The 111,081-nt window shown below is 69.3% G+C and carries 107 protein-coding genes and 3 tRNA genes (1 of these 110 only partly in view); 48 read left to right on the forward strand and 62 right to left on the reverse strand.

From position 1 onward, the window contains the following. Positions 1–291: 291 nt before the first annotated feature. The 3 genes from AC5RVZ_RS05215 to AC5RVZ_RS05225 all read right to left on the reverse strand — a co-directional run bounded on the left by AC5RVZ_RS05215 (position 292) and on the right by AC5RVZ_RS05225 (position 2,625). Positions 292–450 (reverse strand): DUF8129 domain-containing protein, encoded by a 159-nt coding sequence (locus tag AC5RVZ_RS05215; RefSeq protein WP_494064747.1) that lies wholly within the window; start codon positions 448–450, stop codon positions 292–294. 82 nt (positions 451–532) lie between these two features. After that, a complete protein-coding gene (locus tag AC5RVZ_RS05220) occupies positions 533–1,183 on the reverse strand; it encodes a LuxR C-terminal-related transcriptional regulator (protein ID WP_494064748.1) in 651 nt (216 codons plus the stop codon). After that, complete coding sequence (locus AC5RVZ_RS05225; protein ID WP_494064749.1) at positions 1,180–2,625, reverse strand: ATP-binding protein; 1,446 nt, start codon at positions 2,623–2,625, stop codon at positions 1,180–1,182. The genes AC5RVZ_RS05220 and AC5RVZ_RS05225 overlap by 4 nt, the downstream gene beginning before the upstream one ends. 135 nt (positions 2,626–2,760) lie before the next feature. Between AC5RVZ_RS05225 and AC5RVZ_RS05230 the strand changes: the two genes are divergently transcribed. The 9 genes from AC5RVZ_RS05230 to AC5RVZ_RS05270 all read left to right on the forward strand — a co-directional run bounded on the left by AC5RVZ_RS05230 (position 2,761) and on the right by AC5RVZ_RS05270 (position 10,994). Then, entirely contained in the window at positions 2,761–4,500 is a 1,740-nt protein-coding gene (locus AC5RVZ_RS05230; protein ID WP_494064750.1) for a PspC domain-containing protein, read from the forward strand. Further along, on the forward strand, positions 4,497–4,715 hold the full coding sequence (locus AC5RVZ_RS05235) for a hypothetical protein (RefSeq protein WP_494064751.1): 219 nt from the start codon (positions 4,497–4,499) through the stop codon (positions 4,713–4,715). Before AC5RVZ_RS05230 ends, AC5RVZ_RS05235 begins: the two co-directional genes overlap by 4 nt. Before the next feature lie 154 nt (positions 4,716–4,869). Further along, a complete protein-coding gene (locus tag AC5RVZ_RS05240; protein ID WP_494022473.1) occupies positions 4,870–5,115 on the forward strand; it encodes a PspC domain-containing protein in 246 nt (81 codons plus the stop codon). Positions 5,116–5,197: 82 nt separating this feature from the next. After that, positions 5,198–6,169 (forward strand): ABC transporter ATP-binding protein, encoded by a 972-nt coding sequence (locus AC5RVZ_RS05245; protein ID WP_494064752.1) that lies wholly within the window; start codon positions 5,198–5,200, stop codon positions 6,167–6,169. A 176-nt stretch (positions 6,170–6,345) separates the two neighbouring features. Next, complete coding sequence (locus AC5RVZ_RS05250) at positions 6,346–7,107, forward strand: ABC transporter permease (RefSeq protein WP_494064753.1); 762 nt, start codon at positions 6,346–6,348, stop codon at positions 7,105–7,107. A 70-nt stretch (positions 7,108–7,177) separates the two neighbouring features. Then, positions 7,178–8,422 (forward strand): sensor histidine kinase, encoded by a 1,245-nt coding sequence (locus AC5RVZ_RS05255; protein ID WP_494064754.1) that lies wholly within the window; start codon positions 7,178–7,180, stop codon positions 8,420–8,422. Further along, on the forward strand, positions 8,412–9,098 hold the full coding sequence (locus AC5RVZ_RS05260; protein ID WP_494064755.1) for a response regulator: 687 nt from the start codon (positions 8,412–8,414) through the stop codon (positions 9,096–9,098). The genes AC5RVZ_RS05255 and AC5RVZ_RS05260 overlap by 11 nt, the downstream gene beginning before the upstream one ends. A 141-nt stretch (positions 9,099–9,239) precedes the next feature. Then, positions 9,240–10,268: a 6-phosphofructokinase gene (locus tag AC5RVZ_RS05265; protein ID WP_494064756.1), complete on the forward strand. Its 1,029-nt coding sequence runs from the start codon at positions 9,240–9,242 to the stop codon at positions 10,266–10,268. A 21-nt stretch (positions 10,269–10,289) separates the two neighbouring features. Further along, entirely contained in the window at positions 10,290–10,994 is a 705-nt protein-coding gene (locus tag AC5RVZ_RS05270) for a GNAT family N-acetyltransferase (RefSeq protein ID WP_494064757.1), read from the forward strand. Between the two features lie 10 nt (positions 10,995–11,004). Here AC5RVZ_RS05270 and ygfZ read toward each other — a convergent pair whose 3' ends face one another. The 3 genes from ygfZ to AC5RVZ_RS05285 all read right to left on the reverse strand — a co-directional run bounded on the left by ygfZ (position 11,005) and on the right by AC5RVZ_RS05285 (position 13,721). Continuing rightward, the gene (ygfZ, locus tag AC5RVZ_RS05275) at positions 11,005–12,087 is read right to left on the reverse strand and encodes a CAF17-like 4Fe-4S cluster assembly/insertion protein YgfZ (RefSeq protein ID WP_494064758.1); all 1,083 of its coding nucleotides are present in this window, start codon (positions 12,085–12,087) and stop codon (positions 11,005–11,007) included. 42 nt (positions 12,088–12,129) lie between these two features. Then, positions 12,130–12,732: a nitrobindin family protein gene (locus AC5RVZ_RS05280; RefSeq protein WP_494022470.1), complete on the reverse strand. Its 603-nt coding sequence runs from the start codon at positions 12,730–12,732 to the stop codon at positions 12,130–12,132. Positions 12,733–12,968: 236 nt separating this feature from the next. After that, positions 12,969–13,721 (reverse strand): hypothetical protein, encoded by a 753-nt coding sequence (locus AC5RVZ_RS05285; protein ID WP_494064759.1) that lies wholly within the window; start codon positions 13,719–13,721, stop codon positions 12,969–12,971. Positions 13,722–13,874: 153 nt separating this feature from the next. Here AC5RVZ_RS05285 and AC5RVZ_RS05290 point away from each other — a divergent pair, with 153 nt between their 5' ends. The 13 genes from AC5RVZ_RS05290 (at position 13,875) to AC5RVZ_RS05350 (ending at position 28,195) form a co-directional block, all read left to right on the forward strand. Next, complete coding sequence (locus AC5RVZ_RS05290) at positions 13,875–14,576, forward strand: winged helix-turn-helix transcriptional regulator (protein WP_494064760.1); 702 nt, start codon at positions 13,875–13,877, stop codon at positions 14,574–14,576. A 68-nt stretch (positions 14,577–14,644) separates the two neighbouring features. After that, the gene (gene mshD / locus AC5RVZ_RS05295) at positions 14,645–15,640 is read left to right on the forward strand and encodes a mycothiol synthase (protein ID WP_494064761.1); all 996 of its coding nucleotides are present in this window, start codon (positions 14,645–14,647) and stop codon (positions 15,638–15,640) included. A gap of 59 nt (positions 15,641–15,699) precedes the next feature. Beyond that, positions 15,700–17,922, forward strand: a complete 2,223-nt coding sequence (locus tag AC5RVZ_RS05300; protein WP_494064762.1) for an RNA degradosome polyphosphate kinase — start codon at positions 15,700–15,702, stop codon at positions 17,920–17,922. Beyond that, the gene (locus tag AC5RVZ_RS05305) at positions 17,922–18,881 is read left to right on the forward strand and encodes an NUDIX hydrolase (RefSeq protein ID WP_494064763.1); all 960 of its coding nucleotides are present in this window, start codon (positions 17,922–17,924) and stop codon (positions 18,879–18,881) included. The genes AC5RVZ_RS05300 and AC5RVZ_RS05305 overlap by 1 nt, the downstream gene beginning before the upstream one ends. Before the next feature lie 101 nt (positions 18,882–18,982). Then, complete coding sequence (locus AC5RVZ_RS05310) at positions 18,983–20,785, forward strand: hypothetical protein (RefSeq protein WP_494064764.1); 1,803 nt, start codon at positions 18,983–18,985, stop codon at positions 20,783–20,785. Next, positions 20,782–21,189: a GntR family transcriptional regulator gene (locus tag AC5RVZ_RS05315; RefSeq protein ID WP_494064765.1), complete on the forward strand. Its 408-nt coding sequence runs from the start codon at positions 20,782–20,784 to the stop codon at positions 21,187–21,189. Before AC5RVZ_RS05310 ends, AC5RVZ_RS05315 begins: the two co-directional genes overlap by 4 nt. 97 nt (positions 21,190–21,286) lie before the next feature. Continuing rightward, positions 21,287–22,048 (forward strand): thymidylate synthase, encoded by a 762-nt coding sequence (locus tag AC5RVZ_RS05320; protein ID WP_494065492.1) that lies wholly within the window; start codon positions 21,287–21,289, stop codon positions 22,046–22,048. Then, on the forward strand, positions 22,045–22,674 hold the full coding sequence (locus AC5RVZ_RS05325; RefSeq protein ID WP_494064766.1) for a dihydrofolate reductase: 630 nt from the start codon (positions 22,045–22,047) through the stop codon (positions 22,672–22,674). Before AC5RVZ_RS05320 ends, AC5RVZ_RS05325 begins: the two co-directional genes overlap by 4 nt. A 147-nt stretch (positions 22,675–22,821) precedes the next feature. Beyond that, complete coding sequence (asd, locus tag AC5RVZ_RS05330; protein ID WP_494064767.1) at positions 22,822–23,967, forward strand: aspartate-semialdehyde dehydrogenase; 1,146 nt, start codon at positions 22,822–22,824, stop codon at positions 23,965–23,967. Between the two features lie 387 nt (positions 23,968–24,354). Next, positions 24,355–25,113, forward strand: a complete 759-nt coding sequence (locus AC5RVZ_RS05335) for a DUF222 domain-containing protein (RefSeq protein ID WP_494064768.1) — start codon at positions 24,355–24,357, stop codon at positions 25,111–25,113. Next, entirely contained in the window at positions 25,056–26,174 is a 1,119-nt protein-coding gene (locus tag AC5RVZ_RS05340; protein WP_494064769.1) for an HNH endonuclease signature motif containing protein, read from the forward strand. Before AC5RVZ_RS05335 ends, AC5RVZ_RS05340 begins: the two co-directional genes overlap by 58 nt. A 233-nt stretch (positions 26,175–26,407) precedes the next feature. Next, on the forward strand, positions 26,408–26,770 hold the full coding sequence (locus tag AC5RVZ_RS05345; RefSeq protein WP_494064770.1) for a hypothetical protein: 363 nt from the start codon (positions 26,408–26,410) through the stop codon (positions 26,768–26,770). Between the two features lie 231 nt (positions 26,771–27,001). Then, a complete protein-coding gene (locus AC5RVZ_RS05350) occupies positions 27,002–28,195 on the forward strand; it encodes a carboxylate-amine ligase (RefSeq protein ID WP_494064771.1) in 1,194 nt (397 codons plus the stop codon). A gap of 142 nt (positions 28,196–28,337) precedes the next feature. Here AC5RVZ_RS05350 and AC5RVZ_RS05355 read toward each other — a convergent pair whose 3' ends face one another. The 8 genes from AC5RVZ_RS05355 to AC5RVZ_RS05390 form a co-directional block, all read right to left on the reverse strand. Further along, positions 28,338–29,417, reverse strand: coding sequence for a UDP-N-acetylmuramate dehydrogenase (locus tag AC5RVZ_RS05355; protein WP_494064772.1), 1,080 nt, complete (start codon positions 29,415–29,417; stop codon positions 28,338–28,340). Between the two features lie 37 nt (positions 29,418–29,454). Continuing rightward, entirely contained in the window at positions 29,455–29,883 is a 429-nt protein-coding gene (locus AC5RVZ_RS05360) for a MaoC family dehydratase (RefSeq protein WP_494000536.1), read from the reverse strand. After that, complete coding sequence (locus AC5RVZ_RS05365) at positions 29,880–30,341, reverse strand: FAS1-like dehydratase domain-containing protein (RefSeq protein ID WP_494064773.1); 462 nt, start codon at positions 30,339–30,341, stop codon at positions 29,880–29,882. Before AC5RVZ_RS05365 ends, AC5RVZ_RS05360 begins: the two co-directional genes overlap by 4 nt. Before the next feature lie 28 nt (positions 30,342–30,369). Then, on the reverse strand, positions 30,370–30,624 hold the full coding sequence (locus tag AC5RVZ_RS05370; RefSeq protein ID WP_494064774.1) for a hypothetical protein: 255 nt from the start codon (positions 30,622–30,624) through the stop codon (positions 30,370–30,372). 98 nt (positions 30,625–30,722) lie between these two features. Further along, on the reverse strand, positions 30,723–31,160 hold the full coding sequence (locus tag AC5RVZ_RS05375) for a hypothetical protein (RefSeq protein ID WP_494064775.1): 438 nt from the start codon (positions 31,158–31,160) through the stop codon (positions 30,723–30,725). Further along, positions 31,118–31,630, reverse strand: a complete 513-nt coding sequence (locus tag AC5RVZ_RS05380) for a hypothetical protein (RefSeq protein ID WP_494064776.1) — start codon at positions 31,628–31,630, stop codon at positions 31,118–31,120. Before AC5RVZ_RS05380 ends, AC5RVZ_RS05375 begins: the two co-directional genes overlap by 43 nt. Positions 31,631–31,776: 146 nt before the next feature. Then, positions 31,777–31,850: transfer RNA gene (locus AC5RVZ_RS05385), tRNA-Met, on the reverse strand. Between the two features lie 57 nt (positions 31,851–31,907). Beyond that, positions 31,908–31,979 (reverse strand) — tRNA-Thr (locus tag AC5RVZ_RS05390). A 217-nt stretch (positions 31,980–32,196) separates the two neighbouring features. On the opposite strand from AC5RVZ_RS05390, the gene AC5RVZ_RS05395 reads away from it, so the two are divergent. After that, entirely contained in the window at positions 32,197–32,985 is a 789-nt protein-coding gene (locus tag AC5RVZ_RS05395) for a putative protein N(5)-glutamine methyltransferase (protein ID WP_494064777.1), read from the forward strand. Positions 32,986–33,075: 90 nt separating this feature from the next. Here AC5RVZ_RS05395 and AC5RVZ_RS05400 read toward each other — a convergent pair whose 3' ends face one another. The 7 genes from AC5RVZ_RS05400 to AC5RVZ_RS05430 form a co-directional block, all read right to left on the reverse strand. Next, entirely contained in the window at positions 33,076–35,052 is a 1,977-nt protein-coding gene (locus AC5RVZ_RS05400; RefSeq protein ID WP_494064778.1) for a DEAD/DEAH box helicase, read from the reverse strand. 393 nt (positions 35,053–35,445) lie between these two features. After that, positions 35,446–35,955, reverse strand: coding sequence for a PadR family transcriptional regulator (locus tag AC5RVZ_RS05405; RefSeq protein WP_494064779.1), 510 nt, complete (start codon positions 35,953–35,955; stop codon positions 35,446–35,448). Between the two features lie 15 nt (positions 35,956–35,970). Continuing rightward, positions 35,971–37,995, reverse strand: a complete 2,025-nt coding sequence (locus AC5RVZ_RS05410; protein ID WP_494064780.1) for an FAD-dependent oxidoreductase — start codon at positions 37,993–37,995, stop codon at positions 35,971–35,973. Between the two features lie 110 nt (positions 37,996–38,105). Then, positions 38,106–38,765, reverse strand: coding sequence for an MOSC domain-containing protein (locus tag AC5RVZ_RS05415; RefSeq protein WP_494064781.1), 660 nt, complete (start codon positions 38,763–38,765; stop codon positions 38,106–38,108). Positions 38,766–38,796: 31 nt separating this feature from the next. After that, positions 38,797–39,249, reverse strand: a complete 453-nt coding sequence (locus tag AC5RVZ_RS05420) for a VOC family protein (RefSeq protein ID WP_494064782.1) — start codon at positions 39,247–39,249, stop codon at positions 38,797–38,799. Positions 39,250–39,328: 79 nt separating this feature from the next. After that, positions 39,329–40,489, reverse strand: a complete 1,161-nt coding sequence (locus tag AC5RVZ_RS05425; RefSeq protein WP_494064783.1) for a cystathionine gamma-synthase — start codon at positions 40,487–40,489, stop codon at positions 39,329–39,331. Positions 40,490–40,500: 11 nt separating this feature from the next. Then, complete coding sequence (locus tag AC5RVZ_RS05430) at positions 40,501–41,877, reverse strand: cystathionine beta-synthase (RefSeq protein WP_494064784.1); 1,377 nt, start codon at positions 41,875–41,877, stop codon at positions 40,501–40,503. Between the two features lie 178 nt (positions 41,878–42,055). Between AC5RVZ_RS05430 and AC5RVZ_RS05435 the strand changes: the two genes are divergently transcribed. Beyond that, on the forward strand, positions 42,056–43,033 hold the full coding sequence (locus AC5RVZ_RS05435; RefSeq protein ID WP_494064785.1) for a DNA-3-methyladenine glycosylase family protein: 978 nt from the start codon (positions 42,056–42,058) through the stop codon (positions 43,031–43,033). A gap of 101 nt (positions 43,034–43,134) precedes the next feature. On the opposite strand, the gene AC5RVZ_RS05440 is transcribed toward AC5RVZ_RS05435, so the two are convergent. Then, a complete protein-coding gene (locus tag AC5RVZ_RS05440) occupies positions 43,135–43,524 on the reverse strand; it encodes a thioredoxin family protein (RefSeq protein ID WP_494064786.1) in 390 nt (129 codons plus the stop codon). A 163-nt stretch (positions 43,525–43,687) separates the two neighbouring features. Between AC5RVZ_RS05440 and AC5RVZ_RS05445 the strand changes: the two genes are divergently transcribed. Beyond that, positions 43,688–44,095 carry a hypothetical protein gene (locus tag AC5RVZ_RS05445; protein WP_494064787.1) on the forward strand — a complete coding sequence of 136 codons (408 nt, stop codon included), beginning with the start codon at positions 43,688–43,690 and terminating at the stop codon, positions 44,093–44,095. Positions 44,096–44,194: 99 nt separating this feature from the next. On the opposite strand, the gene AC5RVZ_RS05450 is transcribed toward AC5RVZ_RS05445, so the two are convergent. Next, the gene (locus AC5RVZ_RS05450; RefSeq protein ID WP_494064788.1) at positions 44,195–45,268 is read right to left on the reverse strand and encodes a lipid II:glycine glycyltransferase FemX; all 1,074 of its coding nucleotides are present in this window, start codon (positions 45,266–45,268) and stop codon (positions 44,195–44,197) included. Positions 45,269–45,856: 588 nt separating this feature from the next. Here AC5RVZ_RS05450 and AC5RVZ_RS05455 point away from each other — a divergent pair. Continuing rightward, entirely contained in the window at positions 45,857–46,375 is a 519-nt protein-coding gene (locus AC5RVZ_RS05455) for a hypothetical protein (RefSeq protein WP_494064789.1), read from the forward strand. A 246-nt stretch (positions 46,376–46,621) separates the two neighbouring features. On the opposite strand, the gene AC5RVZ_RS05460 is transcribed toward AC5RVZ_RS05455, so the two are convergent. Together AC5RVZ_RS05460 and AC5RVZ_RS05465 are read right to left on the reverse strand one after the other, a co-directional pair. After that, positions 46,622–46,703: transfer RNA gene (locus tag AC5RVZ_RS05460), tRNA-Tyr, on the reverse strand. Between the two features lie 95 nt (positions 46,704–46,798). Continuing rightward, the gene (locus AC5RVZ_RS05465) at positions 46,799–47,224 is read right to left on the reverse strand and encodes a hypothetical protein (RefSeq protein WP_494064790.1); all 426 of its coding nucleotides are present in this window, start codon (positions 47,222–47,224) and stop codon (positions 46,799–46,801) included. 166 nt (positions 47,225–47,390) lie between these two features. Between AC5RVZ_RS05465 and AC5RVZ_RS05470 the strand changes: the two genes are divergently transcribed. Together AC5RVZ_RS05470 and AC5RVZ_RS05475 are read left to right on the forward strand one after the other, a co-directional pair. Next, positions 47,391–47,882 (forward strand): YajQ family cyclic di-GMP-binding protein, encoded by a 492-nt coding sequence (locus AC5RVZ_RS05470; RefSeq protein ID WP_493979855.1) that lies wholly within the window; start codon positions 47,391–47,393, stop codon positions 47,880–47,882. Positions 47,883–48,041: 159 nt separating this feature from the next. Beyond that, entirely contained in the window at positions 48,042–48,473 is a 432-nt protein-coding gene (locus AC5RVZ_RS05475; protein WP_494064791.1) for a hypothetical protein, read from the forward strand. Between the two features lie 92 nt (positions 48,474–48,565). On the opposite strand, the gene AC5RVZ_RS05480 is transcribed toward AC5RVZ_RS05475, so the two are convergent. The 5 genes from AC5RVZ_RS05480 to AC5RVZ_RS05500 all read right to left on the reverse strand — a co-directional run bounded on the left by AC5RVZ_RS05480 (position 48,566) and on the right by AC5RVZ_RS05500 (position 54,275). After that, on the reverse strand, positions 48,566–49,546 hold the full coding sequence (locus AC5RVZ_RS05480) for a hypothetical protein (protein ID WP_494064792.1): 981 nt from the start codon (positions 49,544–49,546) through the stop codon (positions 48,566–48,568). Positions 49,547–50,008: 462 nt separating this feature from the next. Further along, positions 50,009–51,178, reverse strand: coding sequence for an NAD(P)/FAD-dependent oxidoreductase (locus AC5RVZ_RS05485; protein ID WP_494064793.1), 1,170 nt, complete (start codon positions 51,176–51,178; stop codon positions 50,009–50,011). Between the two features lie 104 nt (positions 51,179–51,282). Next, positions 51,283–51,975: a histidine phosphatase family protein gene (locus AC5RVZ_RS05490; protein WP_494064794.1), complete on the reverse strand. Its 693-nt coding sequence runs from the start codon at positions 51,973–51,975 to the stop codon at positions 51,283–51,285. A 7-nt stretch (positions 51,976–51,982) separates the two neighbouring features. After that, entirely contained in the window at positions 51,983–52,852 is an 870-nt protein-coding gene (gene htpX, locus AC5RVZ_RS05495; RefSeq protein ID WP_493979860.1) for a zinc metalloprotease HtpX, read from the reverse strand. A gap of 142 nt (positions 52,853–52,994) precedes the next feature. Continuing rightward, complete coding sequence (locus tag AC5RVZ_RS05500; RefSeq protein WP_494064795.1) at positions 52,995–54,275, reverse strand: MFS transporter; 1,281 nt, start codon at positions 54,273–54,275, stop codon at positions 52,995–52,997. A gap of 265 nt (positions 54,276–54,540) precedes the next feature. Between AC5RVZ_RS05500 and AC5RVZ_RS05505 the strand changes: the two genes are divergently transcribed. Both AC5RVZ_RS05505 and AC5RVZ_RS05510 read left to right on the forward strand, forming a co-directional pair. Next, entirely contained in the window at positions 54,541–55,002 is a 462-nt protein-coding gene (locus tag AC5RVZ_RS05505; RefSeq protein ID WP_494064796.1) for a Fur family transcriptional regulator, read from the forward strand. Next, positions 55,003–56,502: a catalase gene (locus tag AC5RVZ_RS05510; protein WP_494064797.1), complete on the forward strand. Its 1,500-nt coding sequence runs from the start codon at positions 55,003–55,005 to the stop codon at positions 56,500–56,502. An 81-nt stretch (positions 56,503–56,583) separates the two neighbouring features. Here AC5RVZ_RS05510 and AC5RVZ_RS05515 read toward each other — a convergent pair whose 3' ends face one another. Both AC5RVZ_RS05515 and AC5RVZ_RS05520 read right to left on the reverse strand, forming a co-directional pair. Continuing rightward, positions 56,584–56,916, reverse strand: coding sequence for an ankyrin repeat domain-containing protein (locus AC5RVZ_RS05515; RefSeq protein ID WP_494065493.1), 333 nt, complete (start codon positions 56,914–56,916; stop codon positions 56,584–56,586). A 159-nt stretch (positions 56,917–57,075) separates the two neighbouring features. Beyond that, positions 57,076–57,663: a TetR/AcrR family transcriptional regulator gene (locus tag AC5RVZ_RS05520; RefSeq protein WP_494064798.1), complete on the reverse strand. Its 588-nt coding sequence runs from the start codon at positions 57,661–57,663 to the stop codon at positions 57,076–57,078. 314 nt (positions 57,664–57,977) lie between these two features. Here AC5RVZ_RS05520 and AC5RVZ_RS05525 point away from each other — a divergent pair, with 314 nt between their 5' ends. Next, positions 57,978–58,217, forward strand: a complete 240-nt coding sequence (locus tag AC5RVZ_RS05525; protein WP_494064799.1) for a hypothetical protein — start codon at positions 57,978–57,980, stop codon at positions 58,215–58,217. 76 nt (positions 58,218–58,293) lie between these two features. Here the strand turns inward: AC5RVZ_RS05525 and AC5RVZ_RS05530 are convergent, their stop codons facing one another. The 8 genes from AC5RVZ_RS05530 to AC5RVZ_RS05565 form a co-directional block, all read right to left on the reverse strand. After that, on the reverse strand, positions 58,294–59,721 hold the full coding sequence (locus AC5RVZ_RS05530) for an FAD-dependent oxidoreductase (protein WP_494064800.1): 1,428 nt from the start codon (positions 59,719–59,721) through the stop codon (positions 58,294–58,296). A 100-nt stretch (positions 59,722–59,821) separates the two neighbouring features. Then, the gene (locus AC5RVZ_RS05535; protein ID WP_494064801.1) at positions 59,822–60,898 is read right to left on the reverse strand and encodes a hypothetical protein; all 1,077 of its coding nucleotides are present in this window, start codon (positions 60,896–60,898) and stop codon (positions 59,822–59,824) included. Position 60,899: 1 nt separating this feature from the next. After that, entirely contained in the window at positions 60,900–62,045 is a 1,146-nt protein-coding gene (locus AC5RVZ_RS05540; RefSeq protein WP_494064802.1) for an SseB family protein, read from the reverse strand. A gap of 36 nt (positions 62,046–62,081) precedes the next feature. Continuing rightward, positions 62,082–62,609 (reverse strand): hypothetical protein, encoded by a 528-nt coding sequence (locus tag AC5RVZ_RS05545; protein ID WP_494064803.1) that lies wholly within the window; start codon positions 62,607–62,609, stop codon positions 62,082–62,084. Between the two features lie 14 nt (positions 62,610–62,623). Beyond that, on the reverse strand, positions 62,624–65,956 hold the full coding sequence (locus tag AC5RVZ_RS05550) for a glycohydrolase toxin TNT-related protein (protein ID WP_494064804.1): 3,333 nt from the start codon (positions 65,954–65,956) through the stop codon (positions 62,624–62,626). Positions 65,957–66,015: 59 nt separating this feature from the next. Next, positions 66,016–66,393 carry a DUF6507 family protein gene (locus AC5RVZ_RS05555; RefSeq protein WP_494064805.1) on the reverse strand — a complete coding sequence of 126 codons (378 nt, stop codon included), beginning with the start codon at positions 66,391–66,393 and terminating at the stop codon, positions 66,016–66,018. A 48-nt stretch (positions 66,394–66,441) separates the two neighbouring features. Next, complete coding sequence (locus AC5RVZ_RS05560; protein ID WP_493979873.1) at positions 66,442–66,747, reverse strand: hypothetical protein; 306 nt, start codon at positions 66,745–66,747, stop codon at positions 66,442–66,444. Between the two features lie 127 nt (positions 66,748–66,874). Next, a complete protein-coding gene (locus AC5RVZ_RS05565) occupies positions 66,875–67,222 on the reverse strand; it encodes a hypothetical protein (RefSeq protein ID WP_493939538.1) in 348 nt (115 codons plus the stop codon). A 260-nt stretch (positions 67,223–67,482) separates the two neighbouring features. Between AC5RVZ_RS05565 and AC5RVZ_RS05570 the strand changes: the two genes are divergently transcribed. The 7 genes from AC5RVZ_RS05570 (at position 67,483) to rarD (ending at position 76,820) form a co-directional block, all read left to right on the forward strand. Further along, entirely contained in the window at positions 67,483–67,803 is a 321-nt protein-coding gene (locus AC5RVZ_RS05570) for a hypothetical protein (protein WP_494064806.1), read from the forward strand. Between the two features lie 2 nt (positions 67,804–67,805). Next, positions 67,806–69,131: a type VII secretion integral membrane protein EccD gene (gene eccD / locus AC5RVZ_RS05575; protein ID WP_494064807.1), complete on the forward strand. Its 1,326-nt coding sequence runs from the start codon at positions 67,806–67,808 to the stop codon at positions 69,129–69,131. A gap of 20 nt (positions 69,132–69,151) precedes the next feature. Next, positions 69,152–70,252 (forward strand): nucleotide-binding protein, encoded by a 1,101-nt coding sequence (locus AC5RVZ_RS05580; RefSeq protein ID WP_494064808.1) that lies wholly within the window; start codon positions 69,152–69,154, stop codon positions 70,250–70,252. Beyond that, positions 70,249–74,304, forward strand: a complete 4,056-nt coding sequence (gene eccCa, locus AC5RVZ_RS05585) for a type VII secretion protein EccCa (protein WP_494064809.1) — start codon at positions 70,249–70,251, stop codon at positions 74,302–74,304. Before AC5RVZ_RS05580 ends, eccCa begins: the two co-directional genes overlap by 4 nt. Further along, positions 74,297–74,728, forward strand: coding sequence for a hypothetical protein (locus AC5RVZ_RS05590; protein WP_494064810.1), 432 nt, complete (start codon positions 74,297–74,299; stop codon positions 74,726–74,728). Before eccCa ends, AC5RVZ_RS05590 begins: the two co-directional genes overlap by 8 nt. Before the next feature lie 8 nt (positions 74,729–74,736). Continuing rightward, complete coding sequence (locus tag AC5RVZ_RS05595; protein ID WP_494064811.1) at positions 74,737–75,729, forward strand: DUF6177 family protein; 993 nt, start codon at positions 74,737–74,739, stop codon at positions 75,727–75,729. Between the two features lie 65 nt (positions 75,730–75,794). After that, on the forward strand, positions 75,795–76,820 hold the full coding sequence (gene rarD, locus AC5RVZ_RS05600) for an EamA family transporter RarD (protein WP_494064812.1): 1,026 nt from the start codon (positions 75,795–75,797) through the stop codon (positions 76,818–76,820). A gap of 14 nt (positions 76,821–76,834) precedes the next feature. Here rarD and AC5RVZ_RS05605 read toward each other — a convergent pair whose 3' ends face one another. The 8 genes from AC5RVZ_RS05605 to AC5RVZ_RS05640 all read right to left on the reverse strand — a co-directional run bounded on the left by AC5RVZ_RS05605 (position 76,835) and on the right by AC5RVZ_RS05640 (position 84,903). Continuing rightward, positions 76,835–77,242: an SRPBCC domain-containing protein gene (locus tag AC5RVZ_RS05605; RefSeq protein ID WP_494064813.1), complete on the reverse strand. Its 408-nt coding sequence runs from the start codon at positions 77,240–77,242 to the stop codon at positions 76,835–76,837. Between the two features lie 74 nt (positions 77,243–77,316). Continuing rightward, entirely contained in the window at positions 77,317–78,510 is a 1,194-nt protein-coding gene (locus tag AC5RVZ_RS05610) for an ABC transporter permease (RefSeq protein WP_494064814.1), read from the reverse strand. Beyond that, positions 78,507–79,220 carry an ABC transporter ATP-binding protein gene (locus tag AC5RVZ_RS05615; protein WP_494064815.1) on the reverse strand — a complete coding sequence of 238 codons (714 nt, stop codon included), beginning with the start codon at positions 79,218–79,220 and terminating at the stop codon, positions 78,507–78,509. Before AC5RVZ_RS05615 ends, AC5RVZ_RS05610 begins: the two co-directional genes overlap by 4 nt. Next, positions 79,217–80,266, reverse strand: coding sequence for an efflux RND transporter periplasmic adaptor subunit (locus AC5RVZ_RS05620; protein ID WP_494064816.1), 1,050 nt, complete (start codon positions 80,264–80,266; stop codon positions 79,217–79,219). The genes AC5RVZ_RS05615 and AC5RVZ_RS05620 overlap by 4 nt, the downstream gene beginning before the upstream one ends. Before the next feature lie 182 nt (positions 80,267–80,448). After that, positions 80,449–81,312 carry a universal stress protein gene (locus AC5RVZ_RS05625; RefSeq protein ID WP_494064817.1) on the reverse strand — a complete coding sequence of 288 codons (864 nt, stop codon included), beginning with the start codon at positions 81,310–81,312 and terminating at the stop codon, positions 80,449–80,451. A gap of 233 nt (positions 81,313–81,545) precedes the next feature. Further along, positions 81,546–82,928: a 4-aminobutyrate--2-oxoglutarate transaminase gene (gene gabT / locus AC5RVZ_RS05630; protein WP_494064818.1), complete on the reverse strand. Its 1,383-nt coding sequence runs from the start codon at positions 82,926–82,928 to the stop codon at positions 81,546–81,548. A gap of 269 nt (positions 82,929–83,197) precedes the next feature. After that, on the reverse strand, positions 83,198–83,335 hold the full coding sequence (locus AC5RVZ_RS05635) for a methionine/alanine import family NSS transporter small subunit (RefSeq protein ID WP_494064819.1): 138 nt from the start codon (positions 83,333–83,335) through the stop codon (positions 83,198–83,200). After that, positions 83,332–84,903, reverse strand: coding sequence for a sodium-dependent transporter (locus AC5RVZ_RS05640; RefSeq protein ID WP_494064820.1), 1,572 nt, complete (start codon positions 84,901–84,903; stop codon positions 83,332–83,334). The genes AC5RVZ_RS05635 and AC5RVZ_RS05640 overlap by 4 nt, the downstream gene beginning before the upstream one ends. Positions 84,904–85,120: 217 nt before the next feature. Between AC5RVZ_RS05640 and AC5RVZ_RS05645 the strand changes: the two genes are divergently transcribed. The 3 genes from AC5RVZ_RS05645 to AC5RVZ_RS05655 all read left to right on the forward strand — a co-directional run bounded on the left by AC5RVZ_RS05645 (position 85,121) and on the right by AC5RVZ_RS05655 (position 87,759). Then, positions 85,121–86,557, forward strand: a complete 1,437-nt coding sequence (locus tag AC5RVZ_RS05645; RefSeq protein ID WP_494064821.1) for a PucR family transcriptional regulator — start codon at positions 85,121–85,123, stop codon at positions 86,555–86,557. A gap of 47 nt (positions 86,558–86,604) precedes the next feature. Beyond that, entirely contained in the window at positions 86,605–87,228 is a 624-nt protein-coding gene (locus AC5RVZ_RS05650; RefSeq protein ID WP_494064822.1) for a putative glycolipid-binding domain-containing protein, read from the forward strand. Positions 87,229–87,324: 96 nt separating this feature from the next. Then, positions 87,325–87,759 (forward strand): hypothetical protein, encoded by a 435-nt coding sequence (locus tag AC5RVZ_RS05655; protein WP_494064823.1) that lies wholly within the window; start codon positions 87,325–87,327, stop codon positions 87,757–87,759. Positions 87,760–87,772: 13 nt separating this feature from the next. On the opposite strand, the gene AC5RVZ_RS05660 is transcribed toward AC5RVZ_RS05655, so the two are convergent. Genes AC5RVZ_RS05660 through AC5RVZ_RS05675 form a run of 4 tightly spaced genes read right to left on the reverse strand, consistent with a single transcriptional unit; the run spans position 87,773 to position 91,682 of the window. After that, complete coding sequence (locus tag AC5RVZ_RS05660; protein WP_494064824.1) at positions 87,773–88,411, reverse strand: LysE family translocator; 639 nt, start codon at positions 88,409–88,411, stop codon at positions 87,773–87,775. Between the two features lie 59 nt (positions 88,412–88,470). Next, positions 88,471–89,571: a polyprenyl synthetase family protein gene (locus AC5RVZ_RS05665; RefSeq protein ID WP_494064825.1), complete on the reverse strand. Its 1,101-nt coding sequence runs from the start codon at positions 89,569–89,571 to the stop codon at positions 88,471–88,473. Positions 89,572–89,580: 9 nt separating this feature from the next. Further along, complete coding sequence (locus tag AC5RVZ_RS05670) at positions 89,581–90,918, reverse strand: geranylgeranyl reductase family protein (protein ID WP_494064826.1); 1,338 nt, start codon at positions 90,916–90,918, stop codon at positions 89,581–89,583. Positions 90,919–90,920: 2 nt separating this feature from the next. After that, entirely contained in the window at positions 90,921–91,682 is a 762-nt protein-coding gene (locus AC5RVZ_RS05675; protein WP_494012802.1) for a demethylmenaquinone methyltransferase, read from the reverse strand. Positions 91,683–91,771: 89 nt separating this feature from the next. Here AC5RVZ_RS05675 and AC5RVZ_RS05680 point away from each other — a divergent pair, with 89 nt between their 5' ends. The 4 genes from AC5RVZ_RS05680 (at position 91,772) to AC5RVZ_RS05695 (ending at position 95,775) form a co-directional block, all read left to right on the forward strand. Beyond that, positions 91,772–93,175, forward strand: a complete 1,404-nt coding sequence (locus AC5RVZ_RS05680) for an isochorismate synthase (RefSeq protein ID WP_494064827.1) — start codon at positions 91,772–91,774, stop codon at positions 93,173–93,175. Between the two features lie 158 nt (positions 93,176–93,333). After that, on the forward strand, positions 93,334–94,152 hold the full coding sequence (locus AC5RVZ_RS05685) for a basic amino acid ABC transporter substrate-binding protein (protein WP_494064828.1): 819 nt from the start codon (positions 93,334–93,336) through the stop codon (positions 94,150–94,152). 78 nt (positions 94,153–94,230) lie between these two features. Beyond that, complete coding sequence (locus AC5RVZ_RS05690) at positions 94,231–95,016, forward strand: amino acid ABC transporter permease (protein ID WP_494064829.1); 786 nt, start codon at positions 94,231–94,233, stop codon at positions 95,014–95,016. Between the two features lie 3 nt (positions 95,017–95,019). Beyond that, positions 95,020–95,775 (forward strand): amino acid ABC transporter ATP-binding protein, encoded by a 756-nt coding sequence (locus AC5RVZ_RS05695; protein ID WP_494064830.1) that lies wholly within the window; start codon positions 95,020–95,022, stop codon positions 95,773–95,775. Positions 95,776–95,850: 75 nt separating this feature from the next. On the opposite strand, the gene menD is transcribed toward AC5RVZ_RS05695, so the two are convergent. From menD to AC5RVZ_RS05715, 4 genes are all read right to left on the reverse strand, one after another. Then, positions 95,851–97,719: a 2-succinyl-5-enolpyruvyl-6-hydroxy-3-cyclohexene-1-carboxylate synthase gene (menD, locus tag AC5RVZ_RS05700; protein WP_494064831.1), complete on the reverse strand. Its 1,869-nt coding sequence runs from the start codon at positions 97,717–97,719 to the stop codon at positions 95,851–95,853. A 69-nt stretch (positions 97,720–97,788) separates the two neighbouring features. Then, positions 97,789–99,831 carry a PhoX family protein gene (locus tag AC5RVZ_RS05705; protein WP_494065494.1) on the reverse strand — a complete coding sequence of 681 codons (2,043 nt, stop codon included), beginning with the start codon at positions 99,829–99,831 and terminating at the stop codon, positions 97,789–97,791. A 261-nt stretch (positions 99,832–100,092) separates the two neighbouring features. Further along, positions 100,093–101,784, reverse strand: coding sequence for an HNH endonuclease signature motif containing protein (locus tag AC5RVZ_RS05710; RefSeq protein ID WP_494064832.1), 1,692 nt, complete (start codon positions 101,782–101,784; stop codon positions 100,093–100,095). A gap of 460 nt (positions 101,785–102,244) precedes the next feature. Next, entirely contained in the window at positions 102,245–103,276 is a 1,032-nt protein-coding gene (locus AC5RVZ_RS05715) for an o-succinylbenzoate synthase (protein WP_494064833.1), read from the reverse strand. A 66-nt stretch (positions 103,277–103,342) separates the two neighbouring features. Here AC5RVZ_RS05715 and AC5RVZ_RS05720 point away from each other — a divergent pair, with 66 nt between their 5' ends. Together AC5RVZ_RS05720 and AC5RVZ_RS05725 are read left to right on the forward strand one after the other, a co-directional pair. After that, positions 103,343–104,254: a phosphatase PAP2 family protein gene (locus AC5RVZ_RS05720; RefSeq protein ID WP_494064834.1), complete on the forward strand. Its 912-nt coding sequence runs from the start codon at positions 103,343–103,345 to the stop codon at positions 104,252–104,254. A 123-nt stretch (positions 104,255–104,377) separates the two neighbouring features. Beyond that, positions 104,378–104,950, forward strand: a complete 573-nt coding sequence (locus AC5RVZ_RS05725) for a GNAT family N-acetyltransferase (protein WP_494064835.1) — start codon at positions 104,378–104,380, stop codon at positions 104,948–104,950. Positions 104,951–105,066: 116 nt separating this feature from the next. Here AC5RVZ_RS05725 and AC5RVZ_RS05730 read toward each other — a convergent pair whose 3' ends face one another. The 5 genes from AC5RVZ_RS05730 to pdhA all read right to left on the reverse strand — a co-directional run bounded on the left by AC5RVZ_RS05730 (position 105,067) and on the right by pdhA (position 110,195). Beyond that, positions 105,067–105,930: an MBL fold metallo-hydrolase gene (locus tag AC5RVZ_RS05730; RefSeq protein ID WP_494064836.1), complete on the reverse strand. Its 864-nt coding sequence runs from the start codon at positions 105,928–105,930 to the stop codon at positions 105,067–105,069. A 145-nt stretch (positions 105,931–106,075) separates the two neighbouring features. After that, complete coding sequence (locus AC5RVZ_RS05735; protein ID WP_494000602.1) at positions 106,076–106,291, reverse strand: hypothetical protein; 216 nt, start codon at positions 106,289–106,291, stop codon at positions 106,076–106,078. Between the two features lie 89 nt (positions 106,292–106,380). Then, positions 106,381–107,919, reverse strand: coding sequence for a dihydrolipoamide acetyltransferase family protein (locus AC5RVZ_RS05740; RefSeq protein WP_494064837.1), 1,539 nt, complete (start codon positions 107,917–107,919; stop codon positions 106,381–106,383). 2 nt (positions 107,920–107,921) lie between these two features. Next, positions 107,922–109,007 carry an alpha-ketoacid dehydrogenase subunit beta gene (locus AC5RVZ_RS05745; RefSeq protein WP_494064838.1) on the reverse strand — a complete coding sequence of 362 codons (1,086 nt, stop codon included), beginning with the start codon at positions 109,005–109,007 and terminating at the stop codon, positions 107,922–107,924. Positions 109,008–109,034: 27 nt separating this feature from the next. Beyond that, positions 109,035–110,195, reverse strand: a complete 1,161-nt coding sequence (pdhA, locus tag AC5RVZ_RS05750; RefSeq protein WP_494064839.1) for a pyruvate dehydrogenase (acetyl-transferring) E1 component subunit alpha — start codon at positions 110,193–110,195, stop codon at positions 109,035–109,037. Between the two features lie 214 nt (positions 110,196–110,409). On the opposite strand from pdhA, the gene AC5RVZ_RS05755 reads away from it, so the two are divergent. Beyond that, on the forward strand, positions 110,410–110,871 hold the full coding sequence (locus tag AC5RVZ_RS05755) for an Lrp/AsnC family transcriptional regulator (protein WP_493978019.1): 462 nt from the start codon (positions 110,410–110,412) through the stop codon (positions 110,869–110,871). Between the two features lie 22 nt (positions 110,872–110,893). On the opposite strand, the gene AC5RVZ_RS05760 is transcribed toward AC5RVZ_RS05755, so the two are convergent. Then, positions 110,894–111,081, reverse strand: the final stretch of a protein-coding gene (locus tag AC5RVZ_RS05760; protein ID WP_494064840.1) for a dihydrofolate reductase family protein. 448 nt of this gene lie beyond the right edge of the window; only the last 188 of its 636 coding nucleotides appear in the window; its start codon lies off the right edge, out of view; it ends in the stop codon at positions 110,894–110,896.

Genomic DNA, 111,081 nt, shown 5'->3' on the forward strand with positions numbered 1-111,081 from the left:
CCGCCGCCATGGTCGACGTCACCGGTGCCGCAACCTGGGCCGCCAACAGGGCCGGACACCGTGCCGGCCGGGCTGCCGAGGGCAGCCCGGCCGGCCGTAGCGTTCCGGTTACTTTTCCGGCTGGGATTGGTGGGCAGGATTGCCGTGGAACGGCGGCACGACCCGTGGGCCCGAGGTTTCCGGCTGCGCCGCGGAGCCGCCCTGGCTCCGGCCGACCTCGGGCATGTCCGGCACCGTGGTGCCGCTCGGCTCTGCTCCGGCGCGCAACTCCTCGAGCCGGCGCTCGAGGACCTAAACGACCGGGAGCCGGTTCCCATGCTCCCGCTCGTAGGCCAGGATCGCCGTCATTCCCTGCTCGTCCAGCCCGGTGATCCGGGACGGGAGCGTGCCCAGGGGTATGTGGTCGTAGTCCGGCAGCGGCAGTTCGTCGTGCCGTGGGGAGTCGGTCATGGATCCTCCTGCGCGGTCCGTCCTGACAGTGCCACCAAGCTACCACCGGCGCTTGGGGGTACAACAGGACCCGGCGCCCCTGCTACAGGATCCGGCGGTCAACAGCCCAGCGGGTCAGTTCGTGCCGGGAGGACAGCTGGAGCTTGCGCAGCACGGACGAGACGTGGGTTTCGACGGTCTTGATGGAGATGAACAGTTCCTTGGCCACCTCCTTGTACTGGTAGCCGCGGGCGATCAGCCGCATGACCTCCAGCTCGCGCGCGGAGAGCTTGTCCAGTTCGTCGTCCACGTTGGCTACGGCTGCGGTGCCGAAGGCGTCCAGGACAAACCCGGCCAGCCGCGGCGAGAAGGCCGCGTCGCCGCCGGCCACCCGCTCCACGGCGTCGGAGATTTCGGCGCCGGAGATTGTCTTGGTGACGTACCCGCGGGCGCCGGCCCGGATGACGGTGACGACGTCTTCGGCGGAGTCGGACACGCTCAGCGCCAAAAATTTGGTCTCCGCCAGCAGGTCCGCGCAGCCCGCGACCACCTCGGCCCCGCCGCCGCCCCTGCCTCCGGGCAGGTGCACGTCCAGGAGCACGACCGCGGGCCGCTGCTCGCGGATGGCCGCGATCGCTTGCTCCACGGTCGCGGCCTCGGCGACCACCTCGATCCGCCCGTCCAGGTCGGCTTTCAAGCCGGAACGGAAGATGGCGTGGTCGTCGACGACGACCACGCGGATGGGTTCGGTCACGATGCGGTTCCTTCCTGGGGGTGCTGCAGGCTGAGGTGGACTTCGGTGCCGCTGCCGGTGTTGCGGATTTTTGCCTGGCCGCCGTGCCGCTCCATCCGGCCGATCAGCGATTCGCGCACGCCCATCCGGTCCGGCGGCACGGCGGCGGGCTCGAACCCGGGACCGCGGTCCCGGACGAAGATTTCGCTGCCGCCCGGCGTGCATTCAACATAGACGGAGATGCCGCCGCCGGCGTGTTTTGCCGCGTTCTGCACGGCCTCCCGGGTGGCGTGAACCAGGACCTCGTGCCGGTCGGTCATGGCGCTGTCGCCCACGGCGACCACGTCCACGGGATGCCCGTACGCGTCTTCGATTTCCGCGGCCACCGCCTTCACGCGGTCCACCAGGTTGCCCTCTTCCTGCCGCCTGTCCCGGTAGAGCCATTCGCGCAGTTCCCGTTCCTGGGCGCGGGCCAACCGGGTGACGTCGTGTTCCGAACCGGCGCGGTTCTGGATCAGGGCCAGGGTCTGCAGCACCGAATCGTGCAGGTGCGCGGCGATCTCCGCGCGTTCGGTTTCGCGGATCCGGCCGGAGCGTTCGGTCTCCAGGTCCCGCCAGTACTTCAGCACCCACGGCGCCAGAACCAGCAGGACCCCGGCCAGCACGGCCAGCGAGGCGAACAGCGTGGGCCACATGGCCTCCCAGGTAATCGAGCCGGACACCATGGTGACGATGCCGGCCACCACCAGGACCAGCCCGGCCAGCAACCGCACGGCCCCCTGGGCCCCGGTTGCCCCGGCGCGGTCCATCAGTCCGCTGCGCCGGGAATCGTCCAGCTGCATCCACGCGATCACCGCGCCGGCCGCGATCGCCAGCACGGGCAGCCAGGTCCCCCACGGCAGGTTGATGCCCGCCAGCTGGGCGACGACGGCGCCGCCCGCGAGGACCAGGGCCGCGCCGATCAGGATTTCCTTGCCGCCGCGCTGCATCAGCCGCGGGGCGCCGGCCGCGGCCGGCGGGAGCGCGCCCGGCCGCCCGCCGGGGCCGGCCGGGGGCGGGCCGGCCGGCCGTCCGACGGGGCGAGCGGGAATCCCGGCGGCCGGGGCCGGCTGCGCGACGGGGTGGGCGGAGAGCCCGGCCGGCTGGGCCGGCTGGCCGTGCGGGTGGCCGGCGGGCCGGCCGTTCCCCTCCTGGCCGGGACCCGGCGCGCCGAATCCCCGCGCGAAGTTCTCCGCGATGCCGCGGGGATTGAAGGCGCGCTCGGCTGCCAGGGCCTCGTCGGCCGCGGTCGGCACCAGCAGCCAAAGCCAGACATAGAGCAGCACACCCGCTCCCCCGGCGAGCGCCAGGACCACCATGCCGACCCGGACGATCCCGACCGAGGTGTTCAGGTGCCGGGCCAGGCCGGTACACACGCCCGCGATGATGCGGTCCTCGGTGGAGCGGACGAGCGGTTCTCTCATGGGTCAATCCAAGCACGCGCGGGCGCACCCGACCTACCGCCGGGCGCCGAATCAGGGGAACCCGGCCGGCCGGTCAGGGAAGGGTCAGGGTGGCACCCCATAGAGGAGAGGGCTGCCGGTTGGAATGATCAAACCATGACCTCACACGCACCGATCCCGTCGGATAACGACGGCACCGACCGAACAGACGAACCGGACCAGCAACCGGCAGTGCAGGACGCAGGGCAGGACGCAGCGCAGGAATCCGCCCCGGCGGCGCCGCAGGCGCCCGCTCCCGACGAGCCCCAGACCGTCCAGGCGGCAGGGGACGACGACGCACCCGCCAATCCGACCCAGCCCATCCTCCCGGGCACCAATCCCACGCTGCCGCTGGGCGCGGGCTACCGCGATCCCGGCTATGCACACGCGGCCGGGGGCGACGGGACCGGCTACGCCGGCCATGACGGAGGCAGCGGTAACTTCCCGCCGCCGCCTCCGGGCAGCGCCGGCGCCTACCCGCCGCCGCCCGCCGGCGGCTTCCCGGCGCACAGCAACGCGTTCTTCAGCTGGTTCCGCAACCTCGGCGTTTCCCGCGGGCAGGACCGCTGGATCGGCGGGGTAGCCTCCGGCGTCGCGCACCGGATCGGGCTGGACCCGATCCTGGTCCGCGGGCTGTTCATCCTGCTCGCCGTGTTCGGCGGCATCGGCGTGCTGCTCTACGGCGTGGCCTGGGCCCTGCTGCCCGAGCCGGACGGCCGGATCCATGCCGAAGAAGCCGGCCGCAGCAACTGGACGGCGGGCATGACCGGCGCGGTGATCTTCACGGTCCTCGGCGTGTTCAGCCGCCCGTTCAGCTGGATCTTCGGGTTCGACAACGACGGCGGCTGGGGCTTCGGCGGCTTCGTCTGGGCCGTGATCTGGCTGGGCGCGGTGGGGTTCTTCATCTACTGGCTCGCCACGCGCAACAAGGCAGGCGCACCGGATTCGGCGCCGACCGGGGCGGACGGCTTCCCGCCCGCATTGGCCACCGGCAGCGGTGCCTCCGCCTACTACGGCGCCCCCGGCACCACCGGAACCACCGGAACCACCGGTACCTCCTACGCTTCGACGCCGGCGTCCGCGGCCGGGTACGGCAACGCGGGCCACGGCGGCCACCAGGGCCCGCCGCGGCAGGCCTACCCGCAGCCGCGCCCGTATCCCCAGCCCGCGCCGCGGCCCTACAAGCCCGCCCCCCGCGGCCCCTCGGGTGCGGCCATCGCCCTGACCCTGGGCGCCGCCATGCTGGCCGCCGGCGTGGTCCTGGGGCTCAACGCGCTGGAATTTGTTGAGCTGGGCCGGAATGTCGTGCCCGTCGCCATCGCCGCGGCGCTGGTCGTGATCGGCATCGGCGTCGTGGTGATGGGCGCCGTCGGCCGCACCTCCGGCGTCCTCGGTTTCCTGGCCGCCGTCGGACTGGTCCTGGCGCTGGCCTTCTCCGCGGGAACGCAGTGGACGGCCTCCAACTACGCCATCGCCTCCAGCCGCACCTGGACCTCGGCCGCGGCCCCGGCCCAGGGCGACGGCTACAGCGTCGTGGCCGGCGACGGCACCGTGGACCTGCGCGCCGTCTCCGGTTCCCGTTTCGGCGGCCCGGCCGTCGTCCCGGTCAACGCCGTGGCCTCCTCCATCACCGTCATCATCCCCGACGACGTCCCGGTGAAGGTGGAAACGCAGATGGCGCTGGGCAACGTCGAATACGTCACCGGCGCGGACAGCGGCCGGCAGTCCGGGTTCTGGCAGCCGGGAAGCTACACCATCAACGACGACGGCGGGGCGCCGGAAATCGTCCTGGCCGTCCGCGGCGTGGCCAGCAACGTCGACATCGTGACCGTCAGCGAACTGGAGGAAATCCGATGAGCAGCCAACTGAACCGCGACCAGGATCGCCGTCCCCGCGTGGGCACCATCATCTGGGGCCTGATCGCCGTGGCCGTCGGCCTGCTGGTGCTCGCCGGGACCTGGTGGGACATCAGCTTCAACTGGGCCTACGTCTTGATCGCCCTGCTGATCGGCTCCGGCATCGCCCTGGTGGTCGCCGGCGTCCTGAGCGCCACCCGCAACCGGGACCGCTAGCCCGGGACCGCCGGCCGAAGACCCCCAAGATCCCCCGTCCCAAGCCCACAGCGTCTGCCCAAAACCAACAACCAAGGCGGCCCGCGCCACCCGCGCGGGCCGCTTACCACGAACCGGCAGTGACAACAGCTCCCGAACACGAAAGCATGGTGCCATGGATACCTTCTACCGAGTGCTCCGCTCCAGCCCCGTCCGCCGCGGCCCCGACCGCTGGGTCGCCGGCATTTGCGGCGGCATCGCCGCCAGGTTCGGCTGGGACGTGATGTGGGTGCGGATCGCCACCCTGCTGGTCTTCCTCTTCCCCGGCGTCGGCATCGGCACCTACCTGGTGTTGTGGCTGCTGCTGCCGAAGTACGACGGCAGCATCGCGCTGGAGAAGCTGCTCGCCGGCAAATCCTGATCCGCTGTCCACCGGCCGGAGGACAAGAGAGTCGGCAGGACGGACGTGCCGGCCACGGCCCCGGGCGGAGCATGCTGGAAGCATGAGAACACCCGCCACCGCCCGCGCGGCTCAGGACGCCCCGGGCGCGCCGGCCCCCGGCCGCCCGGAGCCAGCCGCCTCCGATCCGGCCCCGCCGGGCACCGCCGTCGTCCTCGACCGGTTGGTGAAGGAGTACCCCCGTCCCGGCGGCGGAACTTTTCGCGCCGTGGACGGCATCACGCTGCAGATCCACACGGGCGAAACGTACGCGCTGCTCGGGCCCAACGGGGCCGGCAAATCCACCACCATCGAGATGATGGAGGGCCACCGGAAGCCGACCTCCGGCCGCGCCGCCGTGCTCGGCGTCGACCCGTACCGGGCGGCGCCGTCGTTCCGTGCCCGCATCGGGATCGTGCTGCAGGAGGCCACCGATGCCGGCGAGCTGAAGGTGGCCGAATCGCTGCGCGCCCTCGCCGCCTACTACCCCGCCCCGCGCCCGGTCGACGAGGTAATCGCCGCCGTCGGGCTGGAGGAAAAGGCCGGCGCACGGATCGGCGCCCTCTCGGGCGGCCAGCGCCGGCGGCTGGACGTGGCCATGGGCCTGATCGGCAATCCCGAACTGTTGTTCCTGGACGAACCGACGACCGGCTTCGACCCGGAGGCCAGGCGGTCCTTCTGGGAGCTGATCCGCCGCCTGGGTTCCGACGGCACCACGATCGTGCTCACCACCCACTACCTCGACGAAGCCGAGCAGCTGGCGGACCGGCTGGGCGTCATCGCCGCGGGCCGGCTGGTGGCCGAAGGCACGCCCGCAACGATCGGCGGGGCGGCACTGCGCCGGCCCAGGGTCAGCTGGACGGACGGGGCCGGCGACCACCTCGAGACCACCGACGAACCGGCGGCGCTGGTGCACCGGCTCAGCGGCGGCGGGTGGCGCGAGCCGGCCAACCTGCAGGTGCGGGTGCCGCACCTCGAGGACATCTACCTTCAGCTGCTGCAGCAGCACGCCACGGACAGGACCGACGCCTCATGAACGCCCCGTCCCCCTCGACAACCGGCCCCTCGACATCCGGCCCCTCGACAACCGGCCCCTCAACGTCCGGCCCCTCGACAACCGCCCGATCCGGGGCAGTCCGATCCGGGGCAGTCCGGGCCTGGCGGCCGAACGCGCTGCTGCTGGGCTGGAAACGGACGCTGGTGGAGGTGCGGATGTTCTCGCGCGACCCGGCCGCGGTCGTCTTCACCCTGCTGTTCCCGCTGATCATGATGGGCCTGTTCAGCACCGTCTTCGGCGAGGACGCGTCGATGGGCGATCCGGCGCGGCCGGAGTCGCTGCTGCGCCCGGCCGAGTACTTCCTGCCCGCGATGCTGGCCCTGGGCACGGTGCTGAGCGGCTTCCAAAACCTCAGCGCCTACGTGGCCACCGAACGGTTCAACGGCAGCATCAAGCGGCTGGCCGGAACGCCGCTGCCCAGCCTGTCCTACTTCCTGGGCAAGACCGGCATGACGCTGGTCCTGATCCTGACGCAAACGGCCCTGCTGCTGCTGGGCGCTCGGTTCCTGTTCGACGTGCCCCTGCCGGCGACGGCGGAGGCCTGGCTGACGTTCGCGTGGCTGCTCCTGGGGTCCACGGCGGCCTGGTCGGTGGTGGGGATCGCCTTCGCCTGCCTGGCCAGGTCCGGGCCCTCCGCCTCCACCATGGCCGCCGTGCCGCCGCTGCTTCTGTCCTTCATCTCCGGGATCTACTTCCCGTTCTCGCAGATCCCGGACTGGCTGCGCGGCCTCGCGGACCTGACGCCGCTGCGCTGGACGGCCAGCGGCATGCGCTCGGTGTTCCTGCCGGAGGGCTGGGAGGCCGTGGAGCCCGGCGGGGCCTGGAACCTGGGGATGTCCGCCGTCGTGATCCTCAGCTGGCTGGCCGCCGGCCTGGTGCTGACCCGGCTGATGTTCCGTTGGCCGCCGCAGAAGTAGTCGCATGTTGCCAGGGCGCCGCGCAACCCGCCGCGCAGGCCGGGCGGCAGGGCCGTCGTAAGGTGAAGCCATGAGTGAATCCGCGGTCCCGCTGGCGCCGGCCCCGCTGCCCGTCGGGGACTCGATCTGGTTCCGCGGCCTGAAGTGGTGGCACCTCGGGTTCTACGTGGCGCTGGCGACCGTCGCCGTCATCGTCTGGGTCAGCGCCGACGCTGCGGACCCCGCCAAGGCATCGGCGGTGGCGGCCCTCGTCCTGCTCGGAGCCGCCTACCCGTTCCTGACCCGGGCGAACGACCTGCACACCTGGAAGCCGAAGCTGTACGTGGTGCTGCTGATCGCCGTGGTGACCTACCTGGCGTTCCTCTCCGGCGCGGGCTCGATCATCCTCTTCATCGCGTTCCCGCAGGTGTGGATGTTCGCGGGGTCGGAGCGCAACGGCGTGGCCGCCTCGGCGCTGATCTGCGTGCTCGTGGCCGCCGGCCAGCTGCACCTGTTCGGCACCGGCGCCGCCGGACTGCTGGCCGCCGGGCTGCAGGCGGTGATCTCCTTCCTGGCGAGCACGCTGCTGGGCCTGTGGATCTACAAGATCATCGAACAAAGCGAGCAGCGGGCGGACCTGATCGCGGAGCTCAACGCCGCCCGGGCGGAACTGGGGGCCGCGCACGAGCGCCAGGGCGCCATGGCCGAGCGGGAGCGGATGGCCCGCGAGATCCACGACACGCTGGCGCAGGGCTTCACCTCGATCGTGATGCTTTCGGAGGCGGCCCAGGCGCAGCTGCGCAAGGCCGGCACCCCGGTCCCGGCGGTGCTGGCGTCCGCCCTGGCCGGTATCCGGGACACCGCACGGGACAACCTGCAGGAAGCGCGGGCCCTGATCGCGGCCTCCGGCCCCGCGCAGCTGGCCGGCGGCGACCTGCTCGGCGCGCTGCGGCGGCTCGAGGCCACCGGCCTGGGCGGCGCCCGGCTAAGCGTGGAGCTGCCCGCGGCGCTGCCGGAGCTGACGCCGGCGCAGCAGGTGGTGGTGCTGCGGGCCGCGCAGGAGGCCCTGAACAACGTCCGCCGGCACGCCGGCGCGGGCTCCGCGCGGCTGCGGCTGCACCTCGACGGTCCGTCCCTGCTGCTCTCCGTGGACGACGACGGCGCCGGCTTCGTCCCCGGGGCGGGGACCTCCGGCGACAGCTACGGGCTGCGCGCCATGGCCGAGCGACTGTCCGAAATCGGCGGCAGCCTCGACGTACGCTCGGCGCCGGGCGACGGCACCCGGCTGACCATGACCATCCCGCTGCAGCTGGAAGGAGCCGGCATTGTCCGCTGAACCCCGCCCGGGCAGCCCGGCCAAGGACACCGGGGCCGCCACCGGGGTCCCCCGGATCCGGGTCGTCATCGCCGACGACCACCCCGTGGTCCGCGCCGGGCTGGCCGGCCTGCTGGGCACCGAGGACCGGCTGGAGGTGGTGGCCCAGGCTCCCGACGGCGACGCGGCGGTGAGTGCCGCGCTGGACCCGGGCGCCGACGTCGTCCTGATGGACCTGCGGATGCCGCGGCTGGACGGCGCCGACGCGACCGCGCGGATCGTTGCCGCCCGGCCGGACACCAAGGTGCTGATCCTGACCACGTACGACGGCGACGCCGACATCGTGCGTGCGGTGGAGGCCGGCGCGGTGGGCTACCTGCTCAAGGACACCCCCGGCGACGCGCTGATCGCCGCGGTCTTCGCCGCCGCCCGCGGCGAAACGGTCCTGGCCCCGCCGATCGCGGCGAAGCTGGTCTCCCGGCTGCGCTCGCCCGCGCCGCCTGCGCTGTCGGCCCGGGAGACCGAGGTGCTGGGGGCGGTGGCGGACGGCCTGAGCAACCCGGAAATAGCCGCCCGGCTGTTCATCGCCGAGACCACGGTGAAGACGCACCTGCTGCGGATCTTCGCCAAGCTCGACGTCGACGACCGCACGCGCGCCGTCGTCGTCGCCATGCAGCACGGCCTGCTGCGCGCCTGAGGCGCCGTCCCGCACGGCCGGGGCTCCCCGCCGCCGGAACCGCTCGCGGCCGGAATGACTCGGGCCCGGTTCCTGCATAGGATTGAGGCGGGCTCAATGGGGTGCTCGCGCCGACCGGCCAGCACCCGAGAAGGAGTACCCATGAGGATTGGCATCATGACCAGCGGCGGGGATTGCCCCGGCCTGAATGCGGTGATCCGCGGCATCGTGCTCAAGGGCATCACGGTGCACGGGCACGAGTTTGTCGGCTTCCGCGACGGCTGGCGCGGCGTGCTGGAGGGCGACATCATGGAACTGCCCCGGCACCAGGTGCGGGGCATCTCCAAGCAGGGCGGCACGATCCTGGGCACCTCGCGCACCAACCCGTTCGAGGGACCCAACGGCGGGCCGGAGAAGATCCAGCAGACGCTGGACCGGCTGGGCGTGGACGCGGTGATCGTGATCGGCGGCGAGGGCACCCTGGCCGGCGCCTACCGGCTCACCCAGAGCGGGCTGAAGATCGTCGGCGTGCCCAAGACCATCGACAACGACCTGGAAGCCACCGACTACACTTTCGGTTTCGACACCGCGGTGCAGATCGCCACCGAGGCGATCGACCGGCTGCGCACCACCGGCGAATCGCACCACCGCTGCATGATCGCCGAGGTGATGGGCCGCAACGTGGGCTGGATCGCGCTGCACGCGGGCATGGCCACCGGCGCGCACGCCATCCTGATCCCCGAGCAGAGCGTGAGCATGGAGCAGGTGTCCGACTGGGTGCTGCACGCGCAGAAGCGCGGCCGCGCACCGCTGGTGGTGGTGGCCGAGGGCTGGGTCCCCGACGGCGAACTGGGCCCGCACGCCGAGCGCGGCGTGGACAGCTTCGGGCGGCCGAGGCTTGGCGGCATCGGCGAGCGGCTGGCCCCCGAACTGGAGGCGCGCACCGGGATCGAAACGCGCGCCACCACGCTGGGGCACATCCAGCGAGGCGGGGTCCCCTCCGGCTACGACCGCGTGCTGGCCACCCGCCTGGGCATGGCGGCCGTGGACTCTGTGGTGGAGAAGCGCTGGGGCTCCATGGTGGCCCTGAAGGGCACGGACGTCGTGCACGTGGGCTTCGAGTCGGCGCTGAACAATCTAAAAACCGTCCCCCAGCATCGTTACGACGAGGCAAGGGTTCTCTTCGGCTAAGCGTTCAGTAGTGTGGCAGGTATGCGATTGGACGCAGGGACGGCTGACATTGTGCTGCTGGCGTGGGCGCGGTTGCTCGGATTCTCCGACAACGCCTTCACCGCGGCCGGCGACCGGCTGACCAGGATCAACGAGGACGCCGGAACCCTCACCTTCGTGCGCTTGTTCGGCCGCTCAGCGCTGGTGGGGCCGGAATGGGCCGTCACCGCGGCCGACCGGTACTCGGACGACGACCTGGCCGAACACCAGACGCTGATGCTGCTGAGCCGGGAGCACGGCGGGCACGGGCTGGGCAAGGCCGTGTTGTCCTACGCCGAAGACCTGCCGGTGGTCCAGCCCGAACGGGAGGCCCTGGTGTCCACCGCGGGCAGCGACGTCGCCCGGCTGGAAGACAGGTGCCCGCCCGATGACACGCACGAAGCGGGGCTGGCCGGCATGGACAAGTCGTTTGTGCTGCTGGACGGGAGCACCCCGATGGCCGGCGCGGGCTACCAGGAGTGGCAGCAGATCCTCGGCCACGTGGGCGTGTTAACCGCGCCCGCCTACCGGCGCCGCGGAGCCGGCGCGTTGATCGCGGCGATCGCCGGCCACGAGGCGCTCTCCTCCGGACTCATTCCGCAGTGGCGCTCGCACGAAGAGAACAGGGCCTCCCGGGCGCTGGCCGCGAGCCTGGGGTTCTGGGACGCGGGCACCCAGACCTCGGTGATCCTGCAGACGCAAAGGTGACCGCGGCGGCTTAGCGCGGCGGGCGCAGGAACCCGGTCTGGCGGCCGACCACCTGGCCGGCGTCGGGGGTGACAATCACTTCCTGGGCGGCGTCGTAGCTCTCGCCGTCGTCCAGCACGGTCAGCTGGGCCTGCGGATCGACCGAGCGCTTGACCACGGCCAGCGCAATCGGTCCCATCTCGTAGTGTTGCGCCGCAGACGTGACCGCGCCGACGCGCTTGTCGCCGAGCATCACGTCGCTGCCCGGGACCGGCAGCGTGTGCTGCGAGCCGTCGAGCTGCAGGAACACCAGCCGGCGCGGCGGGCGGCCCAGGTTATGCACGCGGGCGATGGTTTCCTGACCCTTGTAGCAGCCCTTCTCCAGATGCACGGCGGTACGAATGAGGTCCAGTTCGTGCGGGATGGTCTTCTCGTCGGTCTCCGCCCCGACCCGCGGCCGCCACGCGGCGATCCGCAGCGCCTCGGCGGCCCAGACGCCGGCCAACTGCAGCCCGGAGACGGCCGCTTCCAGGTCGGCCGCCGGCAGCAGGTATTCGTACCAGGACCGTTCCAGACCGGGGTGTTTGGGTTCCTCGATGCCGGTGTAGGCATAGCCGCCGGCACCGATCTGCGGCCACGGGTCCTGCCACACGAGGCTGCCCTCGAAGGCCGGGACCGGCTTGACCGACCCCACCACGGCCCAGTCGGCGGAGACATCGGCAACCTCTACCCGCAGCATGAACTTCATTCTGTCCAGCCATGCGGCCAGCGGCGCCGCCTCGAAGGATTCGACGATCAGCCAGGTGCGTTCGCCGTCGTCGATAATGCGGGCGTCGTATTCGATCCGGCCCTGCACCGTGAGCAGCAGCGCTTCGCTGGACTGCCCCGGGCGCAGGTTCAACAGCAGCTGCGAGGAGAGCGTGTTCAGCCAGCTCAACCGGTCTTCGCCGGCCACCGTCACCACCCCGCGGTGCGAAAGGTCCGTGACGGCCTCGCCGCGGGCCAGCGCGCGCTGTTCGCGCAGCGGGTCTGAGTAGTGGGAGGCGACGCCGGCGTCGGCCCCGGAGGCTTCGACGGCGCCGGGCTGCAGGAGCAAAGGGCTGCGGTAGGTCATACCGGCGTCAACTCCCGGCGGCCGTGGCAAATTCCCGGCCGGTCAGGCGCGCTTGGCCAGGATCGCCGAGGCATGCGGGGCCAGGTCCTTGCCCTTGGCCTCGGCCACGTCCCAGCGCCAGTAAAGATCGTTGTTGACCAAGCCGAAGATGCGCGTGGCCGCGCTGTAGTCCTTGGACTGCGAACCGCGCATCACCATGTCCGTGCTCAACTGCACGCGGGGGCCCTTGATCTGGCCGTAGTAGAGCTCGGAGATGCCCCCGGGGTGCACGATGGTCGCGGTGATGTCGAAGCCGCCGTCGGAGTTGCGCAGCTCTTCGACCTCGTCCGCGGACTTCAGGGCCGGCACGATTTCGGCGGGAACCAGGCCCGGGCCGACGTCGGCGTCGTTGAGCTTGCGGTCCAGCGCCCAGAAGCCGGTTTCCACCGACAGCGGGCGCAGCCGGTTGCCATCCTCGTCGGTCAGCCAGCTTTCGGCGGTGTACTGCAGGTAGGGCAGGCCGTTCTGGGTGAACGTGGCCTTCTGGACGAAATGTTCGTCCCCCTCCTCGCCCGCACCCAACCGGCCGGCACCTTCCCAGGTACCCAGCAGCCAGGACAGCGGCACCAGTTCCGGGGTCAGCTCCGTCGGGAGTTCAATCGGCATTGTTAAGCTTTGGTCGCTTACTTCTGGCCCTTGAACAGGCGGTAAACCACCAGCGAGGCAAAGCCCGCGATGCCAAGGCCGGCGAGGACCAGCAGGGACAGGTAGAAAATTTCAAGACCGAGATACGACATGGCTCCATAGTAACGGCCCCGGCCACAGGATGCCTGCCCGTGACGCCGGCCCGCACTGTGACCTCGATCATTCAGCGGCCCCGCTGATTCAGCGGCCTCGCCCATTCAGCGCAGCAGCATCCGCTCCAGGAAGTAGACCAGCGATCCGGCGGCCATGACTGGGGCGGCGCCGACGGCGAGCATCGCCGGCAGCCGGGTGGGACCGCCGTCGGCCAACACGAGCCGGCGGAAACTGACCAGGACGATGCCGGCGACGGCGCCCACAGCCGCGGCGGGCAGCATGTAGACGGTGGAGAACAAGGGGGCCGCCAGGGCCCCCGCCAGCGGGGCCAGGACCACGCCCAGCGGCGCGACGATCCGGTCGGGCCAGGGCAGCAGGCAGACGCCGATGGCCACCAGCATGCTGATCCCGGTCACCAGCATCATTCCGCCGTTGTTTGCATTGGCCGAGAGCCGGTCGGCGGCCACCCAGCCGGCGCCCAGCGAGGTGAGCACCACGCCGGCGCTGGCGCCGAAGGTCGATTCGAGCCGCCGGGGCTGGCCGGTGCCGCGGAGCAGCTGGATCAGGAAGACGGCCATCACGCCGAGCGCAATCACCACGGCCATCCACAGCAGCGGCATGCCGGCGGGCGCGAGGCCGGCGAGCACCGCCGTCGCAATCCCGGCCAGGGAGATGACGGCGGCAAGGGTCTTCTTGGCGGGCACGCCCAGCAACACCGGCCAACCGACCCCGATCACCACCGCGGCGACGCACACCGCCGCCGTCAGCACCGGGAGGGAGAGGTAGGAGGCGCCGATGACGGCGCACAGTACGGCGGCAGCGGCTGCGGCGACGATCCACGTTTTCACGCTAGTCATACTGCCCTATGACGCAGGGGCGGGGCGAGAAACCGCGGCCCGCGGGGCGCGGCGCTATACTTATGCCACCGTCCGGCAGGCTTCGCCTGCGTGTGTGAGGACGTACCGGGCCCGGCCCGATGATGTGCGCCGCGAAACCCCCCTGGAGGAACCATGCCGCACATTCTGCTGTTGACCAACAGTCCCGGCTCGTCGATCGACGTCCTGCCTGCCCTCGAGCTGCTGAACCACAAGGTCCACATCCTGCCGGCCGAACCGACCGCCCTGCTGGAAACCGATCCGGCCGACGTGGTCATGGTTGACGCCCGCAAGGACCTGGCCGGGGCCCGCTCGCTCACCCAATTGCTGAAGGCCACCGGCCTGGGGGCACCGCTGATGCTGGTGCTCACCGAGGGCGGCATGGCCGCCGTCAGCGCCAACTGGCTTGCCGACGACGTGGTGCTGGTGACCGCCGGACCGGCCGAGGTCGAGGCGCGGCTGCGGCTGGTAATCGCCCGCGCCCGTGCCGGCGACCAGGACACCGGGACGGAAATCCACGCCTCCGGCGTGGTGATCGACGAGGCCAGCTACAGTGCGCGCGTCGGCGGACAGCCGCTGAACCTGACCTACAAGGAATTCGAACTGCTCAAGTACCTGGCCCAGCACCCCGGCCGGGTGTTCACCCGCGACCAGCTGCTGCACGAGGTCTGGGGCTACGACTACTACGGCGGCACCCGCACGGTCGACGTGCATGTGCGGCGGCTGCGGGCCAAGCTGGGCCCGGACCACGAGCAGCTGATCGGCACGGTCCGCAACGTCGGCTACCGGTTCACGCTGGTGCGCGAGGCGGAAGAAGAACCCAGCGGCGTCGGCTGAGGCAGCCGGGTCTGCACCGGACCGCGGCGCCCTCCCGCCGTCGAAGGCCGCTCGGATAGTCTGTGCTCATGACTGCATCGGATTCGGACCTCTGGCCCGTACTGACCATCAAGGGCGCCCCCGACGCCGAGACCCTCGCGGACATCAAGGCGCTGGCCGCCGCCGCCGAAGAGTCAGACGGCAATCCCCCGCTCTCCGAACAGACGTGGGTGAACCTGCGGGCCCCGGAGTCGGCCGACGTGCTGGTGCTGGCAACCTACGCCGGCGAAGAGCGCTCGGATCCCGCCACCGCGACGGCGCTGGCCGGGGTCGCCGTCGTCAGCCTTGCCACCGCTGCCGGCACCGACAACGTCCTGGAACTGGTGGTGCACCCCTCCTACCGCGCCGAGGGCGTGGGGACCCGGCTGGTCGAGGCCGTCCAGCAGCACACCGAACTGCCCGGCCTCAAGGCCTGGTCGCACGGCGGCCACGAGGCCGCCGGACGGCTGGCCGCGCGCTTCGGTTTCGCCCCGGTCCGGGAGCTGTGGCGGATGCGCCTGACCCACCCGACTGGGTTGCCCGCCGCCGACTTGCCGCCCGGCGTGGCCATCCGTTCCTTCGTGCCCGGCAGGGACGAGGAGGCGTGGCTGGCCGCCAACGCCGCGGCCTTCGCCGACCACCCCGAGCAGGGCGCGATGACGCTCTCCGACCTGAAGGCGCGGATGGCCGAGGACTGGTTCGATCCGGCCGGCTTCCTGCTGGCCGAGCGCGAGGACGGCGGCGGCCTGGTCGGGTTCCACTGGACCAAGGTCCACCCGCGCTCCGGCAGCCACCCGTCCATCGGCGAAGTGTACGTCGTGGGCGTCACGCCGCAGGCGCAGGGCACCGGGCTGGGCAAGGCGCTGACCATCGCCGGCATCAAGCACCTGCAGGACGCCGGCGAGCACGCCATCATGCTCTACGTCGACGCGGACAACGAGCCCGCCGTCGGGCTTTACCGCAAGCTGGGTTTCACCCGCTGGGATGCGGATGTGATGTACGCACCGCAGGAGCAGGCCGGCGGGCAACAGTCGGTAACCTTATAGCTACCGGACGCCTCTACGATGAGGTGAGTCCGGCCCGCCCCAACGCCCCAGGAGAGAGCATGGTCATCGAACCCGAAACCGCAGCCATTCCCCGGCTGGGTTCCTCGGAAATGGTCCCTGCCCGCGCCACCCAGGACCGCATCGACATTCCCGAGTTCGCGCCCTCGCTGGCGCCCGACGGGGACTTCACGCTGGAACGTTTCCTTGACCGGGAAATCAGCTGGCTGGACTTCAACGCACGGGTCTTGGAACTGGCCGAGGACGAAGACCTCTACCTGCTGGAGCGGCTGAACTTCCTCTCCATCTTCGCCTCCAACCTGGACGAATTCTTCATGGTCCGGGTGGCGGGTTTGAAGCGCCGGATCGCCACCGGGCTGGCCGTGCCGTCCGCCGCCGGGCTCTCCCCGATCGAGCAGCTCGAACAAATCAAGGTCGCCGCGCACAAGCTGCAGCAGCGCCACGCCCGGATCTTCGCCGAGCAGATCCGCCCGGCGCTGGCCTACGAACACATCCACATCGTGCGCTGGGACGAACTGGACGAGGCGGCGCGGACCGAACTGTCCGTGATGTTCCGGGAGCGGGTGTTCCCGATCCTGACGCCGCTGGCCGTGGACCCGGCCCACCCCTTCCCCTACATCTCCGGGCTCTCGCTGAACCTGGCCGTGATCGTGCGCAACCCGGTGAGCGAGAAGGAACTCTTTGCCCGCCTCAAGGTCCCGGACCAGCTCTCGCGGCTGATCCCCGTCGACGGGCCCCGCGCCGGCTCGATCCCCGGCCGCACGGCCCGGTTCATCACGCTGGAAGACGTCATCGCCCAGCACCTGGACCTGCTCTTCCAGGGCATGGAAGTGCTGGAGCACCACACCTTCCGGGTGACCCGCAACGAGGACCTGGAAGTCGAAGAGGACGACGCCGAGAACCTGCTCCAGGCACTGGAAAAGGAACTGCTGCGCCGCCGGTTCGGGCCGCCCGTGCGGCTGGAAGTGGCCACGGACATCAACCCCAGCGTGCGCGAACTGCTGGTGCGCGAACTCGGCGTCGAGGAATCCGAGGTGTACGCGCTGCCGGCGCCGCTGGACCTTCGCGGGCTGGAGGCGATCTACCAGATCGACCGGCCGGACATGAAGTATCCGAAGCAGCTGGCGCACACCAGCCGCCACCTGAACGAAAGCGAAACGTCCAAGGCGGCCAACGTCTTCGCGGCCATGCGCCGGCGCGACATCCTGCTGCACCACCCGTACGACTCGTTCTCCACCTCCGTGCAGGCCTTCCTGGAGCAGGCCGCCACCGACCCGAAGGTGCAGGCGATCAAGCAGACGCTGTACCGGACCTCGGGTGATTCCCCGATCGTGGACGCGCTGATCGACGCCGCCGAGGCCGGCAAGCAGGTGCTGGCGCTGGTGGAAATCAAGGCCCGGTTCGACGAGCAGGCCAACATCGACTGGGCGCGGAAGCTGGAACAGGCCGGCGTCCACGTGGTCTACGGCATCGTGGGCCTGAAGACGCACTGCAAGCTCTCGCTCGTGGTCCGGCAGGAAGGCGACGGGCTGCGCCGCTACTGCCACATCGGCACCGGCAACTACCACCCGCGCACCGCCCGCTACTACGAAGACCTGGGCCTGCTGACGGCGAACTACCAGGTGGGCGAGGACCTGTCCAAGCTGTTCAACCAGCTCTCCGGCTACGCCCCGAAGTCCACGTTCAAGCGGCTGCTGGTGGCCCCGCGGTCGGTGCGCTCCGGGCTGATCGACCGGATCGAGAAGGAGATCGCCAACAGCAAGGCCGGCCGCGCCGCCCGCGTGGTGATCAAGGTGAACTCGATGGTGGACGAGGCCGTCATCGACTCGCTCTACCGCGCCTCGCAGGCCGGCGTGCGGGTGGACGTGATTGTCCGCGGGATCTGCGCGGTGCGGCCGGGCGTCCCGGGGCTGAGCGAGAACATCCGGGTCCGCTCCGTCCTCGGCCGGTTCCTGGAGCATTCGCGCGTGTTCGGTTTCGCCAACGGCGGCGAACCGGTGGTCTACATCGGTTCCGCCGACATGATGCACCGCAACCTCGACCGCCGCGTGGAGGCGCTGGTGCAACTGAACTCCCGCGAGGACATCAACGACCTGCTGGCCGTGATGGACCGCTACATGGACCCCGGCACCGCCAGCTGGCACCTGGACAGCGACGGCGCGTGGACCAGGCACCACAAGGACGACGACGGCAACCCGCTCTCGGATATCCAGTCCTGGCTGCTCGCCTCCCGCTCCCGCCAGCGCACCGTCACCCGCCGCTGATGACGCAGAGCAAGACCAGCGACGCCGGCGCTCCCCCGGGCGTCAGGATCACCGCCGCCGGGGCTTTGTGCTGGCGCGTCCGCCAGGGCCGGCTGGAGGTGCTGTTGATCCACCGGCCGCGCTACGACGACTGGTCCTGGCCCAAGGGCAAGCTGGACCGGGGCGAAACCACCCCCGAGTGCGCGGTCCGCGAGGTCCACGAGGAAATCGGCGTGCAGGTGCGGCTGGGCATCCCGCTGCCCACCATCCGCTACCGGGTCAACGCCGGACTCAAGCAGGTGGTGTACTGGGCCGCCAAGCTGGAGAAACAGGACCCCGTGCCCGACGGCGAGGAGGTGGACCGCGTGCTGTGGTGTCCGCCCGCCACGGCCCGTGAACTTCTGACCAACCGTTCGGATGTGGAACCGCTGGACGCGTTGGAGGCCGCGCATCAGCGGAACGAACTCGATACCTATCCGTTCGTCGTCGTCCGCCATGCCAAGGCCAAACCGCGGTCCGCCTGGTCGCAGGCCGAGGGCGAGCGCCCGCTGGTGGCCACCGGGAGGCGGCAGGCGCTGGCGGTGTGCCGGATGCTGTCCGCCTGGAAACCGAAGCGGATCGTCTCGAGCCCCTGGCTGCGCTGCGTCCAGACCGTCACCCCGTACGTGCTGCACACCCAGACCAAGCTGCGGACCGTCGAGGCCATCACCGAGCACAACAACGAGCGCAACCCGAAGAAGGCCCGGGCCGCCCTCATCCAGATGCTCGACAAGGGCAAGCCCACCGCCGTCTGCAGCCACCGGCCGGTGCTGCCGAACCTGTTTCAGGTGCTGGCGGACCGGATGGATCCCGAACTCGCCGCGCAGCTGCCCACGGACGATCCCTACCTGCGGCCGGGAGCCGTGCTGGTCTGCCACATCGCCAAGCACCGGGGCGGGCGGATCGTCGCGCTCGAAATCCTCGACGCCTACGACGACTAGCGGCACCTGACGAGTGCTCGTGCCGCCCGGCAACCCCCACCCTTGACCCGTGGCCGCTTTGTATCAAATACTTGAGCCATTGATACAGCACGAGGGGGATCGTGGACCTACTGACCAGCACCATCACCGGCCTGCTGTTCGGCGCCGTCATCATCTACGGCGTGCTGCGGATCATCGCGGGCCGCAGCGACGCCGCGCCCGACACCACCCGTGACGCCGCCCGGATGCATGCGTTCTGGACGGCCCTCATCGCGTTCTTCGCCAGCGGGCTGTCTGCGGCCTCGAAGGTCGGCGACATTCCGGCCGCCTACTACGCCGGACATACACCGACGCCTTCCTGGCTGGCGGACCTGCTGACCGTCCTGGTGCCGCTGATCAGCTTGGCCGGAATCTACATCATCGGCCAATACACCTGGCCCAAGCCCCGCGGCAGGGTCCGACGCGCCGACATCACTATCCGGCGCATCCGCGACTACATCCCCTCGGCGCTGCTCTCGGTCATGATTGCGGCGGCCGTGCTGGCCGTGATCGCGGCGATCGCCGTCCGGGAGTTGCCGGGCATCGAAGGATTCAGCGGTTCCCAATCCGTCGCCGGTGTTGAGGTCTCCGGCGAGCACGACGGCCGCCAGCCCGGCAGCTACTTTGCGCCGATCCTGCTGATCGGCATCCTGACGCTCGCGGCCGGCGTCGCCACAGCGACGGCGGTCATCGTGCGCAGACGCTCCGTGGACTCGCTCAACCGCGGGGACAACGACATCTTGCGGTGCATCCTCATCAATCGATTGTTCCGCACGGCCACCTTGCTCTTCGCCTCGCTCGGCACCATGGCAGTCAGCTTCGCCAATCACCAGGCGCCGGCCCTCATCCTCGACGGACCAGCACCGGCCACGGGCTGGGAACCCGCCCAGCAACTGGCAGGCTGGCTCACGGTCGCGCTGATGATCGCCATGGCCCTGTGGCGCCCTCCCCTGTTGGCCCCAGACGGCACTCCGGGCCGTCCGGTCATCTACCGCGGCAGCTACGCCGCGGGGCAGGAGATTACGGAGACCATGCATACTTTCGCGATGGTCTTCACCGCAGTTGCGCTGGTTGCTGTCGGTGGGTGGGCCGGTTTCGCGGTCCAGCCGGCCACCGTCTCCGGCGACGGGAACCCCATCTTCCCTGCCTCGCCCTTACTATTGCTGCCTCTGGCGTTTGCGGTGCCGGTGGCCGTGTTCTTGGCCGTTGTCGCAGCCGGGGAAGTTCGGCTCTGGCGCGGCCACACGAGATCGTCCGGCCAAGCCACTTCCGGGTCGCCCTCTTACTACCGGATGGTGCCTGCGACCCGGCTGGTTCCGCGCCCGCTCCTTGCCGCCGTTGCCGCCGGGGCGGTGCTGCTGGCCGTCGCCGTCGGCTTCAATGCCGCCGCCCCGGGCCGCCAGCCCGACCTGCTGGCAGCCTTCGCCGTGGCCGGTCTTGCCCTGCCCTTGCTCGGCGCAGCGGTCGTCCTGTTGGTGCACCGCCGTCCCCCGCTGTTCGAGGCAACCCCGGAGGCGGACAACTTGCTCCGCTGCGTTTCCGGCTTCCGCGTTGCGCGGATGACCGCCGCCGGGCTGTTCGCCCTGACCGCCCAACTGCTCAACGCACATCCGGCGGCCTGGGGCTGGTTCCTGGACGGCGGCATCTCGTTCTACCTCCACCAGCTTTCTCCCGGCCTGCATACGGCGCTCCGCATCACCACGGCCGTGCTCTACCTGGCCGCCATCGTGCTGGCGCTTCTACCGGGAGCATCGCGACCGCGCCGTTCGATGGCCAGCTATATCGGCCATCCCGTCACGCAGCACTCCGGCAACGCCGTCGGCGGGCCTCCCGGCCTCGGCCGGGACCGCGACGAGTCCGCCGTCCACCAGGACCGCACACCGTGAGCACCCAGATCCGGGTGGACCTGGCGGCACCGACTCCGCCGTACGAACAGATCCGCAGCCAGGTTGCCTCGCTCATCGCCGTCGGCACGTTGGTTGCCGGACAACGCCTGCCCCCGGTGCGCAGCCTGGCCGCAGACCTGGGTGTGGCCGCCGGCACCGTGGCCCGTGCGTACAAGGAGCTTGAGGCCGCGGGCCTGCTCGTCAGCCGCCGGCGTCATGGCACTACCGTGGCTGACACGGCAGCCGCCAGGCACCAAACCGCAGCGGGTTCCGCCGAGGTGGGCCTCGCCGTCGTACATTTGGTGCGCGCTGCCCGGGACGCGGGACTGGACGATGAGACGGTCCTGAACCTGGTGCGCGGCCAGCTGCGGCGCCCGCGCGGGCTGGCACCGGACGCACCGTGAGCCTGCCATCCGTCGGCAGCCGCCGCAGCACCCCTCAACTACACTGGACGCTGTGAACGCGATTCCCACCCCGTACGAGGACCTGCTGCGCGACGTCATGGCCAACGGCACGGCCAAATCCGACCGCACCGGCACCGGCACCCGCAGCGTCTTCGGCCGCCAGCTCCGTTACGACCTAACCCAGGGTTTCCCGCTGATCACCACCAAGCGCGTGCACTTCAAGTCCCTGGCGCTGGAGCTGCTGTGGTTCCTCCGCGGCGACTCCAACGTGAAATGGCTGCAGGAACGCGGGGTCAAGATCTGGAACGAATGGGCGGACGCCGACGGCGAGCTCGGCCCGGTCTACGGGGTGCAGTGGCGGTCCTGGCCCACGCCCGACGGCGGACACATCGACCAGATCGCCCAGCTGGTCGAGGACCTGAAGAACAATCCGGACTCGCGCCGGCACATCGTCTCCGCGTGGAACGTGGCCGAGATCAAGAACATGGCCTTGCCGCCGTGCCACGCGTTCTTCCAGTTCTACGTGGCGGACGGCAGGCTTTCCTGCCAGCTGTACCAGCGCAGCGCGGACATGTTCCTGGGCGTGCCCTTCAACATCGCCTCCTACGCGCTGCTCACCCTGATGCTGGCCCAGCAGGTGGGCCTGGAGCCGGGCGACTTCGTGTGGACCGGCGGCGACGTGCACGTCTACGACGACCACGTGGACCAGGTCCGCGAGCAGCTGTCGCGCGAGCCCTACCCCTACCCCACGCTCAACATCCTGCGGAAGCCGGAGAGCATCTTCGACTACTCGCTGGAGGACTTCGAGGTGGCCGGCTACCAGCACCACCCGGCCATTAAGGCACCGGTGGCCGTATGAGCGCCGACCACCTGGCCGCGCGCCCGTACCCGGACAGCGTCGCCGAAGCTGTGCTCGGGGCCGGACGGTCCGGGGCCCTCGCCGCTCCGGTGGTCGGCATGATTTGGGCTCAGACCAGCAACGGCGTCATCGGCCGCGACGGCGGCATGCCCTGGCACCTGCCCGAGGACCTGGCACACTTCAAGCGGACCACGCTGAACCACCCGGTGATCATGGGACGCAAGACCTGGGAGTCCTTTCCCGACAAGTACCGGCCGCTGCCGGGGCGCACCAACATCGTGGTCAGCCGGCGGCCGGACCTGCGCGGGCAGCTGGCCGCGGCGGGCGCCGTCGTCGTCGAAACCATCGAGGACGCGCTGGCGGAGGCGGCGGCCAGCCCGGGCGGCGACCAAATCTGGATCCTGGGCGGCGGCGAGATCTTCAACCTGGCCCGGCAGCACGCGAACGCGGCCTCGGTGACGGTCATCGACATGGAGACGGACGGCGACACGTACGCCCCGCAGCTCGGCCCCGAATGGACGTTCGAGGGCGTCACCCCCACCGAGGACTGGCACACCGCGGCCAACGGCACCCGCTACCGCATCTCGCTCTGGGTCCGCGGCCCGGAAGTGGGCCCGGCCGATTAAGGCCCGGCTTGGGCGTGCCCGGCTTGCGCATGCCCGGCGAGGGTAACGCCGACGGCGGGCACCGTCGTCGTACGTGTGACGCGTCCTTTCCGCCAGTGCTGCGTAGCTCACAGCGCCCAAATTGACCCGGCCGGTAAAATGGACTGCATGACTTCCCCTGCAGCCACTTCATCTGCCCAGTCCGTCGGCCTGATCGGTTGGCGCGGCATGGTCGGCTCCGTCCTCATGCAGCGCATGCAGGATGAAGGCGACTTCGACCTCATCAACCCCGTGTTTTTCTCCACGTCGAACGCCGGCGGCGACGCCCCATCCTTCGCCGCGGGTGCAGGCAAGCTGCAGGACGCGTACGACATCGAGACGCTGGCAAAGCTGCCGATCATCCTGACGGCGCAGGGCGGCGACTACACCGCCGAGGTGTACCCGAAGCTGCGCGACGCCGGCTGGGACGGCCTGTGGATAGACGCGGCGTCCACGCTGCGGATGCAGGACAGCTCCATCATTGTGCTGGACCCGGTGAACCGCGACGTGATCGACGCCGGCCTGGCCCGGGGCGTCAAGGAATTCATCGGCGGCAACTGCACCGTCTCCTGCATGCTCATGGGCCTGGGCGGGCTGTTCAAGAACGGCCTCGTCGAGTGGGGCACGTCCATGACCTACCAGGCGGCCTCGGGCGGCGGCGCCCGGCACATGCGCGAACTGCTGAACCAGTTCGGTACGCTGAACGCCGCGGTGGCCGACGAGCTGGCGCAGCCCGCTTCCGCCATTTTGGAGATCGACCGCAAGATCCTGGCCCAGCAGCGCAGCCCCGAACTGGATGCCTCCCAGTTCGGCGTGCCGCTGGCCGGTTCCGTTATCCCGTGGATCGACAAGGACCTGGGCAACGGACAGTCCAAGGAAGAATGGAAAGCCCCCGCCGAGACCAACAAGATTTTGGGCTTGAGCGACGACAAGCGGATCCCGTTCGACGGGCTGTGCGTCCGCATCGGGGCCATGCGGTCGCACTCGCAGGCGCTGACGTTGAAGCTCACCGAGGACCTGCCGGTGGCCGAAATCGAGCGGATCATCGACGCCGACAACGAGTGGTCCCGCGTGGTTCCCAACACCAAGGAAGCCACCATGGAGCACCTGACGCCGGTGGCGGCCAGCGGCACGCTCGAGATCCCGGTAGGCCGTATCCGCAAGCTGGAAATGGGTCCCGAGTACATCAGCGCCTTCACCGTGGGCGACCAGCTCCTGTGGGGCGCGGCGGAACCGTTGCGCCGCATGCTGCGCATCGCCACCGGCAACCTCTAGGGCTTGCCGGTCGGCAGGAGTGCCGGCGGAGGCCATGAGCCATGAGGAGCCCGTCCCTTTGGGGTCGGGCTCCTGCTGTTTAGGGGTGGGCTCCCGCTGTTGGCAGTTCGCTTTTCCGGCGGCGCATGCTGCCCATGAAAGTCCCGCTACGCCGTATCCTGAGCTGTCAACATCAGGACCCTATGCAGGGGACCCCGTCCTCCACCGGCAGGTGACGGCTCCGCGTCGAATCGTTCGCCTCCGACTTGTCCTGCACCGGGAAGGACGGTCCCCCCGTTCAGCCGTCCGCCTGCTGAGTTGTCCTCCACAGGCAGGCGTCGGGGGCAGGTTTTGCACTTTCCTCGAAGACCCGTTCTACCCCGGGTGTGGGCTGCGTAGCGTTGAAGTATGGCAGCGGAACCGTTCGACGAGGCGCAGGAGCCGGAGGAATCCTCCGGCACCCCTGCCGCGCCCGACGACGGTGTCGCGCCCGAGGATGGTTCCGCCGAGCCGGTACCGGTGCCGCGGGGCTGGGCGGACGATTGGCAGGAGCTGGGACCGGCGGAACTGGCCGGCCTGCTCGCCGGCACCGACCCCGCGGCCCTGGACGACTGGTCGACCCTCGATTACCTCCAGGCGGTGCGCAAACACGAGGCCTGGACCCAGTCCCGCAGGCTGCGGGCCGTGCACCGCCTGGTGGTACTCCGCCCGGCCACCGGGGCCGATGCCGGGGCACCGGACGGGATTTGCCGGCACGCCGCGAACGAGCTCGCACCCATCTTGGCCCTGCCCCGCCAACGCGCTGCCGCGGAACTGGCCGACGCACACCAGATCGCCACCTGCCTGCCCGCCACCCTCGCCGCCCTCGACAACGGCGATCTCGACCTGCCCCGCGCCTCCGCCATCGCCCGCAAAGGCGCCGACCTGCCGCCCGAGGTCCTGGCCGGCTACGAAGCCCGCGTTGTTCCCGGCGCCGGGGCCATCACGCTGGAATCCGTCCAGGCCCGGGCACGCACTGTCCGCGACCGGCTACACCCCGACCCCTCGAGACCCGGCACCGGGCCGCGATGGAACGCCGCACCGTCCACTACCAGCCCCAGGACGACGGGATGGCCGAACTCTACATCCGCACCAGCGCGGACAAGGCGCTGCTCGCCTACAACCTGATGCAGGCCCACGCCCGCAAACTCCAAACCGTTGACGAAACCCGAACCCTGGGCCAGCTCCGCGCCGACGTCTTCACCGACATGCTCCTGCGCTACCCAGGCCACGCCTACCAGCCCACGGCCACCGCCACACCAACCAGAACCGCCGCCGGCGGCACAGTCGCCACCCAAACAGCCACCGCCAACGGCGAAACAGCGGCCCACCCAGCGGCAGCCGGCCCGCGGCCACCGACCCGTTCCGGAACTGCGGCCGGATCCGGGACCGCCCCCGGCCCCGCAACGGCAACGGAAACGGCAGCCGCTCCACCTGGCGCCCCCAAGAAAACCGGCTCCCACATCCCAGACGCGGAAGTTGCGGCGGACACCGCCCGAAACACGGCAGCCGGAGGGACGGCAGGGCAGGGGCCGTGTACCTGCGGTTCCGGGAACGTGACCGCCTCCGTCGCCGTGACCGCGCCCCTTGCAACCTTGCTGCGGCTTTCCGAAGAACCCGGTGACCTCACCGGGTACGGGCCCATCCCGCCGGGCATGACCCGCGACCTTGCCGCGCTGGCCAAGTCCTGGTTGATCGTGCTCACCGATGACTATGGCAGGGCAGCCGCCGTCGCCAAAGACTTGCGCCACCCACCCGAATGGCTCAAACGCCTCGTCCGGCTACGCGACCGCCACTGCCGCGACTTCGGTTGCACAGTCCCGGCGGACCAATGCGAGATCGACCATACGATCGCCTGGGAAGACGGCGGCAAAACAGTCCTGGAAAATCTCAGTGCCAGGTGCAAACCCGGCCACATAACCAAACACAACGGCGGCGGAACCGTCACGCAGGACCCCGACGGGACCCTGCACTTCACGACCCGCTCCGGCCACACCCACACCACCACCCCCGACGAAGGGTGGACACTCACGCTCCCCTCGGCACCCAGCGGCGGAGCCACGGAAAGCCCGGACGAACCGGCAATCGGGCCAAGGGGCGACGACGGCGGCGAGGACGGCGGCGACGGCGACGGCGGCGGAGACGAAGCCACGGACGGCCCGTGGGACAACACCCAACCACCGTTCTAGACAGACACCCCGCCACCGTTCTTATTGACGTAAAGCGAAACCCATAGCAAGAGGATTCAACAGTGACCAGGTATGCGAGGCCCAAGGCACGAATCGACGATGCGCTTCGGGAGTTCTTCGTCCAACAACGTCAGGTAAGACCAATCCAGCTCGACCGCTCACTCAGGTTGGAGTCTCACCTGAGGCGCTTTCTGGAGACCCGCGGTCCTGCCTACCTCTCCGAAGAATGGTGGATGATGCTCCAGTTGGAACAGTGCTTCGAGCCGCACGATGCCTTCGCACGGCTCCTGCCCGCCGATCATCTGCTGCCACCGATGCATGAGTTCTTGTCACCTGACTGGCTCATGGATCACGGTACAGACCGGTTGGTCCAGGTGAACCACAGCTACCGCCTGGTCTGCTGGCTTTGCGCCAGCGGGCTGGTCAATCTTCGTGCGCTTCGCCCGAGCATCATCCGCTTCATGCTTCGGCATGACGAGCTTTCCGCACATTCGAGGCGCCGCGTTGAACGGCAGCGCATCCCACGACCGGCAGGAGCACCGCAGGTCGACGCTCCGCAAGCTGACGCGGCGATCAGACGGGAAGACCTTCCCTAGGAGCAGTCCGCGCCAGACAGGGTCGCCGGATGTCCGATGGCCTCCCGCACGGCGCGGCCTGGACGCACGACGCCGCGTCTGCCCCTCTTGGTGAATCGCCAGTGCATCGGGGCGAGGGACGATTGCCGCTGTGGACCGCCAGGCTTCCCGCCCCTACGCTCGTTGGTGAGCCCGGCTTGCAGCGGCATCCCGGCCGTTACCACCGGCACAAGCCCGGCGAAAGGTGGTTGCATGCGCACTCTCGGTGTCGAAGAGGAGCTACTGCTGGTCGACCCCGCCACGGGCCTGTCGGTGCCGCGCGCGGCAGCCGTCATGGACCGGTACCGCCTCCCAGCGGCAAACACCCATCAACCCGGGCAGAAGGGATCCGCCGCTGCCTCTGCCTCCACCGGGCCGACGCTCGCGACCGAACTGCAGCAGGAACAGATCGAGGTCATCTCCCCGCCCCGCGCAACCTTGTCCGACCTGGAAGCCGAAATACTAGCCGGACGAGCCTTGGCCGACGCTTGTGCCCGCGCTTCCGGAGCCAGGGCCGTCGCGCTGGCCACATCACCGTCCCCGGCCGCACCGCATCCAGCTCCTGATACCCGCGTCCAAGCGCTGAGGGCGCAGTTCGGGCTAACAGCAGAAGAGTCCTTGACCTCCAGCTGCCATGTCCACGTCAGCGTGGATTCTGAAGAGGAAGGCGTGGCCGTGCTGGACCGCATCCGGATCTGGCTTCCCGTCCTCGCCGCCCTCAGCAGCAACTCCCCGTTCTGGCAGGGCCGCGACACCGGGTACGCCGGATACAGAACCCAGGCTTGGTTGCGCTGGCCGGGCACCGGGCCATCGGAAATCTTCGGCTCCGCTGCCGCGTATTACCGCTCGCGGAGGCGTGCCTTGGACAGCGGCGTCGTACTCGACCACGCCATGCATTATCTCGATGCGCGGCTGTCCCACAAGCACCCCACTGTCGAGATCCGGGTGGCCGATGTCTGCCTTCAGGCCAGCGACCCCGTGTTGATCGCCGGTTTGTCGAGGGCACTCGTGGAGACGGCGGCGAGAGAGTGGAGGTCCGGGTTGCCCCCTGCACCGGTTCCGGCGTCGGTACTCCGGTTGTCCGCTTGGCAAGCCAGCCGCTGGGGCATCGCCGGTAATCTCCTGCATCCCCTCAGCGGCGTGCCTTGCCCGGCCGGCACCGTGATCTCCCTGCTCTTCGAGCACACCCGACAAGCCCTTGCCGACGCCGGAGACGAGACCAGCATCAGGCTCCTATGCCAGGAGGTCCAGGCGCGAGGCACGGGCTCCCGGCTGCAGCGCGAAGCCTTCGCACGCGGAGGACTCGTGGCCTTGGCAGGCACAGCGGCCTACTTCACCCACCTCACCCCGAAAGAACCTGCGCCGGCGGACGACGACCTCGTGTCCGAGGTGCCCGGGCATTCGTAGGGCGCGCACTCCTGCCGGCACCGGGCACCCCGTGCGGACGGCCGGACACCGGCTGCCCCCGGCGCTCACAAGCCGCGGTGGACTAAACCGGCAGACAGGAGACCAGGGAGCCCAAGCGACTAGGCGACCAAGAGGCCTGCAGCTACAGACTGCAGCCAATCAGAAGCGGCTCAGGCTGAAGCCGGATCCCGAAGGACCGTTCAACTCCGTCGCGGACTGCCCGGGCAACCGCGAGGATATCCTCGGCGCTGGCGCCGCCGCGATTGGTAATCGCCAACGTGTGTTTGGTCGAAAGCGAGGCGCGGCCGCCCGCCACCTCGTAGCCGCTGAGGGGACCGTTCGACGTTCCGGAAAGTCCAAAGCCCTTCGAAAAGCCCGCGTGGTCAATCAGCCAGGCAGCACTCAGCTTGGCCTTGTCCTCGGCCGGCCAGCGTGGCGCGTCAGCCGGCAGTTTCGCCGCCGTGTCCATGTCGACAATGGGGTTCGTGAAGAACGAGCCCGTGCTGAACGTGTCCCGGTCGGCTAGATCGTGGACCATGCCCTTGGAGGCGCGGAGCCGGAGTACCTCACGGCGAACGTCGGCGGCCTTGGCCACGGCTCCGACGTCGACACCCAGCACGCGTGCCAGCTCCGCGTAACGGACCGGAAGGCTCTGACGGCTGGGAGCCAGGCGGAACTCGACTTCCAGCACCACGAAGCGCGGAGATCCATTGGACGTGCTCTGTTTCAGGACGGAATCCCGATAGCCGAAGGTGAGGTCGCGGTTCGCGAATTCCCGGACGGACCCGGTCTTGCGATCCCAGGTGCGGACCCGGACGATGGTCTGCGAGACATCGGATCCGTACGCGCCGACGTTCTGAACAGGCGTGGCCCCGGTCAGTCCGGGAATGCCGGAGAGCGCTTCCAGCCCTGCCCATCCGTTGTCGACCGTCGACGCCACCAGCTCGTCCCATGGCTGTCCCGCCTGCACAGTGAGTCCGACGGCGCCGTCATCCTCCCGGACGCTGTAGCCGCGGTTGGCGATGGCCACCACCGTGCCGGGGTAACCGTCGTCGGAAATCACGAGGTTGGACCCGCCGCCAATAACGAGCAGGTGGTCTCCGGACTCGTCGGCGGCACGGACGGCCTCGATGATCTCGGACTCGGAGCCTGCTTCGATGAATTGCCGGGCGGGACCGCCCACACCGACCGTGGTCAGCGGCGCAAGAATCGTTTCAGTCACGGGGCGGGCCTCTCCGCCGCCGTGTGCGCGGTGCGGTTTACCAAATCTTGACGACCGCCTGGGCTTTGACCAGTACCTTCACGCCTGCTGCGGTCACGGTCAGGTCGACCCGCGCCGTGCCGTTGTCCTGGTCGATGGCCCCGATGGCGCCGCTGACGTCGATCGTGGCGCCGGGTCCGTCAAGATCCTCCACGAGGACCGGCTTGGTGAAGCGCGTCTGGTAGTCGACGACGGCGGCCGGGTTGCCGATCCAGTCCGTCACCAGTTGCACCGCGGCGCCCATGGTGAACATGCCGTGCGCGATGACGCCGGGGAGGCCTACCTGCTCGGCGAAGCGTCCGTTCCAGTGGATCGGGTTGAAGTCGCCGGACGCTCCGGCGTACCTGACCAGGTCAGCGCGGGAAACCTCAATGCTCCGTGAGCCAATGTCCTGTCCAACAGTCAGTTCGTTCAGTTCAACGCTCACTGGTCTTCCCCTCTCACCAGGATCGACGACGTGGTGGTGGCCGTTTTCTCGCCGGCGACCGTGCTGATTTCCGCCCGGGTGGTGATCATGGCCCCGCCGCCCATTGCGCGCACCTGGTCGACGTGCAACTCGGCCACCAGTTCGTCGCCGGCGACGATCGGCCGGTGGTGCACGAAGCGCTGGTCCGCATGGACCACGCGGGAGAAATCGATGCCGGAATCAGGGTCCTCGATCAGCCGGGCATCCGCGCGCTGGGCCACGATGATGGCGAAGGTGGGCGGAGCCACCAAGTCGCCATAGCCCAGTTCCTGCGCGGCTTCGACGTTGAAGTGCGCAGGATGCGTGGCCTTGACCGCCGAAGCGAACTCGCGGATCTTCTCGCGGCCCACGGTATAGGCGGCGCCGGCCGGGTAGGTGCGGCCGGCGAGGTCGGGGTTGACCCCGGCATGTTCGGACATGGATCTCCTTCGGATGGAGTGGATGGGACTATCGACGCTTCGCTGGTCGTGTGTCCCGCGGGTGGGCGGTTGCCTGCCGGGCCCGGGCGTCGCGGAACCGGACCAGCAGCCCGGCCAAGTGGGTCAGCAAGCCCGTGATGATGGCGGCCAGTGCAGCCCAGATCAGCCATTGGATGCTCGCCGACGCGGCGATGACGGACAGGAGGATCCCGACGCCGATCAGCACCATCGCAGAGATGACCAGCTTCCGGTACAGCGGCGAGCCAAGGTCCCAAGGATTCATACCTCAAGGTTACCGGCCACGCCCCCTGCCGGCCGAACCGCGGAGCCGTGCGAGACTCCGGGGCTCCCGGGCTCCGGGCAACGCCCGCCACGGATTGCCTAGAACAGCTGTTCCTGAATGACGGGCTGCTCCGAGGCGAAGTCGCCGACGGCGATCCGGCGGCCCTTCACCCCGCCCAGGTCCACCAGAAAGAGCGGTCCGCCATCCTGCAGCCGCGCGGCCGCGACGCTGCCGAGGAGGCCCTCCACGATGAACCCGTGGTCGCCCGAGGCAAAGCTGCCCGGGTAGCCCCTCTTGACGCCGTCCTGCAGAACCGGTGCCGCCATCGCGGGAACCTGCCATTGTTCGTCGACGACGTCGAAGCCCTCCAGTTGAACGGCAGGCAGCAGGTCGCGCACAGTGGCAGCATGGCCGGAGTTGAGCCGGTCCACCTCGGGCAGCGGCAGCGGGGCCAGCAGCCCGGCGAACTTGGCGGCACCGCGCACGGCTTGCGTCAGGGCGGTGTTTCCCGAGACCGCGTCCTCGAGTACCCGCACCACCCGTCCGTCGCGCGTCCGGGCGACGGACGCGCGGCCACTGCGCCTTGTTCGGCCAGCCGCAACGATTTCCGCACATGGGCCGCCGTGCCCACCTTGCTGGCCCCGTTGGCGAATGTGGCCACATACAGCCAATGGGGTTGGGCGAGGTAGTCCAGCAGCCCCTCGGGAGCCCGGCCGCTGCGGTGGCTGTCATGCATGAAGCGCAGGTCGTCATTGAGGAAGCAGTTCACACATTGGTGACCTCGCTCCGCCGGAGCCTGCAGCCGGCACGGCACATGCGTGCGCTCCGCGGCAGAAAATACCCGGTGGCTGCCCAGGCAGTAGCGCTGGGGGTCCACCACCCGGAAGCCCAGCCTCGACCCCTGCGTCACGGGCAGGTCCTCCGGCGTGCCGTCCGGAGCCGCCAGGCGCAGCCGGGGGCCCCTGGGGGTCCAGGCGATGCCGTGGGCGAGATACAGGGCGGGCATGGCGTCCACTCTAGTAAAGGAAGTGAGAGGTCCCCTGACCCGCCGGCTGCGGCCCAGGCCGGCCTTGGGGGTCAGTGGAGGGGCGCCTTAACAGCCGAAGGGCCCGTCCAGAACCATAGTTCCGATCGGGCCCCTCAGGGTCTCGGTAGCGGTGCCCGGACTCGATCCGGGGACCTCACGATTATGAGTCGTGCGCTCTAACCAGCTGAGCTACACCGCCACGAATGGGAGCGCCCGCGCTGCGTCTCGCGACGCAGACGCGGGCTTTGCCATTCCGAGCCCCCCACCGGAATCGATCCGGTGACCTCGTTCTTACCAAGAACGCGCTCTACCACTGAGCTAGGGGGGCAACGGAGAAATACATTACCAGCAATTTGCCCCTATAAGAAATCGGAATCGTGCCCCGTGGTGAAGGCCACACGTCCGACGGCGATCCCCTCCGCGGACAGCCCGGGCGGCCTGTCCCCGGTGGCGTTTCGGGCGCATGGACTGCAGCCAAGATCACACCGAGGCAGCCACCGGACGCGGACGAAAGGGTACTCTGGCGTCATTCGAAAGGACTCCACATGCAGGTTTCCCAGCCATGGGGCCGGGACGACATCGCCTCCCGGCTGCGCGCGGCAGGCTGCGTCTTCGCCGAGGAGGAGGCCGACCTGCTGCTGGCCGAGGGCGGTCCCCGGGAAGAAATTTCCGCCAGGGTGGAACAGCGGGCGGCCGGGGCGCCGCTGGAACAAGTCCTGGGCTGGGCCGGGTTCTGTGGCTTGCGCATTCGCGTTGCCCGCGGGGTTTTCGTCCCCCGGCGGAGGACCGAGTTCCTGGTCCGGCAGGCCGCGGCCTTGGCCCCGGTGCCCGTCGGCGTCGTCGTCGATTTGTGCTGTGGTTCGGGGGCCGTGGCGGCGGCGCTGGGTGCACTGCTCAGGCCCGCCGAACTGCACGCCGCGGACGTGGATCCTGCGGCGGTGGCCTGTGCGCGCGCCAACCTGCCGGCGGCACAGGTGCACGCGGGCGACCTGTACGCGGCCCTGCCAGCGGCATTGCGCGGCCGCGTCGACGTCCTGGCCGCGAACGTCCCCTACGTGCCCACGGCGGAGATCACGTTGCTGCCGCCCGAAGCCCGCCTCCACGAAGCACCGTGGGCGCTCGACGGCGGCCCTGACGGCCTGGCGCTCATGCGGCGCGTCGCGGACGGGGCGCCGGACTGGCTGGCACCGGGCGGGTCTGTGCTGGTGGAAACGAGCGAGCGGCAGGCGGAGGCAGCGGCCGGGGCCTTCGAAGCGCGCGGACTGGTGCCGGCCATCGCGCGTTCCGAGGAGCACGCCTCCACGGTGGTTTCCGGCACCCGCCCGGGTGGTTGAACGCAGGGGGACGTTAAATGCCTCCGGGGCACCTGTCCAATGACAAGTGCCCCGGAGGTCGGTTCCTAGCTGAGAGCCAGTCCGGCCGGGTCAGCCGCGGGTGTGGCGCGGCTTGCGTGCGGCGCCAAAGCCGCGGTCGCTGCGCTCCCCGCCGAATCCACGGTCGGAGCGGTCGCCACCGAAGCTGCGGTCGCCGCTGAAGCTGCGTTCGCCATCGGTCTTGTACGGACGGTCGCCCTCAAACTTCTTCTTGTAGGGGCGGTCGCTTTCGAACTTCTTCTTGAACGGCCGGTCGCCCCGGTCGCTGCGGAAGCCGCCGCGGTGCCCGCCGGCGACGTCGTCGCGGTCCCGGCGCGGCTTGCGGCCGCCGTCCAGCTCCAGGTGGATCAGCTCGCCGCCGATGCGGGTCTTGGACAGCGCGCGCAGCTGGTCCTTGCTCAGGTCAGCGGGCAGCTCGACCAGCGAGTGGTCCGAGCGGATGTCGATGCCGCCGATCTGCGCGGCGGACAGGCCGCCCTCGTTGGCGATGGCGCCGACGATCGACCCGGGCATCACGCGGTTCCGACGCCCCACGGCGATCCGGTACGTCGCATTGCCCTCGGTCAGGGTGCGGGACGGGCCGCGCGAATTCATGCTGTCGCGCCCGCCGCCGGCACGCTCGCGCTGGCCCTTGGGTGCCTCGGGCAGGTCCTGGACCAGCAGCGGGCGACCGCCCTGGGCCATGACGGCCAGCGCGGCCGCAATCTCGGCGGCCGGCACATCGTGCTCGGTCTCGTAGTTCGCGATCAGGTCGCGGAACATCGAGACGTCCTCGGACGCCAGGGTCTCAGTGATCTGTTCCGCGAACTTGCGCATGCGCAGGTTGTTGATGGTCTCGGCCGAGGGCAGGTTCATCTGCTCGACGGGCTGGCGCGTGGCCTTCTCGATCGCCCGCAGCAGGTACTTCTCGCGCGGGGTCATGAACAGGATGGCGTCGCCCGAGCGGCCCGCGCGGCCGGTGCGGCCGATGCGGTGCACGTAGGACTCGGTGTCGTGCGGGATGTCGTAGTTGACCACGAGGGTGATGCGCTCGACGTCGAGCCCGCGGGCGGCGACGTCCGTGGCGACCAGGATGTCGATCTTGCCGTCGCGCAGGGCCTCGACGGTGCGCTCACGCTGCTGCTGCGGGATGTCGCCGTTGATGGCGGCGGCCCGGTAGCCGCGGGACTTCAGCTTGTCGGCCAGGTCCTCGGTAGCCATCTTGGTGCGCACGAAGGCGATGACGCCGTCGAAATCTTCGGCTTCCAGGATCCGGGTCATGGCATCCAGCTTGTGCGGGCCCATGACCTGTAGGTAGCGCTGGCGGGTGTTGGTGCCCGTGGTGGTCTTGGCCTTGACCGTGATCTCGGCCGGGTCCTTCAGGTACTTCTTCGCAATCCGGCGGATGGCGGTCGGCATGGTCGCCGAGAACAGGGCAACCTGCTTGCTTTCGGGGGTCTTGGAGAGGATCTGGTCGACCTCTTCAGCGAAGCCCATGCGCAGCATCTCGTCGGCCTCGTCCAGCACCAGGTACTGGAGTTCGGACAGGTCCAGCGAGCCCTTTTCGATGTGGTCGATCACGCGGCCGGGGGTACCGACAACCACCTGGGCGCCGCGGCGCAGGCCGGCCAGCTGGGGCCCGTACGCGGAGCCGCCGTAGACGGGCAGCACGGTGAAGTCGTCCATGTGGGCGGCGTAGGAGGAAAAGGCCTCGGCCACCTGGAGGGCCAGCTCGCGGGTGGGGGCCAGCACCAGGATCTGGGTGTTCTTGGTCGCCGGCAGCTCGGCCATCCGGGAGAGGGCGGGAACCGCGAACGCCGCAGTCTTGCCCGTGCCGGTCTGCGCCAGGCCGACGACGTCGCGGCCTTCGAGCAGGACGGGAATGGTGGCGGCCTGGATGGGCGAGGGCTTCTCGTAGCCGACGTCGGTCAGTGCGGCCAGGACACGGCCGTCGAGGCCGAAGTCGGTGAAGAGTACGGTGTTCTCGTCTTCGACGGCCGGGGCGGCGTCGGTGTTTTCGGGCAGGGTGTTAACAGTGTTTTCGGACACGGGGCAGTTCCTCGTATTCAGCTGGGGACCGGTGGCCGCGGCACATCAATGTCCGCGGTCCTCTGACTCAAAGCCCGGCGCTATTCCAATCCCGTGGCAGGGCTTTCCGCCGCTTCGCTGGCCACCCGCAAGCTGCGGAGAGACCTGGCGGCGTTTTCTTTAGCCGGCGCTCCCAAACATGAAACTGCCCGCCGCATAGAGGCGGGCCCACACACAATCAGACGCTTCGACAAGACCGTAAACGGCATTATCGCGCAGAACTAAGGGAATACCGACAGTGGGGGATGTATCCAGTGTACGGCACGCTCCGGCTGGCCGGGGACAGGGAGCACGACGGCGGGCGGTGACCTTTGGCACAGCGGGCCACCCGGCGCCGTGTGCCGGTTCGTGTTCCTACTCCCCCTGCAGGGTCTGCTCGGCCCACTCGATCCAGGCCTGCTCGAACATGATGCCCGCCTGCAGCACGGCCCGCTGCAGCCGGTTGGCGTCGGTCCAGGTGCCCCGCTGGTCGAGCTGGCGGTAGGCCGCGAGCTGCGCGCGGTGCAGGCTCAGATGCCGTTCGATTTCGCCGTGGATCGGGACGTCTCCGAGCACCGAGGAGGCGCGGAGGCGGATCATCAGCTCCTCCCGGACGGGGCGCGGGTTCTGCCGTTCGTCGGTCCAGCGCCGCAGTTCCTCCCGGCCGACGGCAAGCACCTGGTACTCCTTGGCGCGCCCGCGGCTGGAGTCGCGGCCCGTCGCTTCGACCAGGCCGTTCTGTTCCAGCTTGGCGAGCTCGCGGTAGATTTGCTGGTGCGTCGCCGGCCAGAAGAAGCCGAACGACTTGTCGAACCGGCGGGCCAGTTCCGCCCCGGATCCGGGCCGCTCCAGCAGGGCGGTGAGGATGGCGTGCGGCAAGGACATGACAGCTCGTTCCCGTTACAGCGCCGCGGCCAGCCGGGTCGCCTGGTTGATGGCGCGTTTGGCGTCGAGTTCGGCTGCCACGTCGGCGCCGCCGACCAGGTGGACCGGCAGCCCCGCCGCTTCCAGTTCCTCCTGCAGCTCCCGCTGCGGTTCCTGGCCGGTGCAGAGCACCACGTTGTCGACGGCGAGCACCGTGTCGGTGCCGTCGACGGTCAGGTGCAGTCCGTCGTCGTCGATCCTGCGATAGGTCACGGCCGGGATCATCTGCACCCCGCGGCTCTTGAGCTCGGCGCGATGGATCCACCCGGTCGTCTTGCCCAGTCCGGCGCCGAGCTTGGATTCCTTGCGCTGCAGCAGGTAAACGGTACGGGCCGGGCGTTCTGGCCGGGGAGCGGCCAGGCCGCCGCGCGCCGCCGGGTCGTCGTCGACCCCCCAATGCTCGCGGAACCGGTCCGGATCCAGGGTGGCGCTGGGACCGGACTGGGTGATGTATGCGCTGACGTCGAAGCCGATGCCGCCGGCGCCCAGCACCGCCACCGTTGCACCCAGCTGCCGATGGTCGCGCAGCACGTCCAGGTAGCCGAGCACACTCGGGTGGTCCAGGCCGTCCAGGTCCGGAAGCCGGGGCACCACGCCGGTGGCCAGGACGACCTCGTCAAACCCGCCTTCGGCCAGGGCCGCCGCGGTGGCCCGGGTCTTCAGCCGCACCTCGACGCCGAGCAGCTCCAGCTGGCGGCTGAAGTAGCGGATGGTCTCGTGGAACTCTTCCTTGCCCGGGATCTGCTTGGCCAAATTGAACTGGCCGCCGATGCCGTCCGCCGCTTCAAAGAGGGTGACGCGGTGCCCGCGCCTGGCCGCGGTGACCGCACAGGCCAGCCCGGCCGGCCCCGCCCCGACCACGGCCAGCGATTTGGGCGCGGTGGCGGGAGCGATCAGCAGTTCTGTCTCGTGGCAGGCCTGCGGGTTGACCAGGCAGGAGGTGGTTTTGCCGACGAAGGTGTGGTCCAGGCAGGCCTGGTTGCAGGCGATGCAGGTATTAATCTCGTCCGCCCGTCCGCGCGAGGCCTTGAGCACGAATGTCGGGTCGGCGAGCAACGGGCGGGCCATGGACACCATGTCGGCGTATCCGCCGGCCAGCAGCTGCTCGGCGGTATCCGGGTTGTTGATCCGGTTGGTGGTTACCAACGGAATTCCGACGGCGCCCATCAGCCGGCGGGTGACCCAAGAGAAACCGGCACGTGGGACCGAGGTGGCGATGGTCGGCACGCGGGATTCGTGCCAGCCGATGCCGGTATTGATAATGGTGGCCCCTGCGGCTTCGACTCCGCGGGCCAGTTCGGCGACTTCCTCGAAGGTGGAGCCGCCTTCCACCAGGTCCAGCATGGACAGGCGGTAGATGATGATGAAGTCCTCCCCCACCCGCTCGCGGGTCCGGCGGACAACCTCCAGCGGGAAGCGGATCCGGTTGCGGTAGCTGCCGCCCCAGCCGTCGGTCCGCTGGTTGGTGCGGGCGGCGATGAACTCGTTGATCAGGTATCCCTCGGACCCCATGATCTCAACGCCGTCGTATCCCGCGTCGCGGGCCAGCGCGGCCGCATTCGCGAAGTCCTCGATGGTCTGCCCGATCTCCGGTTCGCTGAGCCCGCGGGGCGTAAACGGGCTGATCGGAGCCTGCAGCGGGCTTGGGGCTACCGGCTCCGGATGCGCGGCGTAACGTCCGGCGTGCAGCAGCTGCAGCGCTATCCGCCCTCCGGCGGCGTGGACGGCGCCGGTGACGATCGTGTGGCGGGCGGCCTCCTCCGCCGTCGTCATCATGGCGCCGCCGGGCTGCAGCCTGCCGGCCGCGTTGGGGGCGAAGCCGCCCGTCACGATCAGCCCGACGCCGCCGCGCGCGCGTTCGGCGTAGAAGGCCGCCATGCGCTCGAAGCCGCCGGGCAGCTCCTCCAGCCCGACGTGCATGGACCCCATCAGCACCCGGTTGGGCAGGACCGTGAAGCCGAGGTCCAGCGGTTCAAACAGCTTCGGGTAGGCCACCGCCACGATGCACTCCTTTGCACAACAAGTTGCATAAAGCCTACGGCCGGAGTGCCCGGCGGACAACCGGCAGAGGGAAAGAGATCAGCGCGGGCGGACCGCGGACCGCCGTGTCCTCAGGCGTGGACGCGGCCCCGGTCCAGCACCCTCCGGACTGCTTTGCCGACAGTGCCGTGCAGCGCAATCTCGCCGGTGGCCTCGGAAGCCCGCAGCGCCTGCGCTTGCCCAGGGCTGAGCCCCAGCGATAATTCCGCCACGCTGACGCCGTGCGCGGGGCGGAAGAGGACGTGGATGCTGTCACCGGCGGCGAGGGAACCGGGGGTGACGACCTTGAGATAGGCGCCGGGCAGCCCCCTGCGCAGGAAGCGCTTGACCCACTGGGGCTCGCCCATGTGGCGGGCGAAGGTGGCGCAGGGTGTCCGCGGCATCGTCACTTCGACGACGACGTCGCGGCCGACCTGCCACCGCTCCCCCACCAGCGCGCCGCTGACGTCCAGGCCCGTGGTCCGCAGGTTTTCGCCGAACAGCCCCGGCGGGATGTCGCGCCCGAGCTCGGCCGACCACGCGTCGGCATCCTCCTGGGCATAGGCGTAGAGGGCCTTGAGCTCTCCGCCGTGGTTTTTGCGGTCCGCCTGGACATCGGCGCGCAGCCCCATCGGGTGGACCGGCACCCGTTCGTCCACCGGGCGCTTATCGATCCCGGTGATGCCCACCTTGCTGGCATCGGGTTTTAAGGCGTGCAGCCGGCAGAGGGCCAGCAGGGATCCGGAAGTCATGGGGCAATCATATGTTTGGCCGGATGCTCGCTCAGGCGTGGCCCTCGTAGCTGATGTCCTGTTCCTTGGCCGAGTCGGCCGACAGCGGTTGCCCGCGGTATTTTCCGATCGCCCACAGATTCCCGTCCGGGTCGTTGATGCCAAAGCCGCGGTCGCCGTAGTCGGTGTCCTGCAGGTCCCGGATGATCGACGCCCCGGCTGCCTTCATGCGCTCGTACGCGCCGTCCGGGTCGCGGGTGTAGACGTTAAGCTGGGTCGAGCCGGGTTCCCTGGCCCACAGGGTCCCCTCCGCGTGGCTGGAGACCATCACCATCCCGCCCTCGGGCCAGAGCAATTCCGCGTGCACCACCAGGCCATGCTCCTCGAACCGTGCGTGCTCGATGAATCCCATGGTCCCGGTCAGGAACTCGATCAGTTCGTGGGCCTTGCGCGACTGCAGACCGGCGACGACGCTGGCCGGGGGGTACTGCTTGTTCGCATCCATGGACACAGTATTCTCTTCCGGCCCCGGACGCGCCAGAGGCGGCGGACCGGCCTGCCGGTACCGCCGCCTCTATGGGTGCCTAGAGCTGGCCGAAGGCCTTTTCCAGGTCTGCGATCAAGTCATCGATGTCCTCGATGCCCACCGACAGCCGGATCAGGTTCTCCGGCACCGCCAGTTCGGTGCCTTTCACCGAGGCGTGGGTCATCTCCGACGGGTAGTTGACCAGCGACTCGATGCCGCCCAGCGATTCCGCCAGGGTGAACACCTCGGTGGACTCGGCCACCTTGCGGGCCGCCGCCTCACCGCCCGCAAAGGAGACCGAGACCATGCCGCCGAAGCCGCGCATCTGTTTCTTGGCCAGCTCGTGGCCGGGGTGCTCGGGCAGGCCCGGATAGTAGACGGCTTCGACTTCGGCCCGGCCCTGCAGCCATTCGGCCACGGCCTGGGCATTCGCCGAGTGCCGGTCCATCCGCACTCCAAGCGTCTTCAGCCCGCGGGTGGTCAGGAAAGCGTCCAGCGGCGCGGAGACGGCCCCCACCGCGAACTGCACGAAACCGACCTTCTCGGCGAGCGCGTCGTCGTTGAGCACCACGGCACCGCCGATCACGTCCGAATGTCCGCCGATGTACTTGGTGGTCGAATGCACCACGACGTCGGCGCCGAAGGCCAGCGGGTTCTGCAGGTACGGCGAGGCGAAGGTGTTGTCCACGACCAGCAGCGCGCCGGCGGCGTGGGCCAGCTCGGCGAGGGCGGCGATGTCGGTGACCTTCATCATCGGGTTGGACGGGGTCTCGACCCAGAGGAACCGGGCCTCGTGCTCGTTGACCGCTGCGGCCACGGCCGACTCGTCGGACATGTCGACCACGGTGTGGCCGATCCCCCAGGCACCGAGCACGCGGCTGATGAGCCGGTAGGTGCCGCCGTACGCGTCGTTGCCCAGCACGATGTGGTCGCCCGGGGACAGCAGGGCCCGGATCAGCGCGTCTTCGGCTGCCAGCCCGGAGGCGAAGGAGAAGGCGTGCTTGCCGCCCTCCACCGCCGCCAGCTGCACCTGCAGGGAATCGCGGGTCGGGTTGGTGCCGCGGCCGTATTCGTAGCCGTTGCGCAGCCCGCCGATGCCGTCCTGGGCGTAGGTCGAAGACTGGTAGATCGCCGGCACCACCGCGCCGGTGGCCTCGTCCGGCACCTGGCCGGCATGCACGGCGCGGGTGTTGAAGCCCTGGGTGTTCTCTGCGCTCATTCTTCTCTCCTTCAGCTCGTCAGGTAGGACAGCAGGTCGTGGCGGGTCAGCACGCCCACCGGGGCACCGGCCAGCGTCACCAGCACGCCGTCGACCGCCTGCAGCTTCTCGCGCGCGGCCGAGACCGGTTCCAGCGCCCCGACCAGCGGCATCGCCGCGCTCAGATGGTCGCCGACCTTGTCTGTCAGCTTCGCCTCGTTCTTGAACAGCTTGGCCGTTAGCTCGCGTTCATTCACGGCGCCGACCACCTCGCCCATCACCACCGGCGGCTCCTGCGAGAGCACCGGCAGGGTCGAGACGCCGAACTCGTTCATGATCTCGATGACGTCGCGCACCGTCTCGTAGGGATGGGTGTGGACCAGGTCCGGCAGCGTGCCGTTCTTGCCCCGCAGCACCTCGCCCACCGTCGCTTCGTCCCCGTCGGCGATAAAGCCGTAGGACTTCATCCAGTCGTCGTTGAAGATCTTGCCCAGGTAGCCGCGTCCGGAGTCCGGCAGGATCACGACCACGATGTCGTCAGGCCCCAGCCCCTCGGCCACCTTGAGCGCGGCCACCACGGCCATGCCGGAGGAACCGCCGACCAGCAGCCCCTCTTCCTGGGCCAGCCGCCGGGTCATCGCGAAGGCCTCGGCGTCGTTGACGGCCAGCACCTCGTCCGGGACGGACTTGTCGTAGTTGTCCGGCCACATGTCCTCGCCCACGCCCTCGACGAAGTACGGCCGTCCGCTGCCACCGGAGTAGACCGAGCCCTCGGGGTCCGCGCCGACGATCTTCACGGGCCCGCCGGGGCGGTCGGCGGAAATTTCCTTCAGGTAGCGGCCGGTTCCCGTGATGGTTCCGCCGGTGCCGGCGCCGATCACCACGTGGGTGACCCGGCCGTCCGTATCGCGCCAGATCTCCGGGCCGGTGGACTCGTAATGGCTGGCCGGCGCGGCCGGGTTGTTGAACTGGTCCGGCTTGTAGCCGCCGTCGACCTCGGTCACCAGCCGGTCGGAGACCCCGTAGTAGGACTCCGGGCTGTCCGGCGCCACGGAGGTCGGGGTGACGACGACGTCGGCGCCGTAGGCCTTGAGCACGTCGCGCTTTTCCAGGCCCACCTTGTCCGGGGTCACGAAGATGGACTTGTAGCCCTTCTGCTGCGCCACCAGGGCCAGGCCCACCCCGGTGTTGCCGCTGGTGGGTTCGATGACCGTGCCGCCGGGCTTCAGCCGCCCGTCCTTTTCGGCTTCTTCGATCATCTTCACCGCGATGCGGTCCTTGATCGAACCGCCCGGGTTGAAATACTCCACCTTCGCCAGGACGGTGGCGGCAAGACCTTCGGTCACTTTGTTCAGCTTGACCAGCGGGGTGTTGCCGATCAGGTCCAGAACAGAATTGGCATATTTCATGGGCCCAAATCTACCCGCCAGCGTATCCGGGGGCACATCCGGCGTAAGACGGCTTCATGCCGGACCCCGCGGGCGGCGGCCGGGTGCCGCTCCTGCGCGGCCGGCCGTTGCCCGGACGGGCCGGGCTGGAACGGGCCCGGGTGCAGGAAGTGTCGGGAGCGCGTGGGACGATTAATCCATGCTGTCCACCGCCACCGCGCCCGGCACCGGGCTCACCGCACGGGTGGAGTTTCCGGAGCCGTATGACCTGCGCGGAACGCTGTCCATCCTGTCCCGCGGCACGCAGGATCCCACCGCCCTGATTGACGACGCCGGTGCCTGGCTGACGCTGAACACCTCCTCCGGCGCGGCGACCCTACGCCTCACCCGCGGGCCGGACGGGCACGACGGAAGCCGGGGCACCGCCGTCGTGATGGGACAGGCGTGGGGGCCCGGTGCCGATGAAGCGCTGGCCGGGCTCCCGGCGCTGCTGGGCGCCGGCGATGACTGGTCGGGGTTCGACACCCCGGATTTCCACACTGGCCTGCCGCGGCTGGTGCGTGAACCGCGCCGGCGGCATCCCGGGCTGCGGCTGCCGGCGACCGGGCGGATGATCGATGCGCTCGTGCCGGTGATCCTGGAGCAGAAGATCACGACCATCGAGGCGCGCTACTCCTACAAATACCTGGTCCGCCGGCACGGGTCTCCGGCGCCGGGGCCCGCACCGAGCGGGCTCATGGTCCCGCCGACGGCGCAGGGGTGGCGGCGCATCCCATCCTGGGACTGGCACCGGGCGGGGGTGGACTCGAAGCGCTCGGGCACCATCATGCGGGCTTGTTCCTCGGCCGGCGCCCTGGAACGGCTGGCGTCGCTGCCGGCCGGCGAAGAACTGGCCCGCAAGCTGTGCACCGTCCCGGGGATCGGGCCGTGGACCGCGGCCGAGACCGCGCAGCGCACGCACGGGGATCCGGACTCGGTGTCGGTGGGCGACTTCCATCTGGCGGCGTTCGTCGGCTACGCCCTGACCGGGCGCAAGACGGACGACGCCGGCATGCTCGAGCTCCTGGAACCGTGGCGGGGCCACCGCCAGCGGGTGGTGCGGATGCTGGTGCTGAGCGGTTTCCGCAAGCCCGCCTTCGGGCCGCGGCTGGCGCCGCAGGACCACCGCCGGCACTAATGCGGCGCTGACGCGGCACTACCGCCGGAAACACCGCTCGCCTTAAAGCCCGAGGGAGCAGGGCCAGCGCCCCGCCCCCTCTGGAGTCCTGACCGTTGTAGCTATTCGGAGGCCTGGCCGTCCTGCGCCGCCTGCTGCTGGGCGGCCACCTGGGCGTGGACTTCCTGCATGTCCAGGCCCTTGACCGCGTCCACCAACTGCCCGAACTGGCTGGAGTTCAGGGCGCCGGGCTGGGAGAACACCAGCACCTTTTCGCGGAAGGCCATGAGGGTCGGAATCGAGGTGATGCCGGCCGCGGCGGCCAGGCCCTGCTCGGCTTCGGTGTCCACCTTGGCGAAGACGATGTCGCCGTGTTCCTCGGACGCGGCATCGTAGACGGGGGCAAACTGCTTGCACGGGCCGCACCAGTCGGCCCAGAAGTCAACGAACACAATGTCGTTCTCTTCGATGGTCTGCGGGAACTGGGCCTCGGTGATATCGATGGTTGCCATACCTCCACGCTAACGTGCCGGGTTGCGGCCTGTCGCCCCCTGTTCGCTCAGCGCATGAGCCGGCGCCCCGGCCGTTATCCACAATCCCCCGCCGGGGCTACCGGCCGCCGTGGCCGGATCCCTAAGGTCGATTCCACCAGAAACCGCGACCGGAGGATTCGACATGAACCGCTTCACCGTCCTGATTGTCACCGACGGACTGGAACTCGACGCCGCCATTTCCCAGAGCATCGCCGTGATGGACGAATTGGAGGAGCACCTGCCGTTTGCCCACGACCCGTCACGGAACGAACTGTACGCCGTGGGCGAGGGCGCCGCGCTGAAGGGCAGGATCGGGCTGCCGCACGGCAGGCCCGGCGCCGGCCCGGCGGCCACCTATGTGGGCGACCTGCACTGCATCTGGAGCGCAGGGCGGTGGTACACGCCGGCCGACTGTCCGCCTGCTCCGGCAGACCATAACGGCGCAACTGCCTGGCAGTGGCTGTACTACAACGTCATGCACAATTCCGGGCCGAAAACGTACTGCTTCCTCTGGGACATTTACCCGCTGCCGCTGGCCGAAGCGGCCTGAGCACGGGCTGCCCGGGGCGGCAGGACCGGCAAGGGCTGTTGCGAGGTGCCGGCTGCCCGGGCGCGGCGGCCGGGGCCGGGCTGGCGCCGGCGGCGCCGCTCAGTAGAAGGGCTGGTGGCGGCGGCGCACGTAGAGCCCGCGGGCAATCTTTTCCCCGGCCGGGGACCACAGCTTGTACTTCAACGGGGAGATCACCTGGTCATAGCAGCCGACGAAGTCGGTGATGGTCTTGGTGAAGCTGGTCTTGAACAGGCCCAGCCCGTAGTACTCATGTTCGGGGTTCTTCAGTTCCGACGACGGCGGGGTTCCGCACAGGTCGTAACTGGTGATGCCCAACTCCTTGAGCTGGTTCATGGCCGTCCACTGGATCAGGTGGGAGTCGCCGTACTGCTTGCGGCGCGGCAGCGATCCGCCGTCTTTGTAGGTGCCCTTGCGTCCGTAGTTGACCACGAACGCGCCCACCGACGGCTTGCCGTCTTCGTACGTGAACAGCAGCCGGCCCTGCCCGGCGGCAATGAAGTTGCCCCAGAACGCCTTGAAGTACTCGAAGGAGCGGACCTGTACGTTCTTCTGGCCCTGCTGCACCTGTCCCATCAGGTTGAACATGGCCCGGAAGTTCTCTTCCGTCGGTTCGGCCGTCACCACTTCGGCGCCCTCGCGGATGGCGCGGCGCACGGCATTCCGCCCGCGGGACGAGAAGCTCTTGAGGACGACGTCCGGCTCCGGGGAGATGTCGACGATTGCGGTGTGGTCGTTCGGCTGCAGGTCGGGCATCTTGACCAGGCCTTCGCGCGCCAGCAGCGCGCGGGTGCCGTCGGTGGCCTCGACATCCGGCTCGATCCGGATCGCGAAGACGCCGCGCGCCTGCTCCCGGCAGAAGTTGCGGTTGGCCTCGAAGATGCCCGGCAGGTCCTCGGGCGACGCGACGTCGGGGCCCTTGATCATGTACCAGTAGTTGCCCAGCAACGGAACATGCTTTTCCAGCACCAGGTTGTAGCTGGTGTAGTCCTCGGTCTCATACGCCAGGTACAGCGGCTTCCACCCGTGGTCCGCCTTGACCTGGGCGTAGGCCTTGGCCTGGAGCATGTTGCCGCCGTTGGGATTGGCCGTGACATGGCTGTCCCATGCCTCGATTTCCTCCGGCGTCGCGAAGCGGGCGGTGAATTGTCGCAAGAGAACTCCTCGTCGTGGCAGCTGGTCGCCGCCGGGTCACATCCGCGGTCAAGTCTATCGACGCTGGCCCCAGACACTGTGCCGGGCAGTGCACCAGCGGCGGCCGGCATGGCCGGCACGTACGGAAAAACCCCGTCCCACCAGTAATTCACATGGTCAGACGGGGTTTCCCGTTCGGTGGCAGATGAAGGATTCGAAGCCTCCCAATTCTGCACATGGAAGGGTGCATCACCATTATTCAGCGAAACCTTTTCACGCCGGATCAGCCAAAAATAGGTCCCGCTTGACGCCTAACTCTTGTGCGATCCAAAGCAGCGGCCTATCCTGCCCTTGTGTTGGCGGCCCGCTAAGGGCCTATTTGCATCGTGTGGTTCGCCCTGCCCGCGGCAGTGCGAACAGATGTGGGCGTTATGTCAGTGGGCGGTAGCCCGGACCGTCCGACTGTACCAAACCATCCCCTCGGCACCGCGACCCGGATGCGCCAGCGTTGGGCGCTTCTTCTGGTTTGGAAGTGCGTGACATGAGTGATCACTGTTACGCGGGACAGGGAACAACGATGGTTGCACTGCATAGCCAATTAGAAAGATCATGACCATGGCCGCTTTCCTCAGAAGAGTACTTGCAGGGGCTGCTGCAATCGCACTCGCCTTGATTACATTTGCTCCGTCCAGCGCCCTCGCGGCTCCACCCTACGATAGGCCGAACGCGATGACCTGCGTTGCGGGTCATGTCGTCGTCGACGTACCAACCAGCGTGCCGGTTATTGGTGCAGTACTTTGGCAAGCAGAGATGCAGTCCTACAACACGGCGACGAACCAATGGGAGGTCAATTACAAGAGCCCCTACTACACCAACACGGCGGACCAGGTCTACGTCACGGCCGGCCCGTGGTTGGATGCCGACGGTGATAGGCACTACTCGACCATCGCGGGGATTCCCGACGGCACAGGCCCGGTCCTAGTTCGGGTTTACAATCACTTCTGGCGGGCGGAGCAAGGGCAATGGGTCTATGTCGACGCAGGCTGGTTTTCCACGGTCGACGGTACGGCCAATGGCAAGGACACATGCGTCCTCGACCGTAGACCGATTGTGGTGCGGATTCCGTAGCTAGCCTCGGGCGGGGCGGCCAGTATCAAGTGTTGCGGGGGGGCAGCCACAGATTAGGTGTTACGAGCGGATAGCAGCCACAGAACTGTTCCCGGCGCGCAGCCATTCAGTGGTGATGTCCGTCCCGGGTCGTACGTGAAGTCATGCGTTGGTCCAGCGAAGAAAAGAAACACCCCGGTCCGAAGACCGGGGTGTCTGCGATGATTCAGCCCATCCGGAAAGGATGTCCCGACTCATCACAGCCTGTGGCAGATGAGGGATTCGAACCCCCGTAGGCAATGCCAGCTGATTTACAGTCAGCCCCCTTTGGCCGCTCGGGTAATCTGCCGAACGCCTTCTTCAGAAGAAGACCGCTTCCCCGTGAGGAAGCAAGACAACTTTACACAAAGATCGGTCCAAGAATCGAATCGGGCTCCGCGGGGCTTATAAACCCCGGGAAATCCGCTCCTCCATCTGTCCGACGAACCGCTCTGCCTGCTCCGCGGTGACCAGCTGCATCCGCACCGCCTGATCCATCTCGCGGCGGATGCCGTCCAACCGGCCCGCGGGCTCGTTGCCGGACACGGCTTCCGCGGCACCGGCGGCGACGCCGTCATGGTCGCCGGCGGCACCGCCGAGCAGGGTTCCGGCCGTGGCGTCGAGTCCACGCTCCAACTCGTGGGTGTCCCGCCGGATCAAAGAGGCAGCGCCAACCGCCGCGGCGGGCGCCTGGACGGATGCGAGGGAGGCGGTGCCCGCCAGGGCGGGCGCGGTGCCCATCACGACCACGGTGGCGACGGTCGTCACGGTCAGGATCGAACCCGCGGCAACCCTTATCGACGTGACGATGTACCGCGGGCGTGCTTTCATGCGTGCTTCTCCTGCAAATTCGGTGGTTCATACGGCCTTGTGATTCTCGCGGGTCCGGATGAAGGAACGGTGGACGGAACCTGCGTCCCAGCTGGGAACGCCGCGTGTCCGGGTGCGATTCAGTAGGCTGGTGCCAAGACACATACGCCCCGACCCAGGAGGAACCATGGCCAGCGATTCTTCGTTCGACATCGTCAGCAAGGTGGACAAGCAGGAAGTCGCCAACGCGTTGAACCAGGCGCAGAAGGAAATCGCGCAGCGCTATGACTTCAAGGGAGTCGGCGCCGAGGTTGACTTCAGCGGCGAAAAAATCCTGATGAAGGCCAACTCCGAGGAACGGGTCAAGGCCGTTCTGGACGTGCTCCAGTCGAAACTGGTCAAGCGCGGCATTTCGTTGAAGTCGCTGGACGCCGGCGAGCCGTTCGCCTCCGGCAAGGAGTACCGGATCGAGGCCGGCGTCAAGGAGGGCATCGCCCAGGACCAGGCCAAGAAGATCTCGAAAATGATCCGGGACGAGGGACCCAAGGGTGTGAAGGCCCAGATCCAGGGCGACGAACTGCGCGTCACCTCCAAGTCCCGGGACGACCTGCAGGAAGTCATATCGCTGCTCAAGGGCTCCGACTTGGACGTCGACCTGCAGTTCATCAACTACCGGTAGTCCGGGAACGAAACGCCTGGCCCTGGTGGTTACCAGGCGTTAGTCCGCAGGAACGTCGAGGACGGTTTAGTTACTGCTTCGCAACGTTCATTTCCTTCTGTGCTGATCATTTCCCGCTTAGCGTGAGGCAAACGTTGTTTCACCAGAGGCGGGGAGATCATGCGCACGCTGACCAAACTGAGCGTTGCAGCCGCGGTACTGCTGGCGCTGGCGGGCTGCACCAGCCACCAGCCTCCCCGGGTGTCGGCGCTTTCATCCCCATCCAGTACCGCGGACGCCATACCGGCGGAGCGCTTGGAACACCTGGACGTAGTCCCGGACAGCGTGCGGTTCCTGACGGACATGGACGGCTACGCGTTCTACGCCGCCTCGATGGACACCCCTGATCCCCGCGAGATGTGCTTGATCGTGGACAACCCGGCAGCCGGTCTCTACGCCGCCGGGTGTGGCCGGCTGGAGCATACGGGCCCACTTGGACTCGAAGCCTCCGGAATCAAGGCCAAACTGATCGCCGATGGATATGACGCGAGCACAGCACTGGCCAAGGGTTGGGCGCAACCGCACCGGAACCTCCTGGTGCACGGACTATAGCCGCCTACAGTAGCCGTCCGGCTTGGCATGGCCGCATGACGCTGCCGCCCTCCCGGAGAGAAGGCGGCAGCGTCAGTGAAACCGGTTCGGGGCTAGGCCGCGCAGCGGTTGCCCCGCTGCTCTGCGTTGGAGGGATTGTTGTAGCAGGTCTCGCCGTTGCTGCGGACACCGGTCGTCACGATCGGCGCCCCCGGGGCCTCGGTCTCGACGACAAGCGGCTCGATGTCCTCACGGGTCACGGTGACAACCGGCTCTGCGGGCACGGTCGCCGTCGTAACCTCCTGCCTCGTTTCGCCTTCGGTGACCGTCACCACCGGGGCGATCGGCGCGCACTCGGTCTCCGATTCCTCATCGCCCGGCCGGGTTCCGGTGGTCACGATCGGAGTGCCGGGAACCACTGCTTCCGTCACCACCGGAGTCCCTGGAACCGATGATGTCTCCACCGCCGGAGTGCCCATGGGGGTGGGGACGTCGGTGCCGCGCGGGAAGTTGAACGTGGTGGTCGTCGTCGTGGTGGTCCGCGTGGTCGGCTGCGTAGTCGTCGCCGTGCGCTCCGTCTGCTGCGTCGTCGCGGTGGCGATCACCGTCTGGTAGGTCGTGGTGGTGCACATTTCACGCTGCTGGGTGCTGGTGAAGATCTCGGTGAACGGCGTCGTCGTGGTAATCAGCGTCTCCCGCGGCTGGGTCGTCGTGGTGACGCGTTCCTGCGGGGTGGTCGTCGTGGTGACGATCGTTGTGGGCGTCGTCGTCGTGGTCAGGACGGCCCTTTCGCATTTCTCCACGGGCTTTGCCGCCCGCTCGTTGTTTACCCTGCGGCAGTTGGTGGTCGCGGGCGTCTCGGTGCTCGTCGGCGTGCCCCGCTCCGTCCGGGTTGTCGACGTCGGCGTGCCCGGAACCACTACGTCCTCGCTGACGGCCTCGCCGGCATTGCGCTCTTCCTCTGTTACTACCGGGGTGCCGGCGCGCTCGGTCCTGACGACAGTCGCGTCGCCGACGTTGCGTTCCTCGGTTGTCACCGTGGGATCCGGCTGCCGGGCTGGAAGCGAGGTGTCCACGGTGACAGGATCGCCCACGGGCCGGTCCGAACTGAACGTGGTCGTTGCAGTGCCTGATGGAACATCCGGACCCACGACGACGGTTCTGACCGTACAGATTTGGTTAGCGCCGTTGCCGCTGAGCGTTCCGCCTAGCGCTGTACAGGCGGCCTGCCGTTCGGCGGGACCGGCGAGCGCCGGACCGGCTGGTGCCAATGCGACGACGAGCCCCAACGTCGTCGCGGCCACCAATGACGAAAAACGCATGATGAACTCTTTCCCCCAAATGAACCCCGCGCGGCGCGGATGCGGTGACACTAACAGGCGGACTAAACCGCGGGCAACGAAACCCAGGCGGATCCGAAAGAGTCGAGTAGTGGGCCAGATACATCCCCGTATTTGCCCGTCCGGAAGCAGGGTAACTGCCCCGCCCCGCCGGTATCCAGGCCGGCAAAACCGAGTACGCGGTCCCCTCCCTCGGACCGCCTCCGAGTGCCGCGGTTACCGTGCCGCGGCGGTGCGCGGGCCGCGGGGCCAGCTGTACGAACCGCTGCGCTTGAGCTCGCCCCGGATCCACGACAGCGTCAGGCGGCACACCTGTTCCTTGACCAGGGCGCCTCCCGTGCGGCCCAGGGCGACGCGGCGCGGGGTGTCGTCCGCATGCACCGGCTGGACCAGCCCGGACCGCCGGCCCAGGCTGATGCAGCGCACCAGGAACCCGACGGACAACTCCCGAGGGGAGCGCTGCCGGATCTGGGCGATGACGTTCTCTGCGGCGTGGGCGCCCATGGGCATGGCCACCGCGCAGCCCATCCGCAGATGCGAGGCCACCATGTCCTGGGCACGGACTGCGTCTCCGGCACCTACGATCTCCGGGTACCCCGGGCAGGCCAGCGTTGAGTCGACGAGCAACCTGCCGTGGTCATCGGTGGCCAACCCGCTCGCTTCGGCGAGGCCGGAAGCGCTGAAACCGGCCGCCCAGACGGTGCAGTCCGAGCGCAGGGCCGTACCGTCCGACAGGATGATGCGCTGCGCGTCGGACCGGTCCACCCGGGTTCCGTCCATGACCTCGACGCCGAGGTCCCCCAGCTGTGCCAGCAGGGCCCGGCGGCCCCGCTCGGACAGGTCCGCACCTGTCCGCCCCCGCGAAACCAGCCGCACCTTCAACCGCGGAAGCGCCCCGGCAATTTCGGCAGCTGCCTCGATGCCGGTCAGGCCACCACCGATAACGCTGACGACGGCGCCGGGAGCCAACTGCTGCAACGCGCGCTGCAGGCGGGCGGCGGAGGAGGCGTCCTGCAGCGTGAAGCCGACTGATCCCGAGGGGACGGGTTGGCTGGCGCTGCCGGGAGCGTAGACCAGGAAGTCATAGTCCAGCGCGGCCCGGCCGTGGTCGAAGTGGACGGTGCGCAACCGGGGATCGATCCGGGAGGCCGTGCCGACCACCAGGGCGACCTCCGGGTGCAGCAGCGAGTCCATCGGAACGGCGGCCGATTCCCGGCCTCCCGCCGCGACCTCATGCAGCCGTATCCGCTCCACGAAGTCGGCCGAAGGGTTGACGACGCTCACGCAGGTCCTGCCCGCCAGCTCCTTGCTGCCGGCGAGCCGGTTTGCGGCCATGACTCCGGCGTAGCCGGCCCCAATGATGACAATCCGATGCTTAGCGCTCACCGCGAACTCCCTCTCGTGTGTGGTTACAGAGATAGGACACCGCCGGCGGCAGATGTGTGACATGGGCCGGCGGCCGCTCCGGGTCCGCGCGGTTTTTTTGCTCGTCAGTCCCGGGAGTCGGGGCCGGAGGGGACGCTCCCGGGGTTGATCGGATCGGCGGTCGGGCCGTCGGTGAGCGGGTCGGCCAGTTCGGGCCCGCCCACGGCCTGGCCCATCCAGGTGAGTGCCTCCCAACCGTCGGGACCGCCGTCGAGCACTACCACCCCGGTGTTGCTCAACTGGTTCCGGGCCACGAACGGGACCGTCAGGTTGGACGCCCGGGCGCCCGCCCAGCTGCGGATCATGGCGCCGTGGCTGACCACCGCCAGGGTGCCGATGCCGGAGGTCCGGGCTTCTTCAATGACGGCATCGAAGCGTCCGAATGTTTCGTGGCCGTCCGGCCCGCCGGGCATCCGGCGGGCCAGGTCGCCCGCCGCCCAGGCGAAGACGGTGGTCATGTAGGCCATGATGGAATCGCGGTCGCCGCGCATTTCCAGCTCGCCGGCCGAGATCTCGCGCAGCCCGTCGCGCACGTCCGTCTCAAGCCTGCGGGCGGCGGCCAGCGGGGACGCCGTGAGCTGCGCGCGCACGAGGGTGGATGCGAGCAGCGCGTCGATCGGCTCGCCGTCGAGCGCCTGCGGCAAGGCCCGCGCCTGTGCGTGCCCCAGGTCGGTCAGCTCGGCCCCGGGGGCACCCGTGTCCAGCAGCCCGCGGACGTTGGAGTGGGTCTGCCCGTGCCGGATCAGCAGCAGCCGCATGCCTGCCTCAGTAGCCCAGCGGCCGTCCGGCCATCCGTTCCAGCCGCGCCACGCGGTCGTCCATCGGAGGGTGGGTGCTGAACAGCTTCTTCGCGCCGCCGCCCTTGAAGGGGTTGGCAATCATCAGGTGGCTGGTGTTGACCAGCCTCTGGTCCTGCGGCAGCGGCGCCTGCTGCGTGCCGTACTGCAGCTTGCGAAGCGCCGACGCCAGGGCCAGCGGATCGTCGGTCAGCGTGGCGCCGTCCTCATCCGCGTCGTACTCGCGGGTGCGGCTGACTGCCATCTGGATCAGCATGGCGGCCAGCGGGGCCAGCAGCGACATGGCGATCAGCGCAAGCGGGTTGGCGTTGCGGTCGCGGCCGCCGAAGAACAACAGGAACTGCGCGACCGACGTGATCACGCCCGCCACCGCCGCGGCCACGGAGGAGGTCAGGATGTCGCGGTTGTAGACGTGCATCAGTTCGTGCCCCAGCACCCCGCGCAGTTCCCGTTCATCCAGCAGGCGCAGGATGCCCTCGGTGCAGCAGACGGCCGAGTTCTTGGGATTGCGGCCGGTGGCGAAGGCGTTGGGGGCCATCGTCGGGGACACGTAGAGCCGGGGCATCGGCTGGTTCGCCCGCGCGGACAGTTCACGGACGATCCGGTACATGCCCGGCTGGTCGGCTTCGGTCACGGGGTAGGCCTGCATGCTGCGGATGGCGAGCTTGTCGCTGTTCCAGTAGCTGTAGGCGGTTGTGCCCACGCCGATCAGAGCCATGATCCAGATCCAGTTGGCACTGCCGGTCCCGCTGGCCAGCAGCGCGCCGATTGCCAGCAGGAGGGCAAAGAGCCCACCGAGCAGGCCGGCCGTTTTCAATCCATTGAAGTGGTTGTGCACCGCTTATGAGTCCTCTCCCGCGCCCATCGGCCCCGTGCCATGCAGGCACAGGGCTCCATCTTTCAGTGTATCCACCGGTCACTTATTCCAACGCTGGACGCTGGCGCCATGTTCCGCCGCCCCGGTCGGGACGGCCTGGCACCTAGGGCTCGGGGTGTCTGTCGTTGTAGCGGGAGAACCGCGGCTGCAACCTGTGCAGCAGCCCGACGGCGCACACACACGCGACACCGCCGGCGAGCGCGGCAAAACCTTCGCCCAGCCACTGACCGCCGCCGCCGGCGACGGCATCGCCGAGCCGCGGGCCGCCCGCCACCACCACGATGAAGATGCCCTGCAGTCGGCCGCGCATGGCGTCCGGCGTCGCCGCCTGCAGGATGGTGTTGCGGAAGACCCCACTGACCGTATCGGCGGCTCCCGCCGCGGCGAGGCAGAGGGCCGCCGGCACGAGCCATCCGCTCACGTCCCCGGCGGCCGCGGCGTTTGTCCGCCCGGCCATGACGACAACGGCGCCGAACCCCGCGACGGCGATCCCCCACACCACCACGCACCACAGCACCGCCAGCCCCTGCCGGCGGACCCCTCCCAACGGCCCCGACAACACCGCGGCGATGAACGACCCGGCAGCGACAGCGGCCAGCAGGATGCCCGCCGTCGCCTCGCCGCCGCCGATGATGACCGCACCGATGGCGGGCATGAGGGCGCGCGGCTGGGCCAGGACCATCGCGGCCATGTCCACCAGGAACGTCATGCGGATGTTGGGACGGGTGCGCAGGAATTGGAAGCCTTCGGCCACCGAGCGCAGGCCGGCCTTCCGGACCTCGCCTTCGGGCGGGATGGGCGGGAGCTTGACCACCGCCCAGATGGCCGCCGTGAACGTGAGGACGTCGAGGGTGTAGGTCCAGCCGAAGCCCACACCTGCCACCAGCACCCCGGCCGCCAGCGGGCCGATGGTCATGCCCAGCCCGAACGTCATCATGGTCAGGGCATTGGCGGCCGGCAGCATCTCCCGCCGGACCAGCCGCGGCACGATGGCGCTGCGGGCCGGCTGGTTGAGCCCGGCCGCGGCCGAATGCACCGCGATCACCAGGTACAGCAGCCACACCTGTTCCAACCGGCACCACGCCTGCAGCGCAAACACGGCCGTGCAGGCCCACAACACCAGGCCGGAATAGAGCGCGACCTTGCGCCGGTCGTAGGCATCCACCACGGAGCCGCCGTAGAGGCCGGCCAGCACCAGCGGGATCAGCCCGACGACGCCGACGCCGCCCACGGCCAAGGTCGACCCGGTGAGCTGGTAAACCTCCAGGCTTACCGCCACTGCCGTCAGTTGCGCCCCGATCGCGGAGAGCGATGTTCCGATCCACAACCGGCGGAAATCCGGGCTCTCCTTGAGCGGCGCCGTATCGGCGAATAACTTGGGCATGGCGGAGATTCTAGTTGCCCGCAGCACCTTTCCCCGGCGGTTCGAGCCCCGGCAGCCGACGTGGCGCCCGGGCGGGCAGCGCGCCGGGCGAGGCGAGCCCGACGGCACCCGGCAGCCGGCGTGGCGCCCGGGCGGGCAGCGCGCCGGGCGGGCAGCGCGCCGGGCGGGCAGCGCGCCCGGCGAGGCCGGACCCGTCGTCGTCATGATTGGACTCAGTCCAGATAATTTTCTGGACTCAGTCCAAAAAAGGTGACAGAATCGTTTCATGGTCGAGATGAGGGATCCGGAGGACTTGTTGCGCGAGGCGTCGCTGCGCGTGACCCGTCCGCGTGCGGCGGTGCTGGAAGCAGTCCGCGCGCACCCGCATGCCGACGCCGACACCATCATCGGTGTGGTGCGGGACGAACTCGGCGGCGTCTCCAAGCAGGCCGTGTACGACGTGCTGGCGGCGCTGACGGACGCCCGGCTGCTGCGCCGGATCGAGCCCTCGGGGTCCCCGGCTCGCTATGAGGCCCGGGTCGGCGACAACCACCACCACGTGGTGTGCCGGTCGTGCGGCAATATTGCCGACGTCGACTGCACCGTGGGCGAGGCACCGTGCCTGACGGCGGCCGACAACCACGGTTTCGCGATCGACGAAGCCGAGGTCACCTTCTGGGGCACCTGCCCCGCCTGCACTGCCACGAAAGACCTTCAATTGGAAGATCCGACAAGGAGCGATAACTAAATGGCTGATAACACCAAGCCGTTGACAACTGTTGCGGGCGCGCCCGTAGCCGATAACCAGGACAGCCTGACCGCGGGTCCCCGCGGCCCGATGCTGCTGCAGGACGTCTGGTTCCTGGAGAAGATGGCCCACTTCGACCGCGAGGTCATCCCCGAGCGCCGCATGCACGCCAAAGGCTCCGGTGCCTTCGGCACCTTCACGGTGACCAACGACATCACCAAGTACACCAAGGCCAAGATCTTCTCCGAGGTCGGCAAGAAGACCGAACTGTTCGCCCGCTTCTCCACCGTCGCCGGCGAGCGCGGCGCGGCCGACGCCGAGCGCGACATCCGCGGCTTCTCGGTCAAGTTCTACACCGAAGAGGGCAACTGGGACCTGGTGGGCAACAACACCCCGGTGTTCTTCTTCCGCGACCCGCTGAAGTTCCCGGACCTGAACCACGCAGTGAAGCGTGATCCGCGCACCAACCTGCGCAGCGCGGAGAACAACTGGGACTTCTGGACCAACCTGCCGGAGGCCCTGCACCAGGTCACCATCGTCATGTCCGACCGCGGCATCCCGGCGTCCTACCGCCACATGCACGGCTTCGGCTCGCACACCTACAGCTTCATCAACGACGCCGGCGAGCGCTACTGGGTGAAGTTCCACCACCGCACGCAGCAGGGCATCAAGAACCTCACCGACGCCGAGGCCGCAGCGCTGGTCGGCGAGGACCGCGAGTCGCACCAGCGCGACCTGCTCGAGTCGATCGACCGCGGCGACTTCCCGAAGTGGAAGCTCATGGTCCAGATCATGCCCGAGGCTGACGCGGAGACCTACAAGTACCACCCGTTCGACCTGACCAAGGTCTGGTCCAAGAAGGACTACCCGCTGATCGAGGTTGGCGAGTGGGAGCTGAACCGCAACCCGGAGAACTACTTCGCCGACGTCGAGCAGGCCGCTTTCACCCCGGCCAACGTGGTTCCGGGCATCAGCTTCTCGCCGGACCGCATGCTGCAGGGCCGCCTGTTCTCCTACGGCGACGCGCAGCGCTACCGCCTGGGTGTCAACCACCACCAGATCCCGGTGAACTACCCGCGCGGTGCCGGGCTGGTCAACTCCTTCCACCGTGACGGCTCCATGCGCGTTGACGGCAACCAGGGCGCCACCCCGGGCATCAATCCGAACGGCTACGGACGCTGGCAGGAACAGCCGGCCTACCGCGACCCCGCCGAGGCCGTGGGCGCCGTCGCCGACCGGTTCAACTTCCGCGAGGACGACGACAACTACTACGAGCAGCCCGGCATCCTCTTCCGCGAGAAGATGACCGCCGAGCAGCGGCAGGTGCTCTTCGAGAACACCGCCCGCGCCATCGACGGGGCTTCGGAGGCCACCATCGAACGCCACATCGCCAACTGCACCAAGGCCGACCCGGCCTACGGCGAAGGCGTGCGCAAGGCCATCGAGGCCCTGCAGGCCGGCAAGATCTCCCCGGTCGACGTGAACACCGACTCGGCGTAACACCCCAGTCTCACCAGACGGCATGAAGCTGCCCGGGACCGCCTCAATGGCCGGTCCCGGGCAGTTTTTTGTTGCGGGCCCCTACTTCTCGAGGAGGTGCTCGCGGCCGAACATTTTGGCGGCATCGCGCGCGCTCGGCGTGCCGGCATCCAGGTCCGCCCCGGCCGCCAGCAGCCTGGACACCACGGCGTCCTCACCCTTGAACAGGGCACCTGCGATCGGGGACTGGTCGCGCACGTTGCGGATATCGGGGTTTGCCCCGCGTTCCAGCAGCATGCCCACGGTCTCTTCCTGTCCGTGGTAGGCGGCCAGCATCAGCAGGGTGTTGTGGTCGGAATCCAGCGCATCCACGGGCAGCCCGTGGTCAAGGAACTCCGCGAGCTCGCCGGTCTTGCCCTCGCGGGCCAGGTCCATGGCGAGCGCAACCACGCGTCGGATCTGTTCTTCATTGAGCGGTATATCGTTCGTCACTCCCCCAGAGTATGCGAGCCCCTGCCGAATCACGACGGCGGAGCGCCCCTTCCGTCCCGCGGCGGATCCTGCAGGGTGTCACCACGGCACCGCGCGGACTCCTCAGGCGGCGGCCGCCAGGAAACGTTCCAGGAGCAGGTTGAACGCCGCCGCCGGCTCTCCGGTCTGGTCGGCAACCACCTGCCCGAACCACAGGCCGCACACGCCGGCGGCGAAGAGCGTTCCTTCGGCCGCCGCCGTCTGCTCCCCTGCCCCGCGGGCCCGCAGCCACCCGGTGGCGGCATCGCGCCAGCGGACGAACCCGGGCGGTCGCAAGGGCGGCGCCGGATCGGTGGTGTGCCTGGCGGCCGCTTGCTGGATGGCCGCTTCGAATCCCAGGCGCTGCAGGGCCCGGCTGTGCGGCGTCTGCGAGTGCTCCCACACCTGGAGCAGCAACTGCCGCAGCTCCGGAACGGCCAGGCCGGCCAACTGCTCGGGCGACGGCGCGGAGAGATCGGCCTCGACCCGTTGCACAATCTCCTCGAGCAGCTGTTCCCGGTGCCCGAAGTGATAGACCAGCATGTAGCTGCTGATGCCCAGGGCTTCGGCTAGTGGGCGGAAGGACAGATCCGCCAGGTTCTTGTCCTGCAGGTAGGCCAGGATGTCCTCGAGCAGCTGCGGCTTGCGCTGCGGGTTCTGCGGTCTGGCCATGCGGGGTGCCCTGCCTCCTTCTGCGTGAACCTGAAGCGCGCCGAAGCGGGTGGGGCGCTGCTGGATGCGGCCGGCCATCGGCTCGGCTTCAGCATAGTCGTTGGGGGCGGCTGATCGCCCGCGCGCCGGATCGCCCCCGCCGGGGCGGGGCTACTCCGGGGGTGGCCCCCAGGTTGCAGCGGGCAGCACCGTCCTTCCGCGACATGCCGGAACGCCTCGCAGATAAAGGGCCGCCGGCTCCCATACTGGGTGAAAGGGCAGAAACGCGGAATTGGACCGGCCAGCCGCCGGCAGTGAAGCGGGCGAGGATGGCGATGGTGGCACCAGTACAGTCCCTGCTGCAGCGGTGCGGCGGCCGCTTCCGGACCTGGCTCCACCGCCCGGAATCGGGAAGCCCGCCCGGACCGGATGCTTCGCTCCCGGATCCTTACCAGGCGCTGCTCAGCAGCCTGCGTTCCACCTATCCCGAAGCCCGCCTCAGCACGCCCGGCGACGACAAGGTCCGCGTGGAGCTTCCCGGCGGCGACGTCCTGCGCTTCTACCTCAAGCGCTAGCCGCGCGCCGGTGCGGCGACGCGGCAGCGGGTCGGGCGAGTCCCCCGCGCTGGGCAGCGGTACCCGGTTCCGCGGGTCAGTGCTGCGAGATCTTCACCATTTCTTCGCGCGGGACCACCTTGACGCGCTCGCGCTCGACGGCGGGAGCATCGCCGTCGTTGTTTTCGGGGACGAAGGAGGCCCCGAGCTCACGCTCATGGGCGTCCAGCTTCAGCCAGCCTTCCCACGTGGTGTAGGCGACGCCTCGCTCCTCGAGCAGCTTGATGATGGCGTCCTCGGCGGGATTGGAGGCGGCGGGCAGGTCCAGCCGGTCCTCGAGCAGGAAGCCGATGGTCTCCAGCGCGTCGCCCTTGGTGTGGCCGATCAGGCCCACCGGCCCGCGCTTGATCCAGCCGGTGGCATAGATGCCCGGCACCGGGTTGCCGTCCTCGTCCAGCACGCGCCCGCCCTCGTTGGGGATGACGCCGCGGCGGGCATCGTAGCCGACCTCGGGCAGCTCGGAGCCGAAGTAGCCGATGGCCCGGTAGACGGCCTGGACCGGGTATTCGACGATTTCGCCGGTGCCGCGGACGTTGCCGGTGCCGTCCAGCTCGTTGCGCTCGAACTTGATCGCCGCCACGTGCCCGGCGCCGTCGCCGCTTCCTTCCACGATCTCCACCGGCGTGTGCAGGAAGTGCAGGTGCAGGCGGCGGGAAGCGCCGGTGTCCTGTTCTTCCACCAGCCAGTTGGTGAGGGTGTTGACCATTGTCTTGGTCTGGTTGTTGGAGCGGATCGCCTCGTCGGAGCCCTCGTCGAAGTCGAAGTCCTCCGGGTAGAGCACGATGTCCACGTCGCGCGAATGCGAAAGCTCGCGCAGCTCCAGCGGAGTGAACTTCACCTGCGCCGGACCGCGCCGGCCGAACACGTGCACGTCGGTGACGGGCGAGTTCTTCAGGCCGCGGTAGACGTTCTCCGGGATCTCGGTGCTGAGCAGGTCGTCGGCGTGCTTGGAGAGCATGCGTGCCACGTCCAGGGCCACGTTGCCGTTGCCGATGACCGCGATTTCCTTGGCCTCCAGCGGCCAGTCGCGGGGCACATCCGGATGGCCGTCGTACCAGGACACGAAGTCGGCGGCGCCGAAGGATCCTTCGAGCTCAACGCCGGGGATGTCCAGCTCGGCATCCTGGATGGCGCCCGTCGCGAAGATCACCGCGTCGTAGAAGTGCCGGAAGTCGCTCAGCGTAAGGTCCCGGCCGTAGTCGACGTTGCCCAGGAAGCGGATGTCGCCGCGGTCCAGCACCTTGTGCAGGGCGTTGACGATGCCCTTGATCCGAGGGTGGTCGGGGGCCACGCCGTAGCGGATCAGGCCGTAGGGCGCCGGGTAGCGGTCGAAGAGGTCGATGCTGACCTCGAAATCCCGCTCGGCCTTGGTGAGGATGTCAGCGGCGTAAACGCCGGCTGGTCCGGCGCCGACGATAGCCACCCTCAGGGGACGCTGGGTGATGGCCTCGGCAGAGTTAGACACGGGCAGTCCTTCTTCTTCGGGAATCCTCCTGCGCAATAAGCGCACAGTTTCCTATTCTAAATGCCCCGCCGGTTTCCCTCCTAACAGTGTGCCGCGTATCTCACTGGCTCCCGGCTCCCAGCCGGTCCGGGCCGAACAGCGGCGAGCCGTCGTCCGACTCGATCGATGCCAGCAGCTCATCGATGGGCGCCCCGGAGTAGTAGGTCAGGTGGCGCGCCCCGGTGCCGGCCGGGAAGAAGGCCCGAAACTCCCCCCGCTCGCTGGTGCCGGTGAGGGTGACGGGGTAGGCCTGGTCGGGGTCCTCGACCCGGCAACCGTATCGGTCGGTGTAGGGCAGGAAACCGTCCCCGGCGTCCGCTGCCTCCAGGAACCGGTTCGCCCGGCCGCTGAGGAACAACAGGCAACGCGTGAGGATGTCAGGGTCCTCGGTGCGCACGTAGGACCTCTTCCGGTCCGCATTGTCGTGCGGCATTTCAAAGTCCAGGATGTACCCGCCGGCGGTCGCGCTGACGGTCGTGCGCTCTCCGGCCGCGTTCATGAACGCCCACTGATCGTCACGGATCAGCGGTTCGGCTATGGCGGCGTACTCTGCGGCCTTGTCCATCCGTTCGGGCGGCAGTTCCGCCAGCCGGCCCGGCAGACCTTGGAGCACGTGGCCCGGCCTGCCCGGCCCGAACAGCGGGGCACCGTCCGCCGCGACGAGTGACACTACGAGGGACTCCAGCGGAAGTGCCGCATACCGGGTGAAGATCCGCGCATCCCGTGCCACCGGGAAGCCGGCGGTGACGGTGCCGCCGGGTCCCGTACGTTCGAGCACGGCAGGCGACTTCTGCGGCTTGCTGCGAAACGTCCAGCCGCCGGAGTCGTCCATCCCCTGGTCGGACAGGGCCAGAAAACGCAGGCCGCGGCGTTTGCGCTGCCAGAACGCCGCCCGGAACAACAGGCAGCGCAGCAGGGCACCCGGGTCCGTGGTGCGGACGTATTCCGGCCTCCCGGGCCAGTAAGGAGCGATGACGTCCCGGAAGACGAAACCGTCGGCCTCGGCCGCGACGGACATCCGGACGCCGTAGTCGTTCCGCACGGTCCAGGCGCCGTCCTCCAGGGAACTGCGGCCCCCGAACCACTCTGCGGCCGTCGTCAGCAGGGCTTCGTCCAGCTGCCCCAGATGGGCGGCCATGTCAGAAGTCCGAGGCGCGGAGCAGCGCTTCCGGGCCGGCGGGGTCCACCACCATCGACAGTTCGGGCCTCTGGCGCAGCATGTCGATGGCCCAGGTTGCCGGCACTTCCCTGAATTGCGCCGCCGGCCGGAAAGCGGCAACTTCCGGCCCGGACGAGAACACGGGAAGAATCGGCCCGCCGTCTTGGCCCTTGAGCAGGATCGGGCCCCCGTCGGAGCCACCCTCGCCCGAACGGTCAACCGCCAGAACGACGGCGCCGGGCCGCTTGAGCTCTTCCGCGACGGCGTCGGTGCCGCCCTGGCCCGCCACGGCCCGCTTGAGGCCGACATTGGCCAGGCTCCCGGCCGCGAAGCCGATCTCCGGGCGACCGAGGGCGCAGGCGGGACCCGCGGGATTGATGTAGAGGTAGGCAATATCCCGGTGGCCGTCGACGAACGTCAACAGGTCCTCGCCGGGCTGGACCCAGGACACCGGTGCCCCCGGCCTGCCCGTAGAGGCACGGAATTCGGCCAGCTTCTCCTGTGAGGTGAAGGCGAGCACGGCCGGCGAACCGTGGACTTCGACGACGCTGATGCCTGGGCGCCCGGGGTTGTCGGTGGCATCGAGCAACACTTCGCTGCCAATCAGGTGGCGCAACACATTGACTGCCGCCGCCTTCCCCGGATTCTCGCTGAATTTCGCCACGGCGTCGGCGACCAGGCGGTTGTCCAGCCCGCGCCGGCCGTCCTGTTCCTGCTCCGCTTCTGGTGCGGGCCCCTGGTCGGCGGGTTCTCCCAGACCGAAATCGGGGGCGGGCTGGTCGAAATTGAAGTAGGTGTCCAGGGAGTATTTCGGTTCCGGCCAGTCCCGTGCGGAGAGGTTAACGGCTGCCGAGCGCCAGGATTCTCCGTTCTCCCCCGCGCTGAGGCTGTGCAGTTCGACGGCGGCGTCGAAGGGCGCGGTGCCGGGCTGCAGGGCGCCGGCATTGGCCGCGGCCATGCCCCCGCGGTCTTGGGTGATGCGCATGAGCATGGCGTCGGCGGATGGTTTCAGCTCCAGCACCATCCGGTCCCAGCCGGGCTCGGAGTTGACCGCCTGCAGCATCCAGCCGGCGAGTATCTCGGCCAACTGCTGTTGGCGGAGCAGCACAGGCGTCTGTTCGGACATGGGGTGGGTTCCTTCTTCCGGGAGGGTGCGGGGGAGCTACTGGGCGGGATCCTGGAAGGGAGCCCGTTCACTGCCAAGCACCAGCTCTTCGGTTGCCGGGTCAAGATACGGCACGTCCAAACCGTTGCTTTCGAGGATGTCGCGCATCCAGCCGGGAACCCGTTCCCGTTCGCGCGGAAACAGGGCCAGCTCGGCCTGGACCGCAGCGGGAGGTACCGGCATCTGGAGGGCGCCCGGGGCAGGTTCCAACGGCTCAGTGTCGAACCGTTCGAACCGCGGCTCTTCGTCAGGGACCAGGGTCAGCCGGGCGGCGAACCATGTGCCCTTGCCCTTGGTGTAGCTGGCGGCTTTGTCCGACTTCAGCGCCCTGCGGTCCAGCGGCACGGCGTCGGAGAAGTCAATGCTGACCCATGCGCCTTCAGCCGTCTGTGCCATCTCCGTCCAGGAGACGGTTGCACCGTAGATCTCGAACTCCAGCCGGATCTCCTGATAGGTCCGGAACCGCGAAGAGGCCGCGGTTGCCATGGCCGACAAGAACTCGTCGGAGAGCAGCTGTGATGTCACGGGAAGTACATTCCTTAGTTTTCGAAGTCGAAGCGCCGGGTTTGGCCGTTAACCGTTACCTTGAGTTCCACCATATGTGGAACACGGTTTCCCCCACCAGCATCGTAGATCGGGCGGACGTCCCAGGTGACCGAGGGCTTGCTGCCCCCGGGAGGCACGTTGCGGAGCCGGTCGCGGATCCACAGCTCGGTGTCATACCAGGTGTCGGCGGCACCCGTCACCCGCAACCGCTCGATGGGCGTCAGGGCGCCCAGGCCGAGGTTCCGGTTTTGGATGTTTAGCTGGGGAATCAGGTTGATCTTCTCCCCCGGTCCGCCGAACATGGCTGCGAGGAGGTGGCCGCCGTCGTAGTCGCCGCCGCCGTGCCCTCCAACGTGGGTCTGGTTGCCCGGATGCCGCCAGGTGTCGGCCTGGTTTTTGGGGAAGTACTCAAGGTCGTGGGCGTGCAGTGCCGTGGGGCGCCCGAACCCGTCGGTGTGGATCACGATGTTGCCGTCGATGTGGTAGCGGACGTTGGGCCGCGGGTTGTTCAGTTCGGGATTCCAGTTGCCCTTGGATCCGCTGGGAGCCTCGATCTGCTGGATGTGGCCGGCGGAGTTCGTGTAGAACTTGCCGCGGCCATCCACCTCGTAGACCATGGTGGGTTTCAGCGTGATGCCCTGCTCTTCGACCGCGTCAACGACGGATTTCCGTGCGGACAAGTCGAGGTCGTGCTTGGCCAGCAGGTCCACCGGGTCGCCCGCGTTGCGCGCCCACGGCGGGTCGAACTGGCGCGGTCCGGTCTCGCGGACGCCTTCCCTGCGGATCAGCTCGTCGACGCCGAGGGCTTTGGCTTCGGGCCCGTGGGTGGTGTCGAGGAACCGCAGCTGGGTTCCTCCGCCCGGGCGGCCGAAGGCCGGCGCGATTTCGGAGACCTCGATCTTGACGCCCTCGGGCAGGCGGTCAAGCTCGAAGTGGTGCAGCTCCTTGCCGAGGGTATCGACCGGCAGGCCGCGCATGTGCCACGGGGTTCCCTCGATGGCGAGGTAGGCTCCGCCGTTGGGACCGATCCGGTCCAGCTGGACATTTCCAAAGTCTGCCTGCAGCTCGTCGTACGACGAGTACGTCCGGATGGTTCCCTCGACCGCCCCGGCGTTGTCCGGATAGGCCGCCCGGTACTCGTCCGGCCGGAACTCGTCCAACTCGCTGTACCGGTTCGCGTACTCGGCTCGCTCCAAGGGGTTCCCGAGCTCGTCGGTGCCATAGGCGGGCTGGGAGCGGTCCACGATGGCGTCGAGGTCGCTGTTGATGTCCAGGCGGCCGTGCTGGTCCTTGGGCAGGTCCGCCCAGTCCGGTATTTCGACGTCCTGGTAAAGGTCATCGGCCCGGTGCTGGCCGTACCTGGCGTGTGCCTCCGGGTTCTGGATCGCGTCGGGCACAGCGGTGCCGTGCTGCGGTTCCTGCGGATGGCGGAAGCCGTCGTCGACTCGCTGTCCGTTCACGTCATAGCCGTTGACGCCGTCGCCGGCCCCCGCAGCGGCCGCCTTGGAGGTGGCGGGATCGGGTTCCGGGGCCGGGGCCCTGGAGGCGGGAGCATCGGCTCCGGCGTCGGGAGTACGTGCCGGCGCCTCCGCGTCGGGCGTGCGTGCCGGCGCCTCCGCGTCGGGAGTACGTGCCGGCGCTTCGCCGTCCGGAGTTTGGCGCGGCGCCTCCGCGTCGGGAGTACGTGCCGGCGCTTCGCCGTCCGGAGTTTGGCGCGGCGCCTCCGCGTCCGGAGTTTGGCGCGGCGCCTCGGCGTCGGGAGTGCGTGCCGGCGCCTCCGCGTCGGGGGTGCGTGCCGGCGCCGGGTTGGCCTCCGGGGTCTCGATCCGCTGGCCGTACTGCGGCGGGCCGGAACGTTCCGGCACGGTGTAGCCGCCGGTGCGCGACGGCGGTTTGGGTCCGTCCGCGTCGAAGTTCATGATGGTGTTGGTGTTGGCGTTCCGGCCGGACGGCGTCTCCACATCGAACCGGTGCCCGGTGGTGTGGCCGCCGCCGGCGGCGGCTAGGCGAGGGCCGCCCAGCGCGTTCGCCAGGTTGTCCGCGCCGGTGCGCAGCGACGTCGTGAAGTTGTCCGCGCCGGCGCGCAGGCCCGAGGAGGCGTTGCGCAGCCCGTCGGTGAAAGCGTGGCCGGCGGTGCTGACGTAGGGGCGGACCGTGCCCGTGACCGTCTTGAAGCCGCTGGTTGTGACGTCGATGGCCGTGAACTTGAAGTTGGTGGAGAAGTCGATGGCGCGGGTGGTCAGGCCCGCGGTCTTGGAGAGGCCGGAGAAGTCCAGCACCTTGGCCGCTGCCCCGCCGGCCCGGCTGACCGCGGTGACCTTGTTGGCCACGCCGCCGGCCTTGGCCACGGCGCCGCCGCCGGCGGTCAGGAGGATGGCGGAGAGGTCGAACGCGGTTGCGCCGGCGGCGTAGGCCGGGTCGCGCTGCCAGTCGTCCCAGTGGATGGCCGCCTTGCCGACGGCCAGCAGTTCTTCGCCCGCCTTTTTGACCGTGCCCGGGCCGCCGATCGACTCGGCCACGACCGCGGAGATCGGACTGGAGACGATGGCCACGTTCAGGGCGATCTGGCCGATGCCCTTCCAAGTGGCGGCGAAGGTCTCGCCGTCGGTGAAGTTGACCATGTTCCACAGGCCGGTCACCGTGCCGGTGATCCCGCTCCAGACGCCCTTGCCGAAGGACACCACGCCATCCCAGACGTCCGCGTACCACGGCTTGTCCCACTCGGTCGGCTTGCCCCAGGGAATGTGGCCCTCGCCGGTCGCCGAATCAAGCTGTTCTGCCGAGTAGCCGTAGGCCTGCTGGCCGGTGCCGGGCCCGTCCTGCGTGGTTTCGACCAGCGTGATGCCGCCGTAGAGCGCGGCAATCGCGTTGGCGCAGGTGCGCTCGGCCGCCATGTGCTCGGCCGCCAGCGCGTTGGCGTCCCTGAGGATCCGGTTGTCGTCGTTGACCAGGTCCTCGTCCTTGCGCCAGTCGCTGCCTTCGTCGGCGATCCGCGCCCGCACGCCGTGCCAGCGGGCCACCAGCGCGTCGTAGCGCGAGGTGAAGGTGTCCGCCCAGTCGGCGAACGCCTCGATGGCCGACTTGATGGCCGCGGTGTCGGACTTGATGTCCTCGGTGGTGGTCCTGATCGGTTTGACCGCGACGTAGACCTGCGGGGCCTCCGGCGACTTGTAAACCGCTTCCAGCCCGCTCCAGTCGCTCTCGATCAGTTCGACGGCGTCGTCAATGTCTTCGGCCTTGTCGTCCAGCGCCTTGGCGTGGGTGCGCAGCAGTTCCGCGTCGGGCCGCTGCGGGTATTCCTCGGCGTAGGGATCCCAGGCCGTCATTGCTTCCCCTTATTCGGTGCGTGAGACTTGATGTTCGTGAAAGTGGCGGGACCGGTCGATCAGAGCGCCAGCGGAGTGGGTCCGTGCGGCCGGTGCGGACGCGAGGAGTCTCCCTCCTCGGGCAGCGTACCGATCAGGTTCTGGGCGTCTCCGGCCATCTGCGCGTCCCCCATGACGTAGGAATTCACCGCGTCCATGGTGCCCTGGAAGGTGGTCTGCAGCCGTCCGGCGACACTGTTCAGGCCCGGTTGGACGGTCTTCTCCGCCCAGCCGTTGAGCGCGTCCATCACCGGGCCGGACTTGGCGGCAGCCATGATGTCGCTGACGGCGGTACCCAAGGCCGGGAAATCCTTCTCAAAGCTGTCGGCCCGCCCGCTGGCGGTGGTGACGATTGTTTGGACTTTGGTGGGTTCGATGTCCCAGCCGTCGAGTGCCACTGCTGATTGCCTTTCGTGCCGGACGTTGGCGGACTGAATGTTGCCGGTCTAGATGTTCGCGATCTTCGCGCCGGCCGTCTTGATGGTGTTGCCGGCGGTGCTCTTGGCGTCCTCCAGCAGCTTGTGCACGTCCGCCATGATGCCCGCGAACGCGAACCCGGCGTCTGCCCAGGCCTGCTCCACCCGGTCGTACTGCTCTGCGATGTCGGTGGCCTGGAACTTGGCCTGCAGGTCCGCGGCGTCCTTCTTGCGGGTTTCCACCAGCGCGTTGAGCTTCTTCTTCACCCGGTCCAGGTTGTCCTGGGCCTGCGATGCTCCGCCGTCGGAGAAGGCGTATGAATTCTGGTCTGCCATGATGTTTCCTTCCTCATGCCCGGCCTCGGCCGGAAAAAGATCGTCTGTGAGTCAGTGCCGCGTGAGGGGCGGGGCTGCGGGGCCCTGATGCCCTGAGCCGGTGCCGCTTGCCTGCTTCCGGTGCAGGCTAGCCGCGGTTGCGGAAGACGGCGTCGTCCCAGGCCGCCTTGCCCTCGGTGGCATCGGCGTCGTCGGCCTGCTGCTGCTCGCCCAGCTGCATGGTGGTGTTGACCTCGGACTGGCCCTGCTGGATGGAGACCAGCGATTTCTGCAGCCCGGACGCCACCATGTTGGCCCGGCCCATAATGCCCTTGAACTTCTCCCAGAAGTCGCCGGCGGTGTTGCCGCGCATCGGCTCGGGGACTGCCTCGAGCTCCTTCATCAGCGCCTGGAGTTCGGTATCGGCCGCCGCGCTGGCCTTCCCGGCGTCGACAAACGCGCTCTTTTCCATCTTGATGAACTGGTTGCCGCTCATTGCTCCACCTCCGTGCCCCGTCACGGGGCTGTAGCTGCTGCTTCCGCCGGCGGACGCCTGCTGCGTCCGAGTGCGCCGGGTTGCCGCCCGGCCGGTTGTCTTCGAGCGGTTCCCCGCCTTTACCATAGAACGCGCTGGCCCGCACCGCGTCAATCGAACTTAATGGGTACATCTCCCCATCCTGCGCGGGACACGCGAGAATTTATCCAGCGTTTGGAGCGATAAGCTCGGTAGGCGACGCACCGATCGGGAGGAGAGACGTGGCCCACGATTACGACAACCAGCTCATTGAGTCAGTGGCCGTCCGGCGTGCCCGGCTGACCACGGCGCTGCTGTACGGCGCGAACCCGCTCCAGCGGCGCTGGAAGTCCAGCGTGCGCACCTTCTTCTTCAGCATCGCCATGGCGGCGGTCATCGCCGCCGTCTGCGTGGGCTATTCGTTCGTGACCAACCTGCTGGAAGACCTGCGGCAGGAACGGCAGCAGCGGACGCAGTCCGCCGTCGTCCTCCACCCCGGTGGCCATCCCGCGGACGACGACGGTGCCCGCCTGCCGCCCGTCCCCCACCGAGGAGCCGCTTGAGCATGGCCGAAACCTTTACCCGCGTCACCGTGGCGGGGCCGCAGCGCCATGTAGACGTCCTGCTCCCGTCGCAAACTCCCGTCGGCCTGCTGCTGCCGCAGGTCCTGGACCTGCTCGACGACCAGCCGGCCGCCGCCGTCGCCGTCAAAACGCTGATTACCCCCGCCGGCGATCCGGTCCGCGAGGACGCGTCGCTGACGGACGCGGGCATCGCCGACGGCGCCATGCTCCGGCTGGTGAATGTCTCCGAGGCCCCGCCGGCGTCGGTGGTGTACGACATCACCGACGCCGTGGTGGAACAGACCGAGGACATCGGCGGCCGCTGGACCGAGCGGGTCCGCCGCGGGACGGGCGCCGTCTTCGCCGCCGCCGGACTGTATCTGGGCGTGCACCTGCTGCTCGACGGCGCCGCCGCCGCCATGGCCGCGGCCGTCTTCTTCGCGCTGGCCGCGGTGCTGCTGGGCGCCGGCATCTACCTGGGCCGGGTAACCGCCACGGTGCTGGGCCCGCTGCTGGTTGGCACGGGCTGGCTGCTGGCCCTGGGCGGCGTGCTGCGCCTGCCTGCCGACCCCGGGACGCACGTGCTGCTGGCCGCCGCGGCGAGCGCCGTGGCACTGGTCGGTGCCGGCCTGATCTCGCAGCGTCCGCGGGCGCTGATGTCAGCCGCGGGCCTGCTCGCCCTGCTCACCGTTTTCTGGGCTGCCTCGCTGGCTCTCTTCGGCGACCCGGTGCGGGCCGCCGGCGTGGCCGCGCTGCTCAGCTGCGCGACCCTCGGCCTGCTGCCGCAGATCGCCCTCTCCACCTCCGGACTGGCCACGCTGGACGACCGGCGGGCCAAGGGCGGCCGCATCGGCCGCACCGACGTCCACGTGGCCATCGGCTCGGCGCACCGCGGCCTCAGCTTCGGCACCGCGCTGGCGGCGCTCTCCGTGGCCGCCGGACTGTGGATCCTGGGAACGGATACCGAGTGGCAGGCCTGGACGATGCCGCTGATCGGTTGCCTGTCCCTGGCCACCGGGCTGCGGGCGCGCGCCTTTCCGCTGGCCACCGACCGGATCGCGCTGTACCTGGCGGCCGCCGCCGGCACGCTGGCCCTGGCGCGCTCGGTGCTGGCCTTCTCTCCCGGGCACGGCTGGTTCGTGGCGGCCGGCCTGCTGGTGCTGGCCATCGCCGTGGTGATCTCGCTGACCGTCACGCTGGCCGACCATTCCGCCGCGAAACTGCGCCTGCTGGCCAACCGGTTGGAGACGCTGGCCATCCTGGCCGCCGTCCCGCTGGTCATCGGCTTGTTCGGCGTCTTCGCCTCGCTGCTGACCACCTTCGACTGAGACAGGTTGGAACCGATTCCATGGAACCGATGTCGCGCAGGGACCTGATCGCCCGGGAGAATACCGCCACCGGGCACGTCCCGGCGGGCCCGCCCCCGCACGCTCCCGTGTCCCCGGCCGCCCCGTCCGGTGCGGGCCGCCCCGGCCGGACACAGGTGGCCGACCCGTGGAGCACGCCGGCTCCGGCCGCCGGACCCGCCGGGCCCGGCCCGTTCGAGTCCGATGCCGAACAGCGCCGCCGCCGCCTGCGCGGCCGGCGCGGCGAGCCCTGGCTGGTCCGCACCGTTCTGGCGGCGAGGGGCCTGCTCTCCTCCGACGAGTACCCGCGGCGGCTGGTCGCCGCCACGGCCGGCGCGCAGGCCGCCGTCAGCACGGGGCGCCGGATCGCGGTGATCGGCAGCCGGGGCGGGGCCGGGAAGACCACGACGGCGGCGCTGCTCGCATCGCTGTACGCGGCGGCCCGGCAGGACACCATCGCGGCCGTCGACCTGGCGCCCGCCGGCGGGACCCTGGCGCTGCGGCTCGGGGTGCCGGAGGCGCCGGCGATCGACGACGCCGCGGCCGTCCTGCACTACTCCCCCGCCGCGGGCGCCGAGGACCTGCGCCGGCAGCTGGCCGCCGCCGGGCCCAACCTCTGGGTGGCCGGGGAACGTGCGCTCGGCGGGCACGCCGGCCATGCCGCGCTCTCCGCGGCCGGCCAGAACATCTCCCGGTACTGCCCGGTGGCGGTTTACGACTGCGCCACCGGCCCGGGTGAGAACCCGGACACCAACTGGGCCATCGGCGTCGCGCAGCTGGCCGTGCTGGTGGCCCCCGCCTCGGTGGCCGGGGTCCAGGACGTGCGGCGCACGGCGGCCGCGTGGGCGGCCACCCCTGAGCTGGCCGGGACCGGCCTGCTGGCCGTACTGACCCGCACGGATGCCGATGCCCCGCTGGACCCGATGGCCGAAGCCAAGCTGCTCGCGCGGGACGGAATCTCCGTGCTGCCCCTGGGATACGACCGGCATCTGGCCGGCGGAGTGGAACTTGACCCGGGCCTGATGTCCCGCGCCGTCCGGCTGCAGGCGGCCGAGCTGGCCTCCACCGCGCTGGCCCTGGCGATGGAGCACACCGGCCGATGAGCGTGAAGATCTTCCACCGGCCGGCCCGGACCACCGCCCCGGCGCGCGAGGCCGCCCCCTTCAGCCTGGAGGCTCCGCCGCCCATGGGCGAGAAGGCCGGCAGGATGAACGCCATGGCGCTGATCCCGCTGCTGGGCGCCGGATTGTCCATGACCGTGATGATGCTCTTCCGCGGCAACAGCCTGGCCGCCGTCGGCGCCATCGCGATGATCGTGACCGTTGTCGCGTCCATCGTCATGATGCTGGGGCAGCGCGGCCGGGCGGCCCGCGCCCGGGCGGAAGAACGCGACCGCTACCTGGAATACCTGGAGGAGTCCCGGGCCACGCTCCGCGCGGACGAGCATCGCACCATCACCACCGCGCGCACCAGTAACCCGGAGCCCACCGCCCTCTTCGACATCATCCGCAACACCCAACGGCTCTGGGAGCGGCGGCGCGGCAACGAGGACTTCCTGCACGTGCGGATCGGCTCCGGCGAACGGATCAGCCGGCAGATCACCATCAACGAGCAGGGCCCGGCCACGGCCCAGCGCGACACCTTCATGGACAACGAGGTCCGGATCCTGCAGCGGCGGTATGAGACGTCGCCGGATTTGCCGCTGACCCTGCCGCTGGACTCGGCCGGCAACGTCAGCATCATCGGCTCCCGCGGGTTCGTGCTCAACGCCGCCCGGAACCTGCTCGCCGAGGCCTGTGCCTTCCACTCGCCCGAGGACCTGCACGTGGGGATCGCGGCCGGCGAAGACCGGCTGGGCGACTGGGACTGGGCCCTGTGGCTGCCGCATCTGGCGGACCAGAAGCAGGCCCACGCCACCGGCCCGGTCCGCCGGGTGGCCCGGTCCCTGGACGAACTCGGTGCCGTGCTGGCCGACGAACTGAACCGCCGCGCGGTGGTGGCTGCCGAATCCTCCAAGAACGCCCGGGGGGCCAGCCAGCACCTGCCGCGGCTGCTGGTGCTCGCCGACTGCTACGGCGGGCTCCCCGAAGAACTCGTGCTGCCGGACCGGCACGCCGGGCTGGCCCACCTGGGCATCACGGTGGTGTACCTGGTGGCCGACCGCGGGCAGGAGCCCGGCGAGGTCGGCGTGCGCGTGACCCAGGCCGGTGCTGCCGCGAATTCCGCGGCCTCCGGCGCCCCGCCGTCGGACTCGGGGTTCACGATCCAGAACTACCGCGAGGATCCGGTCGAACCGGTGGTGGAACAGGGAACCCTGGACCCCTTGGCCGTGCCCACCGCCGAGGCGCTGGCCCGGGAACTGGCGCCGATGCGGCTCTCGGCGGACTCGCTGGAACACAACACCGCCGCCAGCTCGGACAGCTTCCTTGACATGCTCGGCCTGAGCCCGGCGCTGGACGAGGCGGACATCAGGCGGCTCTGGAAGCCCCGCAGCGAAGTGGACTTCCTGCGGATCCCGCTGGGCCCCGACGACCGCGGCCGGCCCGCCCTGCTGGACCTGAAGGAATCGGCGCAGTTCGGCATGGGCCCGCACGGGCTCTGCGTTGGCGCCACCGGCTCCGGCAAGTCGGAGATGCTGCGGTCGCTGGTGCTGGGACTGCTGGCCACCCATCCGCCGGAACTGCTGTCCATGGTGCTGGTGGACTTCAAGGGCGGCGCCACGTTCGCTCCCTTCGCCGACGCGCCGCAGGTCTCCGGCGTGATCACCAACCTCGCCGATGACGCGAGCCTGATCGAACGCATCTACTCCAGCCTCAACGGCGAGGTGGTCCGGCGGCAGGAAGTGCTCAAGGCCGCCGGCAACATCGCCAACATCACCGACTACCAGCTGCACCGGCAGGAACGGCTCGCCCGCGGCAAGGCCATGGAGCCGCTGCCGCACCTGGTGGTGATCATCGACGAATTCGGCGAACTGCTCACCGCCCGGCCGGACTTCATCGATCTGTTCCTCTCCATCGGCCGGATCGGCCGGTCCATCGGCGTGCACCTGCTGTTGAGCAGCCAGCGGATCGAGTCCGGCAAGCTGCGCGGGCTGGAGACCTACCTGTCCTACCGGATCGGGCTGCGCACGCTCTCCGAATCGGAATCCCGCACCGTGCTGGACACGCCGGACGCCTTCCACCTGCCGCCGGTCCCCGGCTACGGCTACCTGAAGGTGGATACCACCGTCTACACCCGGTTCAAGGCGGGCTACGTGTCGGGCCCGCTGGAGGATGTCCAGGCCCTGGAGGCGGAGGAAACCGCCGGCGACGACGGCCCCCGGGTGCTGCCGATGCCCACCTATGCGGCCAGCCTGGAGCGGGCGGACGACGCCGGCGCCGCTGCCGCCAGGCCGGCCCGTACCGGGGCGTCCAAGCGCACCACCGGCCCGACCGTCCTGTCCACCCTGATGGCCACCCTGGCCGGGTTCCCGCGCGCCGTGGATCCCATCTGGCTGCCGCCGCTGCCGGCGGCACTGGCACTGGACACCGCCGCCGGTTCGGTGACCACCACCAGCCAGGGCATCCGGCTCGCCTCCGGCGGCGCGCTGAAGGTCCCGATCGGCCTGCTCGATGACCCGGCCAAACAGTGGCAGGGCGTCTGGGAACTGGACCTGAAGTCGGCGGGCGGCAACGTGGCCATCATCGGCGGGCCGCAGTCGGGCAAGAGCACCGCGCTGCGCACCATTGCGGCCTCGCTGGCCCTGACCCACAGCCCGCAGGAGGTGGGCATCTACTGCGTGGACCTGCTGGGGAACTCGCTGATCCCGCTGGAGGGCCTGCCGCACGTGGGCGTCGTGGCCGTGCGGACCAACCGCGAGGTAGTCCGTCGCACGGTGGAAGAAGTGCTGGCCATGCTCGGCGAGCGTGAGATCGTCTTCGAGAAGTACCAGGTGGATTCGCTGGCCACCCTGCGCAGGCTGTGCGCCCAGGGCAAGATTCCCGAGCTGCCCAGCGCCGACGTCGTGCTGGTCCTGGACGGCTACGGCTTGCTGACCGACGAGTTCGAGGACATCGAACCGGCCGTGCACGCGCTGATCGCCCGCGGCGGCGGCTACGGCATCCACGTGATCACCACCGCCAACCGGCAGAACGAGATCCGGCTGGCCCAACAGTCCTTCTTCGGCACCAAGATCGAGTTGCGCCTGGCCGATCCGGCAGATTCCTCCTACGGCCGCAAACTGGCCGAGACCATGCCCGCCGACCGGCCGGGCCGCGCGCTGACCGAGGCCAAGCTTTTCGGCCACTTCGCGCTCCCGCGCATCGACGGCGTGGCCGACGCGGACACGGCCACGCAGGGCACCCGTGACATGGTGGCCGCCGTCGCCGCCTCCACCGATGCCCGCGCCATGCAGGTGCGCATCCTGCCGCAGGTGGTCGAAGCCGCCCAGCTCGAAGTCCCGGCGCTCCCGGGCCTGCTGCCGCTCGGCCTGCGCGAGACCGACCTGGGCCCCGAAATGCTGGACCTCGTCCGCGGCGAGCACCACCTCATCGTGATGGGCGACGAACAGTCCGGCAAGACCAACCTGGTCCGTTCCCTGGTTGCCTCGCTGGTGGCGCAGTACCCGTCCCGGGACCTGGTCTTCGCCGTCTTCGACCCCCGCAGGGCGCTGGCCGACGTGGTCCCGGACGCCTACCTGGGCGGCTACGCGCCCAGCGCCGCCCAGGCCGAGCCACTGGCCAACGCGATCGCCTCGGAACTGTCCAAACGGACCGCCGGCGGCGACGCGATGCAGGACAGCATCGGCGAGGCGGACAGCATCCCCCGGATCGTCCTGCTCGCCGATGACTACGACATCCTCACGGCCGGCGGCGCCGGCCCGCTTCGCTCGCTGATCGAGTACCTGCCGATGGGCCCGGAACTGCAGCTGAACGTGATCCTCACCCGCCGGGTGCGCGGGGCCGGCCGCGGCATGTACGAACAGTTCTTCGCCGCGCTGCGGGACTCCGGCAGCACCGGCCTGATCCTCTCCGGCGACCGCTCCGAAGGCGGGCTGCTCAACAACGTGCGCGCCCGCCGTCTGCCGCCCGGCCGCGGCCTGCTGGTCCGCTCCGGCGGCCCCGTGCAGACCGTGCAGACCCTGTGGACCCCGCTGGAGGCGACCGCCAATGTCTAACACCGTCACCGTCGTCGCGCTCGATGAGCCGGACCAGGACGTGGTCATGGTTTCGCTGCTGGCCGTGGTGCCGCAGGAGTACGTCCGCGAGGCCGCCGGCAACGCCCTGCTGGAAGTCGAGGACGGCAACGGCACCACCCTGCTGGCCGTCGAACTGCCGCGCCTGGTCCGGGTTCCCGGCGAGGTGTCCCGGCTGCTCGCCGGCGCCACCGTGAACGCCATCGAGGGCACCCCGATCCCGTCGATCTTCTCCGACGACCCGGACTTCGCCGAGCCGGAGCACCAGGACCTGTGGTGGCAGGAAATCACCGTCCGCAACGGCATCCCCGACGGCGACTCGCTCGGCTACCGGGTGGCGCAGAATATCGCCGTGCGGTGCCGCGGCGCCGTCGTCGCCCACCAACTGCCCGGATCCGGAGAATAGGGATGGGCATGCACGCGTCCGCCTTCGATTTCCACACCGAACGAACCGCCGTCGTCTTCCAGGACAAGCCGCTGGCGTTCCTCTCCCCCGCCCTCACCCGCGCCTATGTGGCCGCCCGCGCATCGGAGCGCCAGTTCGTGGTGATGACGCCCAGCACCGGCAAGCTGACGCTGCCGCTGTACCAACTGCTGCAGCGCGAGGGCTGCATCTGGATGGCCAGCGCCGCGGACGGCACGTTCTACAACGGCTTCACCGGCCAGCAGTACCGCTGGGGCGGGGACGTCTTCGCCGCCGAGGAACAGTTGGCACCGGATTACCTCCAGGCGCCGGCCGGATCCGACGGCGTGATCCAGGCCCGCGGCGAGATCCTGCATCCGGCCAGCGCATCCACCCGCATCGGCGACTTCACCGCCGCGCTGTTCACCGAGTTGACCGGCGCCGGGCCGGTGGGCTGGGGCATCCACGAACCGGTCAGCGAACCGTGGGACGTTGCCGAACTCACCGACTACTGCTTCCGCCTCGCGCCGATGACCGGCAACATCGTCGTGGTCGGCCGTCCCCGCCCCGGCACGGAGGTGCCGTCCATCGGCGTGCTCACCGTGACGCGCTCGTCGACGGGTGTGCACGAGTCGGTGGAGCTGTTCTGCGAATCGGTGGACCCGCTCAGCGACGACGAGCTGGCCTCCTTCGGTTCGGCCATGCACCGCGCCCACGCCCGCACCGCGCTGGCAGGGCACACCATGCTGCTGGACCGGCTGGCCTTTCCCGCGCGCTTCACCGGCGTCAGCGTCCCCGCGTGCTCGTTCTTCGGGCCGGAGTCGCTGGCGCAGTTCGGCCCGCAGCAGGCCCTGGCCGCCGCCGGCGACCGCGCGCGGCTGGTGGGCGTCCCGCCGCTGCAGTCGCTCGCCGTCACGTACCACCGCGATCCCTCCGGGGGCCGCCAACATCCGCTCGACGAGTTCAGCGACCTGGTGGGAAAGCTGGCCGGCGGGAAGTTCTGACGGACGCGGCTGCACAGCGGTACGGTGGGTGGAATAGAACCCACCGACCGGAGGTTGTCGCCAGCGTGTCCAAGAACGACGGCGGTGCCACCTCGGAGCCCTCTTCCCCCGCCGGCGTGGCCGGGAGCCCCGATGGCGACGCCAGCGCTGCGTCCCGCGGGCGGCGGGACACCGAGACCCGGGCCGGCATGGCCTACGGACTCTCGGCCTACGGACTCTGGGGCATCCTCCCCCTGTACTTCACCGCCCTGGTACCCGCCGGCCCGCTGGAGATCGTCGCCAACCGGATTGTCTGGTCGCTGCTGTTCTGCTTCCTGCTGATCACGGCGCTGCGCGGCTGGCGCACCTTCGGGGCCGCGCTGGGCAACAGGCGCACCTTCGGGACGTTGTCCCTGGCCGCGGGCCTCATCGCGGTCAACTGGTTGACCTACGTGTTCGCGGTGCTGAACGGACACGCCATCGAGGCCGCGCTGGGATACTTCATCAACCCGCTGGTCTCCGTGCTGCTGGGGGTCATCCTGCTGAAGGAACGGCTGCGCCCGGCGCAGTGGGCCGCCATGGGCGTTGCCTTCGCCGCTGTGCTGGTGCTTGCCTTCGGGTACGGCAACGTTCCGTGGATTGCCCTGATCCTGGCGCTCAGCTTCGGATTCTACGGCCTGGTCAAGAAGAACATCGGCGGCCGCGTCGACGCCGTCACCAGCCTGAGCGTAGAAACGCTGGTGCTGACCCCGGTCTCCGTGGCCATCATGCTCATCCTGATGGCCGGCGGCCAGGCAACCCTGCTCTCCGAGGGCAGCGGGCATTTCTGGCTGATGGCCGCAAGCGGCCTGATCACCGCGCTGCCCCTGCTGTTCTTCGGCGCCGCCGCCCGCCGGCTGCCGCTGAGCACTGTCGGAATGCTGCAGTACCTGGCCCCGCTCCTGCAGTTCATCATCGCCCTCGTCTTCCTGAACGAGCCCATGCCCTTGGAACGCTGGATCGGCTTCGGCCTGGTCTGGTTCTCCCTGGCGATCCTCAGCACGGACATGGCCGTGGCCCTCAAGCGGGCGCCCAAGGCCGGGGGCGAGCCCGCGGCCGCCCAAGCACCCTAGCCGCCCGCCGCGGCTTAGAGGCCGGACAGCCGGTCGTACGTCGACCAGAAGTCGGACATGGGTCGCGGCCGGCCCATGGTCAAGTCTTCCAGGTAGAGAAGATGCGCGTGCCAGCCGGGCAGGTAATTGGCGGCTTCGCTCTCCAGCTCGTCGTGCGCCAAGTCCAGGTTGGTGCTACTGCCAACCGGGGTGAGGGTGATCCGTACTTGGGAAGCCGGCTCGTCCGGAAAGTCCCACGTCATGTGCAGCAGTTTTTCCGGGTCACATGCCAGAATCCGGCTGGTACAGACATAGTTTTCCGCGTGCTGGATGGTCACCACATCCCCGCCGACGAACCGCCCGGACGTCAACTTCCCCAGCCAATGAGGCAACGCCTCCGGGTCTGTCAGACCCCACCACAGACGGGCTGCGGGCACTGCCATGGACCACCTGTGGGACACGTGTCCCTTCGCCGCGTGGACGGCACGACTGATGAGAGGCATAACCGGAGGCGACACTAGTAGCGGATCGCGTCGATCACCTTGACCCGCACGGCCACCACCGCCGGGATCAGGCCGGCCAGCGCGCCGACGGCCGTCGCGGCGCCGATGCCCAGCAGCGCCGCTTCCACCGGGAACGGCGGCAGTTCGCTGATGCCCTGGGCGATCAGGTCCTGGATCCACGGGCTCTTCACCACGGCGACGGCGAGCATCACCCCCGCCACGCCGGCTACGAACGTCGCGACCACCGATTCGAGCATGACGCCGAAGAAGATCCGGCCGGAGGTCGCCCCGAAGCTGCGCCGGATGCCGATTTCCCGCACCCGGTACCTGACCGTCACCATCGAGATGTTGAGCAGTCCCACGGCGCCCAGCAGCAGCACCAGTCCGGCGACGCCGCCCACCGCCCACTGGATGCCCTCGAACGGGTCGCCCCAAGCGGCATAGTCGCTGCGGTACACATTCGCCTGGGCATCGGGGAACTGGGCCTGGAGGTCACCGGCGATCGCCGCGCTCAGGCCCGGCTCGAGTTCGACCGGGAGCCACATTTCCAGGACGGGAGGAGGACCTGCCTGCCCGCCGAGGCCCCACCGCTCGTACTGGTTGGCGAGCATTATGGCCTGGGCCATGGCTTCCTGGTGGAAGTCCGGCATCACTCCCACCACGGTGGCCGCGATCGGCCGCTGCTGGAAGATCTGCACCACCGGGTTCAGCGCCAGGTCTGGTTCGCCCAGCTGGCGGTGGAATGCTTCGTTGATAATCACCGCCGGCGCAAGCGCCGCGGCGTCGGCTTCCGTGAACCAGCGGCCGGCGACCAGATCGACCCGCCGCATCTCGCCGTAGCTGCGGTCCACCACCGTGGTCTCGGCCGTCACGACGCCGCGGGGGAACTGGAACGGGACCTGGGCGAAGGTTCGGCGGCTCGCGTATTCCACGCCGTAGCGTTCCACGAGCCCCTCGAAGGCGGCGTGCAGGACCGCCGGTTCTTCGGTTCCTGTCGGCGTGTAGACCTCAGCGGTCACGGTGGCTGCGCGGCCTCCGGATTGTTCCTGCCCCTGCACGATGCCTTCCCTGGCCATGTTGCCGAGCCCGACGACGGTGGTCAGGGCCGCGACGGACAGCGCCACGCCGCTCAAGGCCAGCAGGACCCGGGTCTTGTGGATGCGCAGCTCGGCCCATGCCTCGACCAGGAGGGCAACGGCGCCGGTCATGCCGCCAGCTCCGAAGCGTGCAGAATCCCGTCACCCAGCCGATAGTGCCGCTGGGCCAGGACCGCCACGTTCGCATCGTGCGTGATGGTCACCAGGGCCGCACCCGACTCCTTAACCACGTCGCCCAGCAGGGCCATCACGCTTTGCCCGGTTTCGATGTCCAGGGCACCGGTAGGCTCATCGGCGAGAATCAGCCTGGGCGAGCGCACCAGCGCCCGCGCGATGGCGATCCGCTGCTGCTCACCGCCGGAGAGCTTGTGCGGTTTCTCCCCCAGCCGGTCGCCCAGGCCGACCCGATCGAGCATTTCCGCGGCCAACCGCTCGCGCCGCCAGAATTGCCGGCCGCGGGCATAGAGCAGCGGGGTCATGACGTTTTCCAGTGCGGTACGGCCCGGCAACAGGTTGAACTGCTGGAAGATGAATCCCACTCGCGCACCGCGGGCCATGGCGCGCTGCTTTTCCCCCAGGGAAGAGACCGCCCGCCCCTCGAAAAACATCTCGCCCGTGCTCGGCACGTCCAGCAGGCCCAGGATGTTCAGCAGCGTGGACTTTCCCGACCCGGACCGGCCGACTATCGACACGTGCTCGCCGGTACCGATGCTCAGCTCGATGCCCTGCAGTATGTGCAGCGGGCCGCGGTCCGGGATGTGCACGCTCCGCGTCACGCCCTGCAGCTCCAGCAGCGGGGCCCCCGCCGCCGCAGCGCTCATCCGCCCACCATGCCGAAATCGCCTTCCATCCCGGGCATCATCTGGTCCCCCGGCGCACCGGGAATGAACTGCAAGACCAGATCGCCCTCGTCCAGCCCCTCCACGATCTCCACCTGCATCCCGTCGGTCAGTCCCAGGGCGACCGGGCGCTCAACCGGTGCCCCGCCGTCGTCCTCCACGACCCACACCAGGCCGGTGTCCACCGATCCGCGGACCGCCGTCGTGGGTACCACGATCACGTTCTCTGCGGTTCCGGCCGTGATGTCGATCGTCGCGCCCAGCCCGGGGAAGACCCTGACATCGGCCGGTACGGCGCAGTTGACGGTGCCCGTCGCCGCCGGGGCCGCCGGCCCAAACGGGTCCCCGGGCTGCTCCGGCCCCGGTGCCGGGGCGCCGGCTGCCGGGCTCTCCCCGACCGTCACGGCCTTGCACTCGAAGGGCGCCGGGCCGCCGATGACCGTCACGGTGGCGGAACTGGGGCGGTCGAGCAGCCGGAACTGCTGGTCGGCGGTCAGTGTCCCGGTCACCGAAAAGGTGCCCGGGGAAATGACGGCTGCTTCGGCGCCGACCGAGACCTGCTGGTCCACCAGCACGGACAGGTCGGTCAGCTTGCCCGCGGCGGGGGCCACCACGTTCACGTACGTGTACACGGGGGCAGCCGGTGGGGCCGGTTCGTCCTCCGGATCCGGTTCGAGCGGAATCTGCTGCACGGCGTCGGGTTCCACCGGCTTCTGCACCTGGAACAGCGCGTCACCCCTGGCCACGTTCGCACCGGCCTCTACGAAGAGGTGGTTCACCGTGCCTTCCGCCGTGCTGCGCACGGTCACGGCCGGGTCGCCGGCAACCGATCCCTCGAGCTGCACCACGTTGGTCACGGTGCCCAAGGCCGCGGGGACGCTGGGCGTGACCAGGCGGGCCGAAGGCTGCTGGTCGACCGCCTCCGCGCGCATGCCATCCACGAAGGCGAGCTTGAAGAGCGCGGCAGCTATGACGGCGAAAATCGCCAGCCAAACCACCGGCAGAACATAACGGCGCACAGCACTCATGCAGGATCCCCCTCGTCGACGTGCGCCCTACGGCGCGACGGCGGGAAGGTTGACACAGGACGTGAGACAAACACCCGCTTGTGACGCAGGTTACCAGTGTCGGATGATGGCGACCGGCCAAGACACGGCCGCTCCAGACTCGGCGCCGGCACCAACCTGTACGGCAGCCGGATGTTGCCCGGCTAGTCCCGCACCCCGTCCACTTCCTGCGGAACCACCACCATGGGCACCGGCAGCGAGCGCAGGACCTTGTACGCCGTGGCACCGAGGAACAGGCGGTTGTGCTGGGCGAGCCGGCTGGATCCCATGACCACCAGTTCGCCGTCGTCCCAGTCCAGGGAATCGATGGCCTCTTCGATGTTGCGCCCATGGGCCACGGTCACCGTGGCGTTGCCGGGAGGGAGTTCGGTGGCGGCCTGGGCCAGCACGGAGTTCGCGTGCAGGTGGGCACTGTGGATAGCCTCGCCGCTGTCCGGCTCTTCACGGGTGTCCAGGGAGACCAGGGACACCAGGCGCAGCTGCAGGCCGCGGCGGGAGGCAGCGTTCAGGGCCACGTCCCGGGCGGCCTGCGCGCCCTGCCGCTCGCCGATGAACGCGGTCAGCCGGGTCAGCGGCTCTGTCCGCTGATACCCGCGGGGCGCCAACGCCACCGGAATCGGCGAGGCGTGCAGGAGGGCATTTGCCACGCTGCCCACCGTGAAGCGTTTGAACAGGCTGTTGCTGCTGGCGCCGATGACGATCAACCGGGCGCCGGCTTCCTCGCCCGCCGCGATCAGCCCTTCGGCGAACGATTCGGCGGACCGTACCTTGAATTCGGCGTTGACGTCTGCCGGAACCAGTTTCATGGCCTCGCGGCGGGCGGTGAGGACTTCCTGCTCGCTGGCGCTGACGCGGCTGCCTTCGGGGTTCAACGCCACGTAGGGGGCGCTGTCTGCCACCACATAGACGATATCCAGCCCCGTCCCCTGCGTCCGGGCGATCGCCACGGCCAATGCCACGGCATCGGCTCCCCGCTCGTCCGGCTGGTATCCCACCACATAACGCATGCAAACTACCCCTGTCCCTGTCCGTGGAGCAGCGGATGCGACGGCGCCGGCACATCCGCACCCCGTGACGCGATGATGGTTCCGACTCTAACCCGAGACCGCCGGCGGCAACAGGCCGGGAGCAGGACGGGGCGGGCGGCCGGAACGGCCTTAAAAGGACGGCGGGCGGCCGCCGGACCCGCCCGCATGACCAGGGGATCCGGCAGCCGCCCGCTCGGACGCTGCCCGGGTAACTAGGCCGCCGCCACCTTGCGGATGGCTGCTTCCAGCACGTCCAGGGCATCGGCCAGCAGTTCGTCGCCGATCACCAGCGGCGGCAGCAGTCGCACCACGTTGCCGTAGGTGCCGCAGGTGAGGATGATGACACCTTCCTGCAGGCAGGCGGCGGCGATCTCCTTGGTGGCCTCGGCGTTGGGCTCCTTGGTGGTCTGCCCGGTGCCGGGCTTGACGAACTCCAGCGCCAGCATGGCGCCGCGGCCGCGCAGTTCGCCGATGATGTCCACTTCCTCGGCCAGCTTCCGCAGCCGGCCCATGACCTGCTCTTCGATGTGGCGGGCCCGGGCGTTGAGGTCCTGGGTCTGGATGGTGTCGATGGCAGCCAGCGCGGCGGCGCAAGCCACCGGGTTGCCGCCGTAGGTACCGCCCAGTCCGCCCGGGTGCACGGCGTCCATCAGCTCGGCGCGGCCGGTAATGGCGGACAGCGGCATGCCGCCGGCGATGCCCTTGGCCATCGTGATGATGTCGGGCACCACGCCGTCGTGCTCCGATGCGAACCAGGCACCGGTGCGCGCGAACCCGGACTGGACCTCGTCCGCGATGAACACCACGCCGTTGTCCTTGGCCCACTGGGCCAGCGCGGGGAGGAAGCCCTCGGCCGGGACGATGAAGCCGCCCTCGCCCTGGATCGGCTCGATCAGGATCGCGGCCACGTTCTCGGCGCCGATCTGCTTCTCGATCATCGTGATGGCGCGACGGGCCGCGTCCTCGCCCTTGATGTCGGCTTCCTCGCGGTACGGGTAGCTCATCGGCACCCGATAGATCTCCGGCGCGAAGGGGCCGAAGCTGCCGGCCGGGCTGGACTTGTACGGGGTCGCCTTGGCGGTCAGGCCCATCGTCAGGTTGGTGCGGCCGTGGTAGGCGTGGTCAAAGGCGACGACGGCGGTGCGGCCGGTGGCGATGCGGGCCACCTTCACGGCGTTCTCCACGGCTTCGGCCCCGGAGTTGAACAGCACGGAACGCTTTTCGTGGTCGCCGGGGGTCAGCTCGGCCAGTTTCTCGGCCACGGCGATGTAGCCCTCGTAGGGGCTGACCATGAAGCAGGTGTGGGTGAACTTGGCGACCTGCTCCTGCACCGCGGCGACGACGGCGGGGTCGGAGGCGCCGACGCTGGTCACGGCGATGCCGGAGCCCAGGTCGATGAACGAGTTGCCGTCCACATCGGTGATGATGCCGCCGTCGGCGTCGGCCACGTAGACCGGAACGCCGGAGGCGACGCCGCCGGCAACCACGGCGCTGCGGCGGGCGGCCAGTTCGGCGGACTTCGGGCCGGGGAAACCGGCCGAGACGTCGCGCTTCTGCTCCAGCCGGAACTGGGGCTGGGTCGTCTGAGTGGTCATGATGTGCCTTTCACGTTGAGGGTGGGAATGCCGCGGACAGCCCGGAGGATCCGCACACTCGCATCGCAGCGGCAGCTGCGCGGGGACCGGCGGATACGCCGGGCCACGGGAAGCCGAGCTCTACAGCGAGATTACGGTTCCCGGCCCGCAGCTGCCTATGGCGCCCCGCACAGCAGATGCGCAATGTTGCCGTGCATATGGCCAGAAGGAGCGACGGCGGCGCCCGGCGGCATGGAGGCCGCAGGACGCCGCCGCGGCGAGCTGCGGGTTCAGAGCTCCGGTGCGTGCTCCGTCGGCAGGGCACCCTCGTCCTCGGGGTGGCGGCTGAGGTTGACCAGGGCCAGCGCCAAGCCTCCCCACACCGTCAGGATGGAAATGATCAGCATGACAATCGCTGCGGTACTCATGGCTGTGTCTCCTTCAGGGTGTGGGCATCCAGTTCCGGGTCGTTGGCTGCCGACTTCTTGCTCCAGGGAATCAGCGACAGGATGAAGCCGGCCACGATCAGGGAACCGGCCATGCCCCAGCCGAAGACGTTCACGAACCAGTCGGGCATGGGCGGGTCGCCGTAGCCTTCCTGGATCCGCTTGATCAATTCGCTGATCAGGATGTAGCCGAGCACGATCGGCGCGATGATGCCGACCATGATGCGCCACCACAGGCCCAGCTTGATGGACGAGACCTCGCTGACGTGTCCGCCCAGCAGCGGCAGCTTGCGGAATCCGTAGGTCACCAGCAGCACGGTCGCGAGGGCGCACGCCATGATGCCGAAGCTGTTGACGAACGCATCGGTGACGTCCAGCAGGTTCAGGCCGGTGGTGGTCGGGAACAGCAGGATGGAAATCAACGCCAGCGGGATGCCGACGCACCAGGTGGTCTTGATGCGGCTCATGCCCAGCTTGTCCTGGACTGCGGAGATGATGACCTCGATGATGCTGATCAGCGAGGTGAATCCGGCGAACACCAGCGAGCCGAAGAAGAGCACGCCGAGCAGTCCGCCCAGCGGGGCCTCGGAAATGATGGTGGGGAACGCGATGAACGCCAGCCCGATCCCGCCGGCGGCAACGTCGCCGACCTCGGCACCGGCGCTGAAGGCCATGAAGCCGACGGCCGCGAAGACGCCGATGCCGGCCAGGATCTCAAAACCGGAGTTCGCGAAGCCCACCACGAACCCGGATCCGGTCAGGTCCGTCCGGTGCTTCAGGTAGGACGCGTAAGTGACCATGATGCCGAAGGCAACGGACAGCGAGAAGAAGATCTGGCCGTAGGCCGCGGCCCACACCGTCGTGTTCGTGAGCGCACTCCAGTCGGGAGTGAACAGTGCGTTCAGCCCGTCGGCTGCACCGGGCAGGAACAGCGACTGGACCACCAGGAGCAGGAACATGACCAGCAGCAGCGGCAGGAACACGATGTTCGCCCGTCCGATGCCCTTCTGCACGCCGGCGGCGAGCACCAGCAGCACCACCGCCCAGACGACCACCAGCGGGATGAGGACCGTCGGCACGAAGTCGAAGCCGATGTTCACGTCCTTGCTCACCTGGAGGAACGATTCCATGAAGAACCCGGCGGGGTCGTCCCCCCACTCCTCGGTGACGGAGTAGATCATGTACATCGCCGCCCAGGCGATGATGACGGCGTAGTAGACGCAGATGACGAAGCAGATGGCCACCTGCCACCACCCCAGCCCTTCGGCGCCGCGCGCCAGCCGGCGGTAGGCCAGCGGGGCGGAGCCACGGTGGCGGTGTCCAACGGCGTAGTCCAGGAACAGCAGCGGGATGCCCGCGGTCAACAGCGCCACCAGGTAAGGAATGATGAACGCGCCGCCGCCGTTTTCGTAGGCAACATAGGGGAAGCGCCAGATGTTGCCCAGGCCGACGGCGGAGCCGATCGCCGCGAGGATGAACACCTTGCGGGTGGACCACATCTCGCGCTTGGGCTTGGCGCCCGACGCTGCCTGCGGGGTAGGGGTACTCATGAAGGGACCTCACGGTGTAGGGCTGGCAGGGGTGTGACGCACGTGACGCCGCGGACCATCCTAGCGCCGCGGGGCAGCTGCCCCGAAAACGGGTGCGGGCCCGGGCGCAACGCAAGAGCACGAACGCCTGGGGCCCGCCCGCCCGCGCCGGAGAGCGCCCCGCCCCGCCCTCCGGCGAATAGTGCAGCTGCACAACAGCCGCCCGTATAGTGAAGGCATGGCTGTCACTCTTGCCAAACTTTTGGCCTCCCCCGCGCTGCACCTGAAGCTGGTCGGCACCGCGCAGGGCGACCCGGACGCGCCCATTACCTGGGTGGCTTCGACGGAACTCGAGGACCCGTTGCCCTTCCTGACCGGCGGCGAAGTGGTGCTGACCACCGGCCTCCGCCAGAAGACCGCGGCCGCGCAGCGCCGCTTCGTGGAGCGGGTGCACGAGGCCGGTGCGGTCGGCATGGGCTTCGCGCTCGGGCTGACGCACCGCCGGGTCCCGGCGGGCGTGCTCGCCGCCGCCAACGAGCTGGAGCTTCCGGTCTTCGAAGTTCCCTACGAGACCCCGTTCGTGGCGATCAGCAAGATGGTCGCCGACGCCATTTCCGCCGACCATTACAACCGCCTGGAGCACCTGCTCAAGGACCACCAGGCGCTGGCCGCCTCGTTGTTGGGCGGCGGCGGCCTCCCAGCGCTCCTGCGCACCCTGGCAGAGATGGTGGGCACCGACGTCGTGCTCTCGCAATACGGCACCCGGCTGTACGGCACCGGCGGCGACGGGGAAACCAGCTGGCACGAGCTTCCCATCGCCACCGGCCTGAAGGACCGCTGCACGCTGGCCCTGGGCAAGCCGTACGAGCGCAACGCCATCGTGGACTACGCGCAGAGCCTGATCAGCCTGGAACTGAGCAACCAGGCGCACCGCCGCGCGGCCGACCGCAGCTCCGTGGGCCAGGTGCTGCTGGACGTGGTGCGCGGGGTGCTGCAGGGCGGCGACGCCTCCCTGCGGCTGAGCAACGTGGGGATCGACGCCGGACGGCGCCAGCTGGTGGTCATGGTGCAGGTGGCCGCCGCCCAGCGCCGCGCGCTGCCCACGCTGCCGCTGCCCGCCGCGTTCGACGGCGTGGTCACCGGCCTGGTCGACGAGCGGCTGGTGCTGGTGGTGCAGGGCGCCGAATCGGGCGAGGCGCTGGGCCGGGAGCTGAGTGCGTACCTGCAGAACGCGGGCTTCTCCGCCACGGTCGGGGTGGGCGGCAGCTATGCGCAGGCGAACGGGCTGCGCTGGAGCTACTTCGAGGCCAAGGAGGCGGTGGGCCGGGGCGAGCGGCTGAACGTGCCGCAGCGGCTGTCCCTGACCTCCCTGCTGCTGGCCTCCGAAGACGTGCCGCTGGCCGATCTTGCGGCCGAGGCGCTCGACCCGCTGGCCGAGTTCGACGCGGCCCACGACGCGGCGCTGCTGCCCACGCTGCAGGCCTACCTGGAGTTGAACGGCTCGGTGGCGGCCGTGGCCGAGGAGCTGGGCCTACACCGGAACTCCGTGCGCTACCGGCTGTCCCAGATCGTGGAGCTGACCGGCTACGATCCCGCCCTCACCGCGGACCGGGTGCACCTGTGGCTGGCCCTGACGGTGCGGCGGCTGGGTTCGGTGTCCCGGACGAAGAGCTAGCCGGCCGGTCCCTTGCCAAGACCCGGCGCAGACACAAGGCTGGGGGCATGGGACACGAGACGCACGAAAGCCGGACGGTCACCTGGCTGGGAAGCGACGATCCGCAGCGCGCCGACACGGCGACCCTGAACCTGGAACCGGAACGTCTGAGTGCCCACGGCGCCTCCCGCACCGCGGCCTACGCCGCCAGCTGGTCCCTCACGACCACCGGCAACTGGTTCACCGAAAACCTCACGGTGTCCGTCCACGGGCGGGGCTGGAGCCGGCATCTGGAACTGGACCGCGCGCCCGACGGCAGTTGGAGCGCCGCGACCAGGGTGTCCGGGGACAGCGGCCTGCCGGAACCGGGGATCGCCGACCCGGAATCGCTGGTCGGGGCGGTGGACTGCGACCTCGGTTTGTGCCCGGCCACCAACACCATGCCGATCCTGCGGCTGGGCCTGGTTCACGACGCCGAGGCCGCCGCGGAACTGACGGTCGCGTGGGTGGAGATGCCGAGCCTGCGGGTGCTCGGCCAACAGCAGATCTACAGCGGCTCCCGCGCCCACGACGACCGCACGGGTGCCGCCGCGGTCACCTACACCTCCGGGGACTTCAGCGCCGAGATCGTGGTGGATTCGGACGGCATCGTCATCGACTACCCCGGCCTGGCCACCCGCCGCCGGGACTGACGCGCGGGGTAAGCACCGCCGTCGCCGTTCAGCACAGTCGGTGCCGCCGCATAGGATGGGACCAAGCCCTCCAATCAACCGTTCCAGGGAGAAACCATGCCCGAAATGTTCGTGGACAAATTCCGTGCCCTCGTGCCCCAGTACCTGGAGCGGAAGTGGACCGAGGACGACGGCATCTCCTACGACGAACTCGAAGGGCTGCTGGGCGCCCACAAGTTCCAGGTCCCGCAGGCGTTGGTGGAGTTCTACCACGCGCTCGGCGGCTGCGAAGACCTGATGGAGGCGCACGACTTCTTCTTCGACCCGGACGAGCTGGAAATCGAAGGCGGCTACCTGCTGTTCTTGGACGAGATGGACGAAGAAGCGAACTGGGGCTTCAGGACCGAACACCTGGATGTGCCGGACCCCATCGTCTGGATCCGCACGAACGGCCCGAAGCCGCAATGGCAGAGCGAGGAGGCGACCTTCAGCGAGTTCGTCTTCGAGATGTTCGAGTGGGTCTTCGGCGACGACGACGACGAGGAAGACTGAGCCGCCGGCGGGTTCAGCGGCTCTCGGCCGCCAGGGCGACGCCGAAACCGACCAGCACGATGCCCGTGATCCGGTCGATGGAACGCGTCACGGCCGGCGTGCGCAGCCACTTCCGGGCCGCATGCGTGCCCCAGATGATGGCCGAGAAGAACACCAGCCCCTCCAGATTGTGCACCAGGGCCAGCAGGATGCCCATCAGCGCCGGGGAGACGCCCGGCGGGATGAACTGCGGGATCATCGCCACATAGAAGACGCCGACCTTCGGGTTCAACAGGTTCGTCCCGACACCGGTAAGCCACGCCCTGACGTACGACGCCGGAGCGGCCGGCGCGCCGGCGTCTGCGAGGCGCGTGGCCGGTTGCCGGAACGACCGCCACAGCATCCGGAACCCCAGCCAGGCCATGTAAGCGGCGCCAGCCGCCTTCAGCACCGTGAACGCCGTTTCCGAGGCGGCCAACAGGGCCGACGCCCCGACCGCGGCCGCGATGCCCCAGGCCAAGGCGCCGGTGTTGATGCCCAACGCCGTCGCGTACGCCCTGCCCCGGCCCTGGCTGACGGCCGAGCGCAGCACCAAGGCGGTATCCATCCCGGGCACCAGGGTCAGCAGGCCGGCCACCAGGGCGAAGGACAGCAGTGCTTGTTCTACGGTCACCCGTTAGTCCCCGAAGGACGGCGCCGGCACGGTTGACATGGTCAAGGTGGACCGGCCCGTCAGACCTCGCGGTCCACGACGGCCTCGGCGAAGGCCGTCAGCGCGGCCTTGACCGTGCTCTCGGGCAGCGGGGCAAGGGAGGCCTTGGCGGCGTCGGCCCATTCACCCGCGATGGCCCAGGCCTGGGCGGTGACCGGGTGCCCGCGCAGCGCGGAGACGGCGTCGGCCAGGGCCTCGTCCGACGTCAGGTCCGCGTCCACCAGTTCCAGCACGGCGGCGGCGGACGCGTCGCCGTCGGCGGCGGCCTGGCGCAGCAGCAGGACCGGCAGGGTGGGGACGCCCTCCCGCAGGTCGGTGCCCGGGGTCTTGCCGGACTTGGCCTTGAGCCCGGTCACGTCAATCACGTCGTCGGCCAGCTGGAACGCCACGCCCACCTTCTCGCCGTATTCCAGCATCACGTTCACGGCCTGTTCGCCGGCTCCGGAGAACATGGCGCCGAGCTGGCCGGAGGTGGCGATCAGCGAGGCGGTCTTGTCCGCGATCACGGAGAGGTAGTGCTCCACCGGATCCTCGTCCTTGCGCGGGCCGACGGTCTCGTGCAGCTGGCCCAAGCAGAGCCGCTCGAAGGTGCGCGCCTGGATGCCGACTGCTTCGGGCCCCAGCTGGGACACCAGCAGCGAGGCACGGGCAAAGATCAGGTCGCCGGCCAGGATGGCCACCTGGTTGCCCCACACCTCGTGCGCGGTCGGGGCGCCGCGGCGGTACGGCGCGGAGTCCATCACGTCGTCGTGGTAGAGCGTGGCCAGGTGCGTCAGTTCGACGACGACGGCGGCCTGCACCACGTCGGGAACCGAGCCGTTGCCCAGCTGCGCGGCCAGGATGGTCAGCAGCGGCCGGATCCGCTTCCCGCCGGCTTCCACGAGATGGCGGCTGGTGGCATCGGCGAACGGATCGGAGTGTGCGATGGCCGCGCGCAACTGCTTCTCCACCCGTGCCAGGGCGGTGGAAACCGCGGGACCGAGCTCGGGGTCCTGGGCCACCGGGGCGAAGCCATCCGGCAGGTTCAGGCTGGTGGCAAGGGCGGCAGTCGCGGTATCCAGCTCCGGCGACTCCGGCGGGTTCTGGCCGGCGGGAGTCCAACTCGGTTTGGCGTCAGTCACTGTTCAACACTAACTAATCGTGGGGGCGGTATGGCCGGCCGGTTTGTGGCCGCCGGCCTGGTTCGATGCCGGCGGCGTCAGGTGCTCCAGCAGATGAATAACTCTATCCTCAAATCCCTTGCCGCCCGAGTCGGTCAAATTGGCCAGCATTCGCACCACGAAGCGCATCAACGGCGGGACCGGCATTCCGGTCCGCAGGGCCAGTTTCATAATGGCCGGCTTGCCGATCAGCTGGGCGAAGATCCGGCCCAGGGTGAAGTGGCTGCCCCAGTGCCCGCGGATGATGTCCGGGTAGCGGGCCATCGCGGCGTCGAAGCCGGCCATGCTGAGCAGCTGCCCGCCGGTTCCGGACAGGCGGCCGTGCGCCTCGGCGATCAGCTCGGCCGCGTAGCGGGCGGACTCCATGGCGTAGGAGATGCCCTCTCCGTTGAACGGGCTGACCATGCCGCCGGCGTCGCCGAGCAGCAACAGGCCGGGGCTGTAGTGCGGCGTCCGGTTGAACCCCATCGGCAGGGCCGCACCGCGGACCTGCCCCACTTGGTTTTCCTCGGTGAAGCCCCACTCCGCCGGCATGCCGGCGGTCCACTCGCGCAGCACCTGCCGGTAGTCCAGCTTGCCGAAGGACTTGGACGAGTTGAGGATGCCCAGGCCCACGTTTGACGTCCCGTCGCCGACGCCGAAGACCCAGCCGTAGCCGGGCAGCGGGTTGCCGGCCGCGTCGGGGAGCTCCAGCCACCCCTCCATCCAGTCGTCGTCGTGCCGGGGGGAGGTGAAATAGGTACGCACGGCCACGCCCAGCGGCCGGTCGTCGCGTTTCTCGATGCCCAGGCTCAGGGCGGTGCGGGTGGAGTTGCCGTCGGCGGCCAGCACCACGTCGGCGAAGAAGTCCTTGGTCTCCCCGGTCTTGCGTCCGCGCCCGTCCAACACGTTGGCGCGGACCCCGGTGACCCGTCCGGCCTCGTCCCGGAGGGCGGTGGAGACGGAGTGGCGTTCCAGCACGACGGCGCCGGCGGCCGCCGCGTGACGGGCCAGCTGCTCGTCGAAGCCCATGCGGGTGCGGATCAGGCCGTAGTCCGGGAAGTCGCTCAGTTCCGGCCAGGGCAACTCGAGCTGCCGGCCGCCGGCGATCAGCCGCAACCCCCGGTTCCGGCGCCAGCCGGAGGATTCCTCGTGCGGCAGTCCCAGCAGCTGGACTTCGCGCACGGCGCGGGGCGTCAGGCCGTCGCCGCAGACCTTTTCGCGCGGGAAGGCCGTCTTTTCCAGCACGGTCACGTCCACGCCGGCGCGGGCGAGGTAGTACGCGGCCGTGGATCCGGCCGGCCCCGCCCCAACAATGAGAACTGACATGGCTACAGGGTGTGCCTGCTGCTCTGGCGCCGCAGCGCGGCCTGCGCCCGGGCGTTGGCCGCCTCGTCGCGGCCGGGCTTCACGGCCCGGTGCACGGCGACAATGCCGCCGGACAGGTTGCGGTAGGCCACGTCCTGCCAGCCTTCGCCGGTGATCCACTCGCCCAGCTGGTCCTGGTTTGGCCAGGCGCGGATGGACTCGGCCAGGTAGACGTAGGAGTCGGGGTTGGACGAAATTTTGGACGCGATCGCCGGCAGCGCGCGCATCAGGTACTCGGTGTAGACGGTGCGCCAGACCGGGAGGGTGGGGTGGGAGAACTCGGCGATCACGAGCCGGCCGCCGGGTTTGGCCACGCGCAGCATCTCGCGCAGCGCCAGTTTCGGATCGCTGACGTTGCGCAGGCCGAAGGAGATGGTCACGGCATCGAAGGAGTTGTCCGCGAAGGGCAGATTGGTCGCGTCACCGGCCACGAAGTCGATGTCGGGGCGGCGGCGCTTGCCGACGCGCAGCATGCCCAGGGAGAAGTCGCAGGCCACCACGTGGATGCCGGCATCGGCATAGGGTTCGCTGGAGGTGCCCGTGCCGGCGGCCAAATCCAGGACCTTCTGGCCACGCTCGGCGCCCACCGCGTCCACCACGATGCGGCGCCACCGGCGGGTCTGGCCCATCGACAGCACATCGTTGACGAGGTCGTACTTCGGCGCCACGTCATCGAACATGGCGGCTACTTCATCCGGGCGCTTCTCCAGCGATGCACGATTCACTGGGCCATTGTCTCAAAGACCGGCGGCCGCCCGCGAACCCGGGCTTTCGCGGGCGGTGGCGTTTGCCGGGCAGAGTAGGCTTAATGACCATGACCTCCCCCCTGTCCCCCTCGTCCGGCCTGCCCGGAACCGGGCCTGCCGCGCCGGCCGGCCGCACGGAACCGGAGGCCGCGGACCAGCTGCCCAGCGGGACCCTGCGCGGCATCACGGTCGAGTGGCCCGCGGTGCCCGACACCCAAGGGCTCACGGAGTATCTGGTGCGCGACGATGTGCTCTGCTGGGTGCGGCGCGAGGGCGGGCTCGCCGGCTTCGGCGAGATCGCGCGGTTCACGGCCAGCGGGCCGGACCGCTTCCGGCGGGCGGCCGCGTGGTGGCGCGGGATCCAGGCCACCGCCGACATCGACAACCGGGTGGGCGGCCCCGGAACCGGGCCGGTCGCCTTCGGCTCCTTCGCGTTCTCCTACACCTCCTCCCACAGCTCCCGCCTGGTGGTGCCGGAGGTGCTCGTGGGCCTGGATGGCGACCGCGCCTGGCTCACCTATCTGACGTACGACGCCGATGCGCACCTCAGCGCCGAGACGGCCGAGGCCGTGCTCGCGGGCTGGCTGGAAGAGATCTCGGTAGAGCGCAGCCCCGATCCCGCCGACTCCCTCGTTCCGGGACAGGTGTCGGAGCAGGCGTACATGGATGCCGTCGCCGCCGGGGTCGAGCGCATCCAGGCCGGGAACCTGAGCAAGCTCGTCGTGGCCCGGGACGTGGTGGCCAATCTCGCCGCGCCCATCGCCACCGCCCAGGTGCTGCGCGAACTCGCCGCACGGTACAAGGACTGCTGGACGTACTCCGTGGACGGGCTGATCGGCTCCACGCCGGAGATGCTGATCAAAGTGGAGAACAATGTGGCCCGCGCCCGCGTGCTGGCCGGCACGCTCGACCGCTCCCGGACCCACGGCCACGCCGGCGAATCGGACACCGACTACGCCCAGCGCGTGCTGGCCGGCTCCGAGAAGCAGCTGCACGAGCACCGGATCGCCATCGACTCGCTCACCCGCAAACTCGAGCCCTTCACCACCGCGATGAGCTCGCACAGCGAGCCGTTCGTGCTGGAGCTGCCCAACGTTTGGCACCTGGCGTCCGACGTCTCGGCCGAGCTGGCGCACGACGGCGGGCAGCCGCCGTCGTCGTTGGAGCTGGCCGAAGCGGTGCACCCCACCGCGGCCGTGTGCGGCACCCCCACCGAGGTTGCCGGAGCCCTGATCCGCGAACTGGAGCAGATGGACCGCGGGCCGTACGCCGGCCCGGTGGGCTGGACCGACGGCGCCGGCAACGGTGAATGGGGCATCGCACTGCGCGGCGCCGTGGTGGAGGGGCCGCAGCGGGTCCGGCTTTATGCCGGCTGCGGCATCGTGGACGGCTCCGATCCGGAGGCCGAACTGGCGGAGACCTGGGCCAAGTTCAGGCCGATGATCGAGGCGCTCGGCCTGCGCCGCAGATAACTATTCACCGACAATCGGCACGGCCGGGGGCAAACCATCCTCCAGCCGACTACGCTGTTTTCCAATAGGCAATGGCTGTAGCCTGTGGTGCATATCACGTGTTGCGGGCATTCCCGTTACACTTAAGCCGGATTTCCAACGAGACAAAGGTAGTAACTATGCGCAAAAACGCATCCAAGGCGGTCCAGGGGTTCTCCCTTCTGGCCGTGGCGGCACTCGCTTTGACCGCCTGCGGTGGCTCGGACGACGCCGGCGGCAACGGCGGCACCGGCACCGCCGGCGCGGGATCCGAGCTGCCCCTGGTCCAGGAGGGCAAGCTGACCGTCTGCTCCGACATCCCCTACCCCCCGTTCGAATTCGAAGAGGGCGGCGAGTACACGGGCTTCGACATCGACCTGATCACGGAGATCTCCTCGGAGATGGGCCTTGAGGTGGCCATCCAGGACGTCGGTTTCGACGCCCTGCAGTCGGGCGTCACCCTGGCCGCCGGCCAGTGCGACCTCGGCGCCAGCGCGATGACCATCACGGAAGACCGCAAGAAGAACATCGCCTTCTCCGACCCCTACTACGACTCGCTGCAGTCGCTGCTGGTCCCGAAGGACTCCGACATCAAGGCCGTGGGCGATCTCTCCGGCAAGAAGGTGGGCGTCCAGCAGGGCACCACCGGCGAGGCCTACACCCGCGAGAACGCCCCGGAGGACGCCGAAGTCGTCGCATTCCCGTCCGATGCCGAGATGTACCAGGCCATCCAGGCCGGCCAGGTCGACGCCTTGCTGCAGGACCTGCCGGTGAACATCGGCCACACCGAGGACGGCAAGTTCACCATCGTCGAGGAGTACAAGACTGACGAGTCCTACGGCTTCGCGGCGAAGAAGGAAGGGTCCGAGGCCCTGATCTCGGCCGTCAACGATGCCCTCTCGACGCTGCGCGACAACGGCAAGTACCAGGAAATCTACGACAAGTACTTCACCGAGTAGCAAGCCCTCCGGCCCCCGTTCCCGTGCGTGAAGCAGCGGGAACGGGGGCCGCCGACTTACAGCTGGAAGGCATCACCAGTGAAACCTTCGACCCGCCGCCGACTTTTCCGCGGGGTCCTTTACGCCATCTTCATCGCCGCCGTCGCCGCCGTCGCCTTGGTGGCCGATTGGGAGGCCATCCGCACGAGCTTCCTGAACCCGGAAGTCCTGGGTGAGCAGTTCCCCACCATCATCGTCACGGCGGCGAAGAACACGGTCGTCTACACCCTGATCGCCTTCGTCGGCGGCCTGCTCTTTGGTCTCCTCCTGGCGCTCATGAAGCTCTCGCCCGTGGCGCCCTACCGGTGGGTGGCGACCGCCTATATCGAGCTGTTCCGCGGCCTGCCTGCCCTGCTGGTGATCTTCGGCTTCGCTTTCGCGGTCCCGATCGCGTTCCAGTGGCGTCCGCCGGGAGGCAGCACGGGGGCCGGGCTGATCGGTTTGATCGTCGTCTCGGCTGCCTACATTGCCGAGACGCTCCGAGCCGGCATCGAGGCCGTCCCCGCCGGCCAGCGGGAGGCGGCCCGCTCGCTGGGCATGAACCCGAGCTGGACCATGGTCTCCGTGGTGCTGCCGCAGGCGGTGCGCATCGTCACGCCGCCGCTGACCAACGAGCTGGTCATCCTGATCAAGGACACGTCGCTGCTCTTTATCGCCGGCATGGCCCTGGCCAATCGGGAACTCACGACTTTTGCCCGCGACGGCGTCTCCCAGTTCGCCAATGCCACGCCTCTGGTCGCCGCGGCACTCATGTACCTGATCATCACCTTGCCGCTCACCCAGCTGGTCGCCTGGCTGGAGAAGCGCAACAACAGGAGCCGGTAACCCATGACTGAAGAATCGCTGCGCCACGACAGGCCGGCCATCGAGGTCAAGGACCTCTGCAAGAACTTCGGCAACAACGAGGTCCTCAAGGGCATCGACTTCCACGTGAACCAGGGTGAAGTGGTCTGCGTGATCGGGCCCTCGGGCTCCGGCAAGTCCACCCTGCTGCGCTGCGTGAACCGGCTCGAGGAGCCCACCAGCGGCACCGTCCTGGTGGAAGGCGTGGACATCACCGACCCGGAAACGGACTTGGACCGGGTCCGCACCCGGATCGGCATGGTGTTCCAGCAGTTCAACCTGTTCCCGCACCTGAACGTTTTGGACAACCTCACCCTGGCCCAGCGCCGGGCCAAGAAGCGCGGCAAGACCGAAGCCATGGAAGTCGCCCGGAAGAACCTGGAGAAGGTGGGGCTGGCAAACCGCGAGAACGCCTACCCCGCCCAGCTCTCCGGCGGGCAGCAGCAGCGGGTGGCCATTGCGCGGGCGCTGTCCATGAACCCGGACATGATGCTCTTCGACGAGCCCACCTCGGCGCTGGACCCCGAACTGGTCGGTGACGTGCTGGAGGTCATGCGCAAGCTGGCCGACGAGGGCATGACCATGATGGTGGTCACGCACGAGATGGGCTTCGCCCGCGAGGTCGGTGACCGCGTGGTCTTCATGGACGGCGGCGTAGTGGTGGAGCAGGGCAAGCCCGAGGACGTGCTGGCCAACCCGCAGCACGAACGCACCAAGGCGTTCCTCTCGAAGGTCCTCTGAGCGGGCTCACCCCAGCAATCTGGGCAGAGTCGCCCCAGCTAACTGGGGCAGGCTCAGCCCAGCAAATTGAGCAGCTCACCCTAACAAACGGGCAGTGGCGGTCGCGACGGCGGCCGCCACTTCCGCGTGCACGGCCCGCAGCCGGCTTCGGTCGGTGCGCACCTCCACCACGCTCCGCCCGGCCACCGGCTCGGAGAGGACGGCGTCCAGTTCGTCCGCGTCCTTGACCAGCCGGTGCCGGACCCCGTAGCCAGCCGCCAGCGAGGCGAGGTCCGCGCGGTGCGGGGTGCCGAAGAGGCGTTCGACGGTTGAGGTGAACGCCGCGTGCTCCCCCACCTTTCCGTGTTCCAGGGTCGAGAAGATCCCGCCGCCGGAATCGTTGACCACCACGATCTGCAGGTCGGGTTCGGGCTCCCCGGGTCCGAGCAGCAGCGATCCGGCGTCGTGCAGGAAGGTCAGGTCGCCCATGAGGGCCCGGGTTCCGGTTCGTGCTCCCAGCGCGATGCCCGCCGCCGTCGCCACCGTGCCGTCGATGCCGGCTACCCCGCGGTTGGCGTGCACGAAAGCGTCCGGAATGTCGATGGGCGTTCCGGCCAGGTCCACGTCGCGGATCGGGTTGGACGAACCAAGCACCAGCCGGCCGCGGGTATGGAGCCAGACTGACCGTGCGACCCGCAGGCCCGTCAGCTCCGGTTCGGCGTCCAGGCGTTTAATCAGGGCCGCATCGGCCGCATCGGCGGCCTCCCGCCAGAGCCGTAGCCACGCGCCGGGCCCCTGGCCGGAGAAGATCGACAGGTCCGCCGGCACGGAAATCACCCGTTCGCGGCGGCGCCCGGGCTCGTACCAAGGGACCGGGTCCGGCTGGAAGAGCGCGGCCTGGACGTCCTCCCGTGCCAGCAGGGCAGACACCGGCCGCGAGAGCGTCGGGCGGCCGAAGACCACGGCCCGTTCGATCTGCGTCCCGAGGTGGCCCAGCAGCAGGCGGTAGGGGCCGATGGCGTTGGGGCCGAACCTCGCGTTGGAGGACGGTTCGGCCAGCAGCGGCAGCCCGTGTGCACGCGCGAAGGCTTCGGCCCTGGCTCCCGCACCGTGTCCGGCCACGACCACGGTGCGGCGTTCCTCGGTCCCGTGGATCGGCGGTTCCGCCTGGCCCGCGGGCCAGGCGGCGGCCCGGTCCCGTGCCGTCGCCGCCGGTGCCGCGGCACCAAGTGTCGTCGCCGCGGGTGCCGGGGCACCGCCGTCGTCCGTTGCCCGCACCGGCGCCGTGGCGTGATCAGTGGCCCTATCCGTAGCCGTATCCGTATCCGTATCCGTATCCGGGAACAGCGGGTCGCGGAACGCGAGATTTATGTGCACGGGACCGACCGCACCCGGGTGCGCCGCCGTTTCGGCCGCCGTCGCTGCGGCGTTCGCCGCCGACGGCGTGGCCGCCAGCGAGAGCATGTCGTCCGTCGCGGCCGCCGGCTGGATGCCCTTCGCGTGGAGGAGGCTGGTGCGGATGGCGTCCGTCGGGTCGTCGCCGGCCGGGATGTCGACGGCCGAGCGCACGTGGACGCCGAACAGTCCGTGCTGCACCGTGGTCTGGTTGGCACCGGTGCCGCGCATTTCGGCCGGGCGGTCGGCGGAGAGCACCACCAGTTCCACGCCGGCGTGATTGGCTTCCATCACCGCCGGCAACAGCTCGCCCACCGCCGTTCCGGAGGTTGTGACGACCGGAACCGGGCGCAGCGAGCCCAGCGAGAGCCCGAGCGCGGTAAACGCCGCGCCCCGCTCATCGATGTGCACGTGCAGCCGCAGGCCGCCGTGTGTTTCGGCCTCGGCGAGCGCATACGCCAGCGGGGCGCTGCGCGAGCCCGGCGCGATGACGACGTCGCGCACTCCGCCCCAGACCAAGGCCTTCACGGCCAGTCGGGCGGTATCCATCGAGCTCAGCTGCGCAGTCACCCCCTCATGGTAAGCAGACGGCCGCGCCCCGAGGGACGCGGCCGCCTGCCTTCCGTCGGCGTGGCCGGGCTAGCGCTTGAGGTGCCCGTTCTTGCCCTTGAACATCTGGATCACGGCCGGCCGGGGCAGCGCGGCGTCGCCCGGCTTGGCGCGGCGCCCGTCCCCGACGTAGTCCGGGAACAGCGAGCGCTGGGCTCCCCAGCTGCCGTCCTCGCCCGGGTGCTGGACGGCGACGAACACCATCCCGTCGTCGTCGTGGATCAGCGGACCGCAGGTCTCGGCATCAATCGGGACGGCCATGAACTGCTCCACCTTGCCGCGTTCCTGGCCTTCCAGCGTGACGCGGAAGAGTGCGTCGTTGCGTTGGATGGTGCCGGGCTGCCCGTCGGTGGAGACCCACAGGTTTCCGGCCGAATCGAACGCCAGGTTGTCGGGGCAGGAGATCGGCTGCACCTGGTCGGCCGGGTAGCCGCTGAAGTAGACCGACTCGTCCACTGCCGGATCGCCCGCCACCAGGATCAGCTGCCAGATGAACTCGGTAGAGGTCTGGTCGCCAATCTCGGTCATTTCCACGATGTGGCCGTGGCGGTTGTTGGCCCGCGGGTTCGGCTCGTCCACCTGCGCGCGGGTCCGGGCGGTGTTGTTGGTGCAGGCCATGTAGATCTTGCCGGTCGCCGGGTTGATCTCCACGTCCTCCGGGCGGTCCATCTTGGTGGCACCCATGGCGTCGGCGGCGAGCCGCGTGTACACCAGCACCTGGTCGATGCGCATGCCCGGCACCAGCGACTTGCCGTCGCGGGTCAGCTGTATCCAGTGGCCGGTGCCGTCGAACGCGCCGTCGGAGGGCAGCACGCCGGAGCCGTCGATCTGGTTCTGCGGGGAATTGCCCTTGAAGCTGGCCACGTAGAGGTCTCCCTCGGTCAGCAGGGTCATGTTGTGCTTCTTGTCGCCCTCGCGGTAGGTGCCCTTGGAGACGAACTTGTACAGGTAGTCGAAGCGCTCGTCGTCGCCGGAGTAGGAGACCACGTGGCCGGAGGCGGCGATGGTCACGTTGGCGCCCTCGTGCTTGAACCGGCCCAGGGCGGTGTGCTTGCGCGGGGTGGAGGTGGGATCGAACGGGTCCACCTCGACGATCCAGCCGAACCGGTTGTCTTCGTTCCTGCCCTCGGGCCGGTCGGTGTCGAAGCGCGGCTCCGGGATGTGCCAGCCGCGCGACGGGTTGGCGCTGGTCAGGCCGTAGCGGCGCTGCTCGGCGGTTGGTGCCGACACCTTGAAGTACTGGTTGAAGTTCTCTTCGCCCGAGAGTACCGTCCCCCACGGCGTGGTGCCGCCGGCGCAGTTGTTCAGCGTTCCCAGTACGGTGCGGCCGGCGGGATCGGCCTGCGTCTTCAGCAGGTCGGAGCCGGCAGCCGGTCCGGTCAGTTCGTATTCGGTGTCCATCAGGAAGCGGCGGTTCAGCTTGGCCCCGCGGACGTAGGTCCACGGCTGGCCCTTGCCCTTGCGCTCCAGTTCCACGACGGACAGCCCGTGGGCGGCCATGGCTACCTCGCGCTGGCGCTCGACGGGCATGCCCGGCGGGAACATGATGCCCTCGTTGGTGTACTCGTGGTTGGCGAACAGGACCGCACGCTTGCCGTTGCTGCCCGGGATCTCGATGATGTCCAGGTAGTCGTTGTTGTAGCCGAACTGGCCCGACTGGGACTCCTTGGTCTGGTTCTCCGGATCGAACTCCGGGGTGCCGTGGAACAGGGGGTCGCCCCAGCGGATCACCGGATCCCAGTTGTAGCCCTTGGGCACCACGACGTCGTCCACGTTGTTCGGCACGGCCTTGATGCCGTCGAACTTGAGTTTGCTTGGGTTGCCCGGTCCGCGCCCGGCCTTTGCGGCCGGGGCCAGCCCGACCTGTGCCTCCGCGGCGGCCCCGCCGCCGAACATCAGCGCCAGCGCGCCGGCGCCACCCAACCCCATCATCCGGCGGCGGGAGTACTCGGCGGAGACGATGTCCCGGAAGTAGTTATTGTCCGAGGTGTTGCAGACGCCCTTGGCACAGGCGTTGTCGCACTTGAGCGCGCAGGTCACGGCGCTGCGTTTTCCGGACACATGGCCCAGCATCGGCAGGTAGCGCTTCTTGGTATCGGTCACGTTTTCACCTTCTGCATTGAACTGTGGGATCGTCCTCCAGTGTGCTGATCGAAGTCGACCGGCAGACCGAGCAGTGGTGAATTTTTGGCCAACGACAGGCAAAACACCTTGCCGGGCTGGGCCGGGGCCGCGAGGCTTCGCGTTCTTCCAGGGTGAGGCTTGAGTTTCTTCACGGCTGGTCCCGGCGTCAGAAGTGTCACCCCAGACGGCTTTTGCAGTGCAGCGCCGGCGTCAGAATGGGGGTGGTGCGTTGGGGTCGGTGTTGTCGTCGGGCAGTTCGATGCCGCCGAGCGTACGTTTTGTTGGCTGGTCGCCGCGGTCACTGATGTCGCGGGCGGCGGCGTCTCCCGCGGCGGGTGCGGCGCCGTCGGTGTCTCCGGCTGCATCTGCGGCGCCGTCGGTGTTGTCTTCGTTTTCGCCGGTGGCTGGCGCTTCCGTTTCCTTCGGCCGGGGCAGGAGGGTGTCCCAGCCCTCGTCCGGGTGGGTGGTCTTGCGGTGGCCGGTGCGCGTGGTCCACGTGATCTGACCGTGTGGGCCGGCCTCGGCCTGGATGTGCCCGGCGGTCTTCGCCGCATGGTGGGCGCTGCACAGGCACTGCAGGTTTTCCGGCACAGTCGGCCCGCCGTCCTCCCCCCCCTGGACGTGGTCGATCTCGCAGTATCTGGACGCGCGGCGGCAGCCCGGGAAGCGGCAGTGCCGGTCCCGGACCCGGACCAGGCGTTTGAGCCAGTCGGGCGGAGTCCGCAGTTTCCGTGCGGCTGCGATTGCCTGGCCGTGGTCGTCGGTGAGTACCGGCAACCAGGACCTGGCCAGCTGCGCCAGTTCCCGTCCCATGTCTGCCGGGATCGGGCCGTGCCCGGCCAGGTCTCCGGGCTCCTCGCTCAGTCCCAGCAGCGTGGCCAGGGGCACCGTGACCAGCATCCCCGGCCCCGCACCACCGCCGCAGTTACCGCCGCCGGGTGCGGCCCGGGTAGCCGCAGTGCCTACGGGTGTCGGCCGTGGGACCGCGACGGCCCCGGCCCCGAACGCACCGCCACAGTTACCGCTGCCGCTGACGGCGGTTGCCTCGCATCCAACGAAGGCGCCGCTGCCGGCGGGCTGTGCCGCGGCCGGCGCTGCCTGCCCCGTGTCGTCCGCCGTCGTCGTGTCCGCCCCGCCGGCCGGGCAGGTGCGGCCGGTCAGCATGAGGTCACAGAACACGTCGGCGCGGAGCTGGGGCAGGGTCCTGGCCTCGCCCGGGCCCTGGAGAGAGCGGGCTGTGGCCTGAATCCGGTCGAAGACCAGATGCGCCTTGTCCGCGCTGGTCCGGATCCACAACTCGGCCATCCCGTCCTCCTGGTCGGTCAGCTGCACGTCGCGGGACTCGTTCGCCCGCCGGTGCCGCTGGGCCAGGGATTCCGGGTGGAGACGGTCGCGCATCCGCCGGGCCCGGGCCGTATCCAGGGTGACGTCCCCGGCGCCGGGCAGCACCGCGGCCTCGAAATCCTGCAGGCATTCGGCCGGCAGGTCCGCGCAGCCGCGGGCCAGCGCCTTCGCCCGCGGCAAGTTCAGGTCGCCGCGGCCCATCGCCTCGAGAGTGCCCGGCAGGTGCGTGCAGATCTGCCGGGCATCGGCCAGCATGGCCCGCGCCGCGGCGTCACCGGTGCACAGATGCGCCGAGATCTCCTGGTGCGCGAAGCGGGAAAAGCCTTCCGGGTCGCGGTCCCCGCCCATCCCTGGACGCAGCCGGGCGAAGCGGTCCAATGCCTTCACCCGGCAGGACTGCACCCACGCCTCCACCCGCGCCGCAGCCAAAAGATAATCCATGGTCTGCACGTCATCCAGTTCCGCCGGCTCCACCACGGCCAACAAACCGGCCAGCACGGCAGGCACCCCCACCCCGCCCTCGGGCACCACAGGCATGCTTTCGGCGTCCTCGGGCATGGCTGGCTGCCCGCCTTCGGTGGCTTCCGGTGGCGAAGGAATTTCTGCCGAGCTGGCGGAGTCGACCGTGCTAGACGCACCAGGGTCAGTGGGCACCGAAATTAGTCCGGCGCGATCAGACCCGATGCCATAACGCCGGAGCAGTGCTTCTGCCACCACGTGCTGCAGCAACGCTTCCAGCAGGGAACTGTCCGGACGCGAGGGCACACCAAGGTCCATCACCAGTCCCTGTCCCGGAACCGGGAACCGAAGCTCGTCGCCCTCGCCCTCCATATCCAAACGCTACCGGCCGCATCGGACAGTTTAGGGGCTCGTTCCAAGTGCCAGCGGTGCAGGGAATCGGGAAGGCCAGACAGGGCTCACCGCACGATTGAGCCGCGGATGCAGCCTCGAGCGGCAGAGCATTCGGCATGTCCCCGGCCGCAGACGTCCGCGCCGACGGCCGTTCCCCGCCCCTAAATCACCGCTCCAGCAGCCGGTACGTCCGCGTGAGCCGTTCCAGCCACCACTGCCGCCGGTCCTCGGGCGCAGCGAGACGGTCCAGCAGGTCCGGGTCGGGCACGACGTCGCGCACCGGGAGGCTGCCGGTCACCGGCACCAGCGGTTCCGCCGCCACGTCCGCGGCCATCAGGGACACCGTCGCCAATCCGCAGGCATACGGAAGTTCCGGCAGCGCCGCCGCCAAGGCCACGCCGGCGCGGATTCCCACGGAGGAGTCCAGGGCGGAACTGACGACGGCGGGGAGCCCGGCTTGGGCGACGATTTCCAGCGCCCGCCGCACGCCCCCGAGGGGCTGTACTTTGACCACGATCAGGTCGGCTGCGTCTTCGCGGGCCACCCGCAGGGGGTCGGCGGCCTTGCGCACGCTTTCGTCGGCCGCAATGGGGGTGGCGATGCCGCGCCGCCTCAGTTCGGTCCGCACGGCGCGCAGCCCGGCGATGTCGGCGACCGGCTGCTCGGCGTACTCCAGCGAATATCCGGCCAGTCGGGTCAACGCCTCCACCGCCGCGGGCACGTCCCAGCCGCCGTTGGCGTCCACCCGGAGCGCAGCGTGCGGGGCTGCGGCACGCACCGCCGCGACGCGGGCCACGTCCTGGTCCACATCCTGTCCGGTCTCGGCAACCTTGATCTTCACCGTCTGGGCGCCGTCGTAGCGGGCCAGCACCCCGGGTACCTCCGCCGGCGCCACCGCGGGCACCGTGGCGTTGACCTGGACACTGTCCCGGATTGGCGCCGGAAAACCCCGCCAACCCGCCTCCACCGCGGCCGCCAGCCACGCGGCGGCTTCGTCGTCGTCGTACTCGAGAAAGGGCGAGAACTCCGCCCAGCCGGCCGGGCCCTCCAACAGCAGCACCTCGCGGTGCATCACGCCGCGGAAGCGGACCTTCATCGGCAGCGACACCACGCGTGCGGTGGCGAGCAGGTCGGCGAGGTCCGGGAGCTCCGGCCGGTCGGAAAGCCCGGGAACATCGGGAATCTGGTGCGGTGTCATCACCTCCAACTGTACGGCGGGCGCCCTTCCCGGAAGCTGTCAGCATTGTGTGCGACCCTAGAATCGATGACTCCGCAGCGTTCCCGTGTCCGCTCCCGGCCCGCCTCCAGCCGTCCGGCGGCCCACGCTCCTGCCCTGTTCTGGCTGGGAGCACTGCTGTGCGCGGGGGCTTTTGTGCTGAACTACTACGCCTTCGTCCGCACCACCACCGGGCAGTTCGCCGACGAATCGGCCTGGGCGGAGGCGGACTCCGGCTGGCGGCTGGGCCGCGGCGTTTTCCTGGACTTTTTGGACCTGCTGCCGGATATCTCCGTCGCCGTGGCGGCCGTGGTGCTGCTGGTGGCGGCCTTGGTACGACGCCGGTGGGGGCCGGCGGTGGTCGGCGTCGGGGTGGTCGCGGCGTCGGCGGCGACCACGTGGATTCTGAAGAACCTTATTCTGGACCGGCCCGACCGCGGCGTGCCCACGCTGGAACACAATTCGCTGCCGTCGGGGCACACCACCATCGCCACGGCTGCCGCCCTGGCCATCTTCCTGGTGGCCTCGCCCCGCTGGCGGCCGTTCGCCGCGGCCGCGGGTGGTTTGTATGCCGTGCTGGCCGGTGCCGCTACCTTGATCAACGGCTGGCACCGCCCGGCAGACGTGGTGGCCGCTTTTTTGGTGGCCGGCTTTTGGGTGCTGGCCGCCGGCCCGGTCGTGCTGCGGCGCGGCAGCGATTGGAACATCTGGTCCGGCTACGGCAGCTTTTGGGCGGCGTCCGCCTGGTGGCCGCGGCTGTGCTGGCTGCTGGCCGTGCTGGGCATCGGCGCCGCCGCGGGACTATACCTGCTCGCGCAACAGGCCGGCGCCGCACCTGTCCCCGGCACCGGCAGGCTCCCGTTGTTTTTCTGGGCGGGCATGGGCCTGATCACCGGCACCGGGATGCTGCTCAGCGCCCTCCTGACCTGGTTGTTCGGCCTCCAGTCGCGCCGACTTTAGGTCACGCGCGGGAACGGCAGCGGCGGCCGGGCTTGGAGCATAGCCAACGGTCAGCCTTGGAGCATTGCCGGCGGCCGGCCCCGGAGCATTGCCAGCACAGGATGGCGGTGGCAAAGTGACTCCATGGCCATCGAGGTGCGTCCGGCAACGGTTTTCGGCGATGTGAAAGCCGTGCTGGGGCCAAAGCGCGCCGATGCGAACGTCTGCTGGTGCCTCAGCTACCGCCTTCCGTCGAAAGACAACGCCTCGCTGCGGGGCGAGGATCGAGGGGCCCTCGTCGAGCGCTTGTGCGGGCAGGACCCGCCGCCGGGGGTGCTCGCCTACGACGGCGACGAGGTGGTCGGCTGGGCCGCCGTGCATCCCCGGGCGGACACGGCCTTCGCGCGCAACCGAAAGATCCCGCACGTGGACGACGTCGATGTGTGGTCGGCGTGGTGCATCCGGGTGCGGCCGGGGTATCGCGGCAAGGGGATTTCGCACCATTTGCTCGCGGGCGCCGTCGACCTTGCGCGCCGGCACGGCGCCCCCGCGGTTGAGGGCTACCCGGTCGACAACGAGGGCAAGAAGGTCGACCTGACCATGGCCTACGTCGGCACCCGAAAGCTCTTCGAACAGGCCGGCTTCACGAAGGCGGCAGACACCGACTCGGTGGTGAACGGGTTCCCGCGGGTGCTCATGCGGTTGGAACTGGGCTGACGCCCCCTTTCCGACGCGGCGCGCCGCCGCACCCGGCGCCGCACCCGGCGCCGCTCTGCGGCCGCCGCTCTGCGGCCGCCGCTCCCCGTCGCCGCCGCTCCTCCGCCGCCGCTCCCCTAGCGGTTGGCGGTGAGGCGCTGCAGCAGGGCGCGGGACTGCACGGGCCCGTAGGGCAGGATCGGGATGGCCTTGGTGGAGTCCGCGAGAGTGTCGCGGCTGGCCTGTTCACCCATCCGGACGGCCAGGGTCATGGTTTCGCACATGTTCTTCACGAAGGCGTCGCTGACGGTCTGGCCGTGGCCGGGCACCAGCACGTCGTACTCGTGCCGCAGCCCGGAAATCCGGCGCAGCGTTTCCACCCAGTCGCGCGGGTAGGAATCTTCGAAGGCGGGCGGGGCGCCCTGCTCCACCAGATCGCCGGCAAAAAGCGTGGTGGGCGAACCGACCAGCAGGTCGCCGTCGGTGTGGCCGCGGCCCAGATGAAAGAGTTTGACGCTGACCTCGCCCAGGTCGACGGTGGTCTCCGTGTCCACCAGCTTGTTGGGCATCTTGATCCCGGTATGCTCCCCGTCGCCGGCCGCCATTTCGGGTTCCGTTTCCCCGACAGCCTCACGCTGGAGCACGCCGTTCTCTGCGACGTCGTGCGCGCAATTGCGGTGGGCGTAAAAGTCCTGCACGCCCTGGGCCGCGAAGTAGGCGTTGCCAAAGACGTGGTCATAGTGGAAATGCGTGTTCACGACGACGAGCGGCAGCTTGGTCAGCGCGCGTACGGCCGCGTAAATCCGCCGTGCCTGCCGCGGCCCGGCACCGGTATCCACCACCAAGGCCTTGTTCCTGCCGACGACCAGCCCGGAGTTCAACAGATACTCCCGGGTCCTGATCACGTAATTGCCGGGTGCCACCTGCACGTATTCCGCCGGCTCCCCGGCCTGGTCCACCGGCTCCCCGGCCTTGTCCTCTGATCGGGCGGCATCGCTCATCCGGGTCGTCACCCTCCGTCGCGTCGAACACCGGCCGCGCGGACGGCGCAGCCTGATCCTGCCACGGTACCGCGCCGACCACTCCGGCACACCCAGCCATCAGGCCGCGGCCAACTGGCTGCGGCCTCCTGGCGAGCGTCCCGCGCTAGAGTTCGTGGACGGAGCGAAGCACCTCGCGCACCTCGCCGAACGGCACGGAGTCGTCGACGTAGGCCTGCACATGCTTGGAGCCCATGCCACGGACCATCACGCCGTGTTCCCCTTCGGCAGCAGACTCGAGGAACACCGGCCGCAGCGCCTCGGCATGGTGTGCAGACAGGCGGGAGAGGTACTTTTTGTACGCCTCTGGCAGAGTGACCATGCCCTAAGGGTAGCGCCGGCGGGGACGGGCCAGCTAGGGAAACTTTCGGGCGGCCGCCGGCCGGTTGGGCGCCGGCCGGCGGGGAGCTGCTACAGGTCCGCGAGGACGCTGCCGGGGTTTTCGATCGCGTCCGCCACGTAGCGCAGGAAGCCGCCCGCGGTGCCGCCGTCGCAGACGCGGTGGTCGAAGGCCAGCACCAGTTCGGTCACCTTCCGGACTGCCAACTGCCCGTCCACCACCCATGGCTTGTCGATGATCCGGCCGACGCCGAGGATCGCCACCTCCGGGTAGTTAATGATGGCGGCGCTGCCGTCCACACCGAAGACGCCGTAGTTGTTCAGCGTAAACGTGCCGCTGGTCAGCTCGGCCGGCGTGGCCTTGCCGTCGCGGGCGACGGCGGTGAGCCGCCTGATCTCGGTATCCAGCTGCCTGGCGCTGAGCTTGTCGGCGTTGCGCACGCTGGGCACCATCAGCCCGCGGTCGGTCTGGGCGGCGAAACCGAGGTTGACACCGTCGAAGCCGACGATCTCTTCGCCTTCCATCCGGGTGTTCAACTCCGGATATTTGGCCAGGCCGGCCAGCACGAACCGGGCGATGAAGGCCAGCAGCCCCGGGGTGTTCTCCGGATCGCGGCGCTTGAGGTCGGCGCGCATCTGCAACAGGGCGGTGGCGTCCACGTCCACCCAGACGGTGGCCTCGGGGATTTCGCTGCGGCTGCGCGACATCGCCTGGGCCACGGTCTTCCGCACGCCCTTCATCGGGGTGCGGGTGGCGATGCCCAGGCCGGTACGGGCGTCGGTGCCGACGGCGCCCGCCGTGCGACCCTCCGCCGGGGCTCCGGCAACGCCGGTGGCGGGGGCCGGGGCTCCGGCCATTGCGCCGGCGGGGGCGGTGTCTCCGGCCAGCGCGGCCTCCACGTCCTTGCGCAGCACCATGCCGTCCGGGCCGGTGCCGGTGATGTCGGTCAAGCGGAGACCGGCGTCGCGGGCCAGCTTGCGGACCAGGGGCGAGATGACCAGCGGGGCCCGGCCGCCGTCGGCCGGCACGGGTTCCTCCTGAGTCTCCGCCCTCGCCGGAGCTACCGCCGGGGCGGCCTTCGGGAGGGTCGCCACGGCAACGCGGCCGGTCTTCGGTTTGCGGGTGCGCTTGGACCCCGCCGACCCGCCGGGAGTGCCGTAGCCGATCAGCACGTTGCCCGACCCGGACTCCGCCGGCTCCTGGATCCCGGCGCGCTCCTCCCTCCGGTAGGCCTCGCCGTCGGGGTGGGCAGTGCCTGCCCCGGCGCGGTCCGGGTCGGGAGCGTCTCCCGCCGCGACCGCAGCGGCAGCCTCCCCCGCCCGGGGTGCCTGCGGCACGGCAGCCTGGGCGCCGTCGTCGTGCACGTAGCCCGGCGCGTCCACCGAGATGAGGGGCTTGCCCACGTCCAGGGTGTCGCCGGCCGCCCCGTGCAGCACCGCGACGGTCCCCGCGAACGGGCTGGGCACCTCCACCATGGACTTGGCGGTCTCTACTTCGGCGACCGGCTGGTCCACACGGATCTCGTCGCCGACCTTGACCAGCCAGTTGACCAGCTCGGCCTCGGTCAGGCCCTCGCCGAGGTCGGGCAGTTTGAATACCTGTCGCGACATGGCTACGCGTCCTCCCACTGAAGTTCATCCACGGCGTCCAGGATGCGGTCCACGCTGGGCAGGTAGTGCCGCTCCAGCTTCGGCGCGGGATACGGAATATCGAAACCGGTCACGCGCAGCACCGGGGCGGCCAGCGAGTGGAAGCAGCGCTCCTGCACCCGCGCCACGATCTCGGAGGCGACGGACGCGAAGCCGGGGGCCTCAGCGACGACCACGGCGCGGCCGGTTTTGCGCACCGACGCCATCACGGTTTCATCGTCGAACGGCACGATCGACCGGATATCGATCACCTCCAGCGAGCGCCCCTCCTCGGCGGCGGCCGCGGCGGCCTGCATGACGGTGGGCACGGACGGACCGTAGGTAATCAGCGTGGCATCGGTTCCCTCGCGGGCGACGACGGCGCGGCCGATGCCCGACCCGACGGCGCTGCCGGTACCGACTCCCGGGTTGCCGGACTCGGCCGTGCCGGCCTGCCCCGCCCCGGACCCCTGCACGATCCCGGGGGCGGCCCACTGCGACTGCAGCGCTTCGAGGTCCAGCTGCTCTTTGGAGAAGTAGAGCTTCTTCGGCTCCAGGAACACCACCGGATCCGGGAAGCGGATGGCCTCGCGGAGCATGGTGTAGGCGTCCTCCACCGTGGCCGGCGCCACCACGGTCAGCCCCGGCGTGTGCGCGTAGTAGGACTCGGAGGAGTCGCAGTGGTGCTCCACTCCCCCGATGCCGCCGGCATACGGAATCCGGATGACCATCGGCAGCTTGACCCTGCCGCGGGTCCGGTTGGGCATCTTGGCCACGTGCGAGACCACCTGCTCGAACGCCGGGTAGGCGAACGCGTCGAACTGCATCTCCACCACCGGGCGGAGGCCGTTCATCGCCATGCCGATCGCCATGCCCATGATGCCGGATTCGGCCAGCGGGGTGTCAAAGCAGCGTTCCTCGCCGAACCGCTTGGTGAGGCCGTCGGTGATGCGGAAGACGCCGCCCAGCGGGCCCACGTCTTCACCGAAGACGACGACGGAGCGGTCGGCTTCCATCTCGTCGGCCAGGGCCGTGTTCAGCGCCTTGGCGAACGTCATTGTTGTGCTCATGGTGTGTCCTTTGGTCGGCGGCAGCGCTCAGGCCGACTCGCGCGAGAGCTCGTCGCGGAGCATGGCGGCCTGCTCGCGCAGCTGGCTGGTCTTTTCGGTGTAGACGAAGCGGAACAGGTCCTCCGGGTCCACGTCGGTCTCGGCATTGAGTCCGTCGCGCATCTGCGCGGCCACGGTTTCCGCCTGCTCGGCGATCTCCTCTTCGAGTGCCTCGTCCAGGAGATGCAGTTCCCTGAGGTACGCCCGCAGGCGCACCAGCGGGTCCTTCGGCGCCCACTCGGCCACTTCGTCGTCGGTGCGGTAGCGGGTGGCGTCGTCGGCGTTGGTGTGCGACTGCATCCGGTAGGTGTGCGCCTCGACCAGGGCGGGGCCGCCGCCGTCGCGGGCGCGGGTCACTGCCTTGCCGAGCACGGACAGCAGCGCGGCGGTGTCGTTGCCGTCCACGCGCTCGCCCGGCATGCCGTAGCCGATGGCCTTGTGCGCCAGCGACGGCGCCACCGTTTGCTTGTTCAGCGGGACGGAGATGGCGTACTGGTTGTTCTGCACGAAGAACACGACCGGGAGGTGGAACACGGCGGCGAAGTTCAGCGCCTCGTGGAAGTCGCCCTCGCTGGTGGCCCCGTCACCGCAGAGCGCGACGACGACGGTGTCCTCGCCCTTGAGTTTGGCGGCGTGGGCGACGCCGACGGCGTGCAGCAGCTGGGTGGCCAGCGGCGTGGCCTGGATCGATACCTTGTGCTCGTAGGGGTCGTAGCCGCCGTGCCAGTCGCCCTGCAGCAGGGTCAGGGTCTGCACCGGGTCGACGCCCTTGGCGATCACGGCGACGGTATCGCGGTACGTGGGGAACAGCCAGTCGTCCCGGTCCAGGCACAGGGCCGCCGCCACCTGGCAGGCCTCCTGCCCGTGCGATGACGGGTAGACCGCCAGCCTGCCTTGGCGGACCAGGGCGTTGGCCTGGTCGTTGACGCGGCGGCCGACCACCAGTTCGCGGTAGGCGCCCAGCAGGGCTTCGCCGTCGGGCAGCGGATACTTGTCGTTGTGGACGTGCCGCCCGTCCGGGTCCACCAGCTGCACGGGCTGCTCGGAGGGCAGCATGTAGGCCTCGGCGGTGACCTGATCATCCATGCCGGGGCGGCCGGACGGGTCGGACATCGATCCCTCGATCGGGTTACCGGTTGAGATGGTCATGGTGTCTCCCTCGAATCCTTGGTCGGCGGGCGCCGTTGCCTGCCGCCCCGCACGGCGCGGGCGGCCCTGGTGAAGAAACTGTGTAGCTTTAGTATGGATTCGGCTACTTTTCGTATCCACTTATGCGGGAAAACGTGGATTATCTGCCTGCCTGGCCGTAGTCTTGGAGACGAATTGTTAATGTGAGCTGGATAACCCCGCGAGGTGTAGACAGATGGCCAACGGTGCCGCCGCAAAGGTCCCGCAGCTGGACGAGATTGACCGCCGGATCCTGGCGGAACTGACGCGGGACGGCCGGCTGTCCGTGACCGCCGTCGCCGAGAACGTGCACATCTCCCGCGCCCACGCCTACTCGCGCATTGCCCGGCTGACCGAGGCCGGCGTGCTGACCAAGTTCACGGCGTTGGTGGACCCGATCAAGGCGGGACTAAAGGCCTCCGCCTACGTGACCCTGAAGCTGCGTCAGCACTCCTGGCGCGAGCTGCGCGAAGCCCTGCGCGCCATTCCCGAGGTGCACCACATCGCCCTGGTCGGCGGGAACTTCGATGTCATCCTGCTGGTCCGTGCCGTGGACAACGTGGACCTGCGCCGGGTCATCTTTGACCAGATCCAGTCCATGCCCGGCATCCTCGACACCCAGACCTTCCTGGTGTTCGAGGACCTGGACACCCGCTGAACCGGCCGGCGGGCTCCGGCGCTCAGCCGGCGTTCCCGTCCCGGGGCGCCGCGGCCTCGTTCATGTTGCCGGTCTCGACCTCGCCAGCTCGCTCATACACCAGGGCCACCGCGCCCTTCTCAAAGGTGCGGGCGGGGCCGGCGAGGCGGAAGGAGGCCGGGATGGTGCCGGGGCCGAAGAGGCGCTTCCCGCTGCCCACCGTGAGCGGAT

This window comes from Arthrobacter sp. Cza30 (genome assembly GCF_059090765.1).

What these genes read in the sequence shown, in the direction of transcription:
- AC5RVZ_RS05215 (WP_494064747.1), bottom strand. Translation starts at nt 450, where the DNA reads ATGACCGACTCCCCACGGCACGACGAACTGCCGCTGCCGGACTACGAC.
- AC5RVZ_RS05225 (WP_494064749.1), bottom strand. Translation starts at nt 2,625, where the DNA reads ATGAGAGAACCGCTCGTCCGCTCCACCGAGGACCGCATCATCGCGGGC.
- AC5RVZ_RS05230 (WP_494064750.1), top strand. Translation starts at nt 2,761, where the DNA reads ATGACCTCACACGCACCGATCCCGTCGGATAACGACGGCACCGACCGA.
- AC5RVZ_RS05235 (WP_494064751.1), top strand. Translation starts at nt 4,497, where the DNA reads ATGAGCAGCCAACTGAACCGCGACCAGGATCGCCGTCCCCGCGTGGGC.
- AC5RVZ_RS05240 (WP_494022473.1), top strand. Translation starts at nt 4,870, where the DNA reads ATGGATACCTTCTACCGAGTGCTCCGCTCCAGCCCCGTCCGCCGCGGC.
- AC5RVZ_RS05245 (WP_494064752.1), top strand. Translation starts at nt 5,198, where the DNA reads ATGAGAACACCCGCCACCGCCCGCGCGGCTCAGGACGCCCCGGGCGCG.
- AC5RVZ_RS05250 (WP_494064753.1), top strand. Translation starts at nt 6,346, where the DNA reads ATGTTCTCGCGCGACCCGGCCGCGGTCGTCTTCACCCTGCTGTTCCCG.
- AC5RVZ_RS05255 (WP_494064754.1), top strand. Translation starts at nt 7,178, where the DNA reads ATGAGTGAATCCGCGGTCCCGCTGGCGCCGGCCCCGCTGCCCGTCGGG.
- AC5RVZ_RS05265 (WP_494064756.1), top strand. Translation starts at nt 9,240, where the DNA reads ATGAGGATTGGCATCATGACCAGCGGCGGGGATTGCCCCGGCCTGAAT.
- AC5RVZ_RS05270 (WP_494064757.1), top strand. Translation starts at nt 10,290, where the DNA reads ATGCGATTGGACGCAGGGACGGCTGACATTGTGCTGCTGGCGTGGGCG.
- ygfZ (WP_494064758.1), bottom strand. Translation starts at nt 12,087, where the DNA reads ATGACCTACCGCAGCCCTTTGCTCCTGCAGCCCGGCGCCGTCGAAGCC.
- AC5RVZ_RS05280 (WP_494022470.1), bottom strand. Translation starts at nt 12,732, where the DNA reads ATGCCGATTGAACTCCCGACGGAGCTGACCCCGGAACTGGTGCCGCTG.
- AC5RVZ_RS05285 (WP_494064759.1), bottom strand. Translation starts at nt 13,721, where the DNA reads ATGACTAGCGTGAAAACGTGGATCGTCGCCGCAGCCGCTGCCGCCGTA.
- AC5RVZ_RS05290 (WP_494064760.1), top strand. Translation starts at nt 13,875, where the DNA reads ATGCCGCACATTCTGCTGTTGACCAACAGTCCCGGCTCGTCGATCGAC.
- mshD (WP_494064761.1), top strand. Translation starts at nt 14,645, where the DNA reads ATGACTGCATCGGATTCGGACCTCTGGCCCGTACTGACCATCAAGGGC.
- AC5RVZ_RS05300 (WP_494064762.1), top strand. Translation starts at nt 15,700, where the DNA reads ATGGTCATCGAACCCGAAACCGCAGCCATTCCCCGGCTGGGTTCCTCG.
- AC5RVZ_RS05305 (WP_494064763.1), top strand. Translation starts at nt 17,922, where the DNA reads ATGACGCAGAGCAAGACCAGCGACGCCGGCGCTCCCCCGGGCGTCAGG.
- AC5RVZ_RS05320 (WP_494065492.1), top strand. Translation starts at nt 21,287, where the DNA reads ATGGCCAACGGCACGGCCAAATCCGACCGCACCGGCACCGGCACCCGC.
- AC5RVZ_RS05325 (WP_494064766.1), top strand. Translation starts at nt 22,045, where the DNA reads ATGAGCGCCGACCACCTGGCCGCGCGCCCGTACCCGGACAGCGTCGCC.
- asd (WP_494064767.1), top strand. Translation starts at nt 22,822, where the DNA reads ATGACTTCCCCTGCAGCCACTTCATCTGCCCAGTCCGTCGGCCTGATC.
- AC5RVZ_RS05335 (WP_494064768.1), top strand. Translation starts at nt 24,355, where the DNA reads ATGGCAGCGGAACCGTTCGACGAGGCGCAGGAGCCGGAGGAATCCTCC.
- AC5RVZ_RS05340 (WP_494064769.1), top strand. Translation starts at nt 25,056, where the DNA reads ATGGCCGAACTCTACATCCGCACCAGCGCGGACAAGGCGCTGCTCGCC.
- AC5RVZ_RS05345 (WP_494064770.1), top strand. Translation starts at nt 26,408, where the DNA reads ATGATGCTCCAGTTGGAACAGTGCTTCGAGCCGCACGATGCCTTCGCA.
- AC5RVZ_RS05350 (WP_494064771.1), top strand. Translation starts at nt 27,002, where the DNA reads ATGCGCACTCTCGGTGTCGAAGAGGAGCTACTGCTGGTCGACCCCGCC.
- AC5RVZ_RS05365 (WP_494064773.1), bottom strand. Translation starts at nt 30,341, where the DNA reads ATGTCCGAACATGCCGGGGTCAACCCCGACCTCGCCGGCCGCACCTAC.
- AC5RVZ_RS05370 (WP_494064774.1), bottom strand. Translation starts at nt 30,624, where the DNA reads ATGAATCCTTGGGACCTTGGCTCGCCGCTGTACCGGAAGCTGGTCATC.
- AC5RVZ_RS05380 (WP_494064776.1), bottom strand. Translation starts at nt 31,630, where the DNA reads ATGCCCGCCCTGTATCTCGCCCACGGCATCGCCTGGACCCCCAGGGGC.
- AC5RVZ_RS05395 (WP_494064777.1), top strand. Translation starts at nt 32,197, where the DNA reads ATGCAGGTTTCCCAGCCATGGGGCCGGGACGACATCGCCTCCCGGCTG.
- AC5RVZ_RS05405 (WP_494064779.1), bottom strand. Translation starts at nt 35,955, where the DNA reads ATGTCCTTGCCGCACGCCATCCTCACCGCCCTGCTGGAGCGGCCCGGA.
- AC5RVZ_RS05415 (WP_494064781.1), bottom strand. Translation starts at nt 38,765, where the DNA reads ATGACTTCCGGATCCCTGCTGGCCCTCTGCCGGCTGCACGCCTTAAAA.
- AC5RVZ_RS05420 (WP_494064782.1), bottom strand. Translation starts at nt 39,249, where the DNA reads ATGGATGCGAACAAGCAGTACCCCCCGGCCAGCGTCGTCGCCGGTCTG.
- AC5RVZ_RS05425 (WP_494064783.1), bottom strand. Translation starts at nt 40,489, where the DNA reads ATGAGCGCAGAGAACACCCAGGGCTTCAACACCCGCGCCGTGCATGCC.
- AC5RVZ_RS05430 (WP_494064784.1), bottom strand. Translation starts at nt 41,877, where the DNA reads ATGAAATATGCCAATTCTGTTCTGGACCTGATCGGCAACACCCCGCTG.
- AC5RVZ_RS05435 (WP_494064785.1), top strand. Translation starts at nt 42,056, where the DNA reads ATGCTGTCCACCGCCACCGCGCCCGGCACCGGGCTCACCGCACGGGTG.
- AC5RVZ_RS05440 (WP_494064786.1), bottom strand. Translation starts at nt 43,524, where the DNA reads ATGGCAACCATCGATATCACCGAGGCCCAGTTCCCGCAGACCATCGAA.
- AC5RVZ_RS05445 (WP_494064787.1), top strand. Translation starts at nt 43,688, where the DNA reads ATGAACCGCTTCACCGTCCTGATTGTCACCGACGGACTGGAACTCGAC.
- AC5RVZ_RS05455 (WP_494064789.1), top strand. Translation starts at nt 45,857, where the DNA reads ATGACCATGGCCGCTTTCCTCAGAAGAGTACTTGCAGGGGCTGCTGCA.
- AC5RVZ_RS05465 (WP_494064790.1), bottom strand. Translation starts at nt 47,224, where the DNA reads ATGAAAGCACGCCCGCGGTACATCGTCACGTCGATAAGGGTTGCCGCG.
- AC5RVZ_RS05470 (WP_493979855.1), top strand. Translation starts at nt 47,391, where the DNA reads ATGGCCAGCGATTCTTCGTTCGACATCGTCAGCAAGGTGGACAAGCAG.
- AC5RVZ_RS05475 (WP_494064791.1), top strand. Translation starts at nt 48,042, where the DNA reads ATGCGCACGCTGACCAAACTGAGCGTTGCAGCCGCGGTACTGCTGGCG.
- AC5RVZ_RS05490 (WP_494064794.1), bottom strand. Translation starts at nt 51,975, where the DNA reads ATGCGGCTGCTGCTGATCCGGCACGGGCAGACCCACTCCAACGTCCGC.
- AC5RVZ_RS05500 (WP_494064795.1), bottom strand. Translation starts at nt 54,275, where the DNA reads ATGCCCAAGTTATTCGCCGATACGGCGCCGCTCAAGGAGAGCCCGGAT.
- AC5RVZ_RS05505 (WP_494064796.1), top strand. Translation starts at nt 54,541, where the DNA reads ATGGTCGAGATGAGGGATCCGGAGGACTTGTTGCGCGAGGCGTCGCTG.
- AC5RVZ_RS05510 (WP_494064797.1), top strand. Translation starts at nt 55,003, where the DNA reads ATGGCTGATAACACCAAGCCGTTGACAACTGTTGCGGGCGCGCCCGTA.
- AC5RVZ_RS05515 (WP_494065493.1), bottom strand. Translation starts at nt 56,916, where the DNA reads ATGGACCTGGCCCGCGAGGGCAAGACCGGCGAGCTCGCGGAGTTCCTT.
- AC5RVZ_RS05520 (WP_494064798.1), bottom strand. Translation starts at nt 57,663, where the DNA reads ATGGCCAGACCGCAGAACCCGCAGCGCAAGCCGCAGCTGCTCGAGGAC.
- AC5RVZ_RS05525 (WP_494064799.1), top strand. Translation starts at nt 57,978, where the DNA reads ATGGTGGCACCAGTACAGTCCCTGCTGCAGCGGTGCGGCGGCCGCTTC.
- AC5RVZ_RS05535 (WP_494064801.1), bottom strand. Translation starts at nt 60,898, where the DNA reads ATGGCCGCCCATCTGGGGCAGCTGGACGAAGCCCTGCTGACGACGGCC.
- AC5RVZ_RS05540 (WP_494064802.1), bottom strand. Translation starts at nt 62,045, where the DNA reads ATGTCCGAACAGACGCCTGTGCTGCTCCGCCAACAGCAGTTGGCCGAG.
- AC5RVZ_RS05550 (WP_494064804.1), bottom strand. Translation starts at nt 65,956, where the DNA reads ATGACGGCCTGGGATCCCTACGCCGAGGAATACCCGCAGCGGCCCGAC.
- AC5RVZ_RS05560 (WP_493979873.1), bottom strand. Translation starts at nt 66,747, where the DNA reads ATGGCAGACCAGAATTCATACGCCTTCTCCGACGGCGGAGCATCGCAG.
- AC5RVZ_RS05565 (WP_493939538.1), bottom strand. Translation starts at nt 67,222, where the DNA reads ATGAGCGGCAACCAGTTCATCAAGATGGAAAAGAGCGCGTTTGTCGAC.
- eccD (WP_494064807.1), top strand. Translation starts at nt 67,806, where the DNA reads ATGGCCGAAACCTTTACCCGCGTCACCGTGGCGGGGCCGCAGCGCCAT.
- AC5RVZ_RS05580 (WP_494064808.1), top strand. Translation starts at nt 69,152, where the DNA reads ATGGAACCGATGTCGCGCAGGGACCTGATCGCCCGGGAGAATACCGCC.
- eccCa (WP_494064809.1), top strand. Translation starts at nt 70,249, where the DNA reads ATGAGCGTGAAGATCTTCCACCGGCCGGCCCGGACCACCGCCCCGGCG.
- AC5RVZ_RS05590 (WP_494064810.1), top strand. Translation starts at nt 74,297, where the DNA reads ATGTCTAACACCGTCACCGTCGTCGCGCTCGATGAGCCGGACCAGGAC.
- AC5RVZ_RS05595 (WP_494064811.1), top strand. Translation starts at nt 74,737, where the DNA reads ATGCACGCGTCCGCCTTCGATTTCCACACCGAACGAACCGCCGTCGTC.
- AC5RVZ_RS05605 (WP_494064813.1), bottom strand. Translation starts at nt 77,242, where the DNA reads ATGGCAGTGCCCGCAGCCCGTCTGTGGTGGGGTCTGACAGACCCGGAG.
- AC5RVZ_RS05610 (WP_494064814.1), bottom strand. Translation starts at nt 78,510, where the DNA reads ATGACCGGCGCCGTTGCCCTCCTGGTCGAGGCATGGGCCGAGCTGCGC.
- AC5RVZ_RS05615 (WP_494064815.1), bottom strand. Translation starts at nt 79,220, where the DNA reads ATGAGCGCTGCGGCGGCGGGGGCCCCGCTGCTGGAGCTGCAGGGCGTG.
- AC5RVZ_RS05620 (WP_494064816.1), bottom strand. Translation starts at nt 80,266, where the DNA reads ATGAGTGCTGTGCGCCGTTATGTTCTGCCGGTGGTTTGGCTGGCGATT.
- AC5RVZ_RS05625 (WP_494064817.1), bottom strand. Translation starts at nt 81,312, where the DNA reads ATGCGTTATGTGGTGGGATACCAGCCGGACGAGCGGGGAGCCGATGCC.
- gabT (WP_494064818.1), bottom strand. Translation starts at nt 82,928, where the DNA reads ATGACCACTCAGACGACCCAGCCCCAGTTCCGGCTGGAGCAGAAGCGC.
- AC5RVZ_RS05635 (WP_494064819.1), bottom strand. Translation starts at nt 83,335, where the DNA reads ATGAGTACCGCAGCGATTGTCATGCTGATCATTTCCATCCTGACGGTG.
- AC5RVZ_RS05640 (WP_494064820.1), bottom strand. Translation starts at nt 84,903, where the DNA reads ATGAGTACCCCTACCCCGCAGGCAGCGTCGGGCGCCAAGCCCAAGCGC.
- AC5RVZ_RS05645 (WP_494064821.1), top strand. Translation starts at nt 85,121, where the DNA reads ATGGCTGTCACTCTTGCCAAACTTTTGGCCTCCCCCGCGCTGCACCTG.
- AC5RVZ_RS05650 (WP_494064822.1), top strand. Translation starts at nt 86,605, where the DNA reads ATGGGACACGAGACGCACGAAAGCCGGACGGTCACCTGGCTGGGAAGC.
- AC5RVZ_RS05655 (WP_494064823.1), top strand. Translation starts at nt 87,325, where the DNA reads ATGCCCGAAATGTTCGTGGACAAATTCCGTGCCCTCGTGCCCCAGTAC.
- AC5RVZ_RS05670 (WP_494064826.1), bottom strand. Translation starts at nt 90,918, where the DNA reads ATGTCAGTTCTCATTGTTGGGGCGGGGCCGGCCGGATCCACGGCCGCG.
- AC5RVZ_RS05680 (WP_494064827.1), top strand. Translation starts at nt 91,772, where the DNA reads ATGACCTCCCCCCTGTCCCCCTCGTCCGGCCTGCCCGGAACCGGGCCT.
- AC5RVZ_RS05685 (WP_494064828.1), top strand. Translation starts at nt 93,334, where the DNA reads ATGCGCAAAAACGCATCCAAGGCGGTCCAGGGGTTCTCCCTTCTGGCC.
- AC5RVZ_RS05695 (WP_494064830.1), top strand. Translation starts at nt 95,020, where the DNA reads ATGACTGAAGAATCGCTGCGCCACGACAGGCCGGCCATCGAGGTCAAG.
- AC5RVZ_RS05705 (WP_494065494.1), bottom strand. Translation starts at nt 99,831, where the DNA reads ATGCTGGGCCATGTGTCCGGAAAACGCAGCGCCGTGACCTGCGCGCTC.
- AC5RVZ_RS05710 (WP_494064832.1), bottom strand. Translation starts at nt 101,784, where the DNA reads ATGCCCGAGGACGCCGAAAGCATGCCTGTGGTGCCCGAGGGCGGGGTG.
- AC5RVZ_RS05715 (WP_494064833.1), bottom strand. Translation starts at nt 103,276, where the DNA reads ATGACACCGCACCAGATTCCCGATGTTCCCGGGCTTTCCGACCGGCCG.
- AC5RVZ_RS05720 (WP_494064834.1), top strand. Translation starts at nt 103,343, where the DNA reads ATGACTCCGCAGCGTTCCCGTGTCCGCTCCCGGCCCGCCTCCAGCCGT.
- AC5RVZ_RS05725 (WP_494064835.1), top strand. Translation starts at nt 104,378, where the DNA reads ATGGCCATCGAGGTGCGTCCGGCAACGGTTTTCGGCGATGTGAAAGCC.
- AC5RVZ_RS05730 (WP_494064836.1), bottom strand. Translation starts at nt 105,930, where the DNA reads ATGAGCGATGCCGCCCGATCAGAGGACAAGGCCGGGGAGCCGGTGGAC.
- AC5RVZ_RS05735 (WP_494000602.1), bottom strand. Translation starts at nt 106,291, where the DNA reads ATGGTCACTCTGCCAGAGGCGTACAAAAAGTACCTCTCCCGCCTGTCT.
- AC5RVZ_RS05740 (WP_494064837.1), bottom strand. Translation starts at nt 107,919, where the DNA reads ATGTCGCGACAGGTATTCAAACTGCCCGACCTCGGCGAGGGCCTGACC.
- AC5RVZ_RS05745 (WP_494064838.1), bottom strand. Translation starts at nt 109,007, where the DNA reads ATGAGCACAACAATGACGTTCGCCAAGGCGCTGAACACGGCCCTGGCC.
- pdhA (WP_494064839.1), bottom strand. Translation starts at nt 110,195, where the DNA reads ATGACCATCTCAACCGGTAACCCGATCGAGGGATCGATGTCCGACCCG.
- AC5RVZ_RS05755 (WP_493978019.1), top strand. Translation starts at nt 110,410, where the DNA reads ATGGCCAACGGTGCCGCCGCAAAGGTCCCGCAGCTGGACGAGATTGAC.